The sequence below is a fragment of the Pseudomonas juntendi genome (genome assembly GCF_021560075.1).
Classification (GTDB): domain Bacteria; phylum Pseudomonadota; class Gammaproteobacteria; order Pseudomonadales; family Pseudomonadaceae; genus Aquipseudomonas; species Aquipseudomonas juntendi.
The window spans coordinates 3,454,448-3,569,790 of sequence record NZ_CP091088.1; the positions used below are offsets into that span (position 1 = coordinate 3,454,448).

Annotated in this window: 88 protein-coding genes (1 of these 88 cut by a window edge); 30 read left to right on the plus strand and 58 right to left on the minus strand. The window is 64.0% G+C overall.

Annotation, left to right across the window (positions count from 1 at the left end; genetic code table 11):
* The first annotated feature begins 65 nt into the window (after positions 1–65).
* Entirely contained in the window at positions 66–1,355 is a 1,290-nt protein-coding gene (locus L1P09_RS16270; RefSeq protein ID WP_235767885.1) for an NAD(P)/FAD-dependent oxidoreductase, read from the plus strand.
* 105 nt (positions 1,356–1,460) lie between these two features.
* Positions 1,461–2,240, plus strand: coding sequence for a TSUP family transporter (locus tag L1P09_RS16275; protein WP_054904227.1), 780 nt, complete (start codon positions 1,461–1,463; stop codon positions 2,238–2,240).
* Here L1P09_RS16275 and nudC read toward each other — a convergent pair.
* Together nudC and L1P09_RS16285 are read right to left on the minus strand one after the other, a co-directional pair.
* Positions 2,208–3,038, minus strand: coding sequence for an NAD(+) diphosphatase (nudC, locus tag L1P09_RS16280; RefSeq protein ID WP_029887467.1), 831 nt, complete (start codon positions 3,036–3,038; stop codon positions 2,208–2,210). The two genes, L1P09_RS16275 and nudC, sit on opposite strands and share 33 nt — an antisense overlap.
* Positions 3,039–3,073: 35 nt before the next feature.
* Entirely contained in the window at positions 3,074–3,886 is an 813-nt protein-coding gene (locus L1P09_RS16285; RefSeq protein ID WP_047149924.1) for a crotonase/enoyl-CoA hydratase family protein, read from the minus strand.
* A 141-nt stretch (positions 3,887–4,027) separates the two neighbouring features.
* Between L1P09_RS16285 and L1P09_RS16290 the strand changes: the two genes are divergently transcribed.
* Positions 4,028–4,573: a lipocalin family protein gene (locus L1P09_RS16290; RefSeq protein WP_009683136.1), complete on the plus strand. Its 546-nt coding sequence runs from the start codon at positions 4,028–4,030 to the stop codon at positions 4,571–4,573.
* A 119-nt stretch (positions 4,574–4,692) separates the two neighbouring features.
* A complete protein-coding gene (locus L1P09_RS16295; RefSeq protein WP_235767886.1) occupies positions 4,693–5,652 on the plus strand; it encodes a ribonuclease Z in 960 nt (319 codons plus the stop codon).
* A gap of 221 nt (positions 5,653–5,873) precedes the next feature.
* Here the strand turns inward: L1P09_RS16295 and L1P09_RS16300 are convergent, their stop codons facing one another.
* Together L1P09_RS16300 and L1P09_RS16305 are read right to left on the minus strand one after the other, a co-directional pair.
* Complete coding sequence (locus tag L1P09_RS16300; protein ID WP_029887470.1) at positions 5,874–7,157, minus strand: Zn-dependent hydrolase; 1,284 nt, start codon at positions 7,155–7,157, stop codon at positions 5,874–5,876.
* A gap of 139 nt (positions 7,158–7,296) precedes the next feature.
* Positions 7,297–8,787 (minus strand): NCS1 family nucleobase:cation symporter-1, encoded by a 1,491-nt coding sequence (locus L1P09_RS16305; RefSeq protein WP_235767887.1) that lies wholly within the window; start codon positions 8,785–8,787, stop codon positions 7,297–7,299.
* A gap of 338 nt (positions 8,788–9,125) precedes the next feature.
* Here L1P09_RS16305 and hydA point away from each other — a divergent pair, with 338 nt between their 5' ends.
* The 3 genes from hydA (at position 9,126) to preA (ending at position 13,372) form a co-directional block, all read left to right on the plus strand.
* The gene (hydA, locus tag L1P09_RS16310) at positions 9,126–10,565 is read left to right on the plus strand and encodes a dihydropyrimidinase (RefSeq protein ID WP_009683141.1); all 1,440 of its coding nucleotides are present in this window, start codon (positions 9,126–9,128) and stop codon (positions 10,563–10,565) included.
* A 165-nt stretch (positions 10,566–10,730) separates the two neighbouring features.
* A complete protein-coding gene (locus L1P09_RS16315) occupies positions 10,731–12,098 on the plus strand; it encodes an NAD(P)-dependent oxidoreductase (protein WP_054904230.1) in 1,368 nt (455 codons plus the stop codon).
* Entirely contained in the window at positions 12,098–13,372 is a 1,275-nt protein-coding gene (gene preA, locus L1P09_RS16320) for an NAD-dependent dihydropyrimidine dehydrogenase subunit PreA (RefSeq protein WP_235767888.1), read from the plus strand. The genes L1P09_RS16315 and preA overlap by 1 nt, the downstream gene beginning before the upstream one ends.
* Before the next feature lie 76 nt (positions 13,373–13,448).
* Here preA and L1P09_RS16325 read toward each other — a convergent pair whose 3' ends face one another.
* The 5 genes from L1P09_RS16325 to gnd all read right to left on the minus strand — a co-directional run bounded on the left by L1P09_RS16325 (position 13,449) and on the right by gnd (position 18,930).
* A complete protein-coding gene (locus L1P09_RS16325; protein WP_192440337.1) occupies positions 13,449–14,069 on the minus strand; it encodes a TetR/AcrR family transcriptional regulator in 621 nt (206 codons plus the stop codon).
* The gene (locus L1P09_RS16330) at positions 14,069–14,425 is read right to left on the minus strand and encodes a VOC family protein (RefSeq protein ID WP_192440339.1); all 357 of its coding nucleotides are present in this window, start codon (positions 14,423–14,425) and stop codon (positions 14,069–14,071) included. The genes L1P09_RS16325 and L1P09_RS16330 overlap by 1 nt, the downstream gene beginning before the upstream one ends.
* An 80-nt stretch (positions 14,426–14,505) precedes the next feature.
* Complete coding sequence (locus L1P09_RS16335) at positions 14,506–16,302, minus strand: glycoside hydrolase family 15 protein (protein WP_192440341.1); 1,797 nt, start codon at positions 16,300–16,302, stop codon at positions 14,506–14,508.
* A 142-nt stretch (positions 16,303–16,444) separates the two neighbouring features.
* The gene (gene zwf / locus L1P09_RS16340; RefSeq protein WP_009683147.1) at positions 16,445–17,950 is read right to left on the minus strand and encodes a glucose-6-phosphate dehydrogenase; all 1,506 of its coding nucleotides are present in this window, start codon (positions 17,948–17,950) and stop codon (positions 16,445–16,447) included.
* Positions 17,947–18,930: a phosphogluconate dehydrogenase (NAD(+)-dependent, decarboxylating) gene (gene gnd, locus L1P09_RS16345; RefSeq protein WP_054904235.1), complete on the minus strand. Its 984-nt coding sequence runs from the start codon at positions 18,928–18,930 to the stop codon at positions 17,947–17,949. Before gnd ends, zwf begins: the two co-directional genes overlap by 4 nt.
* Positions 18,931–19,131: 201 nt before the next feature.
* On the opposite strand from gnd, the gene L1P09_RS16350 reads away from it, so the two are divergent.
* The 5 genes from L1P09_RS16350 (at position 19,132) to L1P09_RS16370 (ending at position 25,461) form a co-directional block, all read left to right on the plus strand.
* Positions 19,132–19,299, plus strand: coding sequence for a DUF6026 family protein (locus tag L1P09_RS16350; protein ID WP_009683150.1), 168 nt, complete (start codon positions 19,132–19,134; stop codon positions 19,297–19,299).
* Between the two features lie 186 nt (positions 19,300–19,485).
* Positions 19,486–20,391 carry a LysR family transcriptional regulator gene (locus tag L1P09_RS16355; protein WP_235767889.1) on the plus strand — a complete coding sequence of 302 codons (906 nt, stop codon included), beginning with the start codon at positions 19,486–19,488 and terminating at the stop codon, positions 20,389–20,391.
* Between the two features lie 164 nt (positions 20,392–20,555).
* Positions 20,556–21,515: a hypothetical protein gene (locus tag L1P09_RS16360; RefSeq protein WP_235767890.1), complete on the plus strand. Its 960-nt coding sequence runs from the start codon at positions 20,556–20,558 to the stop codon at positions 21,513–21,515.
* Entirely contained in the window at positions 21,512–24,691 is a 3,180-nt protein-coding gene (locus L1P09_RS16365) for a T6SS effector BTH_I2691 family protein (protein ID WP_235767891.1), read from the plus strand. Before L1P09_RS16360 ends, L1P09_RS16365 begins: the two co-directional genes overlap by 4 nt.
* A 164-nt stretch (positions 24,692–24,855) precedes the next feature.
* Positions 24,856–25,461, plus strand: coding sequence for a DUF6708 domain-containing protein (locus tag L1P09_RS16370; protein WP_235767892.1), 606 nt, complete (start codon positions 24,856–24,858; stop codon positions 25,459–25,461).
* A 100-nt stretch (positions 25,462–25,561) separates the two neighbouring features.
* Here L1P09_RS16370 and L1P09_RS16375 read toward each other — a convergent pair whose 3' ends face one another.
* From L1P09_RS16375 to L1P09_RS16440, 14 genes are all read right to left on the minus strand, one after another.
* Positions 25,562–26,257: a response regulator gene (locus L1P09_RS16375; RefSeq protein WP_009683157.1), complete on the minus strand. Its 696-nt coding sequence runs from the start codon at positions 26,255–26,257 to the stop codon at positions 25,562–25,564.
* Positions 26,254–28,908, minus strand: coding sequence for a sensor histidine kinase (locus tag L1P09_RS16380; protein ID WP_054904239.1), 2,655 nt, complete (start codon positions 28,906–28,908; stop codon positions 26,254–26,256). The genes L1P09_RS16375 and L1P09_RS16380 overlap by 4 nt, the downstream gene beginning before the upstream one ends.
* Positions 28,909–28,911: 3 nt before the next feature.
* Complete coding sequence (gene kdpC, locus L1P09_RS16385) at positions 28,912–29,475, minus strand: potassium-transporting ATPase subunit KdpC (RefSeq protein WP_047149930.1); 564 nt, start codon at positions 29,473–29,475, stop codon at positions 28,912–28,914.
* A gap of 10 nt (positions 29,476–29,485) precedes the next feature.
* On the minus strand, positions 29,486–31,540 hold the full coding sequence (kdpB, locus tag L1P09_RS16390) for a potassium-transporting ATPase subunit KdpB (protein WP_054904240.1): 2,055 nt from the start codon (positions 31,538–31,540) through the stop codon (positions 29,486–29,488).
* 9 nt (positions 31,541–31,549) lie between these two features.
* Positions 31,550–33,244: a potassium-transporting ATPase subunit KdpA gene (kdpA, locus tag L1P09_RS16395; protein ID WP_235767893.1), complete on the minus strand. Its 1,695-nt coding sequence runs from the start codon at positions 33,242–33,244 to the stop codon at positions 31,550–31,552.
* 9 nt (positions 33,245–33,253) lie between these two features.
* The gene (kdpF, locus tag L1P09_RS16400) at positions 33,254–33,343 is read right to left on the minus strand and encodes a K(+)-transporting ATPase subunit F (protein ID WP_033690477.1); all 90 of its coding nucleotides are present in this window, start codon (positions 33,341–33,343) and stop codon (positions 33,254–33,256) included.
* Between the two features lie 175 nt (positions 33,344–33,518).
* Entirely contained in the window at positions 33,519–34,571 is a 1,053-nt protein-coding gene (locus L1P09_RS16405) for an AI-2E family transporter (protein WP_054904242.1), read from the minus strand.
* Positions 34,572–34,583: 12 nt separating this feature from the next.
* On the minus strand, positions 34,584–35,378 hold the full coding sequence (locus L1P09_RS16410; RefSeq protein ID WP_047149932.1) for a DUF4892 domain-containing protein: 795 nt from the start codon (positions 35,376–35,378) through the stop codon (positions 34,584–34,586).
* A 108-nt stretch (positions 35,379–35,486) separates the two neighbouring features.
* Positions 35,487–36,341, minus strand: a complete 855-nt coding sequence (locus L1P09_RS16415) for an alpha/beta hydrolase (RefSeq protein WP_235767894.1) — start codon at positions 36,339–36,341, stop codon at positions 35,487–35,489.
* Positions 36,338–37,126: an alpha/beta fold hydrolase gene (locus L1P09_RS16420; RefSeq protein WP_235767895.1), complete on the minus strand. Its 789-nt coding sequence runs from the start codon at positions 37,124–37,126 to the stop codon at positions 36,338–36,340. Before L1P09_RS16420 ends, L1P09_RS16415 begins: the two co-directional genes overlap by 4 nt.
* A gap of 71 nt (positions 37,127–37,197) precedes the next feature.
* Positions 37,198–37,605 carry a hypothetical protein gene (locus L1P09_RS16425; RefSeq protein WP_390898600.1) on the minus strand — a complete coding sequence of 136 codons (408 nt, stop codon included), beginning with the start codon at positions 37,603–37,605 and terminating at the stop codon, positions 37,198–37,200.
* Between the two features lie 117 nt (positions 37,606–37,722).
* On the minus strand, positions 37,723–38,181 hold the full coding sequence (sixA, locus tag L1P09_RS16430; RefSeq protein WP_054904245.1) for a phosphohistidine phosphatase SixA: 459 nt from the start codon (positions 38,179–38,181) through the stop codon (positions 37,723–37,725).
* Positions 38,178–38,525 carry a DUF4389 domain-containing protein gene (locus tag L1P09_RS16435; RefSeq protein ID WP_029887739.1) on the minus strand — a complete coding sequence of 116 codons (348 nt, stop codon included), beginning with the start codon at positions 38,523–38,525 and terminating at the stop codon, positions 38,178–38,180. The genes sixA and L1P09_RS16435 overlap by 4 nt, the downstream gene beginning before the upstream one ends.
* Before the next feature lie 24 nt (positions 38,526–38,549).
* The gene (locus L1P09_RS16440; RefSeq protein ID WP_009683173.1) at positions 38,550–39,575 is read right to left on the minus strand and encodes an NAD(P)H-dependent glycerol-3-phosphate dehydrogenase; all 1,026 of its coding nucleotides are present in this window, start codon (positions 39,573–39,575) and stop codon (positions 38,550–38,552) included.
* A 157-nt stretch (positions 39,576–39,732) separates the two neighbouring features.
* On the opposite strand from L1P09_RS16440, the gene L1P09_RS16445 reads away from it, so the two are divergent.
* The 5 genes from L1P09_RS16445 (at position 39,733) to fabB (ending at position 46,660) form a co-directional block, all read left to right on the plus strand.
* Positions 39,733–41,880 carry a TonB-dependent receptor plug domain-containing protein gene (locus L1P09_RS16445; RefSeq protein ID WP_232892591.1) on the plus strand — a complete coding sequence of 716 codons (2,148 nt, stop codon included), beginning with the start codon at positions 39,733–39,735 and terminating at the stop codon, positions 41,878–41,880.
* Complete coding sequence (locus tag L1P09_RS16450; protein WP_009683175.1) at positions 41,880–42,770, plus strand: ABC transporter substrate-binding protein; 891 nt, start codon at positions 41,880–41,882, stop codon at positions 42,768–42,770. The genes L1P09_RS16445 and L1P09_RS16450 overlap by 1 nt, the downstream gene beginning before the upstream one ends.
* Positions 42,767–44,704 carry an ATP-binding protein gene (locus L1P09_RS16455; protein ID WP_235767896.1) on the plus strand — a complete coding sequence of 646 codons (1,938 nt, stop codon included), beginning with the start codon at positions 42,767–42,769 and terminating at the stop codon, positions 44,702–44,704. The genes L1P09_RS16450 and L1P09_RS16455 overlap by 4 nt, the downstream gene beginning before the upstream one ends.
* Before the next feature lie 208 nt (positions 44,705–44,912).
* A complete protein-coding gene (fabA, locus tag L1P09_RS16460) occupies positions 44,913–45,428 on the plus strand; it encodes a 3-hydroxyacyl-[acyl-carrier-protein] dehydratase FabA (RefSeq protein ID WP_008089108.1) in 516 nt (171 codons plus the stop codon).
* Positions 45,429–45,439: 11 nt separating this feature from the next.
* Positions 45,440–46,660 (plus strand): beta-ketoacyl-ACP synthase I, encoded by a 1,221-nt coding sequence (gene fabB, locus L1P09_RS16465; RefSeq protein WP_029887743.1) that lies wholly within the window; start codon positions 45,440–45,442, stop codon positions 46,658–46,660.
* A gap of 496 nt (positions 46,661–47,156) precedes the next feature.
* Here fabB and L1P09_RS16470 read toward each other — a convergent pair whose 3' ends face one another.
* Positions 47,157–48,161, minus strand: coding sequence for an amidohydrolase family protein (locus L1P09_RS16470; RefSeq protein ID WP_047149581.1), 1,005 nt, complete (start codon positions 48,159–48,161; stop codon positions 47,157–47,159).
* A gap of 117 nt (positions 48,162–48,278) precedes the next feature.
* Between L1P09_RS16470 and L1P09_RS16475 the strand changes: the two genes are divergently transcribed.
* Complete coding sequence (locus L1P09_RS16475; RefSeq protein ID WP_235767897.1) at positions 48,279–49,142, plus strand: pirin family protein; 864 nt, start codon at positions 48,279–48,281, stop codon at positions 49,140–49,142.
* Positions 49,143–49,247: 105 nt separating this feature from the next.
* On the opposite strand, the gene L1P09_RS16480 is transcribed toward L1P09_RS16475, so the two are convergent.
* The 4 genes from L1P09_RS16480 to L1P09_RS16495 form a co-directional block, all read right to left on the minus strand.
* The gene (locus tag L1P09_RS16480) at positions 49,248–49,973 is read right to left on the minus strand and encodes a dienelactone hydrolase family protein (protein WP_054904884.1); all 726 of its coding nucleotides are present in this window, start codon (positions 49,971–49,973) and stop codon (positions 49,248–49,250) included.
* A 63-nt stretch (positions 49,974–50,036) separates the two neighbouring features.
* On the minus strand, positions 50,037–51,941 hold the full coding sequence (gene htpG, locus L1P09_RS16485) for a molecular chaperone HtpG (protein ID WP_029887686.1): 1,905 nt from the start codon (positions 51,939–51,941) through the stop codon (positions 50,037–50,039).
* A gap of 69 nt (positions 51,942–52,010) precedes the next feature.
* Complete coding sequence (locus tag L1P09_RS16490) at positions 52,011–52,493, minus strand: PaaI family thioesterase (protein WP_054904883.1); 483 nt, start codon at positions 52,491–52,493, stop codon at positions 52,011–52,013.
* Entirely contained in the window at positions 52,490–52,966 is a 477-nt protein-coding gene (locus L1P09_RS16495) for a PaaI family thioesterase (RefSeq protein ID WP_054904882.1), read from the minus strand. Before L1P09_RS16495 ends, L1P09_RS16490 begins: the two co-directional genes overlap by 4 nt.
* A 152-nt stretch (positions 52,967–53,118) precedes the next feature.
* Between L1P09_RS16495 and L1P09_RS16500 the strand changes: the two genes are divergently transcribed.
* Positions 53,119–53,382, plus strand: a complete 264-nt coding sequence (locus tag L1P09_RS16500) for a hypothetical protein (RefSeq protein WP_009684700.1) — start codon at positions 53,119–53,121, stop codon at positions 53,380–53,382.
* Between the two features lie 65 nt (positions 53,383–53,447).
* Here the strand turns inward: L1P09_RS16500 and L1P09_RS16505 are convergent, their stop codons facing one another.
* The 11 genes from L1P09_RS16505 to sdhC form a co-directional block, all read right to left on the minus strand.
* Entirely contained in the window at positions 53,448–54,197 is a 750-nt protein-coding gene (locus L1P09_RS16505; protein ID WP_054904881.1) for a DUF599 domain-containing protein, read from the minus strand.
* Positions 54,198–54,414: 217 nt separating this feature from the next.
* Positions 54,415–55,728: a branched-chain amino acid transport system II carrier protein gene (brnQ, locus tag L1P09_RS16510; protein WP_029887683.1), complete on the minus strand. Its 1,314-nt coding sequence runs from the start codon at positions 55,726–55,728 to the stop codon at positions 54,415–54,417.
* 421 nt (positions 55,729–56,149) lie between these two features.
* Entirely contained in the window at positions 56,150–57,034 is an 885-nt protein-coding gene (gene sucD, locus L1P09_RS16515) for a succinate--CoA ligase subunit alpha (RefSeq protein ID WP_003254203.1), read from the minus strand.
* Complete coding sequence (sucC, locus tag L1P09_RS16520; RefSeq protein ID WP_003254205.1) at positions 57,034–58,200, minus strand: ADP-forming succinate--CoA ligase subunit beta; 1,167 nt, start codon at positions 58,198–58,200, stop codon at positions 57,034–57,036. The genes sucD and sucC overlap by 1 nt, the downstream gene beginning before the upstream one ends.
* A 172-nt stretch (positions 58,201–58,372) precedes the next feature.
* Entirely contained in the window at positions 58,373–59,809 is a 1,437-nt protein-coding gene (gene lpdA, locus L1P09_RS16525) for a dihydrolipoyl dehydrogenase (protein ID WP_009684703.1), read from the minus strand.
* Positions 59,810–59,905: 96 nt separating this feature from the next.
* On the minus strand, positions 59,906–61,129 hold the full coding sequence (gene odhB, locus L1P09_RS16530; protein ID WP_054881175.1) for a 2-oxoglutarate dehydrogenase complex dihydrolipoyllysine-residue succinyltransferase: 1,224 nt from the start codon (positions 61,127–61,129) through the stop codon (positions 59,906–59,908).
* Positions 61,130–61,171: 42 nt separating this feature from the next.
* Entirely contained in the window at positions 61,172–64,003 is a 2,832-nt protein-coding gene (locus L1P09_RS16535; protein WP_029886713.1) for a 2-oxoglutarate dehydrogenase E1 component, read from the minus strand.
* A gap of 246 nt (positions 64,004–64,249) precedes the next feature.
* Positions 64,250–64,954 (minus strand): succinate dehydrogenase iron-sulfur subunit, encoded by a 705-nt coding sequence (locus tag L1P09_RS16540; RefSeq protein WP_009684708.1) that lies wholly within the window; start codon positions 64,952–64,954, stop codon positions 64,250–64,252.
* A gap of 11 nt (positions 64,955–64,965) precedes the next feature.
* Complete coding sequence (sdhA, locus tag L1P09_RS16545) at positions 64,966–66,738, minus strand: succinate dehydrogenase flavoprotein subunit (protein WP_009684709.1); 1,773 nt, start codon at positions 66,736–66,738, stop codon at positions 64,966–64,968.
* A 3-nt stretch (positions 66,739–66,741) separates the two neighbouring features.
* Positions 66,742–67,110 (minus strand): succinate dehydrogenase, hydrophobic membrane anchor protein, encoded by a 369-nt coding sequence (gene sdhD, locus L1P09_RS16550; protein WP_008091903.1) that lies wholly within the window; start codon positions 67,108–67,110, stop codon positions 66,742–66,744.
* Entirely contained in the window at positions 67,104–67,490 is a 387-nt protein-coding gene (sdhC, locus tag L1P09_RS16555; protein WP_008091902.1) for a succinate dehydrogenase, cytochrome b556 subunit, read from the minus strand. The genes sdhD and sdhC overlap by 7 nt, the downstream gene beginning before the upstream one ends.
* Before the next feature lie 352 nt (positions 67,491–67,842).
* On the opposite strand from sdhC, the gene gltA reads away from it, so the two are divergent.
* Complete coding sequence (gltA, locus tag L1P09_RS16560) at positions 67,843–69,132, plus strand: citrate synthase (protein ID WP_029886714.1); 1,290 nt, start codon at positions 67,843–67,845, stop codon at positions 69,130–69,132.
* A gap of 125 nt (positions 69,133–69,257) precedes the next feature.
* Here gltA and L1P09_RS16565 read toward each other — a convergent pair whose 3' ends face one another.
* From L1P09_RS16565 to L1P09_RS16625, 13 genes are all read right to left on the minus strand, one after another.
* Positions 69,258–70,718: an efflux transporter outer membrane subunit gene (locus L1P09_RS16565; protein ID WP_154211388.1), complete on the minus strand. Its 1,461-nt coding sequence runs from the start codon at positions 70,716–70,718 to the stop codon at positions 69,258–69,260.
* Positions 70,719–70,729: 11 nt separating this feature from the next.
* Positions 70,730–72,862, minus strand: coding sequence for a glycosyltransferase family 2 protein (locus L1P09_RS16570; RefSeq protein ID WP_235767899.1), 2,133 nt, complete (start codon positions 72,860–72,862; stop codon positions 70,730–70,732).
* Position 72,863: 1 nt separating this feature from the next.
* The gene (locus L1P09_RS16575) at positions 72,864–74,105 is read right to left on the minus strand and encodes a hypothetical protein (RefSeq protein ID WP_235767900.1); all 1,242 of its coding nucleotides are present in this window, start codon (positions 74,103–74,105) and stop codon (positions 72,864–72,866) included.
* Positions 74,102–75,205 (minus strand): HlyD family efflux transporter periplasmic adaptor subunit, encoded by a 1,104-nt coding sequence (locus tag L1P09_RS16580; protein ID WP_232892689.1) that lies wholly within the window; start codon positions 75,203–75,205, stop codon positions 74,102–74,104. The genes L1P09_RS16575 and L1P09_RS16580 overlap by 4 nt, the downstream gene beginning before the upstream one ends.
* A gap of 419 nt (positions 75,206–75,624) precedes the next feature.
* The gene (locus L1P09_RS16585; RefSeq protein WP_009684717.1) at positions 75,625–76,230 is read right to left on the minus strand and encodes an START domain-containing protein; all 606 of its coding nucleotides are present in this window, start codon (positions 76,228–76,230) and stop codon (positions 75,625–75,627) included.
* A gap of 33 nt (positions 76,231–76,263) precedes the next feature.
* The gene (locus L1P09_RS16590; RefSeq protein WP_009684718.1) at positions 76,264–76,518 is read right to left on the minus strand and encodes a YkgJ family cysteine cluster protein; all 255 of its coding nucleotides are present in this window, start codon (positions 76,516–76,518) and stop codon (positions 76,264–76,266) included.
* A 132-nt stretch (positions 76,519–76,650) separates the two neighbouring features.
* The gene (locus L1P09_RS16595) at positions 76,651–77,106 is read right to left on the minus strand and encodes a hypothetical protein (protein WP_009684719.1); all 456 of its coding nucleotides are present in this window, start codon (positions 77,104–77,106) and stop codon (positions 76,651–76,653) included.
* 64 nt (positions 77,107–77,170) lie between these two features.
* A complete protein-coding gene (locus L1P09_RS16600; protein WP_009684720.1) occupies positions 77,171–78,613 on the minus strand; it encodes an aminotransferase-like domain-containing protein in 1,443 nt (480 codons plus the stop codon).
* A 196-nt stretch (positions 78,614–78,809) separates the two neighbouring features.
* A complete protein-coding gene (locus tag L1P09_RS16605; protein ID WP_009684721.1) occupies positions 78,810–79,622 on the minus strand; it encodes an OmpA family protein in 813 nt (270 codons plus the stop codon).
* Positions 79,619–79,972 carry a DUF4398 domain-containing protein gene (locus L1P09_RS16610; protein ID WP_029886528.1) on the minus strand — a complete coding sequence of 118 codons (354 nt, stop codon included), beginning with the start codon at positions 79,970–79,972 and terminating at the stop codon, positions 79,619–79,621. The genes L1P09_RS16605 and L1P09_RS16610 overlap by 4 nt, the downstream gene beginning before the upstream one ends.
* Positions 79,973–79,981: 9 nt before the next feature.
* Positions 79,982–80,803, minus strand: a complete 822-nt coding sequence (locus tag L1P09_RS16615) for a substrate-binding periplasmic protein (RefSeq protein WP_029886527.1) — start codon at positions 80,801–80,803, stop codon at positions 79,982–79,984.
* A 95-nt stretch (positions 80,804–80,898) separates the two neighbouring features.
* Positions 80,899–81,828 carry an electron transfer flavoprotein subunit alpha/FixB family protein gene (locus tag L1P09_RS16620; RefSeq protein WP_235767902.1) on the minus strand — a complete coding sequence of 310 codons (930 nt, stop codon included), beginning with the start codon at positions 81,826–81,828 and terminating at the stop codon, positions 80,899–80,901.
* The gene (locus tag L1P09_RS16625; RefSeq protein WP_115293691.1) at positions 81,829–82,578 is read right to left on the minus strand and encodes an electron transfer flavoprotein subunit beta/FixA family protein; all 750 of its coding nucleotides are present in this window, start codon (positions 82,576–82,578) and stop codon (positions 81,829–81,831) included.
* 532 nt (positions 82,579–83,110) lie between these two features.
* Between L1P09_RS16625 and L1P09_RS16630 the strand changes: the two genes are divergently transcribed.
* Entirely contained in the window at positions 83,111–84,793 is a 1,683-nt protein-coding gene (locus tag L1P09_RS16630) for an electron transfer flavoprotein-ubiquinone oxidoreductase (protein ID WP_080709229.1), read from the plus strand.
* A 58-nt stretch (positions 84,794–84,851) separates the two neighbouring features.
* Here L1P09_RS16630 and L1P09_RS16635 read toward each other — a convergent pair whose 3' ends face one another.
* The 3 genes from L1P09_RS16635 to L1P09_RS16645 all read right to left on the minus strand — a co-directional run bounded on the left by L1P09_RS16635 (position 84,852) and on the right by L1P09_RS16645 (position 87,373).
* The gene (locus L1P09_RS16635) at positions 84,852–86,177 is read right to left on the minus strand and encodes an MFS transporter (RefSeq protein WP_235767904.1); all 1,326 of its coding nucleotides are present in this window, start codon (positions 86,175–86,177) and stop codon (positions 84,852–84,854) included.
* A gap of 72 nt (positions 86,178–86,249) precedes the next feature.
* Positions 86,250–86,729, minus strand: a complete 480-nt coding sequence (locus L1P09_RS16640; RefSeq protein ID WP_054904870.1) for a response regulator — start codon at positions 86,727–86,729, stop codon at positions 86,250–86,252.
* A 167-nt stretch (positions 86,730–86,896) separates the two neighbouring features.
* Positions 86,897–87,373, minus strand: a complete 477-nt coding sequence (locus L1P09_RS16645; protein WP_054904869.1) for a sigma-70 family RNA polymerase sigma factor — start codon at positions 87,371–87,373, stop codon at positions 86,897–86,899.
* Positions 87,374–87,601: 228 nt separating this feature from the next.
* Between L1P09_RS16645 and L1P09_RS16650 the strand changes: the two genes are divergently transcribed.
* Genes L1P09_RS16650 through L1P09_RS16660 form a run of 3 tightly spaced genes read left to right on the plus strand, consistent with a single transcriptional unit; the run spans position 87,602 to position 92,152 of the window.
* Entirely contained in the window at positions 87,602–88,780 is a 1,179-nt protein-coding gene (locus L1P09_RS16650; protein WP_192440361.1) for an efflux RND transporter periplasmic adaptor subunit, read from the plus strand.
* Positions 88,781–90,745: a MacB family efflux pump subunit gene (locus L1P09_RS16655; protein WP_054904867.1), complete on the plus strand. Its 1,965-nt coding sequence runs from the start codon at positions 88,781–88,783 to the stop codon at positions 90,743–90,745.
* 3 nt (positions 90,746–90,748) lie between these two features.
* A complete protein-coding gene (locus tag L1P09_RS16660; protein ID WP_054904866.1) occupies positions 90,749–92,152 on the plus strand; it encodes an efflux transporter outer membrane subunit in 1,404 nt (467 codons plus the stop codon).
* Between the two features lie 23 nt (positions 92,153–92,175).
* On the opposite strand, the gene pvdP is transcribed toward L1P09_RS16660, so the two are convergent.
* Complete coding sequence (gene pvdP, locus L1P09_RS16665) at positions 92,176–93,804, minus strand: pyoverdine maturation tyrosinase PvdP (protein ID WP_235767906.1); 1,629 nt, start codon at positions 93,802–93,804, stop codon at positions 92,176–92,178.
* Between the two features lie 220 nt (positions 93,805–94,024).
* Here pvdP and pvdM point away from each other — a divergent pair, with 220 nt between their 5' ends.
* The 6 genes from pvdM to L1P09_RS16695 all read left to right on the plus strand — a co-directional run bounded on the left by pvdM (position 94,025) and on the right by L1P09_RS16695 (position 103,319).
* Positions 94,025–95,371 carry a pyoverdine-tailoring dipeptidase-like protein PvdM gene (gene pvdM, locus L1P09_RS16670; RefSeq protein WP_235767907.1) on the plus strand — a complete coding sequence of 449 codons (1,347 nt, stop codon included), beginning with the start codon at positions 94,025–94,027 and terminating at the stop codon, positions 95,369–95,371.
* A 15-nt stretch (positions 95,372–95,386) separates the two neighbouring features.
* The gene (gene pvdN / locus L1P09_RS16675) at positions 95,387–96,658 is read left to right on the plus strand and encodes a pyoverdine-tailoring periplasmic protein PvdN (RefSeq protein WP_054904863.1); all 1,272 of its coding nucleotides are present in this window, start codon (positions 95,387–95,389) and stop codon (positions 96,656–96,658) included.
* A gap of 14 nt (positions 96,659–96,672) precedes the next feature.
* A complete protein-coding gene (gene pvdO / locus L1P09_RS16680; RefSeq protein ID WP_235767909.1) occupies positions 96,673–97,533 on the plus strand; it encodes a dihydropyoverdine dehydrogenase in 861 nt (286 codons plus the stop codon).
* Between the two features lie 116 nt (positions 97,534–97,649).
* Positions 97,650–98,984 carry a lysine N(6)-hydroxylase/L-ornithine N(5)-oxygenase family protein gene (locus L1P09_RS16685; protein ID WP_054904861.1) on the plus strand — a complete coding sequence of 445 codons (1,335 nt, stop codon included), beginning with the start codon at positions 97,650–97,652 and terminating at the stop codon, positions 98,982–98,984.
* A gap of 16 nt (positions 98,985–99,000) precedes the next feature.
* Positions 99,001–100,650, plus strand: coding sequence for a cyclic peptide export ABC transporter (locus L1P09_RS16690; protein WP_235767911.1), 1,650 nt, complete (start codon positions 99,001–99,003; stop codon positions 100,648–100,650).
* Positions 100,651–100,892: 242 nt separating this feature from the next.
* A complete protein-coding gene (locus L1P09_RS16695; protein WP_232892683.1) occupies positions 100,893–103,319 on the plus strand; it encodes a TonB-dependent siderophore receptor in 2,427 nt (808 codons plus the stop codon).
* Between the two features lie 87 nt (positions 103,320–103,406).
* Here the strand turns inward: L1P09_RS16695 and L1P09_RS16700 are convergent, their stop codons facing one another.
* Both L1P09_RS16700 and L1P09_RS16705 read right to left on the minus strand, forming a co-directional pair.
* The gene (locus L1P09_RS16700) at positions 103,407–104,360 is read right to left on the minus strand and encodes an alpha/beta hydrolase (protein WP_232892682.1); all 954 of its coding nucleotides are present in this window, start codon (positions 104,358–104,360) and stop codon (positions 103,407–103,409) included.
* A gap of 55 nt (positions 104,361–104,415) precedes the next feature.
* A protein-coding gene (locus tag L1P09_RS16705) for a non-ribosomal peptide synthase/polyketide synthase (protein WP_235767912.1) crosses the window boundary here: on the minus strand, positions 104,416–115,343 show its 3' portion. It continues 5,830 nt past the right edge of the window; 10,928 of the gene's 16,758 nt are visible here — the last part of the coding sequence; its start codon lies off the right edge, out of view — the gene reads right to left on this strand; its stop codon occupies positions 104,416–104,418.

Here is a 115,343-nt window from a genome sequence, read left to right on the forward strand (position 1 = left end):
CTTCATGAAAATACGATGCTAGATTTTCATGAAAATAATCATAATAAATTTCATAAGGCCCACGCATGTTCAAGCAATCCGCTCAGCACGTCGCCAGCTACTACGCCCAGACCTACCCCACCAGCATCCCTCTGCGCCCTACCCTGCAAGGTCGCCACGACACCGAGGTGCTGATCATCGGCGCCGGTTTCAGCGGCCTGCACACCGCCCTGCGCCTGACCCAGGCAGGCAAGCGCGTGACGCTGCTGGAAGCCAGCCGCGTGGCCTGGGCCGCGTCCGGTCGCAACGGTGGCCAGGCGCTACTGGGCTGGTCCTGCGATATGGCGCCGCTGGAAAAGGCCCTGGGCGTCGAACGCACCCGGCGGCTGTGGACCAGCATGTGCTGGGCCGCCGACGAAATGCGCGAACTGCCCGAACGCCATGGCTTCGACATCGATTACCGGCAGGGCAGCCTGTGGACCGCCGTGCTGCCGCGCCGTGTGAAGATACTCGCAGAAGCCCTGCACGACGCCGAGCACAAATGGGGCTACGACGCCCTGCGCCTGATCGGTCGCGACGAGCTGCCGCAATGGATCCACAGCTCACGCTACCAAGCCGCGCTGTACGACGCCAAAGGTGCTCACCTCAACCCGCTGAAGCTGGCCCAGGGCCTGGCCAGCACCATCGAGGCCGCTGGCGGGGGCATCTACGAGCAGAGCCAGGTGCTCGACTACCAGCAGGCCGGCAGCGGCTACGTCGCCCGTACCGAGCAAGGCGAAGTACGCTGCGACGTGCTGGTGCTGGCCTGCAACGCCTATATCGACCGCCTCGACCGCGGCCTGGCGCGCCGCCTGTTGCCGGTTGGTTCCTATCAGGTAGCCACGGCACCGCTGGACGCCGACCTCGCCCGCTCGCTGCTGCCGCGCAACAGCTGCGTGATCGACAACCAGTTCGTCCCCGACTACTTCCGCCTGACCCCGGACCGCCGCCTGCTGTTCGGCGGCGGCTGCACCTACCTGGGCGGTATTCCCAAGGATGTCGCCAGCGCCACCCGCCCACACCTGGAGCGTGTGTTCCCGCAACTGGCCGGGGTGCCCATCGATTATGCCTGGGGCGGCCACATCGACTGCAGCATCCAGCGCACCCCGGACGTCGGCCGCGCGGACCAACGCTACTGGCTGCAGGGTTTCTCCGGCCACGGCGTGCTGCCGACCCTGGCAGCGGCACGGGCAGTCAGCGACGCCATCCTTGGCGATGACGACCTGCTGACGCTGTACCAAGGCATCGACAATGGCCACTTCCCCGGCGGTAACCTGCTGGCGGCACCGCTGGAGGCCGCCGCCAAGGCCTGGTACCGGGTGCGGGACCGCGTCTGAAGGGCAAAACTGATGCTGGCAACCTTGGCCTGCGAGGATTACCATCCCGGACCTCGGAGCAGCCATTCCCGCTCCGGCCTTCTTTCCTGCACCTGCCAAAAACCCATGCCCTTCGAACTCACCGTAGAACCCCTCACCCTGCTGATCCTGGCCCTGGTCGCCTTCGTCGCCGGTTTCATCGATGCCATCGCCGGCGGCGGCGGCCTGCTCACCACCCCGGCGCTGCTCACCGCCGGCATGCCGCCGCACCTGGTACTGGGTACCAACAAGCTCAGTTCCACCTTCGGCTCGGCCACCGCCAGCTTCACCTACTACAAACGCAAGCTGTTCCACCCGGCGCAGTGGCGCCCGGCGCTGTTCGCCACGCTGGTGGGCGCGTTGATCGGGGCGATCGTGGCCCATTACATGCCAGCCGAATGGCTGAACAAGATGCTGCCGGTCATCGTCTTCGCCTGTGGCGTGTACCTGCTGTTCGGCGGCACGCCCAAGGCACCGCTGGACGCCGATGCCCCGATCAGAAAAAAATGGCAGGCCCCACAGGGCTTTACCCTGGGTTTCTATGACGGCGTGGCCGGTCCGGGCACCGGGGCGTTCTGGACGGTCAGCACCCTGCTGCTGTACCCCATCGACCTGGTTCGCGCCAGCGGCGTGGCGCGCAGCATGAACTTCGTCAGCAACATCGCGGCGCTGACGGTGTTCATCATTTCCGGGCAGGTCGACTATATCGTCGGCCTGTGCATGGGCTTGTCGGTGATGGTCGGTGCCTTCTTTGGCGCACGCACGGCGATCAGCGGCGGCAGCAAGTTCATCCGCCCGGTGTTCATCACCGTGGTGCTGGCATTGACCGTGCGCCTAGCGTGGCAGCACTGGTTCGGGCAGGCCTAAGCGGCGAGCGACATAGAGGTCGATCAGGTAGCGCGCAATAGAGCGCCCAGCCGGCAGCGGCGGCAAGTCGTGCACGCTGAACCACTGGGCGTCCTCGATCTCGTCCGGCTGCATGACGATCTCGCCACCCGCGTATTCGGCATGGAAGCCCAGCATCATCGAGTGCGGGAACGGCCAGCACTGGCTGCCGACGTACTGGATGTTCTGCACCTCCACCGCCACTTCTTCACGCACTTCGCGCACCAGGCAGTCCTCGGCCGACTCGCCCGGCTCGGCAAAGCCTGCCAGGGTGCTGTATACCCCCGTGACGAAGCGCGGCGAGCGTGCCAGCAGGATTTCGTCGCCACGGGTTACCAGCACGATCATGCTGGGGGAAATACGCGGGTAGCTGCGCAGGTCGCAAGGCTGACAGTACATCGCCCGCTCCCAGCGGATTTGTGTCATCGCCTGCCCGCAGCTGCCGCAGAAACGGTGCTCGCGAGCCCAGGTGCCGATCTGCGCGGCATACCCCAGAACCTTGTAGGTGTCGAAGTCACCCTCCAGCATGAACGCGCGCAGGCCGCGCCAGTTGCAACCGGGCACGTCGCTGGCAGCGCGCAGTTCCAGCAGGAACACAGGCTGGCCGTCGAAGTGGCCAATGCCGTGTTCGCACAGCACATCCAGGCCCTGGCGCTTGAGCCAGTCACGAGGGAACAGCGCGCCGTTGGCGTCGTGCAGAAACCCTTCCGGGCTGCGCGCCACGGCCAGCCCGCCGGTGATCTGAGGGTCGAGTACTGCGGTAGTCCAGCGTGCTGACATCTCGGGTTTCCTTTACTGCGCGTGCGCCGGCCCGATCAGTCGGCGAACGTCGGTTTCTGTTTGCTCATGTGCGCGGCCACAGCCACGCGCAGGTCTTCGGACTGCAGCATCGCGGCGTTCCACGTGGCGATGTAGTCCAGGCCATCGTCGATGCGGTGGTCGCGCATGTAGCTGAGCATTTCCTTGGTGCCCGCCACCGCGATCGGCGATTTTGCAGCAATCTGGCGGGCGATGGCAAAAACCCCGTCCAGCAGCGCGGCGTGGTCATCATAGACCCGGTTCACCAGGCCGATGCGCAGCGCCTCGTCCGCCGCGACATTGCGCCCGGTGAACGCCAGCTCACGCATCATGCCGTCGCCGATGATACGTGGCAAACGTTGCAGCGTGCCGACATCGGCGGCCATGCCCATGTCGATTTCCTTGATCGAGAATTGCGCGTCACTGCTGCAGTAACGCATGTCACAGGCCGAGATCAGGTCGATGGCGCCACCGATGCAATAGCCCTGCACCGCCGCCAGCACCGGTTTACGGCAGCTGTCCACGGCGGTGAACGAGGCTTGCAGGCGCTGTATGGTCTTGCGCAGGAAGCGCGCATTGCGGCCCACGTCCTTGCCCATCTCCCCGGCCAGCGAGGCCAGCATCATCAAGTCGATTCCGGCCGAGAAGTGCTTGCCGGCACCGCTGATGACCACCGCACGCACGGCGTCGGTGTCGTCGATCCACTGGAAGATATCGACAATCTCTTCCCAGAAGGCCGCGTTCATCGCGTTGACCTTCTCCGGGCGGTTGATCTGAACGTGGGCGATGCTATCGGTCAGCTCGACCTTGAATGCGGTGTATTCGGTCACGAACGGAACTCCTAGGGTTGGATGGTTCACCATCGTGGATGGTAACCCAGCTGGAGCAGACAATGGTTTGCGCATACAACTTTTGCCCCGCCGCGGGATCGAACCCCAGGTAAGCCCTCATCCGTTTCAAGGAGATCAACCATGGCGCTACGCACCACGCTGCTGCTTTCCTGCATGACCCTTGCCTTGCTCGGCTGCGCCGGCAACGACCACCCCGCACCGCCGCGCACCCAGCAGGTGGACCTGCAACGCTACCAGGGCACTTGGTACGAACTGGCGCGGCTGCCGATGTTCTTCCAGCGTAATTGCGTACAGTCCGAGGCTCATTATGGGCTACGCGCCGATGGCCGTATCGACGTGACCAACCGCTGCAAGGAAAAGGACGGTGAGGTGAACGAAGCCAAAGGCATTGCTGAAGCCCAGCAGCCGGGCAGGACTGACAAATTGTGGGTACGCTTCGACAACTGGTTCAGCCGCCTGGCCCCTGGCCTGACCAAGGGTGAGTACTGGGTGCTGTACCACGACAAGGATTACCGCGTGGCACTGGTCGGCCACCCCAACCGTGAGTACCTGTGGCTGCTGTCGCGCACCCCTGCGGTCACCGACCAGCAGCGCGAACAGTTGCTGAGCATTGCCCGCGAGCAAGGCTACGACACCAGCAAGCTGGTCTGGCGGCAGGCTGACTAGCGGGCAATCGACGGCCTGCGGCAATCCGGCTAAGGTGTGCGGCGTTGTTCGTCTCGAAGGAACGAGGCCCTGCGTATTGCGCGATTTTGCGCGACTGGACTGGCACAAGGAGCCGCAACATGGACCTGCTGTTTCTCGGTACCTCCGCCGGGGTGCCGACCAAAGCCCGCAACGTCAGCGCCACCGCCGTAGTCGAAGCCAGTGGTAGCCACTGGTACCTGGTCGACTGCGGCGAGGGCACCCAGCACCAACTGTTGCACACGCCGCTGTCGGTTCGCGACCTGCAGGCGGTCTTCATTACCCACGTTCATGGTGACCATTGTTTTGGCCTGCCCGGGCTGCTCGCCAGTGCCGGCATGAGTGGCCGTAACCAACCGCTGGATATTGTCTTGCCTGCCGCGCTGCATGGCTGGCTACGACAAGGCCTGGCCGCCAGTGATACCTTCCTGCCGTTCGAGCTGCGCCTGCTGGCCGTGGAAGATTGGCAGGGCTGGCGCAACCAGACCCTGCAGGTGACAGCGGTGCGCTTGTCGCACCGGGTGCCGAGCGTAGGTTTCGTGTTTACCGAACTCAACCCCGAACCCCGCCTGGACACCCTGCGCCTGGAGGCTGAGGGCATACCGCGTGGCCCGATGTGGGGCGAGCTGGCCAAGGGGCGTACCGTGCAATTCGGCGAGCAGCTGCTGCATGGCAATGAATACCTGCGTGGCTCGCGCCCGCCCCGGCGGATTATCGTGTGTGGTGACAATGACAACCCGCAATTGCTCGCCGACGCCGCCCGTGGCGCCGATGTGCTGGTGCATGAGGCAACCTTCACGCAGGCGGTGGTGGAGCGCACCGGGATCACCTTTGGCCACAGCACTGCGGCGGCAGTGGCGCGCTTTGCCGAGGCGGCAGGCGTGCGCAACCTGGTGCTGACGCACTTCAGTGCCCGCTATCAGAGCGACCCAAGGCGCAGCCCGAGCATCAACGACGTGCGTGATGAGGCACTGGCCCACTACCGCGGCCGGCTGGTGCTGGCGCAGGACCTGCAGCGCTATCACATCGGCCGTGACGGCTACCTGGAACCAGCCCTGTAGGAGATAACACAGCACTACGGGCTGCGCTGTCGCGCAGAGAACTGAATTCGTAAGCGCGACGCGGCCTGTGTGGGAGCGGGCGCGCCCGCGAAGAATCCAGCGCGGTGGCTGGCACCGGCTGCGCCGGTGTTCGCGGGTGAACCCGCTCCTACAAACGGACGGTGTGGCTCCGCCGATCTATGGCCAAACACGACCAGTGAAGGAGCGGCCCTTACGCCCGATCAAGCTGCCAGGCGGCCGCTGGCAATCGCCTGCGAAGCAGCCAGCATCGCCCGCAACAACACCGCGCAACCCGCGGCCAGGTCATCGGGTGCGGCGTTTTCGATTTCGTTGTGGCTGATGCCGTTCTCGCACGGTACGAAAATCATCCCCGCCGGCCCCAGCTCCGCAAGGAAGATCGCGTCATGCCCTGCCCCGCTGACGATGTCCATGTGCGGCAACCCCAGGGCCTTGGCCGAATCGCGCACTGCATCGACACAGCCCTTGTCAAAGTACAATGCCGGGAAGTCCGCGGTGGGCACCAGTTCGTGGCTCAGGCCATGCTTGGCGCAGGTCGCCTCGATGACCCCTCGTACCTCGGCGATCATCGCATCCAGTTGCTCGCCCTCAAGGTGACGGAAGTCCAGGGTCATGCGCACTTCGCCAGGGATTACGTTGCGTGAGCCCGGGTAGGCCTGCAAGCAACCCACCGTGCCGCAGGCATGCGGCTGGTGGCCGAGGGCTGTGCGGTTGACCGCTTCGACCACCGCTGCGGCACCCACCAGGGCATCCTTGCGCAGGTGCATGGGGGTGGGGCCGGCATGGGCTTCGACGCCGCGCAGGGTCAGGTCGAACCACTTCTGGCCAAGGGCACCGAGGACCACCCCAATGGTCTTGGCCTGGTCCTCGAGTATCGGCCCTTGCTCGATATGCGCTTCGAAATATGCCCCCACCGGGTGCCCGAGCACCGCACGTGGGCCGGCGTAGCCAATGGCGTTCAACGCCTCGCCCACACTGGTGCCCTGGGCATCGCGCTTGGCCAGGGTTTCTTCCAGGGTAAACTTGCCGGCGAACACACCCGACCCCATCATGCAGGGGGCAAAGCGCGAACCTTCTTCGTTGGTCCACACCACCACCTCCAGCGGTGCTTCGGTTTCCACGCCCAGGTCGTTGAGGGTACGGAGCACTTCCAGCCCGGCCATCACGCCGAAACAGCCGTCGAACTTGCCGCCAGTGGGCTGGGTATCGATATGGCTGCCGGTCATCACCGGTGGCAGCTTGGGGTTACGCCCAGGGCGACGGGCGAAGATATTGCCCACGGCATCGACGCTGACCGTGCAACCGGCCGCCTCGCACCACTGCACGAACAAGTCGCGGGCCTGGCGGTCGAGGTCGGTCAGGGCCAGGCGGCAGACACCCCCCTTGGGCGTGGCGCCGAGGCGGGCCAGGTCCATCAGCGATTGCCAGAGGCGGGCACTGTCGATGTGGTGGGCGGTGGTCTTGAGGATGTCTTGGAAAGGGGTCACGGGTTTCTCCTTCAGGCTTTTTTGTTGTCTGTTCGGGCCTCTTCGCGGGCATGCCCGCTCCCACCAGATCGCCACAGGTTTTCCAGTACTGCGTAGTACCTGTAGGAGCGGGCATGCCCGCGAAGAAGCAGGCACGGTCTCAGGGCAAGGGCTTGACCAGCCGCGCCGGGCTGCGCGCCGCCAAGCCAGCGAACACGTAGTACAACGCCGCCCCCAGCAGCGAGCCGGTGAACCAGCCATAGTCGTAGAACCAGCTGAAGCTGCTGTTGCCGATCGCCAGCACTGTCAACCCCACGGGCAGCATGAAGGCGGCGAAGCCGGCCCAGTTCCACGCTGGGTACACGTCGTCGCGGTACAGCCCGGCGAGGTCCAGCTGTTGCCGGCGGATCAGGAAGTAATCCACCACCATGATCCCGGCTATCGGCCCGAGCAGGCTGGAGTAGCCCAGCAACCAATTGGAGTACACGCTTTCCAGGCTCAGGTCGGACACGATCCAGCCCAGTTTCTTCAGCAACTCGTGGCCCATCAGCGCCAGGCCGATGAAGCCGGTCAGCCACACCGCACGGCTGCGCCCGATCAGGCGCGGGGCGATGTTCTGGAAGTCGTTGGTCGGCGACACGATGTTCGCCGCAGTGTTGGTTGACAGCGTGGCGATCACGATCAGCGCCATGGCCAGGGCGACCCAGAACGGGCTGTGGATCTTGCCGATCAGGCTGACCGGGTCGGATACCGTTTCACCCACCAGCGACGCCGAGGCCGCAGTCAGCACCACACCCAAGGCGGCGAACAGGAACATGGTCAGCGGCAGGCCAAAGATTTGCCCGAGGATCTGGTCCTTCTGGCTGCGGGCATAGCGGCTGAAATCGGGAATGTTCAGCGACAGCGTGGCCCAGAAGCCGACCATGGCCGTGAGCCCAGCGCAGAAGTAGCTGACCACGCTGGCGCCTTCAGGGCGTTTGGGCGGTTGCGCCAGCAGTTCGGTCATCGACATGTGTGGCAAGGCCCACACCAGCAGGCCCAGCCCAACGGCCACCAGCAGCGGCGCCGAAAGCGTCTCCAGCCACTTGATCGACTCGGCGCCCCGCAGTACCACCCACAGGTTCAGGCACCAGAAGATCATGAACCCGATCACCTCGCCGACACCGCCCAGGGCCTTCCAGCCGTCGAACACCGAACCCAGGAACAGGTGGATGGCCAGCCCGCCGAACAGGGTCTGGATCCCGAACCAGCCACAGGCCACCACGGCGCGAATCAGGCACGGCACGTTGGAGCCCAGAATGCCGAACGACGAGCGCAGCAGCACCGGAAACGGGATGCCGTACTTGGTGCCGGGGAACGCGTTGAGGGTCAGCGGGATCAGCACGATGATGTTGGCCAGCAGGATCGCCAGCAGCGCCTCGCCAACGCTCAGGCCAAAGTAGGCTGTGAGCACGCCGCCGAGGGTGTAGGTTGGCACGCAGATGGACATGCCTACCCACAGGGCCGTGATGTGCCATTTGTTCCAGGTGCGCTGGTGCACCTTGGTCGGTGCGATGTCGTGGTTGTAGCGCGGGCTGTCGAGAACATCACTGCCCTCGGCCAGCTCGAACAGGCCATCCTGCTCGACCACTTGCGATCTGCTCTGTTGCATGGGCCTTTCTCCAGACTTTTTCGAGTTGTCTGCTCATCGGGCTAATTCGATGGCCGGAGTACACACGCGTATGAGTGCCTTAGAAATCTCGACCAATTTTCTATCTTGTCAAGTTAGTCAAAAACCCTGGAGGCCCCGAATTCAGCGGGCTCTAAATATTTAATTCATGTAAATCAATGATTTAAAAACCACAAAATAAATAGGAAATTTTCTTGCCGAATTCAGGATCAGCATCTAGCCTCGAATCTTGTCAGGTATGACAGGATTAACCCCTGCCCGCCCTGCTTCCGAAAATTCCAAGAACCGGCCAAGACCGGTCAGCCTGCGAGGAAAACGGCATGTCCCTGTTGATCCGTGGCGCCACCGTTGTTACCCACGAAGAGAGTTACCCCGCCGATGTGCTGTGTGCCGATGGCCTGATCCGTGCAGTCGGGCCTGGCCTGGAAGCGCCGACCGATTGCGAGATCCTCGACGGCAGCGGGCAATACCTGATGCCGGGCGGCATCGACCCGCACACCCATATGCAATTGCCGTTCATGGGCACCGTGGCCAGTGAAGACTTCTTCAGCGGTACCGCGGCCGGCCTGGCGGGCGGCACCACATCGATCATCGACTTCGTCATTCCCAACCCGCAGCAGTCACTGCTGGAGGCCTTTCACACCTGGCGCGGCTGGGCCCAGAAAAGTGCCAGCGACTATGGCTTCCACGTCGCCGTCACCTGGTGGAGCGAGCAGGTGGCCGAAGAGATGGGCGAACTGGTGGCCAAGCATGGGGTGAACAGCTTCAAGCACTTCATGGCCTACAAGAACGCCATCATGGCGGCCGATGACACCTTGGTGGCCAGCTTCGAGCGCTGCCTGCAGCTAGGTGCAGTGCCCACCGTGCATGCCGAAAATGGCGAGCTGGTGTTCCACCTGCAGAAAAAGCTGCTGGCACAGGGCCTGACCGGGCCGGAAGCGCACCCCCTGTCGCGCCCTTCGCAGGTTGAAGGCGAGGCAGCCAGCCGCGCCATCCGCATTGCCGAAACCCTCGGCACACCGCTGTACCTGGTGCACATTTCCAGCCGCGAGGCGCTGGATGAAATCGCCTATGCGCGGGCCAAGGGCCAACCGGTTTACGGCGAAGTGCTGCCTGGCCACTTGCTGCTGGATGACAGCGTCTACCGTGACCCGGACTGGGCCACAGCCGCCGGCTACGTCATGAGCCCGCCGTTCCGCCCGCGCGAGCACCAGGAGGCGCTGTGGCGCGGCCTGCAGGCGGGCAACCTGCACACCACAGCCACCGACCACTGCTGCTTCTGCGCCGAACAGAAAGCCATGGGCCGGGATGACTTCAGCCGCATCCCCAATGGCACCGCCGGCATCGAAGACCGCATGGCGGTGCTGTGGGATGCCGGGGTCAACAGCGGGCGCCTGTCGATGCACGAGTTCGTGGCACTGACCTCTACCAACACGGCGAAGATCTTCAACCTGTTCCCACGCAAGGGCGCCATCCGCGTAGGGGCCGATGCCGATCTGGTGCTATGGGACCCGCAAGGCACGCGCACCATCTCGGCCCAGACCCACCACCAACGGGTGGACTTCAACATCTTCGAAGGCCGCACTGTACGTGGCGTCCCCAGCCACACCATCAGCCAGGGCAAAGTGGTCTGGGCTGATGGTGACCTGCGCGCCGAGGCGGGCGCGGGGCGCTATGTGGAGCGGCCGGCGTATCCGTCGGTGTATGAGGTGCTGGAGCGTCGGGCCGACCAGCAGCGGCCGACGCCCGTTCAGCGCTGAAGCCATTGGGGCTGCTGCGCAGCCCATCGCGACACAAGGCCGCTCCAACAGGAATGCGCGGTCCCTTGTAGGAGCGGCCTTGCGTCGCGATGGGCCGCACAGCGGCCCCCGATCCCACCACAACAGCTGTCGCCTGAACCCTAAAAAAATAGAGAGGCTACAACCGTGATCGACGCCCTGAACCATTTGCCGCGCCCCCGGGCCGGCGCCGACCAATTGGCCGAGTGCTTCAGCGACCTGGCCCCACCCCTCACCGCACGCCAGGCCGCCGTGGAAAGCGCCCGCTGCCTGTATTGCTACGACGCGCCCTGCGTCAACGCGTGCCCCAGCGAAATCGACATCCCGTCATTCATCCACCGCATCAGCGACGAGAACGTGCAAGGCGCTGCCGAACGGATTCTGTCGGCCAACATTCTCGGCGGCAGCTGTGCCCGCGTGTGCCCGACCGAAATCCTGTGCCAGCAAGCGTGTGTGCGCAACAACGCGCAGGAATGCGCCCCGGTACTGATCGGCCAGTTGCAGCGCTACGCCCTGGACAATGCCCAGTTCAGCGACCACCCGTTCCAGCGTTCACCGGCCACGGGCAAGCGCATTGCGGTGGTCGGCGCTGGCCCTGCGGGGCTGGCCTGCGCACACCGGCTGGCCATGCATGGCCATGACGTGGTGGTGTTCGAAGCCTGTGACAAGCCGGGTGGCCTCAATGAATACGGCATCGCCCGCTACAAGCTGGTTGACGATTATGCCCAGCGGGAAGTGGCATTCCTGCTGGGTATCGGCGGTATCGAGCTGCGCCATGGCCAGCGCCTGGGGGGCAACCTCAGCCTGGGCGAACTGCGCGAACAATACGATGCGGTGTTCCTTGGCCTGGGCCTGAATGCCGTGCGCCAGCTGGGGCTGGCCGATGAAGAGGCCCCCGGCCTGCTCGCCGCCACCGCTTACATCCGCGAGTTGCGCCAGGCAGACGACCTCAGCCAACTGCCGCTGGCCGAGCGCTGCCTGGTGATCGGTGCTGGCAACACCGCCATCGACATGGCAGTGCAAATGAGCCGCCTGGGTGCCCGCGACGTCAACCTGGTCTACCGCCGTGGCCACGCCGACATGGGGGCCACCGGGCACGAGCAGGACATCGCCAAGGCCAACCAGGTGCGTTTGCACACCTGGGCCCGCCCCGACAGCGTGCTGCTGGATGACACCGGCAACGTGCGCGGCATGCGCTTTGCCCGTACCGAATTGGCCGACGGCCGCCTGTGCGACACCGGCGAAACCTTCGAACTGGCCGCCGACGCCATCTTCAAGGCCATCGGCCAGCGTTTCGACGACAGCAGCCTCGCCGACCCTGTGGCCGCACAACTGGCCCGCGACGGTGAGCGCATTCGCGTTGACGTGAACATGCAGACCAGCCTGCCAGGGGTATACGCCGGTGGCGACTGCACCGCGCTGGGCCAGGACCTCACCGTTCAGGCCGTACAACACGGCAAAGTGGCCGCCGAAGCCATCCATGCCCAACTCATGCTCAACGTGGAGGCAGCGTAATGGCCGATTTGTCTATCGTGTTCGCCGGGATCAAGGCCCCCAACCCGTTCTGGCTGGCGTCCGCGCCGCCCACCGACAAAGCCTACAACGTGGTTCGCGCCTTTAAAGCCGGCTGGGGTGGCGTGGTGTGGAAGACCCTTGGCGAAGACCCGGCCGCGGTCAACGTCTCGTCGCGCTACTCGGCCCATTACGGCGCCAACCGCCAGGTGCAGGGCATCAACAACATCGAACTGATCACCGACCGTTCACTGGAAATCAACCTGCGCGAAATCACCCAGGTGAAGAAGGACTGGCCCGACCGCGCGTTGATCGTGTCGCTGATGGTGCCGTGCGAGGAAGCGTCGTGGAAGTTCATCCTGCCGCTGGTGGAAGCCACCGGCGCCGATGGCATCGAGCTGAACTTCGGCTGCCCGCACGGCATGCCGGAGCGCGGCATGGGCGCGGCGGTCGGCCAGGTGCCGGAGTACGTGGAAATGGTCACCCGCTGGTGCAAGCAGCACTGCTCGCTGCCGGTGATCGTCAAGCTGACGCCGAACATCACCGACATCCGCCAATCGGCACGGGCTGCGCATCGCGGCGGGGCCGATGCAGTGTCGCTGATCAACACCATCAACTCGATCACCAGCGTCGACCTTGACCGCATGGTCGCTCACCCCATCGTCGGTGACCAGAGCACCCATGGCGGTTACTGCGGCTCGGCGGTGAAGCCGATCGCGCTGAACATGGTGGCGGAGATTGCCCGTGACCCGGCCACCCATGGCCTGCCGATTTGCGGCATCGGCGGCATCGGCAACTGGCGCGACGCGGCCGAATTCATGGCGCTGGGCAGCGGCGCGGTGCAGGTGTGCACGGCGGCCATGCTGCATGGCTTTCGCATCGTCGAAGACATGAAAGACGGCCTGGCCCGCTGGATGGACCAGCACGGCCACGCCAACATCGAGGCGTTCCGTGGCCAGGCGGTAGGGCATACCACCGACTGGAAGTACCTGGACATCAACTACAAGTCGGTGGCGCATATCGACCAGCAGGCGTGCATCGGTTGCGGTCGCTGCCACATCGCCTGCGAGGACACCTCGCACCAGGCCATCGCCAGTACGCTGAAGGCAGACGGTACGCATGCCTACAGCGTGATCGAGGAAGAATGTGTGGGCTGCAACCTGTGCCAGATCACCTGCCCGGTGGAGAACTGCATCGACATGCAGGCGCAGGACACTGGCAAGCCTTACCTGAACTGGACCCAGGACCCGCGCAACCCCTACCGCGAAGCGAGCTGATGTAGACCGGCGCCTGCCGCACTGGCACGGCCTTTTTGTGGGCAGCAAAAAGACCGTGCGCGGCAGGCATGGCCGGTCACGGCTCCAGGCCAATCCCCCGCAGGATCACACTGGTCACCGTTTGCACCGCACTTTCGAACGCCAGGTCCGACAGTTCATCGCCGCCGTTGAGCAACTGCACCTGGTAACCGAAGTCGGCGTAATGCTGGGTCGAGGCCCAGATCATGTACAGCAGCGCCGAGGGCTCGACCGGCAGAATCCGCCCCTCCTCCACCCAGCGGCGGATCTTCGCCTCCTTCAGCTTTGCCCACGGCACCAGGCTGTCATCCAGGTTGCCCCCCAGCACCGGTGCCCCATGCAGCATTTCCTCGGCCCAGATCTTCGAGCCTAGCGGCCGTGACCGCGAATGCCCCATTTTCGCGCGGATGTAGCTGGTCAGCACCACCCGTGGGTCGTCGAAATTCTCGAAACACAGCGCGTCCTGCTTCCACACATCCAGCAGGTCCTGCAGCACCGCACGGAACAGATCGTCCTTGGTGCTGAAGTAGTAATGCAGGTTGGAACGCGGCAGTTCGGCCTGCTCGGCGATATCGCCCATGGAGGTCGCGCCGTAGCCTTTTTCGGCGAACACCTTTTCCGCCGCGTGCAGGATCTTGCCAACGTTGCGCCGGCGAATTCCGATCTTGTGATTGGCCATCAGGCTTGAGCCGTCCACACCGCCAGTTCATGACCGTCCGGGTCAATGAAATGGAAACGCCGCCCACCGGGGAAGGCAAAGGTCGCGCGGCTGATACTGCCCCCCGCCGCGGTCACGCGCTGCTGCGTGGCTTGCAGGTCATCGGCGTAAAGGATGATCAGCGGCCCCCCCGTGCGCACCGGCTCCCCCGTGGTAAAGCCGCCCGTCAGGCGGCCGTCGCTGAATTCGCTGTAGGTTGGCCCGTAGTCGGTAAAGCGCCAGCCGAAAACATGCCCATAGAACGCCTTGCTGCGTGCGATATCGCTGACATTGAACTCGATGTTGTCGATCTGCCGATCCGAACCGCGGATACCCATGGACGCTCCTTGCCGAATGAGATTTGACCTAGTCTACCCCGCTCGCTTGCCGGAGCGTGCACAAATTCGGTGCAGCCGGCTCAACCGCAACTGGCCCGGTCGCGGGCCGGGCAGCGGGCCTGCTGGAGGTTCAGGGCGGTGTTGATGATGCCGATATGGCTGAACGCCTGCGGGTAGTTGCCAAGCATGCGCTGGCAGGCCGGGTCGTATTGCTCGGCCAGCAGGCCCACATCGTTGCACAGGCCGGTCAAACGCTCGTACAACGCCTGCGCTTGCGCTATCCGGCCCAGCAGGATGTAGACGTCGGCCAGCCAGAACGAGCACACCAGGAACGTACCTTCGCCTGGGGCCAGGCCATCCCCGGCACTGTCACTGTCGTAGCGCATCAGCAACCCGTTTTTCAGCAAGCGTTGCTCGATCTGTTCCAGCGTGCGCAGAAAGCGCGGGTCATCGGCAGGCAGGAAGCCGGTCAGGGCGATCTGCAGCAGGCTGGCGTCCATCTCGTGCGAACCATAGGCCTGAACGAAGAAACTGCCGCTGCTGTCGAGCCCTTGCTCACACACTTCACGGCGGATCTGGTCGGCCACCTGGCGGTAATGCTGGCCATGCTCACGGCCTTCTTCGGTGGTGTCTGCCAAGCCGGCAGCGCGGTCGAACGCCACCCAGGCCATCACCTTGGAGTGCACGAACTGCTGGCGGCCGCCGCGCACCTCCCAGATACCTTCGTCCGGCTCGCGCCAGATACGCTCCACATAGGGCAGGATCAGCCGAGAGATGGCGGCGCTACGCGGATGGCGCGGCAAGCCGCCCTTGATTGCCTGGCTCATGGCATCGGCCAGTTCGCCATAGATATCCAGCTGCGCCTGGGCCGACGCGGCATTGCCCACCCGCACCGGTTGCGAGTGCTCGTACCCCGGCAACCAGGGCAAGGTGTATTCCTGCAGGTCGCGCTCGCCACCCAGGCCGTACATGATCTGCATCTGTTCGGGGTTGCCGGCCACCGAGCGCAGCAGCCATTCGCGCCAGGCCTGGGCCTCGTCGAAATAGCCCAGGTTCATGAATGCCAGCAAGGTCATGGTGGCGTCGCGCAGCCAGCAGAAACGGTAATCCCAGTTGCGCTCGCCGCCGAGCTGTTCCGGCAACGACGTGGTGACGGCCGCAACGATGCCGCCAGTAGGCGCATATGTCATGGCTTTCAGGGTGAGCAACGAGCGACGGACCAGTGCGCTGTAGGGGCCTACCTGAGGGCAGCGGTCGGCGAACGCCTGCCAGTGCTCGCAGGTATGGGCCAGGGCCGCGTCGGCATCGCAGCCGGGCTGCACCGGCAGGTGCGAGGGCTGGTGGCGCAGGCTGAACACCTGGCGCTGGCCGGCCGCCACGCGAAAGCGCGCGCCGGTGTGGTGGTCGCGGGCATGGGGCGGTACGGTGCTGCACAGGATCAGGCGGTCGGGGCCGGCCACCGCGCTGAGGGTAAGCGGGTCCAGGCGTTCGACCCATGGCACGCTGCGCCCGTAGTCGAAGCGCATGACCAGGTCCATTTCGAAATTGGTTTCGCCCGAGAGGCCTTCGACGATGCGCACCACGGCGTTGACGTCACCCAGCGGCATGAAATCGAGAACGCGGGCACGGCCAGTGGCGGTGACCCACGTGGTTTCCAGCACCAGGGTATCGTTCAGGTACTGTCGGTTGCAGTGCTCGACCGGGTCGCAAGGGGCCAGGCGCCAGCGGCCGTTTTCTTCGTTGCCCAGCAAGGCGGCGAACACCGCCGGGGCGTCGAAGCGTGGCAGGCATAGCCAGTCGAGCGAGCCATCCCGGCTGACCAGGGCGGCGCTGCGGCAATTGCCCAACAGGGCGTAATCTTCTATGTGGGCGGGCATCGCGTTTCCTTAAAGTGGTTGCCTGTGCTGGCCCTTTCGCTTGTCAACCCGCCCCACAGGGCTGCACCGCCCAAGGGGTTGTGCAGCCCCTGTCAGAGGGGGGGTTCACTCGCGAAGCGGCCGGCACACGCCGAAAAACCTGTTACCCCAATCGGTGCCATTCCCGCTTGTCCCGGCTCAGCAGGTCATTGCCCGCCTCGGGGCCATCTTCACCCGCCGGGTACTCGTGCACCTCGCCCCCCTGGGCCCAGGCATCGAGGAACGGCTGCACGGCACGCCAGCCGTTCTCGATGTTGTCGGCCCGCTGGAACAGGGTCTGGTCACCGGTCAGGCAGTCATATATCAAGGTCTCGTAGCCGGTCGCCGGGGTCATCTTGAAGAAGTCCTTGTAGGCAAAGCCCAGCTCGACGTTCTCCATTACCAACTCCGGCCCGGGGCGCTTGGCCTGCAGGTCGAACCACATGCCTTCGTTGGGCTGAATCTGGATTTTCAGGTAGTTGGGTTTGGGCCGCTCCAGCTCCGACTCGCGGAACTGCGCGTACGGTGCCGGCTTGAAGCAGATGGCAATCTCGGTGTCACGCACGCTCATGCGCTTGCCGGTACGCAAGTAGAACGGAACCCCCGCCCAGCGCCAGTTATCGATCATCACCTTCAGCGCCACGTAGGTTTCGGTCTGGCTGTCGGGCGCGACGTTGGCCTCCTCGCGGTAGCCGGGCAGGTGCTTGCGCCCCTGCTTGCCGGCGCTGTACTGGCCCCGCACGGAATGCTTCAGCGCCATCTTCGCCGACCACGGGCGGATGGCGCCGATCACCTTGGCCTTTTCGCCGCGCACGGCGTCGGCGCCGAACGCTGCCGGCGGTTCCATGGCAACCATGGCCAGCAGCTGGAACAGGTGGTTGGGCACCATGTCGCGCAAGGCGCCGGTGGCGTCGTAGAAGCCACCCCGCGTCTCGACACCGACGGTTTCCGCGGCGGTGATCTGCACATGGTCGATGTAGTGGTTGTTCCAGAACGACTCGAACAACCCATTGGAGAACCGGCTGACCAGAATGTTCTGCACCGTTTCTTTGCCCAAGTAGTGGTCAATACGGTAGATCTGCCGCTCGCCCATCACCTTCAGCAGGCAGGCGTTCAACGCCTCGGCACTGGCCAGGTCGGTGCCGAACGGCTTCTCCACCACGACCCGGCGAAAGCCGCCGGCAGACTCGTCGAGCAAGCCGGCCTCGCCAAGGCGCTGGGCCACTTCAGGGAAGAAACGCGGCGAGGTGGCCAGGTAAAAGATGGCGTTGCCGTGGCTGGTCTTGTCGATGCGCTTGCCCAGGGCCTGGTAAGTGGCCGGGTCGAGGAAATCGCCCGTCTGGTAGTCCAGGCGCTTGGCCAGCCGCGCCCAGAGTTTTTCGTCCAGGCACTGGGCGGCGCCTTCGCCGCCCTTGTCCCGCTCGGCCATGAACGCATGCAGGCGTGCGGCAAACTCCTCGGCCGTGGCAGGGTTGTGGTCAACGCCAACGATGCGCAGGTTGCGGTCGAGCAAACCGTCGCGGCTGAGGTTGTACAGCGCAGGCATGAGCAAGCGCTTGACCAGGTCGCCATTGGCGCCGAACAGAAACAGCGTGCAGGGGGGTGCGGCCGGAGTGCTCTTTTTAGTCATTCGTCTTTTTTCTCGACATGGCCACCGAAGCCCAGGCGCATGGCCGAGAGCACTTTGTCACCGTAGGTGCCCTGCTGCTGACGCGAGCGGAAACGGGCAAACAATGCGCTGGACAGGACCGGTACCGGCACTGCCTGCTCCACGGCGGCATCGATGGTCCAGCGGCCCTCGCCACTGTCGGATACCGAGCCACTGAACTGCGACAGCTGCGGGTCGGCCACCAGCGCATCGGCGGTGAGGTCGAGCAGCCACGAGGTAACCACACTGCCCCGGCGCCATACCTCGGCGATTTGGGCCACATCGAGGTCGAAGCGCTGGTCTTCCGGCAGTTCGTTGCCGCCTTTGCTGCGCAGCAGGTCGAAGCCTTCGGCATAGGCCTGCATCAGGCCGTATTCGATGCCGTTGTGCACCATTTTCACGTAGTGGCCGGCGCCCGGCGGGCCAGCGTGGATATAACCATGCTCGGCGCGCTGGTGTTCGCCGCTGCGGCCATGGGTGCGGGGAATGTCGCCTACACCCGGTGCCAACGCCTTGAACAGCGGTTCCAGGCGCTCGAACACGTCCTTCTCGCCACCGATCATCATGCAGTAGCCGCGGTCCAGGCCCCATACCCCGCCAGAGGTACCTACGTCCAGGTAATGCAGGCCACGCTTGGCCAGCTCGGCGGCGCGGCGCATGTCGTCCTTGTAGAAGGTGTTGCCGCCGTCGATGATGGCATCGCCCGGCTCCAGCAGCTCGGCCAGTTGCGCGATGGTCTGCTCGGTCGGCTCGCCAGCCGGCAGCATCACCCATACCGCGCGTGGCGCTTTCAGTTTTTGCACCAGCGCGCCAAGGTCGTGTGCGCCCTGGGCGCCCTCGCCTTCAAGGCCGGTAACCGCCTCGCGGTTGCGGTCGTGCACCACGGTGCGGTGGCCAGCGCGCATCAGGCGCCTTGCGATATTGCCGCCCATGCGGCCCAGCCCGACGATTCCCAGTTGCATGAGCCGATACTCCCCTTTCGAAATAGATGACAACAGTCCAGCTGTTCAGGTTAGTCCAGCATGCCGCCCGAGGGTTCAGCGACGAACGGCAAGACCACGATAAACAAAAAAGTTCCCAAGGCTTGTGAAAGAATTCAAAATGCGGCCGCCAGAAGCGTCTACGCTTTGAATTGTCACCAGCCAAAACCGCGAGGTGTGCTCATGGGTACCTTGATGCCTGCAACCCCAACCCAGACCCTCTATGTCTCCGTGCGCCGTGATGAGCTGCGTAAACTCAAAGACGAACGTGACCAACTGCGCCAACAGGTCGCCGAGCTGAACGTGTTGCTGGACCAGGCACGCATCGCCGCTAAAGCCATCGACCTCTGATTCCCCCCCGCCCTCGGTGGGAGTCCTGCGCTCCCACGCTGCAGCCCTGCCCCGCGGTAAGTGTTGAATTGTGAAGGGTTCGCCTTCAAGGCGCGCGATTTCAGGCCTCGAAAAACTCGAACCCTCCACCGGCTACCCCATCCAGTACCATCGGCTATCAACGCCTCCACATCAGGTTCAGCGAACATGGCCTTCTCCAGCGACTCCCTGGCAATCTTCCTCGCAGTGCTGGATGCCGGCTCGTTCTCCGCCGCCGCCCGCAAGCTGGGGCGCGTGCCGTCCGCGGTGAGCATGGCAATCGCTCAACTCGAGGCCGAACTGGACCTGCCGCTGTTCGACCGGGCAACGCGCAAGGCCCTGCCCACCAGCGCCGCCCTGGCCCTGGAGCCTCAAGCCAGGCAAGTGATCTGCCAGCTCAATCTGCTCGACGCCCAGGCCTTGCAATTACACCAGGGCCTGGAGAAACGCCTGACCATCGCCATGGCGCCCGAACTGCAGACCGGGCGCTGGAGCCAGCCACTGGAAACCCTCGCCCAGACGTTTCCCAGCCTGGAAGTGGAAGTGCGCTCGGCCACCCAGAGCGAGGCCATTCGCCTGCTGCACGAAGGCAGCGTGCAACTGGCACTGGTGTTCGAGCGGCCAGGCATCGATGAGCGCGAGTCATTCCTCGAAGCCGGTAGTCAGCTGCTGGTCGCGGTGGCCTCGCCGCGCCATCCGGCCGGGCAGAACAGCGGCACGCCGCTGCCCGAAGAAGCCTTCGCCGAGCAACGGCAAATCATCGTGGCTTCGGGCAAGCCCACCGGCTCGGACCCGCGCATGGTGCTGTCGCGGCGCATCTGGCTGACCGACAGCTACCTGGCCACCCTGGATCTGGTGCAGTCCGGGCTGGGTTGGGCATACCTGCCACAACCCCTGGTGGAACCGCTGATTGCATCCGGCGCGCTGGCCGAAGTGCGCTTCGACAACATGGCCAGCCGCTTACGCTTGTGGGTGGACATCATCTGGCTCAAGGCACGCCCCTTGGGCCTGGGCGCCCGCCGTTATCTGGACGTCATGCGCCAGTGCTTCGAGGCAGAGCCGCCCAGGGCCTGAACGGCGGTCGCCCAGCGCCGGGCGGGCCAAGGGGTGCCGGCGGCACGCTGCGGCCTGATTCAAAAAAAGAAAATTCTTACAGCCCGCTAAGACTCCAGTAACTGCCCACTGAAGCGATTCCTCGCTAGATTCGCGCTCGCCATCCAGAAGAAAAGGAACTTCTCATGTCGAGCCAAGCCGCACGCGGCTACCAGCAGTCGGTGGATGACTTCGCGCACCGGCACCGCCACCCCGATGAAGCCTTCTACCTGCTGCTGGCCCCCTTCGCTGGCTGCCCGGGCGGGCACCCGCTGGACATCGCCATGCTGGCCGAGGCGCTGGGCAGTGACGCCGTAACGCGCATCGACAGCAGCGGCCTGGTGCAGGCCCCTGAACGCTGGCCTGCGCTGGTGCGGCTGGCCCGCCCCGGCCAGGCGTGCGGCGCTCTGGCCGCATTGAGCGCAACCTACGCCGCCCGAGAGGCTACGGCCACCTGGCACTACGTGTGTGCCTGGCTGCTCAGCGATCAACCCGCCGAAGCCATTGCCCGGCATATCAGCCAGCAGTGCCATGTGCTGCATCAGCCCGCCCCGCATGGCATCACGGCCTGGTACGAACCCGTGAGGCTGGCGTTGCTGCGCGTCACCCTGAACAATGCTGGCGCAGTACTCGGGCCGATTCGCAGCTGGCTGCATCCCGATGGTTGCGGCAGTTGCACGGTGCTCGAACGGCCATCGCCGGCTGGCGAGCTGCGCATCACCCGGGAAGTCCGCGCAACCCAGAGCGTCGCGCCACAGATCATTCAGTTGCTCAGTGCCTGGCATCGCCTGGCGACCGCGCAAACTGGCGCCACCCGTGGCCAATGCCCAGGCTCATCCGGCTTGCCGGCCAACGCGCCCGTCCATGTCATGAACCTGATGATCAGGGCCTTCAAGCAGGGCCTGCGCGATCGTGGCGATATCCAGTGCATGTGCCTGCACCTGCTCATGGTCCACCCCTTGCTGCTACAGCACCCGACCATCCAGCGCGACGTGGCACAGGCGGTGGCTGGCCAGCAACGCCTGGCCGCCTGCTTCGCCCGCTACGGCGACAGTGCCTGGGCGCGCATCGTCGCCGACCTGCCGCAGGCAGGAGGCTACTCATGAGCATCAGTGCAACCATCCATGCCGCCATGCAGGAAGAAATCCCCAACAGCCACGGCGGCTGCAACGCCTGCGGGCGTATTGGCCTGCCCATCCTGCTGCTGCGCGAGGCCTATGCCCCGCGCCCCGATGCCGGGCACCTGTTTCGCTGGGCCAGTGATAGCGAAATCACCTACCACCCGATGCATACCGACCAGCTCCGCCTGTTGCGCCAGGGCTACGTTTACGTTCTGCTCGACCAGGCCACCTGGCAGGCCTACGCAGTGGCGGCCGATGCCAGCTTGCAGCGGTTTCCGGTATCGCAGATGCCGCTGGGGCCACCCAGGCCATTGCCCAAAGGGTGTGCCACCGCAGGCCATGACGTCATCGCCTCGTTCATCAACATCGACACGTCGCTGTACCGCACCGCTTGGGTTGCCTTCGCCAACGATCCGTGGCCGCGCACCGTGCTCGACCGCTACCGCAAAGGCATCGCCCAGTCAGACCCGGCCACCCTCGCCCGCTTCGTCGAAGTCGACCTGCACCGTGCACGCAACGACCCCGCCAGCCTCGGCATCGCCATGACCGACAGTTTCCGCTTCGGCATGGAGAGCGTGCTCGAGTTCTCCACCTTTTCATCGGCCCGGTTCACGAGTGCTCACGGCTTCTACAGCCGTTTGGGTCGGTGGTCCGAAACCCACAACTATCTGCGTACCGTCATTGCCCGGGAACAATTGCCAAACGGTGTGCTGGCGCTGACCTTGCCCGACCCCGTCGGCATGGTGGTGGAACTGAACGCCCAGCGCACAGGTTGGGTCCAGGCCATGCAGGCATGGCGCGCGCAGCCGCAGCGGCACTTCGAGTACTTCACCTCCCAGGCGTTGCTGGGCATCCAGCAACTGCATGCTGCCACGGCCGCCGCACAGGGCGCCGAGGCAGCTGAGCGTGAGGCACGCCAGGTCGAACAGTGGAACGACAGCCCCGTCGGCATCAAGGCGCACCTGCCGCCAGTGGATATCGCAAGGCAGACCCGCCGCAACACCGCCCGCAACCAGGAGCAGGCCCGGGACCGCTTGCAAGCGCGCTATGACGAAAGCGCCCGCGCGGCGTTCCAGGCTGGCTACGACCGTGAACTGAACCACTGGCAGTCGATGATCGACCAGGTTGGCCAGCTGTACGCGCTGCACTACGCCAAGCCGGCGTTTCACCAGATCGGTCGCTTCGACTACGACGCTGCCGACCCGGTCTCGGTCGAGTACTTCATCCAGATGATGGCCGACTGCCTGGCCGGGGGCCCTAGCGAACTGATGCCCGAGGAAGGTCAGCCGCTGGGTATGACGCAGCTCGTCTGGCAGCAACTGCTGGAAGACGAGCACAGCTTGTTGTACCAGGCGCTGATGGCCAGGAACCAGACGCTGCTGCAGCACGTGATCGGCGGCTTGGCAGGCGACGACTTCGGCAAGGTCTACGACATCATCAAAGCCATCGCAGGCACCCCCGAGGGCCAGTTGCTGATGGTCAAGCCGCTGCAGGATGCCGTCGGTCAACTGCTGGCCGCGACCACCAGCGCAGGGAATACGCTCGCCCAGCACCTCAGCGAACGCAGCCGCACCCTGGTCGGCCATGTGCACCGTGCGGCTTTCGCGCTGTATGCCGGGCAGCACGTAACCCCGCTGCGCGTTTCATTGACTGTCGGCGAGTACCTGAGCGTGCTCGACGAGGCCCTGCAAATCCGTACCGATGCATTTCTGCAGCAGGTCGACCAGCAGTTCCGCGACCCCGTGGGGCGCAAGGTCCGCGCCATGGTGCTGAGCGGCGCAATCAATATCGCCGCGGTCGGTAACCGCAACCAGATGATCGACGTGGTGCTGTGGACATTCGAGAGCGCCGAGCAATTACAGGCACGGTTGGTCCAGCTGAAAACGTCGACGGCCGAAGGTTTCGGCGCGCTGGTGCGCAATGTGGCGATCGGTGCAGCCTCGGTAAAGGCACAGGTGTCTGCCGGGCTGCAGATCAGTTCGATGGCGGCGCAAAGCGTGGCCAGCGATGCAATGCGTAGCCTGCGGGATGCGGCGACCGGTACGGGCAGCATCGGCCTGCTGCTTGCGCTGGGCGGGCTGTGGTTTCAGCAGGACAGCCTGCGTAGAAACTACCGGGCGTTACAGCAGACCCATCAGCACAACCCCGAGGCGCAGGCGGCGGTCTGGTCTTCATCGCTGGGGGTGCTGGGTGCCAGTGTTGAGGCCGCAGGACTGGTTGTTGCGCAGGTATTCGCACGCACACAGCGCCCCGGGCAAATCCTAACGGCGGGTTTGGGCATCAGTATTGCGCGGTACGGCGGTGGCATCGCGGCGATGGCTGGTGTTATGGATGCCGTGCAGTACTGGAATGCCGGCCTTCGAACTGGCCGTGAGGGTGATGAGTTAGCGAGCCTCTCATACAAGCACGCAGCCGCAGCATCAGTACTCTCTGCTGGCGCTGGTATTGTTAGCGCCATATTGACGACCTCTCTTCTCATCGCGCTAGGCACTGTTGTTTTATTTGGACTGGCGGCCTACGCACTGGCGATAAACGCCAAAGACCATGAGTCTTCATTGTTAGAGCTGTGGACACGACACAGTAAATGGGGAAAGCCAGAGGGCCATCGACGCTGGATCGAAGACAAAGACCTCGACAACGCTGTTAGCGCATTCAATGCAGCAGTCATTGGTCTACACGCTTACGTGTCGATCGAAACGAGATTTCATTCCTCCCACACCGCAAATACGCCATATTCAGCAGGAGGGATGCTTAATGACGGAAACGCTGTTGCGGCGGGCTTCTATCTAGACGTAGATCTCAGTCTGCCGAACCCGACCTCCGAATTGACGCAGTACGAATGGCATCTTGTAATAATCCCATCACGCGTTGGTCAACCATGTTGCATCGCCGCTTATAACTCTGATACTGGGAGAATCGAATACAACTCAAGAGCTTCAGAAGGTGTCCTCGCTGAGCCTGCGAGTCTCGATAAACACTTTATCTTCAGAACCCTCGAAAGAACCATTCGCATCACTGGTTCACTTCCCCTTTTGGACAATCATAATATAGAGGGGATAGAGTTGACTCTTGCCTATTGGCCCAACAGACACGATAAATCGAACCATGCAAAAGTGATAACACTCGAGAATAAAACTAATTCCACCTGGAGTATCTTCTAATGCCCCGGCCGCTACTGAATCCTCCTTGTGCTGGTTGGAAGGAAGACCTTCCCCTACCCGATGCTCCCTGCACAAGTATACCTGGCTTAGGTTACCAACCCCCAAACCACCAAGATTCAATCTACCTTGAAATAGCTAGAAATATAAGCGGAGCCAGGGAATTAATGGCCATAATTTCACTGCCCGTTATTTTTTTCACTGCCTACTTACCCATTGAGACAATAAAAACTCTCGAACAATTTGACTTTGAGTTCCTAATCATTAGCATTTTTTCATTAGTCAGCGGAGTATGGGGATCCGTTTTTTTCATTCGAATCAGTCTATCTCTCCCCCGCGACGAACCCATTCGTTTCAACCGGAAACGAAAAAAAATCTATGCCTACAACTTCAAATACTGTTGGTGGAAGCCTTTCGGAACCTGGAGAGTCGAGCCAGTCTGCTACGACTGGTCGCAAGTGCGCGCCGAGCGCTGGTTTCAGCGTGGCCTGCCGGGAAGCGGTGCGCCCAGTTTCAAATGTGGGGTCATGCTGTCCATCGTCGCACCCGGAACGAACAATGTCATCGACCGGTTTCCCCTGAGTACCATGGGGGCGGATCAACATGCCTGGGCTTACGTCTGCACTTACATGCAGCATGGCCCCAGCGCCTTACCCCCACCTGGGGAACCGAAGGATCACAACGACGTGCTCTGGTGTGAGTTCGCCCTGCGTCTTGCCCCTAAAGTGGAATGGCCAGCCGAAATGGACCTGGAGTCAAGAACAGCCCCTTGAAGTCACCCGATGCTCAATTCACCGGGCGAAGAACCTGTTCCCCCCAGGCAGCCGCGTGGTCGGCGCTGCCTGGTCCAGCCGCAACCAGCGCGACTTTCCGCTAGGCAACAGGCGCCACCAGCCTGTAACCCACCCCCGCTTCGGTGATGATGAAGCGTGGCGCCGTGGGGTCATCGCCTAGTTTCTGGCGCAGGTGCCCGACCACGATGCGCAGGTAATGGGTATCCTCCACATGGCTGGGCCCCCAGATATCCTTGAGCAACTGCTGCTGGGTCATCACTCGCCCCGGGTGCCCGGCCAATAACGCCAGCAGCGCGTACTCCTTGCGTGTCAGCGCCACTTCCACGCCCTCCAGGGTTACCCGGCGAAAGGCGAAGTCCACCGTCAACGGCCCGAAGCTGGCCTTCACTTCCGAGCCCCCGGCTTGCGGCACCTGGCGCAATAACGCACGGACCCGTGCGAGAAATTCCTGGATACCGAACGGCTTGGTCACATAGTCGTTGGCCCCACCATCCAGCGCATCGACCTTCTGCAGCTCACTGGCACGCACTGACAGCACCAACACCGGGACCGAGCTCCATTCCCGCAGCTCCCGCAACACCTGCTGGCCGTCCATGTCAGGCAGGCCCAGGTCCAGCACGACCAGGTCCGGCTTGCCCAAGGCCGCCTGGGCCAAGCCTTCGGCACCGGTAGCCGCCTCGAGCACCTTGTAGCCTTGCGAGGCCAGGCTGATACGCAGGAATTTGCGGATCTGCGGTTCATCGTCGATAACCAACAGGGTGGCGGGCTGGCTCATGGGCTTTCACTTTCGGCTGCAGGTTGCGGGGGCAGCGGCAAGCATAAAGTGATGCCGGTGCCCTGGCCATCAATGCCTTCGCCCACCAGGATCTGCCCGCCATGGGCACCGATCATGCCCTGGCAGATGGCCAGGCCCAGGCCAGTCCCCTGCCCGCCGCGATCGCCACGGGCGGCGGTGTAGAACATGTCGAAGATCTTTTCGCGCTCGCCCACGGGAATGCCCGGCCCCTGGTCGCTCACGGTCAGGCACAGCCGCTCGTCCTGCACCGCCACCCGCAGTTCCAGCCGACCATTGGCCGGCGAGAAGCGCGCAGCGTTCTCCAGCACATTGACCAATGCCTGCTCGATCAATGCCGCATGCACGAACAGCAGCGGCAGATCGCCAGGCACGTCGGTGTGCACGCGAAGCGGCGCCAACACCACGCGCAGGCGGTTGAGCGCACTGCCAACGATATCGGCTGGCGCCACCCAGTCGCGGGCCAGCTTGAGGCCACCGTGCCCCAGGCGTGTCATGTCCAACAGGTTCTGGATGTAGCGGTCCAGGCGCTCGGCCTCGTCGCGGGTGCCCTCCAACAGCTCGCGGCGGTCGTCGAGCGGAATCGCTTCGCCCAGCGCCAGCAAGCTGTCGATGCTGCCGCGCATGGCCGTCAATGGGGTGCGCAGGTCGTGGGATACCGAAGCCAGCAAGGCACTGCGCAGCTGCTCGGTCTCGCCATGCAAGCGCGCGGCTTCCAGTTGTTCGGCAAGGCGGGCACGGGCCAGGGCCTGGGCCAGCGGCTGGCCAAGGGCGATCAGCAGGCGCCGACGCGGGTCGCTCAGCGGCTGGCCTGAGCGTGGGCGCACGCCCAACAGCGCCAGCGGTTGCTCATCCACCGCCAGTGGCCACCACCACCAGCGCCCCTCCGGCAGGGTGTCGCTGCCGTGCCCGGCGGCCTGCCCGTGTTGCCAGGCCCAATCGGCGGCGGCCCGCTCGGTGGCGCTGAAGCCCTGGTGCTCGCCGCTGGCCACCTGCAGCTGGCCATCGGCAGTGCGCTGCAGCAGGCACACTTGCAGGTCGCGCCAGCCGCCCAGGTGCTGCCCGGCGGCGTTGAACACGGCCTGGCGGTCAGTGGCCACCGTCAGCCTGCGCGACAGGTCGAGCAATTGGCTGGTCTGCGCCTGGGTTTCGCGCAGCGCCTGCAACTGGCGGCGCTGGCGGGCGGCCAGGTTGCCGGTAAGGGCGGCCATCAGCAGGAAGAACACCAGCGTCAGCACATCTTCTTCGCGCTGGATGCTGAACGAGAAATTGGGCGGAATGAACAGAAAGTCATACGCCAGGAACGACAGTGCCGCGCAGGCCAGGGCCGGCCCCAGGCTGCTGCGTACCGCCACCAGCAGCACCGCGGCCAGAAACACCAGCGAGATGTTCGGCAGTGCCAGCACGCTCGACACGGCCCAAGCCAGGCCTGCGGCCATCCCGGTGGCCAGCAACGCCAGCAGGTAGTGCCGCCAGACCCACACCCGGCGCACCGCCGAACGCGGCGCCGAGGGCTGTACATCGCGGTCCAGCACGTTGATTTCCAGCCCATGGCTTTCACGCAACAGCCGGGCAGCCACCCCTGCACCGAACCAGCGCCGGTGCACACGGTCGCGCGACTGGCCGACCAGTACCAGGCTGGCGCGCCGCTCGGCCGCATGCTGGATCAGCGTGCGCGCCACTTCACCGGCACGCAGCAACACCACTTCGCCTCCCAGGCGCTCGGCCAGTTGCTGGGCCGCCTGCAGGCGCTGGCGGGCTGCCTCGTCACGCAAACGGCCGTTGTCCACATGCACCAGGCTCCACGGCAAGTGGCGGCGCTGGGCCACGCGGCTGGCGTGACGCACCAGGCGCTCGGCCTGGTCATCGCCATCCACACCGACCAGCAGCCGGCCGCGCAACGCGGGGGCTGCCTGCCCGCGCTGGCGGTAGCCATGGGCCAGGTCGGCATCGACCTGGGCGGCTGCCGTCTGCATGGCCAGTTCGCGCAGAGCGGTGAGGTTGGTTTGCGAGAAAAACGCATCGATGGCGGCCCGCGCCTGCTCGGGCACGTACACCTTGCCTTCACGCAAGCGCTCCAGCAACTCACGCGGTGGCAGGTCGATCAGCACCAGCTCGAAGGCTTCCTGCAGCACCCAGTCAGGCAAGGTTTCGCGCACGTGCACGCCGGTGATGTCGCGCACCTTGTCGTTGAGGCTTTCCAGGTGCTGCACATTGACCGTGGTGTACACGTCGATGCCCGCGGCCAGCAGCTCCTGCACGTCCTGCCAGCGCTTGGCGTGGCGGCTGCCGGGGGCGTTGGTGTGCGCCAGCTCATCGACCAGTGCCAAGGCTGGCGCACACGCGAGCAGGCCGTCGAGGTCCATTTCCTCAAGGGTGACCCCCCGATACTGGCTGCGCAGCATGGGCTGCTGCAACAAGCCGGCAAGCAGCGCCTCGGTTTCGCCACGGCCGTGGGTTTCGACCACCCCGGCCACTACCTGCACGCCCTGGCGTTGCTGGGCATGCGCGGCTTGCAGCATGGCGAAGGTCTTGCCCACCCCCGGCGCAGCACCGAGGAACACCTTCAGCCGGCCACGGCCGGTGCGCGGCAGGGTAGCCAACAACGCGTCTGCACGCGCGGAATCACTCATGTTTCATCCTTTGCTCTTGCTGGCGAGTTTTTCCAGGGCCCGGTTCAACGCCAGCACATTGACCACCGGCGGGCCGATCAATGGCCTGAGGGTGGCCTCTTCCTGCAAGGCTTGCAAGCGCGCCACGGGCAACTGCCGCGCCGCTGCGACCCGGGGAATCTGGTAGGCCACCGCCGCCGGTGGCAGGTGCGGGTCCAGGCCGCTGCCCGAGGTGGTCAGCAGCGCCTGCGGTACCGGCCCTTGCTGGGCCTGGTACAGCAGCGCCGCATCGCCCTGGACCCGCGCCACCAGCGCCGGGTTGCTCGGCGCAAGGTTGCTGGCGCTGCTGGCCACGGTGGCGTAGGCGCCTGCCGAAGGCCGTGAATGGAACCAGCCATCGCCCTGGAAGTTCTGGGCAATCAGGGCCGAACCCCGCACCTGGCCCTGGTCATCGCGCACCAGGCTGCCGTTGGCCTGTACCGGGAAAGCCACCTGGGCGACCCCGGTCACCACCAGGGGGTATAGCGCGCCAGTGATCAAGGTCATCGTCAAGGCCAGGCTCAAGGCAGGGCGTAGATAAGCGTTCATGGTGGCCTCCTCAGACCAGGTGCAGGGCGTTGAGCAACAGATCGATCAGCTTGATGCCGGCAAACGGCACCACGATGCCGCCCAGCCCGTAGATCAACAGGTTGCGCCGCAACAGGTGGGCAGCGCTGGCCGCCTGGACCCGGACACCCCGTAGCGCCAAAGGAATCAGCACGACGATGATCAGGGCATTGAACACGATGGCCGAGAGGATCGCGCTTTGCGGGCTGGCCAGGTGCATCAGGTTGAGCACCCCCAACTGCGGGTAGATGGCAGCGAACAGCGCCGGCAGGATGGCGAAGTACTTGGCCACGTCATTGGCGATGGAAAAGGTGGTCAGCGCCCCCCGGGTCACCAGCAACTGCTTGCCGACCTGCACCACGTCCAGCAGCTTGGTCGGGTCGCTGTCCAGGTCGACCATGTTGGCCGCCTCGCGCGCCGCCTGGGTGCCGTCATTCATGGCCATGCCCACGTCGGCCTGGGCCAGCGCCGGGGCGTCGTTGGCACCGTCGCCGCACATGGCCACCAGGCGGCCGTCGTTCTGCTCCTGGCGAATGCGCGCCAGCTTTTTCTCCGGCGTGGCCTCGGCCAGCACATCATCCACCCCGGCCTCCGCTGCGATGGCAGCAGCCGTCAACGGGTTGTCACCGGTCACCATCACGGTGCGGATACCCAGCTTGCGCAATTCGGCGAAGCGTTCGCGGATGCCAGGCTTGACCACGTCCTTGAGGTGGATCACCCCAAGCAGGCGCTTGTCCAGGCACACCAGCAAGGGCGTGCCACCGCTCTGGGCGATGCGTTCAACCTCACGGGCCAGCGCTGGCGGCATGTCCAGGCGCTGCATGCCGACGAATGCCAGCACCGCATCGACGGCCCCCTTGCGGTAGCGGCGCTGCTGGAAGTCGATGCCCGACAGACGCGTTTCGGCACTGAATGCCACGGCTTCGTAGTGCCCGGCAGGGGGTTCGACAACGGCATGCAACTGACGCAGGTACTCGACGATCGACTTGCCTTCTGCGGTATCGTCAGCCAGCGAGGCCAGCAGGGCGCCCTCCCCCAGTTCCCGTGCGGTTACGCCCGGCGCGGCGTGCAGTGCGCTGCAACGGCGGTTGCCGAAGGTAATGGTGCCGGTCTTGTCGAGCATCAGGGTATGCACGTCCCCGGCCGCTTCCACGGCACGGCCCGAGCGGGCGATCACGTTCAACCGTACCAGCCGGTCCATACCGGCAATGCCGATGGCCGACAACAGGCCACCGATGGTGGTGGGGATCAACGTCACCAGCAAGGCAGCGAGAAAGATCAGCGGCAGGCTGCCGCCGACGAAGTGGGCGAATGGCTGCAAGGTCACCACCACGATCAGGAAGATCAGCGTCAGCCCGATCAGCAGGATGTCGAGGGCGACTTCATTGGGGGTTTTCTGCCGCTTGGCACCTTCGACCAGGGCAATCATGCGGTCCAGGGTGGACTCGCCCGGGTTGCTGGTGATGCGGATCAGCAGCCAGTCGGAAACCAGCCGGGTGTTACCGGTGACGGCCGAGCGGTCGCCACCGGATTCACGAATGACCGGCGCCGACTCACCCGTGATCGCTGCCTCGTTGACCGCTGCGATCCCTTCGAGCACCTCACCATCGGCGGGGATCATTTCACCGGCCACTACACGCACCACATCGTCTTTGCGCAAGGCGCCGGCAGCTACCGTTTCATAGTGGCCGTCACGCTGACGGCGCTGGGCGGTCAAGCCTTGGCTGCCGGCCTTGAGGCTGTCGGCGCGGGCTTTACCGCGCCCTTCGGCAAGGGCTTCGGCAAAGTTGGCGAACAACACGGTGAACCACAGCCACAGGGCAATCTGCACGGCCACGCCGCGGCTGACGCCACTGCCAGGGGCAAAACACAGTACCGTGGTCAGCAGCGCCGTCACCGCCACCACCAGCATGACCGGCGAGCGCTGCAACTGGCGTGGGTCGAGCTTGACCAAGGCCTGTACCAGCGCTGGGCGCCACAGCGCCGCAAACCGGGTCTGGTCTTTGGCACTGTGCCGGGCTTTCATTTCAGGAATGGGCATATTCATGGTCGATCCTCAAAAACCCAGGCTCAAATGTTCGGCGATCGGCCCAAGGGCCAAGGTCGGCAAAAATGTCAGGCCACCGACCAGCAGGATGGTCACCAGCAGCAGGCCGGTGAACAGCGGGCCGTGGGTGGGGAAGCTGTTGACTCCAAGGGGCGCGGTCTTCTTGGCCGCCAGGCTGCCGGCCAAGGCCAGTACCGGCAGGATGTAGCCGAAGCGGCCGATCAGCATGGCCAAGCCGATCATCAGGTTGTGGTACACCGTGTTGGCACCGAACCCGGCGAACGCCGAGCCGTTGTTGGCGGCACCCGAGGTGTAGGCGTACAGCAGTTGGCTGAAACCATGCGCCCCCGGGTTGCTGACCGCCCCCGCCGGGCCGGGCAGGCTGGCAGCGATGGCGCCAAGCACCAGCACACCCAGCGGCATCACCAGCAGCGTGGCCACCAGCAACTGCACCTCACGGGCCTGCAGCTTCTTGCCCAGGTACTCCGGCGTACGACCAATCATCAGCCCGGCCAGGAACACGGCGATCAACACGAACAGCAACATGCCGTACAGCCCTGCGCCGACACCGCCAAAAATCACCTCACCGACCATCATGTTGACCATCGCCACCATGCCAGTCAGCGGGTTGAGGCTGTCGTGCATGGCATTGACCGAGCCATTGGATGCGGCAGTGGTGGTCACGGTCCACAGCACCGAAGCGGTAGTCCCGAAGCGGCTTTCCTTGCCTTCCATGGGGCCGCTCTGCTGGACCTGTTCGCCTGCAAGCGCCGGGTTGGGCTGGTGCTCGGCCCACAGCGCCGTGCTGCCGCCAATCAGGAACAATGCGAGCATGCAGGCAAGGACGGCGCGGCTCTGGCGCAGGTCCTTGACGTAGTGGCCGAAGGTGAACACCAGGGCCGCCGGAATGAGGATGATCGATGCCACCTCGAACAGGTTGCTCCAGGCCGTGGGGTTCTCGAACGGGTGCGCCGAGTTCACGCCGAAAAAACCGCCGCCGTTGGTGCCCAACTGCTTGATGGCGATCTGGCTGGCGGCCGGGCCCAACGGGATGCTCTGGTCGGCACCTTGCAGGGTCAACGCGTGGGCATAGTCGGCAAAGGTCTGCGGCACGCCCTGCCATACCAGCAGCAGCGCCAGCAACAGGCACAACGGCAGCAAACCGTAAAGGGTGGCGCGGGTCATGTCGGCCCAGAAGTTGCCCAGCGTTGCGCTGCTACGCCGGGCAATACCGCGGCACAGCGCGACCAGCACGGCCAGGCCCGTGGCGGCGCTGACGAAGTTCTGCACCGTCAGGCCAAGCATCTGGCTCAGGTAGCTGACCGACGCCTCGCCGCTGTAAGCCTGCCAGTTGGTATTGGTGACGAAGCTGACGGCGGTATTGAATGCCAGCGACCATTCCTGGCCAGGCAGGTGCTGCGGGTTGAGGGGCAGGTAGCCCTGCAACAGCAATACCGTGAACAGAAGCAGGAAGCCGGCCAGGTTGAAGCTCAGCAACGCCAGGGTGTACTGGCGCCAGTTCTGCTCTTGGCGCGCGTCTACCCCTGCCAGCCGGTAGCAAGCCTGCTCGACCGGGGCGAGTACGGGTGACAGCCAGGTGCGCTGGCCTTCCATGACCTTGAAATAGAAACGCCCTAGCCAGGGTGCCGGCAGTAGCACCAGGGCGAAGAATGCCAGGAGCAAGGCGTAGTCGTAACTGTGCATGGCCGCTCCTTAGCCGCGATCGGCGCGCAAAAGCGCCACCAGCAGATAAAACGCCAAGGCCACTGCCAGTAGCAGTGACAGCCCGTCGAGCATGTTCATGTGTGGTTCTCCCCGAGATGCGGCTTGGGCCGCTTTGGGGAATTGTCCGAGGAAGGGGTGTAAAGGAACGAGATGGAGGGGCAGCGAGGGGTATAAAGAATGCGTAAAGATCAGGGTGTCGAGGCGGCGGCGCGGCCCGCTTCGCGCACGCCTGCGCGAAGCGGGCCCGTACAGGCTAGTGCTGGGGCGGTTGCTCTACGGCGTTACGGCTCCAGTCCAGCAACAGGCTGTAGCCGACCGCCAGCAAGGTAGGCCCGATGAACAGGCCAATGAAGCCGAACGCCAGCAGGCCGCCGAACACGCCCAGCAATACGATCACCAGCGGCAGGTTGCCGCCCCGGCTGATCAGGTAGGGCTTGAGCACGTTGTCCACGCCACTGATGACGAACGTGCCCCAGATACCGAGGAACACCGCCATGCCGTACTCGCCCTTCCACACCAGCCAGGCGGTGGCCGGGATCCAGGCCAGTGGCGGCCCCATGGGAATCAGGCTGAGCATGAAGGTCACCAGGCCGAGCACAATGGCCCCCGGCACGCCGGCGATCAGAAAACCGATCAACGCCAACAGCGCTTGCGCCGCGGCGGTACCAATCACCCCGTTGACGACCCGCTGCACGGTGGCGGCCACCAGCTCCAGGTAGTACGCGGCACGCTCGCCCATCAAGCGGTGCAGCAGGCGCAGCACGAACGCCGACAAACGCGGCCCGTCACGGTAGAAAAAGAACACGAACACCAGGCTGAGTGTGAGTTCCAGCACGCCGCTGCCGATTTGCGCGCTGCGCGCCAGCAACCAGTTGCCAACCTGCCCCAGGTGCGGTTTGACCGAGGCCAGCAAGGCTGCCCCCTGCTGGTCCAGCGACTGCCACCAGCTGACCAGGCGCTCGCCCACGAACGGCAGCCCCCCCAGCCAGGCCGGGGCATCTGGCAGGCCGTCGACCTGCACGTCACGGACGAACGCGGTGGCATCACGGATGTGGTCGGCCAGGTTGAAACCCAGCCACACCAGCGGTAGCGCCACGATCAGGATCCAGGCCATGGTCAGCAGGCTGGCCGCCAGGGTCTCGCGCCCCCCCAGTACCCGTGTGAGCAGGCGCATCAACGGCCAGCTGGCAAAGGCCAGGATAGCGCCCCACAGCAATGCCGATATGAACGGTGCCATCACCCAAAGGCCGGCCCCCAGCAACGCCAGCAACAGAATCTGGACCAGCAGGCGATCATTGTTGACCATCGCAGCACCCGCTCAACGAATCAGTTCAAGGTGCAAGCCAGTGGTAGGCGCAGTGCCCACTTCAAGGCGACCGTTGCGCACCCCGGCCTTGATCAGCGCCTCGCGCCAGGCTTCGGCCTGAACGCCGCTGAGGCTGGCACGCAGGGTACTGTCGAGGTTCAGGCTGCGTGCCAGCAGGTTGGCCCAGGCAGGCTGGGGTGCCGCTAGGTCCGGGTAGTCGAGCTTGCCGGTATCGCGCATTTCACGCAGCACCGTGGCCGCCGTGGGCAGCAAGTCGCCCAACGGGCTGTCGGCGACGAACTCTTCCACATGCAAATACGCACGGCGGTTGCCGCGGGTAACGCTGTACAACGCAACCAGGGTGTCGGCCTGTTCTGCCGAACGGCGCAGCAGGATGAACGCCTGTTGTTCGTCCCCCCCGTTGAGGCGGGCATTGGCAAACACCTCGTTGGCCCACAGGCTGGCCTCGCCGCAATCGCGGCCCTGGCACCAGAACAGCGGGTAACCACCGTCGCGCTGCAGCGCCTCGCGGGCGCTGGTGAAGGCTTCGCGGGCGGTGCGTTCGACCGGCAGCTCGTAGGTGACCGAGCTGACCTGGCCACGGCTTTCGACCTTGTCGTCAACCCGCAGGCGGCCGCTGATCTTGCGCAATGGGCCCAGCGGGTAGACGCGCTCCTGCTCCACGGCCGGGCGCTGGTCGACCACGTTGGCGTCTGCAGGCACCGGCAGGCTGCCAGCCCACAGCAGCGGGCTGGCCAATGCCAGGCAGGCAGCTGCAACGGTGCGGATGGACAGGGGCGCGCTCATCGGCGACCCAGGCGGCGCCGTGCGCCGAGGTGAAGCTCCAGGTTGTCTGGCAATTGCATGGTTGTCTCCCTTTCAACCCGCCAAGCCTCGACACTTGTCCGGTGCAAGTCAAGCAAAGCCAAAGAAGCGATTGAAACACTCTGCGACAAGGGCCGCGCCCTGCTCATCGTTCAAGTGCAGGTGGTGGCCACCCGGCAGTGTCATTTGCTCAAAGGGTAGCTGCTCCAGCAATGCGGTATGGCGCACCAGCATCCCGTCGGCGGCAATCACCAGTTGCGCCGGGCAATTCACCCGGCGCACGTAGGCCATGGCCTGGGCGTCGCTCAGGCGCAACGGCGAAGGCAGGGTCAGGCGGCTGTCGCTGCGCCAGCTGTAGCCCCCGGGCACCGGCATCAGCCCGCGCTGCGCCAGCAGTTCGGCCGCTTCCCGGCTTACCGCGACCATGCCCTTCATGCGCGCCTGCACACCTTGCTCGAGGGTGGTGTACACCGATTTGCGCTTGCCATCCAGGCGCAGCTGCGCCAGCAACGCCATGCCCAGGCGCTCACCGGCATCCTGCTCGGCGCCGGTGGGTGGGATAACGCCGTCGATCAAGGCCAGGTGGCTGACCCGCTCCGGCAACGCACCGGCCACTTGCACCGCAATGATGGCGCCGAGCGAATGGCCCAGCAGGGCGAAACGCTGCCAGCCCAGTTGCTCGGCCACCCGCAGTACATCGTGGGCGTAGTCGGCCAGGGCATAGCTGGCCCCTGGCGGGCGGTGCTCCGAATAGCCATGCCCGGCCAGGTCCAGGGCAACGATGCGCAAGCCGCGCAACAGCGGCGCCAGGCGGGCGAAGCTGTTGGCGTTGTCCAGCCAGCCATGCAGGGCGATCACCGGCAGACCGTCCACAGGCCCGAACAGATGCGCGGCCAGTTCGATGTGGCCCAAGCTCAGGCGAACTTCCCCGACCTGCGCGCTCATGCCTGGCCCCAGCGGTCGAACAGGCCCTTGAGCAGGCTGGCGGTATCGGCAGGCCGCTCCAACGGGAACATATGCCCCCCTGGCACACTGTGATACTCCCCTTGCGGCATGCCACGCACCGCCAGGGCATGGTGGCGCCGGATGACCTTGCTGCGGTCACCGCGCACCATGGCCAGCGGCACCTGCAACTGTCGCGCCGAGGCGGGGCTGGTATGCGGGATACTGCGGTAGATGCTGATCTCGGTGGCCGGGTCGAAGCGCAGTTGCAGGCCCTGCTCCATCGCCTGCAGGCCATGCTCTAAGTAAGCGTCCAGGCAGTCGGGGTCGAACTGGCGAAACAGGGACTTGCCGGCGAAGTACTCACGGGCACTGTCGCGGTCCGTGAAAAGCTGACGGCGCCCCAAGGTGCGCCCGGCCGGGGTGATGCGGTCGATGAAGCCGAAGCGCTTGGCGGTGCGCAGCAACCATTGGTCTGCACGGGTCAGCACAGGCGAGTCGAGCATGACCACCCCACGGTAGTACTCGGGGCAGAGCAACGCCGCGTGCAGGTGCAAAACCCCACCCAGCGAATGGCCTACGCCCCACACCGGCTGCTCCTGCTGCGCCAGGTGGTGCAGCAATTCATCGACCAGGCTCTGCCAATTGTCATCCACCGGAAAGCGCGGGTCATGGCCGTGCTGAGTCAGGTGTTGGACCTGATAGTCCGGCGCCAACGCGGCGAACAGCTTGCCGTAGGTGGCCGAGGGAAAACCGTTGGCATGGGCGAAAAAGATCTGCTGCGACATGGCGCCTGATCCGGACGGGAATGATGGCCCATTGTCGGCATGGCGAGCCGGTTCGGCAATGCCCGGAAAGGTCATCGGCGGCGGCTATCAGGCCATGAAGCGTGGTCGAAACTCTCCAGTGAACGGCGAAGGCAGGCCTGCATGTAGGCCAGTTGGCTCTGCAGCGCCTCACGGGCCAGGCGCTGGTCCTGGTAATCCAGCTGCAGCCGGCGCAGGGCCAGGCAGCTGGACTGCAGCAGATGGGATACCCGCAGGCAGGCATCCTGCAGGGTCTGCAGGTCGTGCTCGCTCTGTGGCCGGGCGATCGGCCCCGGCACCGTATAACCCTCGACCTTGCGCATCAGCTGGTAGAACTTGGCGTCGGCAGCCTCGCGCAGCAGGCTGTACTGGGCGAAGTCCAGCGAAACGCCTTGGTCAACCTGGTCCATGGTGGGTTGCAGGTCCAGGGAGCACAGCAGCTCCCACATCGCACCGCTCATGCATCGCTCCCTGACTGCTGGTTTTCGGGCAACGCTATCAAGCAGTCGACGCGAGGGACAACTGGCAAAAATGTCAGTTGCCATCTCGGTGTATTGGGGCCCCAGGCCCCCGCAAGCTCACGCAGGGGCGTTGAGCGCCTTCAGGGTCATCAGCCCGGCCAGGGGCCATTCCCCTTCCAGCTCGGCCAGGCTGGCCGTGCTCATGGCCGCTGGCTGTTGCAGGTGGCCATGTTGCAACAGCCCGACCAGGTTGCCCACCAGCGGCTGATGGCTGACCAGCAGCACATGCTCCAGCCCCAGCCGCTCGATTGCGCCGATGACCTGCTGCACATCGGCCTCTGGTGTGAGCCAAGGCACGGTGCGCAGTGGCTCGGCAAACCCCAGGGTCTCGTGCACCAGCGCCGCAGTCTGCTGGGCCCGCACATAAGGGCTGGCGATGATCGCCTGCAATGGCTGCCCCAGCAGATGGGCAGCGCTGCGCACCACCTGCTCGCGACCATGCGCAGTCAGGCGCCGTTCGGCATCGCTGTTGGCCCGCAGTTCGGCCTCACCGTGGCGCAGTACCCACAGTTTCACAGCTTGGGCTCCTCGTCCCGCACAGGGTGCGGGGCCGGGGCTACGGCGTGCGGCGCCTCGCCTTCCGGCGCACGCGCTGCTGGCCAATCGGCGAACGGCCAGGGTTTCTGGTCGGTATGGAAGGTGCCGAAACGGCCGATCTGCGCCAGGTACTGGCTCAGGCTGTCGCCGAAATTCATCAGGCTGGCGCTGGGTGCGCCATACACCAGGCGGTAGACCAGTTGCACCAGCACCAGGCCGCCCAACAGCAATTCAGCCAGTTGCCAAACCACCAGGAACACCAGCATCCACAGCACCCGCAGGATGATCGACTCGCGTTGGGCGCGCTCCGGGGTATCGTTCATGTACCGCTCCTTGCTCTGTTCGGCTCAGTTGAAGCCGCTGATGGAAATGAAATCGACGTCGGTCTTGGGCTCGGCACGCATCAGGTGCTCGATGACCTGGTTCAGCGTGCGGCCCTCGAACAGAATGGCATGCAGGCCCGCCACCAGCGGCATGTACACCTGCACCTCCTGGGCCTTGGCCTTGAGCACCTTGAGCGTGTTGACGCCTTCGGCCACTTCGCCCAGGCGGGTAACGGCCTCCTCCAGGCTCTGGCCCTGCCCCAGTGCGAAACCCACCTGGTAGTTGCGGCTTTTGGGGGACGAACAGGTGACGATCAGGTCACCGACCCCGGCCAGGCCCAGGAAGGTCATGGGGTTGGCGCCCAGGCTGACGGCAAAGCGGGTCATTTCGGCCAGGGCACGGGTAATCAGCATGCTCTTGGTGTTTTCGCCCATGCCCAAGGCCACGGCCATGCCGGCGATGATCGCATAAACGTTCTTCAGCGCCCCGCCCAGCTCCACGCCAAATCGGTCAGCACTGGCATAAACGCGGAAGGTACGCCCGTGCAACACCGTTTGCACCTGCTGGCACAGCGCTTCGTGTTCGCTGGCCACTACCGTGGCAGTCAACGCGTGCTCGGCAATTTCGCGGGCCAGGTTGGGCCCGGACAACACGCCGATGCGTGCCTGGGGGGCGATCTCTTCGAGGATCTGGCTCATCAGCTTGAAGCTCTGCGCCTCGATGCCCTTGGTCAGGCTGACCAGGCCCTTGCCGCGCAACAGCTCGGCATGCGGCGCCAGCACGCTGCGCAATGCGCTGGATGGCAGGGCCACAAACACCAGCTCGCTGGCTTGCAAGGTGGCCAGCAGGTCATTGACCGGTTCCACCCCGTCGTGCAGGCGAATGCCCTTGAGGTAGCGCGGGTTTTCACGATTGACACGCATGGCCTCGGCCTGGGCCGGGTCGCGCATCCATTGGCGCACCGGCACACCGTTTTCCGCCAGCAGGTTCGCCACGGCGGTGCCGAAGCTGCCGCCGCCCAGAACTGCAACAGGTTGCTGTTCAGTCATATTCAATCCGTTAAAGCCATAAAGTAAGTGGCGACCGGCGCATTATAAAGCCAAGCTGCAAGCTTCGAGCTACCGGCAGCGAGAAAAGCCTGGCGCGGCATGCCTGCAGCCAGAAGCTTGAGGCGGGTCACTGGCAATTGCGCCAAGGTCGGTTACCATGCCTGTTTCCATCCTGAGACAAGGCTGCTCTGTGTTCCCTGGCACGCCCCCTTTCCCGCGTCTGCTCATATTGACCGCCCTGCTCGGTAGCCCGGCCGTGGCCGAGGATCTGTTCATCGACAACACCGACCTGCCCCAGGTTCTGACCGCCACGCGCCTGAAACAGTCGCCGGCAGCGGTACCGGGCAGCATGACCGTCATCGACAGCGAACTGATCCGCGCCAGCGGTGCCCGTGACATCCCCGAGCTGCTGCGCCTGGTACCGGGCATGATGATCGGCTACGGCGCCGGCAACCAGCCCACGGTCAACTACCATGGCAGCAACGCCAGCGACGCGCGGCGCATGCAGGTGCTGATCGATGGCCGCTCGGTGTACCGCGCCGGCCTGGCCACGGTGGACTGGAGCGACATTCCCCTGGCCATGGAGGATATCGAGCGTATCGAGGTGTTCCGTGGCCCGAACACGGTCAGCTATGGCGCCAACGCGCTGATGGCCGTGGTCAACATCCTGACCCGCAACCCGGCCGACAGCCATGGCACGCGGATGAAACTGACCCGCGGCCAGGATGGCATCAACGACTATTACCTCAGCCACGGCTTCGGCTGGGAGGGCGGCGACATGCGCCTGTCGGTATCGGGCCAGCGCGACGACGGCTTCGACGAGAACCAGTTCGGCCAGGACTACCGCGACAGCCGCCGTTTGAACCGCTTCAACCTCAGCGCCAGTCACACCCTGGCCAACGACCAGACCCTGGAATGGCAACTTGCGGCCAAAGAAGGCAGCAATCAACGGCCCTACACCTACCAGCCGGTTTTCCAGCAGTACGAAGCCGGCAACAATGCCGACGTCAACGCCAAGGACTACGCCGGCTCGCTGCGCTGGACCAAGGAATTCAGCGCTGAACACAGCCTTTATGTTCAGGGCTCGGCGCAACATTTTGACCGCCAGCAAGTGTGGCGCGCCTGTGATGCGGTGCAGTCGTTCAGCCCCGAGCTGACCCAGCTCTGGCAACTGAACCCGAACTTTGCCGAAAGCGTGGCGCGCGGCATTGCCACAGGTGCCCCCCTGGCCACGAACGACCCGGCCCTGCAAGGGCTTTTGCAGAAAGTGCAGGAGCAATGGCAGAACGGCGGCAAGCAACAGGTATGCGGCGATGTTGACCAGAGTACCCGCGAAACCCGCTACGACCTGGAAATCCAGGACACCCTGAGCCTGACAGACAGCCTGCGCCTGCTCAGCGGCATGAACTACCGCTATGACCGGGCCGATTCGCAGACCTACTTCAACGGCAGCGTCGACGACCAGACCTGGCGCCTGTTCGGGCAACTGGAATGGCGCGCCGACGAGCACTGGATCCTGCAGGGCGGCGCCATGTTCGAGGACTCGCAGCTGTCCGGCAGCTCGCTGACCCCGCGTGTGGCGATCAACTACCTGATCACCCCGCGCCATGGCCTGCGTGCGGTGTATTCCGAGGCCGTGCGCTCGCCCGACATGTTCGAGAACAACGTCAACTGGAGCTACACGGTCAAGAACCTCACGCCCAATGCATTCGGCCTGCAAAACGGCGAATACTTCGTCAAGACCCGCGGCCCCGGCGACCTCGAGCAAGAGCGCATGCGCTCGCGCGAACTGGGCTACAACGGCTATTTCAGCGACATCGACCTGAGCATGGACGTGAAGCTGTTCTACGACGAGATCACCGGCATGATCAGCGAGCCGCTGCGCAACAACCAGTACATCGCCAGCAACGCCAACAAGGCCCGCTTCAGCGGCAGCGAGGCACAACTGGACTGGCGCCCTACCCTGCGCGACCGCCTGCGCCTGACCTACGCCTATGTCGATGCCTGGGCCAGCAACCCCGACGATCGCCGCCTCAGCGCCCGCAACAGCGGTTCGGCCGGGTGGATGCGCGACTGGGGTGCAGGTTGGTCGAGCGCGCTGTTCTACTACGGCGACGATGCTCTCAACGCGTACCGCTACGAGCGCCTGGACCTGCGCCTGGCCAAGCGTTTCCGGGTATATGGCAGCAACCTGGAGCTGGCGGCGTTGTGGCAACAGCGCCTGGACGATGAGCCGACCACGGCAGTCCAGAACCGCTACGACAGCCGCCACCGCCTGAGCGTCAGCGCGGAGCTGGAGTTCTGATGAGCCTGCTGTTGCGCCTGCTGGTACTGTGCCTGTGGCCGCTGGGCCCATTGTCGGCCAGCGAGATCCTGCTGATCGGCGCCGAGGACCAGCCCGGCATCCGCAGCTTCGTGGCGGCGCTGGAAAACCGCAGGCCGCACGACCATGTGCACTTCCAGACCACCGCCGACTTGCCATCACCAGGCAAACTCAAGGCCGACCAGCGCCTGATCCTGCTCGACAACCCTGCCCTCGATTGGCGCCTGAGCGAAACCGCCGGGCCACCGGCCTTGGTCATGCGCGTCAGCCGCGTTCAGGCTGAGCAGCGCCTGGGAAAGTCGCGCCCGGCGTTTCTCACCTTCCTGTGGAATGACGCGCCACCGGCCCGTCAGTTGCGCCTGGCGCGTTACTTGCTGCCCCAGGCACGGCGTATCGGCGTGCTGTACGGCCAGCACAGTGGGTTTCTGCTCGAGGAACTGCGCCATGCGGCACGGCCGCTGGGCCTGGAAATCGTAGCCCAGGACTGGTCCGACCCACGCGACAACCGGCCATTGCAGCACCTGCTGGGCAACAGCGATGTCCTGCTGGGGCTGGACGACCCTGACCTGTACAACTCCAAGACGGCAAAGAACCTGCTGCTGAGCAGCTATGGCCGGCAGATGGCGCTGATCGGCCCCAACGCCGGTTTTGTCCGCGCCGGCGCACTGGCCAGCACCTACAGCGACCAGGATGACTGGCTGGCGGAACTCGACCAATTGCTCGACCAGCCCCCGGCGCGCTGGCCGCGCAGCCTCTACCCCAAGCGCTACAGCGTCAGCGGCAACCAGCAAGTGGCCCGGGCCCTGGGCCTTGAACCGATCGATCCGAACGCCGCCGCCCAGGTACTGGCCGAAGGAGAACCCACCCCATGAGCAGCAAACGCCTGAGTTGGGACATTCACACCCGCACCCAGATCATCAGCCTTGGCCCCGCGCTGCTGCTGACCTTGCTGCTGATCAGCTTCTTTACCTTCGTTCGTATCCAGGACCTGCGCCAGGAACTCAACCACACCGGGCAATTGATCGCCAACCAGCTGGCACCCGCGTCGGAGTACGGGGTGATTTCCGGTAACAACGAAGTGCTCGAGGGGCTCATGCGGGCCACCCTCAGCATCCCGCACGTCCGCTTCCTGGAGGTACAGGATAGCCGCAACCACATCCTGGTCTACGTGGAGCAGTCCGACGAAAGCGCCAACCGCGCGCAGCAGGTCGAAGTGTTCCAGGCGCCCATCCGCCTGCAGCAGATACGCCTGGACAACGATTTTCTGCAACAGGGCAAAGCCAACACCCCGGCCATCGGGGACGACTACCTGGGCCGGGTGATCGTCGGCATGTCCGATGACGCGTTCAGCCAGCGCCAGCAGGAAATCGTGATCAAGGCGGGCATCCTCGCGCTGTTCGCCCTGCTGTTCACCTTCTTGCTGGCTCGCCGCCTGGCCCTGAGCCTGGCCAAGCCGATCAGCGACATGGGCCACGCGGTCAAGGCCATCCAGCAAGGCAAGTACAACACGCCCTTGCCGGTGGTAGACGACAGCGAGTTGGGCCACCTGGCGCGCCACATCAACAACCTGGCCAGCGCCCTGGAGCAGGCCAGCGCTGAACAGCAACAAACCATTGCCGAGCTGATCCAGGCCCGCGAAGAGGCTGAACAGGCCAACCGTGCCAAGTCCGATTTCCTGGCGATGATGAGCCACGAGCTGCGCACCCCGATGAACGGCGTGATGGGCATGCTGCAATTGCTGGAAACCACCCCGCTCAGCAACGAACAGGCCGATTACACCGCCGTGGCCAGCGAGTCCACCGGGCACCTGCTGAAAGTCATCAACGATATTCTGGACTTCTCGCGCATCGAACGCGCCGCGCTGCAACTTGAACACATCGACTTCAACCTCGGCGAGCTGATCACCAGCAGCGTCCAGTCCTTCCAGCACAGCGCCCAGCAACGCGGCCTTGGGCTGCACCTGCAACTGCCGGCCGACATCGGCCAGTTGCAGGTGAACGGCGACCCTACGCGCATCCGCCAGATCCTGCTGAACCTGGTGGGCAACGCGCTGAAGTTCACCGAACGCGGCCAGGTGCAGGTCGAGGCCCGCTGGCAAGTGGTCGATCGGCAGTTGATCTGGCTGACCTGCAGCGTGCGTGATACCGGCATCGGTATCGACAGCGACCGCCTGGAAATGATGTTCGTCGCGTTCCAGCAAGCGGACAGCTCGATTTCCCGCCGCTATGGCGGCACCGGGCTGGGGTTGTCGATCGCCCGCACCCTGGCCGAGCGCATGGGTGGCAAGCTGCGCGGTGAGAGCCATGTGGGCCAGGGTTCAACGTTCACCCTGGAGATGCCGTTGGCCCTGGCCAGCCAGGCGCCAGCGCCACTGCCGCACCCACTACTCGACCCGCCAGCGGCCGCTGCAGAGCAGAAAAAGGTGCTGTTGGTCGAGGATAATGCGGTCAACCAGAGTGTCATAGAAGCCATGCTGCGCAGCCTTGGGCTGGCGGTGTGCACCGCTGCAGACGGCCTCGAGGCGGTCGACCTGGTGGGCCGCCAGCGCTTTGCCGCGGTGCTGATGGACTGCCGGTTGCCGCACATGGACGGCTATGAAGCCACCCGCCGCATTCGCCAACTGGACAACGGCACAGGCCTGCCGATCATCGCCCTGACCGCCAACGCGCTCGACGGCGACCGCGAGCGATGCATGACCGCAGGCATGGATGACTACCTGAGCAAACCCTTGCGCCGCAGCGAACTGCAGCGCGTGCTGCAACGCTGGTTACCCGGCCAGACAACCGCGACTGGCGATAAATGCTAAAGTGCGGCAGTCTTAAACACTGGACAGGACCTTCATCGGCCCTGAAAATAGACGTTTCAGTGCACACCTGTACTTCTTTCACCAGGTGCACTGTGACTTTCACCACAACGCAATAGTCTACCTGTAGGCTACCGCCCCGAAGCCGTTGGTTATTCGGGTCGGTCGGGAAGATTCATCCCCTGCCACAGGGGGTTATTGAGGAGCTCGCATGACCAAACAACACGCCTTTACTCGGGAAGACCTGCTGCGCTGCAGTCGCGGTGAGCTGTTCGGCCCAGGTAATGCGCAACTGCCCGCGCCGAACATGCTGATGGTCGATCGCATCACCCACATCAGCGAAGAAGGCGGCAAGTACGGCAAAGGTGAGTTGGTCGCCGAGCTGGATATCACCCCGGACCTGTGGTTCTTCGCCTGCCATTTCGAAGGCGACCCGGTCATGCCGGGCTGCCTGGGCCTCGACGCCATGTGGCAGCTGGTCGGTTTCTTCCTCGGCTGGCAGGGCCTGCCAGGCCGCGGCCGCGCCCTGGGTTCGGGCGAAGTGAAGTTCTTCGGCCAGGTTTTGCCTACCGCCAAGAAAGTCACCTACAACATCCACATCAAACGCGTCCTGAAGGGCAAGCTGAACATGGCCATCGCCGATGGCTCGGTCAGCGTTGACGGCCGCGAGATCTACACCGCCGAAGGCCTGCGGGTCGGCGTGTTCACCTCCACTGACAATTTCTAAGGGTTATTCGCATGCGCCGCGTCGTTATCACTGGTCTGGGCATCGTTTCGTGCCTGGGCAATGACAAAGCTACCGTCACCGAAAACCTGCGCAACAGCCGTCCGGGTATCCGTTACAACCCGGAATACAAGGAAATGGGGCTGCGTAGCCAGGTTTCCGGGTCCATCGACCTCAACCTCGAAGAATTGATCGACCGCAAGGTCTACCGCTTCGTGGGCCACGCGGCTGCCTACGCCTACCTGGCCATGCAGGACGCGATCAAGGATTCCGGCCTGACCGAAGAGCAGGTGTCCAACCCGCGTACCGGCCTGGTGGCTGGCTCCGGCGGCGCCTCGACCCTGAACCAGATGGAAGCGCTGGACACCCTGCGCGAGAAAGGCGTCAAGCGTGTCGGCCCTTACCGCGTTACGCGCACCATGGGCAGCACCGTTTCGGCGTGCCTGGCTACGCCGTTCAAGATCAAGGGCATCAACTACTCGATCTCGTCGGCCTGCGCCACTTCGGCTCACTGCATCGGTACCGCCCTGGAGCAGATCCAGTGGGGCAAGCAGGACATCGTCTTTGCCGGCGGCGGTGAAGAAGAGCACTGGAGCCAGTCGTTCCTGTTCGATGCCATGGGCGCCCTGTCGACCAAGCGCAACGAAACCCCGGAACTGGCCTCGCGCGCCTACGACGCAGACCGTGATGGCTTCGTCATCGCTGGCGGCGGCGGCATGGTGGTGGTCGAGGAGCTGGAACATGCCCTGGCCCGTGGCGCCAAGATCTACGCCGAAATCGTCGGCTACGGTGCGACCTCCGACGGTTACGACATGGTTGCCCCGAGTGGCGAAGGCGCTATCCGCTGCATGCAGCAGGCGCTGTCTACCGTCGACACCCCGATCGATTACCTGAACACCCACGGCACCTCGACCCCGGTCGGTGACGTTGCCGAGATGAAAGGCGTTCGCGAGGTATTCAAGGACAAGGCGCCGAAGATCAGCTCGACCAAGAGCCTGTCGGGCCACTCGCTGGGCGCCGCGGGCGTGCACGAGGCGATCTACTGCCTGCTGATGATGGAAAACAACTTCATCGCCGGCTCTGCCAACATCGACGAGCTGGACCCGGAAGTGGCCGACCTGCCGATCCTGCGCAAAACCGAGGAAAACGCCAAGATCGACACGGTCATGAGCAACAGCTTCGGCTTCGGCGGCACCAACGCCACGCTGGTGCTCAAGCGCTGGGAAGGCAAGTAAGGCGCCCTGGCAGTAATCAGAAACGCCCCGACTGGTTCGGGGCGTTTTCTTTTGTGTGGCCTGTACTGGCCCTGTCGCAGGCAAGCCCACAGGATCAGCACAGGGCCTGAGTGCTGCGCTGTACCTGTGGGAGAATGGTTTCTGGCACGGGTAGCCGCAGCATCTTCAGCGCCTGTGAGATTGAGCGCCGCCCGCGCGGCGCATCGCGAGCTGCGCTCGCTCCTACGTTTGTTTCGGGCCAGTAGCCCCTGTGCCAGATGCGCGCGGCCGCCTTGTTCGTACGACGCGATTTTGAGGCATGCGCCAAGGCGTTCGCGCGCAAATCCCACAGGAATCATTGGCCCGAAACAAACGTAGGAGCGAGCGCAGCTCGCGATGCGCCGCGCGGGCGGCGCTCGCTCTAACAGGCGCTGCATACCTTGTGGCAAACACCTGTCAGCCCTGATGCGATCCCTGTGAGCTGGCTTGCCTGCGATAGGTCAGTACTGGTAAACCCTTACTTCTGCCTGGGCAACACAGCCAGGAAGTTCTCCTTGGCTACCTTGTTCGCCACCCCCTCCGGCAACGCATCCAGAAACGGCTTGAACCCGTGCATCTGCTCGCCCAGGCTGCCAAACTGCCCCACCACATCCGACCCCAGCATGAACCGCTCCGGGTACTTCTCGACCAACGCCAGCCATTCCTTGCGCGGCACACCCTTGTCATCCAGCAGATACGGCTGCAGCACACTCCACGACAGATCGACATACAGGTTCGGGTAATCCTCAAGCAACCGCGTCAGCACGGGCAGTAAAAAGTCCATCTGCGTCTGATGCCGGTGTATTTCCATGCTGCTGCCAGCATGGGCCCAGATGAACCGGGTGTGCGGGTGATTGCGTAGCGGCTCTTCGATTTCTGCCAGGTACAGCGGGTTGCGCTCGCGCTTGGAGGTGATGTTGGAGTGCAGCAGCACTGGCAGGTCGCGCTCAGCGGCCAGGTGATAGATCCGGGTCATGGCTTCGTTGTTGGCGCGCGGCGTTTCGCCACTGGTCAACGCAGTCAGGTCATCATGGCGGGTAAACACCTCCCCGATGCCCTGCCATAGCCCCGGGTACAGATCGAGCATACGCTCGATATGGCTGACGGCGTTCTTGTCCACCGGGTTGAACCCGCTCAGGAACGGGTGGAAGCGTTTACGCTGCTGCGGTGGCAACTGCTGGAGCGCGGCCGCCACATAGGTGTCGGTGGCGCTGTACCAGTAAGCATCGGCATCATCACCGGCGTAGTAACGCGGGCGCTTGGGCTCGTCTTCGTGCCACTTCTTGGCCACCGGAATGCCGGAAATCATCGACTGGTCAACGCCTGCCGCATCCATCGCCTTGAGCAATGCCGGCATCCCCTCGCTTTCCTGGAAGAAATCCACATAGTGCAGGTGGGCGTCACTGTAGCGGTAGTCACGCGCCTGTACCGCTTGGCACAAGCAAGCGGACAGTAACGCGCAGGCCAGCGCTTTGGCATTCATGGGCAGCTCCCTTCTCCTGGTATCAGACAAGGTAGACCGGCCGGTGCAGAAGACGGTTCAGGCCCAGCAGGCAAACCGTTATGCTTGGGCATTGCCCCCTTGCCTGGAGCCATTCTCATGAGCAGCACGCTGATCATTCGCCCCCGTGCAGAGTCGGTCGAGGGCCAGCCGATTCTGCGCCCGCTGCCAGCGGCGCAGTGCCGCAGTGTCGGCCCGTTCGTATTCTTCGATCACATGCTGAAAACCGTCTACGCCCCCGGGCGCGGCATGGACATCCGCCAACACCCGCACATCGGCCTTTCAACCCTGACTTACCTGTTCGAAGGGGCAATTCAGCACAAGGACAGCCTGGGCTCGGACCAGTTGGTGCTGCCCGGCGACGTCAGCTGGATGACGGCCGGTCGCGGCGTGGCGCACGTCGAGCGCACCCCTGCTGACGCCTTGGCCAAAGGGTCAAGCCTGCACGGCTTGCAGGTTTGGCTGGCCTCGCCACGTGAGCATGAACAAGGCGCGCCCAGCTACAGCCATCATCCTGCGGCCAGCCTGCCGGTTAGCGACAGCCTGGGGGTGCGCATCTGCATGATTGCCGGCACCGGGTTCTGCCTGGCGTCACCGGTGCCGGTGCTGTCCCCTACCCTCTATGCGCAGGTGCAGATGCAAACGGCGGCTACCTTGCAGGTGCCGAACGAGCACGTGGAGCGGGCGCTGTACCTGTTGGAGGGCGAACTGCAGATGAACGGCGAGGATGTGGCGCCGTGCAGCCTGGTGGTGCTGCCGGAGGGCGAAGAGGTGACGCTGTGTGCGCAAGGTGAATGCCAGCTGGTACTGATTGGCGGCGCGCCGCTGGATGGGCCGCGGCGGATGAACTGGAACTTTGTCGCCGGTGACCCGGCGCTGATCGAGCAGGCGAGGGCCAGATGGGCTGCGGGGGATTGGCCGGTCGTGCCGGGGGAGAGCTCGAGGATCGAGTTGCCTCGCTGATTGGGGTCGCTTTGCGCCCCTTCGCGGGCTTGCCCGCTCCCACAGGGTGAGAGTCGTGGGAGCGGGCAAGCCCGCGAAGGGCTGCACAGCAGCCCCACTATGCGATCAGCGCTGGAACACTTCAGTCAGCAGGTTATGCATCGAACGGAACGCCCGCTCCGAGGTGCGCCGGTCATACTGCATCTTGCCCGGCACATTGGCGCCAGGGTCGGTGAACGAATGCACGGCCCCGCCATAGCTGAGCAACTGCCAGTCGACCTTGGCCGCATTCATCTCGTCTTCGAATGCCGGCAGCTGCTCTTTCGGCACCAATGGGTCGGATGCACCGTGCAGCACCAGCACCGAGCCCTTGATGCGCTTGGCATCCTCGGGGTTCGGCGTGTCCAATGTGCCGTGGAACGACACTGCCGCACGCAAGTCGGCGCCGCTGCGCGCCAGCTCCAGCGCACAGCAACCCCCGAAGCAGAAACCGAAGGTGGCAACTTTGCCAGGCTCCAGCAGCGCCTTGGACTGCCCCAGCAACTGGGCCAGGGCCTCCTGCATGCGCTTGCGAAGTTCGCCGCGGTCGTTCTTGAGCGGCATCATCGCTGCGCTGGCTTCGTCCGCATTGGACGGGCGCACCGACTGCCCATACAGGTCGGCGAGTAACACCACATAGCCTTTTTCGGCCACTTCCTTGGCGATGCGTTCGGCACCTTCGCCAATCCCCATCCAGTTCGGTGCCATGACCAGGCCCGGGCGCCCCAGCGCCCCGGGCTCGTAGACCAGGCGGCTTTCGTAGGTTCGGCCGGACAGGTGATACACCAGCGATTCGACGATTACTTTGCTCATCAGGCACTCCATTGGCACTCGTCATAAAAAAGCCCGCCGAAGCGGGCTTTCCTCTGCATCAACTCAAGCAGACAGCTCGACCAGCAGCTTGTTCAGGCGACGAACGTACGCTGCCGGGTCTTTCAGGCTGTCCCCGGCCGCCAGGGCCGCCTGATCGAAGAGGATATGCGACAGCTCGGCGAAACGGTCTTCGCTCTGCTCGTTGTCCAGCTTGTCGATCAGCGGGTGGCTTGGGTTGAACTCGAAGATCGGCTTGGACTCCGGCACTTTCTGCCCACTGGCCTCGAGGATCTGGCGCATCTGCAGGCCAAGGTCCTGCTCACCAATGGCCAGGATCGCCGGGGAGTCGGTCAGGCGGTGCGACACGCGGACTTCGGCCACACTGTCACCCAATGCACCTTTCAGGCGCTCGACCAGGCCTTCCTTGTCCTTGGCGACTTCTTCCTGGGCTTTCTTGTCCTCTTCGGAGTCCAGCTTGCCCAGGTCCAGGTCGCCGCGGGCGACGTCGACGAAGGCCTTGCCGTCGAATTCGTTGAGGTAGCTCATCAGCCACTCGTCGATGCGGTCGGTCAGCAGCAACACTTCGATGCCTTTCTTGCGGAAGACTTCCAGGTGCGGGCTGTTCTTGACCTGCGCATAGGACTCACCGGTGAGGTAGTAGATCTTGTCCTGGCCTTCCTTGGCGCGCGCCAGGTAGTCGGCCAGGGCAACGCTCTGCTCGCCGCTGTCGTCGTGAGTGGAGGCAAAACGCAGCAGGCTGGCGATCTTCTCTTTGTTGGCGAAGTCTTCGGCCGGGCCTTCCTTCAGCACCTGGCCGAAGTTTTTCCAGAAGCCCTTGTACTGCTCAGGCTCGTTCTTCGCCAACTTCTCCAGCATGTCCAGCACGCGTTTGGTCAGCGCGGTCTTCATCGAGTCGATGATCGGGTCTTTCTGCAGGATTTCACGCGACACGTTCAGCGACAGGTCGTTGGAGTCGACCACACCTTTGATGAAGCGCAGGTACAGCGGCAGGAACGACTCGGCCTGGTCCATGATGAACACGCGCTGTACATACAGCTTCAGGCCGCGTGGCGCTTCGCGCTGGTACAAGTCGAACGGCGCGCGGGCCGGCACATACAGCAGCGAGTTGTATTCAAGCTTGCCTTCGACCTTGTTGTGGCTCCAGGCCAGCGGGTTCTCGAAGTCGTGGCCGATGTGCTTGTAGAACTCCTGGTATTCCTCGTCCTTCACGTCGCTGCGCGAACGGGTCCACAGGGCGCTGGCACGGTTGACGGTTTCCCACTCTTCGGCCGGCTGCTCTTCACCTTCGGCAGCCGCCTGCTCTTTCGGCAACTGGATAGGCAAGGCGATATGGTCGGAGTACTTCTTGACCACGTTGCGCAGGCGCCAGCCATCGGCGAACTCCTGCTCGTCCTTCTTCAGGTGCAGGACGATGCGGGTGCCGCGCTGGGGCTTGTCGACAGTGGCGACTTCGAACTCACCCTCGCCACGGGACGACCAATGTACGCCTTCGGCAGCCGGCTGGCCGGCGCGACGGCTGTACACGTCAACCTTGTCGGCAACGATGAACGCGGAATAGAAGCCCACGCCGAACTGGCCGATCAGGTGCGAGTCCTTCTTCTGGTCACCGGTGAGGTTCTTCATGAAGTCGGCAGTGCCGGACTTGGCGATGGTGCCCAGGTGGGTGATGACGTCTTCGCGGCTCATGCCGATACCGTTGTCCTCGAGGGTCACGGTACCCGCCTCCTTGTCGAAGCTCAGGCGAATCTTCAGGTCGGCGTCGCCTTCCAGCAACTCTGGTTTGGCCAGCGCCTCGAAGCGCAGCTTGTCGGCGGCGTCGGAGGCGTTGGAGATCAGTTCACGCAGGAAGATCTCCTTGTTCGAATACAAGGAATGGATCATGAGGTGCAGCAGTTGCTTTACCTCGGTCTGGAAGCCAAGCGTTTCTTTTTGAGTCTCCACACTCATGGTCTTCAAAACTCCGATCTGATTGCAATGGCGCCTGGCGGGCGGTACAGCCTGCGTTAACGGCGGATGTCATGCAGATGGGGGCTGCCCGGATGATTTCAAGGGCTTTTGCGGTTCGATCTTGAAATGCGCGCGGGCCGTGGCAATCGGCGACTGGCGGTCGCTCTGCCAGGCGGTAATGGCCACATTGGTCACCCGTCGCCCCTGGCGCCACAATTGGCACTGCGCGTAGGTATCGCGCAACAGCCCGGCGCGCAGGTAGTCGATGGAGAAATCGATGATCTTCGGAATGCTGGCGCTGTCGCTATAGATCAGCAGGTACAGCGCTGCAGAGAGCTCCATGAAGCCGGCAATCACCCCGCCATGGATAGCGGGCAAGAGCGGGTTGCCGACAGTGTCCGGATTGGCTGGCAGGCGGAACAGCAGGTCATCCCCCTCGCGCTCGCATTCGATGCCGATCAACCCGGCGTAGGGAATCAATGCCAGCAAGGGGCGATAGTCACCTTGCGCGTGTGCTGCATTGAGTTGCTGGCGAATGGCCGGCGGAATCATGACCCGCCCTCCTTCAGGCTGCTGCCAAAGCGGATGCCGCCCTTGACCTGCGTGCCCAACCGCATGAACGTACCCACCACTTGGCAGATCGGCCGCTCGGGGTCGTCCTGGTAGGCGCTGCCACGGGTGAAGATCACGTCGCGGGTCACCCGGTAACACTGGGCATGCCCATGGATGTCCTTGCCCGGTACCGACGGGTGCATGTAGTCGATGCGCAGATCCAGGGTCGGGCATACCTCGAAGTGCGGCAGTACGCATAGCGTGGCCATGCCGCAGGTGGTGTCCATCAGCGTTGTCAGCGCCCCACCGTGTACGGCACCGGTTTGCGGGTTGCCGACAATGGCCGGCGACCAGGGCAGGACCAGCGTCATGCCAGTTTCATCAGCCTGGGCCACACGCATCTGCAACAACTGGCAGTGTTTCAATGCCGAAAGAAAACGCTCGGCCATGGACATCAAGGTCGCATCACTCATAGGCTGTTACCACGTCCCTTCCAAACGGCATAGGTGGGTTCAAAAGTCCATGTAGAACGGGGCGTTATATATCTGAAACCTTCGTTGAACTTATTCCAAGTGGCTGCACTCGAAGGAACAAGTCACTTATCACACCAAGGAGAAACACCCCCATGCGTAAACCATTTGCTTTTGCTCTGATGCTGGCTGCTGCCATGGGCCTGGCTGCTTGCGATAAAGCGAGCGAAGACAAAGCCCAAGATGCGCAGGAACATGCCGAGCAAGCCCAGGAAAAGATGGGCGAAGCTCAGGATAAAATGAACGACGCCGCCAAGGAAAACGCCGAAGCTGCCAAAGATCAGGCTGAAGCCGAGCAAAAGGCTGCCGAAGAAGCCGCCCCGGCTACTCCGGCGCCGGCAGAACCTGCCAAGCAGTAATCAGCCCGATAAAAAAACCCGACGTTGTCGGGTTTTTTTTTGCGTTGAATTAACGGTTAATCGTTTCAGTTCACTGCTACACCACCCTCTTTCAATGGCTCGCTGTTGACACTATCCGTGGGGGTAAAGACCATCACCTCCAGCACATCGGAATGGAACTCCCGACGGTACAAGATCAATACAACGCCCACACTCATGCCCATGAACAACCACGGGCTGATGAACCAGCTCAACATGGCCATGCCGAAGTAATAGGAACGTAAACCAAGGTTGAACTGGTTGGCCGCCAGCGACAACACCCGTGCTGCCCGCGAGGCGAACGCCTTGCGCTCCAGTTCGTTGACCTGCCGTTCGCCAATCATCGGTGCCGAGCCAACCAGTACGGCAGCAAAGTTGTATTGGCGCATGCACCAGCTGAAGGTGAAGAAGGCATACACGAAGACCATGGCCAGGCACAACAACTTGATCTCCGACATGCCCTGTGAAGTCTGCTGCACCAGCGGCAGGTCGGCCAGCAGCGACAGCGCCCTGTCGGAGGCCCCCAGCACGGTGAGGATACCGGCCAGGATGATCAAGGTGCTGGAGGCGAAGAACGACGCGTTGCGCTCCAGGTTGCCGATCACGCTGGCATCGGCAATACGGTTATCGCGCAGCAACATGCGCCGCATCCAGTCTTCACGGTACAGGTGCAGCACGCTGGCCAGGCACGCGGTGTCGCGCCCTTTCCAGATCGCATACCGGGTATAGCCACCCCAGCACAGGGCGAACCAGGCGACGGCCAGCAGGTTGTTGAGGTTGCTTTGGATGAAATTCATGCAGGATTCCCGAAAAGGCCAGGTGCCTGAAGGATAGGGACCGGGTTTCGACGCTGGCAAGCGGCAAAAGGCACACATTCCTGCTGAAATTCGTACTGCCGGTTTGGGGCAGAAAAAAGCCCCGCATCGTTGCCGATACGGGGCTCTGCAGCTTGCACCTTGGGCGGGCACCCTTCGGCTTGTGGCCGGTGCCGCCCCCAAGGCTTGGCCCGACGCGTCAGGCCAGCGCTTCGCGCGGCTTGCCCAGCATGCGGTCGCAGGCGACGGCGCCCATCAGGGTCACCACCGATGGCACCAGCCAGGCCATGCCGGCATCGCTCAACGGCAGGTGCGCCATGAAGTCCGGGAGCATGTGGGCAAGGCTGCTGCCCTTGATCGCATCGACCATCCCGAACACCAGCGACACCAGCATGACCGGCGCCAGGATACGGGTCGGCGAATGCCACAGCTCTTTCACGAAACTCAGGCCGACTACCACGATGCAGGGCGGGTAGATGGCGGTAAGTACCGGGATCGAGAACATGATCAACTTGGTCAGGCCAAGGTTGGAAATCAACAGCGAGAAGCCAGCCAGGATCACCACCAGGGCGCGGTACGACAGCGGCAGGATCTGGCTGAAGTACTCGGCGCATGCGCAGGTCAGGCCCACCGCAGTCACCAGGCAGGCCAGCGCGATCAGCACCGCAAGGAAGCCGCTGCCCAACGAACCGAAGGTGTGCTGTACGTAGGCATGCAGAACGGCCGCGCCATTGGTGGCATCCGCCGCGATATCGTGGCTGGTGGCGCCCAGACGGAACAGGCTGATGTAGACCAGGGCCAGGCCGACACCGGCGATCAGGCCGGCGATGATGGCATAACGGGTAATCAGCTTCGGCGACTCGACACCGCGCGAGCGGATGGCGTTGACGATGACGATACCGAACACCAGGGCCCCCAGGGTATCCATGGTCAGGTAGCCATCGGAGAAGCCTTTGGAGAAGGCCGCTGCCGCATAAGCCGGCTGCGCGTCACCCATGCCCCCTGCCGGCAGGGCAAAGGCGGCAATGCCCAGTACGGCCAGGGCGATGATCTTCAACGGCGCCAGGAAGCGGCCCACGGTATCGAGCAACTTGCCGGGGTACATCGACACGGCCAGCACCACAGCGAAATACACCAGGCTGTAGATGAACAGCGCCAGCGGGCTTTCCCCGGTCAGCGGAGCAACACCCACTTCGAACGAAACGGTCGCCGTACGCGGGGTAGCGAACAGTGGGCCGACCGACAGGTAGCAGACGGCCGCCAGCAAGCCGCCGAAGAATTTGCCGATCGGGCTGCTCAGGGCATCCATGCCACCACCGACCTTGGCCAGGGCGACCACGGTGATGACCGGCAGGCCTACGGCCGTAACCAGGAAGCCCAGCGCCGCCATCCACACATGGGGGCCGGACTGCAGGCCGACGATAGGCGGGAAGATGATGTTGCCTGCACCCACAAAAAGCGCAAACGTCATAAAGCCAAGCGCCAGGATATCCTGGCCTTTGAGAACTTTCATTTTAAGGTAGTACCACACTGCTGAAATCGGGATTCGAGAGGGGATTTCCCTTTGGATGAGGGGAAATGCTGCCCGGCTTGATAGGCCAGACCCGTTTAGCGTGTCGTTCCCTTTTGGGGTACGGGCACAGAGTGAGCGCGTAATGTAACCGTTTTGTCAGTCAAACGCACTGGAACAGTGCTGCTTGTCCGATGTGCGTACATGTTTGTCGTCTGTGCGACCGAAGACAGAGGGAATTATCCTCGGTTTAAACGCCGTGTCTGTGTGAAAATTCCTATCAAACCCATCGAAAAATCTACAGTGCCTGATCTGGCCTCTTCGCGGGCTTGCCCGCGAAGAGTGCGGCACAGGAATACAGAACCCCACAAACGACAAAGGCCACCCGAAGGTGGCCTCTGTGCGCGTGGGGGGTGTAGCGGTATTACTTCTTGGCTTCCCAACCGGTCAGCTCGGCCAGGGCCTTGCCGATGTCGGCCAGGGAACGCACGGTTTTCACACCCGCGTCCTGCAGGGCTGCAAACTTCTCGTCTGCAGTGCCTTTGCCGCCAGAAATGATGGCGCCAGCGTGGCCCATGCGCTTGCCCGCAGGAGCGGTAACACCAGCGATGTAGGAAACGACAGGCTTGGTCACGTGGGCCTTGATGTAGGCCGCTGCTTCTTCTTCAGCCGAACCGCCGATCTCGCCGATCATGACGATCGCTTCGGTCTTCGGGTCTTCCTGGAACAGCTTCAGGATATCGATGAAGTTGGAGCCCGGGATCGGGTCACCACCGATACCGACACAGGTCGACTGGCCGAAGCCGGCGTCGGTGGTCTGCTTCACAGCTTCGTAGGTCAGGGTGCCGGAGCGCGACACGATACCGACCTTGCCTGGCAGGTGGATGTGGCCAGGCATGATGCCGATCTTGCACTCGCCTGGGGTGATGACACCTGGGCAGTTAGGGCCGATCAGGGTCACGCCCAGCTCGTCGCACTTGACCTTGGCATCCAGCATGTCCAGGGTAGGAATGCCTTCGGTGATGCAGACAATCAGCTTGATGCCGCCGAAGGCTGCTTCCAGGATCGAGTCCTTGCAGAAAGGAGCCGGTACGTAGATGACCGAAGCATCAGCGCCGGTAGCTTCCACGGCTTCCTTGACGGTGTTGAACACCGGGAGGCCCAGGTGGGTGGTGCCACCCTTGCCTGGGGTTACGCCGCCGACCATCTTGGTGCCGTAGGCGATGGCCTGTTCGGAGTGGAAAGTACCCTGCGAGCCGGTGAAGCCCTGGCAGATAACTTTGGTGTCTTTATTGATCAGGACGCTCATTACTTGCCCTCCGCAGCTTTGACAACTTGTTGAGCAGCGTCGGTCAGGCTGGTTGCCGCAATGATGTTCAAACCGCTTTCTGCCAGTACTTTAGCGCCCAGTTCGGCGTTGTTGCCCTCAAGGCGAACGACGACCGGAACCTTGACGCCGACTTCTTTCACTGCACCGATGATGCCTTCGGCAATCATGTCGCAGCGAACGATGCCGCCGAAGATGTTGACCAGAACGGCCGCGACATTGCTGTCGGACAGAATGATCTTGAACGCTTCGGTAACGCGCTCTTTGGTAGCACCGCCGCCAACGTCGAGGAAGTTGGCCGGCTTGCCGCCGTGCAGGTTGACGATGTCCATGGTACCCATGGCCAGGCCGGCACCGTTGACCATGCAGCCGATGTTGCCTTCGAGGGCAACGTAGTTCAGTTCGAACTTGGCAGCGTGGGCTTCACGGGCGTCGTCCTGCGACGGGTCGTGGAAGGTTTTCAGCTTGGGCTGACGGTACATGGCGTTGGCGTCGATGTTGATCTTGGCATCGAGGCAGTGCAGGTCGCCATCGGCCTTGATCACCAGCGGGTTCACTTCCAGCAGCGCCAGGTCGTGATCCTTGAACAGCTTGGCCAGGCCTACGAAGATCTTGGCGAACTGTTGAACTTGCTTGCCTTCCAGGCCCAGCTGGAATGCCAGCTCGCGACCCTGGAACGGCTGTGCGCCGACCAGTGGGTCGATGGTGGCCTTGAGGATTTTCTCAGGCGTTTCGTGAGCGACTTTCTCGATGTCCACGCCACCTTCGGTGGAGGCCATGAACACGATGCGGCGGCTCGAACGATCGACTACAGCGCCCAGGTACAGCTCTTTGGCGATGTCAGTGCAGGATTCGACCAGAATCTTGGAGACGGGTTGACCGTTGGCATCGGTCTGGTAGGTAACCAGATTCTTGCCCAACCACTGTGCAGCGAACGCCTTGGCGTCTTCCTTGCTGCGAACCAGCTTGACGCCGCCCGCTTTACCGCGACCACCCGCGTGAACCTGGGCTTTGACTACCCACTCGTTCCCGCCGATCTTGTCGCAGGCTTCTGCAGCTTGCTCAGGGGTATCGACTGCGAAACCCTTGGAAACTGGCAGGCCGTACTCAGCGAACAGCTGCTTACCCTGATACTCGTGAAGATTCATGCTTTTTACCGTCTTCGTTAGGTACTGCGCTTCGGCGCTGCGCCATTACTGGCGCCGCGCCACCTGTGACCGTTGACCCCGGGTTATCCCATGTGATCCGGTCCGGCGGACGTTCCGCGGTGAGTCATGCACGCAAGACTCACGACGGGCTGCCCGCCGTGGTTTCTTATGATTAACGCTTCTTACGGTTGGCCACGTGAATGGCGCCGCCATTCACAGCCAGCGCTGCTTCATGCAGCGCTTCGGACAGGGTTGGATGGCTGAAGACCATCATGCCCAGGTCCTCGGCACTGGTGCCGAATTCCATTGCGATTGCGCCCTGCTGCACCAGTTCGGCAGCCGATGGGCCAATCACGTGTACACCCAGCACGCGGTCGGTCTTGGCGTCGGCGATGACCTTGACGAAACCACCGGTGTCGTTGGCCGCCATCGCACGGCCGCTGGCCGCGAACGGGAAGGTGCCTACGTTAACCTCAACACCCTCGGCCTTCAAGGATTGTTCGGTCTTGCCGACCCACGCGATTTCCGGGTGGGTGTAGATCACCGAAGGGATCAGGTCGTAGTTCATCTGGGCCTTGTGGCCCTTGATGCGCTCAACCACCATGATGCCCTCTTCCGAGGCCTTGTGCGCCAGCATCAGGCCACGCACCACGTCACCGATGGCATAGACGCCCGGCACGCTGGTCGCGCAGTGGTCGTCGACGTAGATGTAGCCACGCTCGTCGATGGTCACGCCGCTGTCGGAAGCCAGCAGGTCGGTGGTCACCGGACGGCGGCCGACCGCAACGATCAGCTTGTCGAAGGTGATCTTCTGCTCGCCTTCGGCGTTGGTGTAGGTGACTTCGACTTCGTCGCCATTGACTTTAGAGCCGGTGACGCGCGCGCCCAGCTTGATGTCCAGGCCTTGTTTGGTCAGGGTTTTCTGGGCTTCTTTCGACACGGCAGTGTCGGCAGCCATCAGGAAGGTGTCCAGGGCTTCCAGCACGGTGACTTCAGCACCCAGGCGAGCCCATACCGAGCCCAGCTCCAGGCCGATGACGCCAGCACCGATCACGCCCAGGCGCTTGGGTACGGCCTGGAATTCCAGGGCGCCGGTGGAGTCGACGATGACGTTCTGGTCGACAGGCGCTGGCGGAATGTCGATCGGACGCGAGCCGGAGGCCAGGATCACGTTCTCGGCTTCGATCACTTCGGTGGTGCCGTCAGCCTTGGTGACTTCGACCTTTTTGCCCGCCAGCAGCTTGCCGTGGCCCTGGATCGAAGTAACACCGTTGGCCTTGAACAGGGTGGCCACGCCACCGGTCAGGTTCTTGACGATGCCAGCCTTGCGGCCAACCATCGCGGCAACGTCCATCTTCACTTCACCGGTGGAGATGCCATGCACGTTGAAGCTTTCTTTGGCTTCCTTGTACTTCCAGGAGCTGTCCAGCAGGGCCTTGGAAGGAATGCAACCGACGTTCAGGCAGGTGCCGCCCAGGGCCAGCTTGCCCTCGGCGTCGGTGTACTTCTCGATACAGGCAGTCTTCAGACCGAGTTGTGCGGCCTTGATGGCAGCGACATAACCGCCAGGACCTGCACCGATTACCACTACGTCGAATTTCTGGGTCATAAAAGATTCCTTTTGAGCTTCAAGCAGCAAGCTGCAAGCTGCGAGACAGGCAGGCTTCGACTTGAAGCTTGCCGCTCGCAGCTTACAGCCGCGCGATTAGATGTCCAGCAGCAGGCGAGACGGATCTTCCAGCAGGTTCTTGATGGTGACCAGGAAGGTTACCGCTTCCTTGCCATCGATCAGGCGGTGGTCGTAGGACAGCGCCAGGTACATCATCGGGCGAATCACCACTTGGCCGTTAACGGCCATCGGGCGCTGGATGATGTTGTGCATGCCGAGGATCGCGGCCTGCGGCGGGTTGACGATCGGGGTCGACATCATCGAACCGAAAGTACCGCCATTGGTGATGGTGAAGGTGCCACCGGTCATCTCTTCGATCGACAGCTTGCCGTCACGGGCCTTCTTGCCGAAGGTGGCGATGCCGTTTTCGATTTCGGCCAGGCTCATCGATTCGGCGTTACGCAGTACCGGTACCACCAGGCCACGGTCGCTGGACACCGCAACGCCGACGTCGGCATAGCCGTGGTAGACGATGTCGTTGCCGTCGATCGAGGCGTTGACCGCCGGAAAGCGCTTCAGCGCCTCGGTGGCAGCCTTGACGAAGAACGACATGAAGCCCAGGCGCACGCCGTTGTGGGTCTTCTCGAACAGGTCCTTGTACTTCGAGCGCAGGGCCATGACTTCGGTCATGTCCACTTCGTTGAAGGTGGTCAGCATGGCCATGCTCGACTGGGCTTCTACCAGGCGCTCGGCGATCTTGGCACGCAGGCGGGTCATCGGGACGCGCTTCTCGGTGCGGTCGCCAGCAGCGGTGACCACCGGGGCAGCAGCAGCGGCAGCAGGCTTGGCAGCCGGCGCAGCGGCAGGTGCCGACTTCTTGTTGGCAACCGCTGCAACCACGTCTTCCTTGGTGACGCGACCGCCTTTGCCGGTACCGGCAACGCTGGCCAGGTCGATGCCGTTTTCTTCGGCCAGCTTGCGCGCAGCCGGGGCGGCGACCGGGTCGTCTTCACCAGCATCGGCAGCTGCCGCAGCGGGTGCAGCGGCAGGTGCAGCGGCGGCAGCAGGTGCGGCAGCAGCGCCGCCTTCAACGATCGAACCCAGCACCTCGTCGGACAGGACGGTGTCGCCCTCGCCCTTGACGATGTCGCCCAGCACGCCGTCAGCGGTAGCCAGCACTTCCAGGACGACCTTGTCGGTCTCGATGTCGACGATCAGCTCGTCACGCTTGACGGCTTCGCCCGGCTTCTTGTGCCAGGTGGCAACGGTGCCATCGGCAACCGATTCCGGGAAGGTTGGGGCTTTGATCTCGATAGCCATTATCTGTATTTCCTTAAATTCGGTTTCAGGTGCGCGAAGGCGTTAGACAGTGAAGGCGTCTTGCAGCAGTTTTTCCTGCTGTTCGGCGTGCTTCGAAGCGTAACCACAAGCTGGCGCGGCGGAAGCGTCGCGGCCGGCGTATTCCAGGACCAGCGCCTTGTTGTGGCGGCCCAGGATACGGCGCATGTGGTGCTGGCTGCTGTACCAGGCACCCTGGTTCATCGGCTCTTCCTGACACCACACGGCATGCTTGAGGTTGGTGTACGGCGCCAGGATTTCGACCAGGTCGTCCTCCGGGAACGGATACAGCTGCTCGATACGCACGATGGCGATGTCTTCGCGGCCTTCGGCACGGCGTTTCTCCAGCAGGTCGTAGTAGACCTTGCCACCGCACAGGACCAGGCGTTCGACCTTGGCCGGATCGAGGTTGTCGATTTCCGGGATCACGGTCTGGAACGAGCCTTCTGCCAGGTCTTCCAGGGTCGAAACGGCCAGTTTGTGACGCAGCAGCGACTTCGGTGTCAGCACGATCAGCGGCTTGCGCAGCGGGCGAATGACCTGACGACGCAGCAGGTGGTAGATCTGCGCCGGCGTGGTTGGCACGCAGACCTGGATGTTGTGCTCGGCACACAGCTGCAGGTAACGCTCCAGGCGCGCGGAGGAGTGCTCCGGGCCCTGCCCTTCATAGCCGTGCGGCAGCAGCATGGTCAGGCCGCACAGGCGACCCCACTTGTGCTCGCCGCTGGTGATGAACTGGTCGATGACCACTTGCGCACCGTTGGCGAAGTCGCCGAACTGGGCTTCCCAGATCACCAGCGCGTTCGGTGTGGTGGTCGAGTAGCCATACTCGAAGGCCAGCACGGCTTCTTCCGACAGGAAGGAGTCGTACAGCTCGAACATCGGCTGGCCGGGGAACAGGTTCTTCAGGGGTACGTAGGTGCCGGCATCCTTCTGGTTGTGCAGCACTGCATGGCGGTGCGAGAAGGTGCCACGGCCGATGTCCTGGCCGGTCATGCGGATCGGGTGACCTTCGAACTGCAGGGTGGCGTAGGCCATGGTCTCTGCATAACCCCAGTTGATCGGCAAGCCACCGGCCTGCATCTTCTGGCGGTCTTCGTAGATCTTCGCCACCTGGCGCTGGACGACGAAGCCTTCCGGGATTTCCAGCAGCTTGGCCGACAGGTCCTGCAAGGTCTTGAGGTCGAAGCGGGTGTCGTGACGCGCAGTCCAGGCATGGCCCAGGTAGGGGCGCCAGTCGACGAACAGCTCGCGGTTCGGCTCCTTGACCAGGCTTTTCACCACGTGCAGGCCGTTGTCCAGCGCGTTGCGGTACTCGTCGATCTTCGCCTGGGCACGCTCGGCATCGATACGGCCAGCCTGGATCAGCGACTCGGCGTACAGCTCGCGGGTGGTACGCTGCTTGGTGATCTGCTGGTACATCAGCGGCTGGGTGCCGCTCGGCTCGTCGGCCTCGTTGTGGCCGCGACGGCGGTAGCAGACCAGGTCGATGACCACGTCACGCTTGAACTGCATGCGGTAGTCGATGGCCAGCTGGGTGACGAACAGCACTGCTTCCGGGTCATCGCCGTTCACGTGCAGGATCGGCGCCTGGATCATCTTGGCCACGTCGGTGGCGTACTCGGTGGAGCGCGCGTCCAGCGGGTTGCTGATGGTGAAACCAACCTGGTTGTTGATCACGATGTGCACGGTGCCGCCGGTCTTGAAACCGCGGGTCTGCGACATCTGGAAGGTTTCCATGACCACACCCTGGCCGGCGAATGCAGCGTCGCCGTGGATCGAGATCGGCAGCACCTTGTCGCCAACGGTGTCGTTGCGGCGGTCCTGACGGGCGCGCACCGAACCCTCGACCACCGGCGAAACGATTTCCAGGTGGGACGGGTTGAACGCCATGGCCAGGTGCACTTCGCCACCAGAGGTCATCACGTTCGAGGAGAAGCCCTGGTGATACTTCACGTCACCGGAGCCCAGCTCGTTCATCTTCTTGCCTTCGAACTCGTCGAACAGCTCGCGCGGGCTCTTGCCGAAGGTGTTCACCAGCACGTTCAGACGGCCACGGTGGGCCATGCCGATGACCACTTCCTTGGTGCCGTAGGAGCCGGAACGCTGGATCATTTCGTCCAGCATCGGGATCAGGCTCTCGCCACCTTCCAGGCCGAAGCGCTTGGTGCCTGGGTACTTGGTGCCCAGGTATTTTTCCAGGCCTTCACCGGCGGTAACGCGCTCGAGCAGGTGGGCCTGCACGTCAGCGGAGTATTCCGGACGGCCGCGCACGCTTTCCAGGCGCTGCTGGAACCAGCTGCGCTGCTCGGAATCGACGATGTGGGTGAACTCGGCGCCAATGGTGCGACAATATGTCTTCTGGAGTGCATCCAGGATGTCGCGTAGGCTCGCCTCCTCTTTGCCGATGAACAGGTCGCCGGCACGGAAGGTCGTATCAAGATCGGCATTGGTCAAGCCGTAGTGATTGATCGACAGGTCTACGGGCGCAGGGCGCTGCCACAACCCCAACGGGTCGAGCTTGGCAGCCTGATGGCCGCGCATACGATAGGCCTGGATCAGTCGCAGAACTTCAACCTGCTTCTTCTCGTGTTCACTGCTCACGCTCCCGGCAGATACCGGTTGGGCGCGGCGCTGGTTCTTTGCCAGCAGTACGAAATGGTCGCGGATTGTCGAGTGCGATACATCAGTAGCGGTGCTGCCGTCGGCTGGCAACTTCTGGAAGTAAGTGCGCCACTCTTCTGGCACAGCGTTAGGGTCGTGCAGGTAGAGCTCGTAGAGCTCTTCCACATATGCAGCGTTACCACCTGAAAGGTGGGCGCTATCCCACATGCGCTGCATCACGCTTTCTTGCATGCTTGGTCACCCTCGATTAGGGGACTGATCGGCGAGAGCCGAAGCAAACCTGGAAAAGTCCGAAAACAGCGACTGAACCACGCCACCTGGATCCTGCTGATTTTCCGGGTACCAGCCCGGAAAGCCCCTGCTGGTCTCATATCTTCATAGGTAATGAGCGCGGGCTTTTTGGGCCCTTGCTCGGGTTTTACCTCAGTGCGGGCTCACCGCCCGCACCTCGGCTTACTGCAGGTACAACACGGTGTATCAGGTGCCGCTTTGCAGCAGCATGTTACGTACGTGGCCGATTGCCTTGGTCGGGTTGAGACCTTTCGGGCAAACGTTCACGCAGTTCATGATCCCGCGGCAGCGGAATACGCTGAACGGGTCATCCAGGGACGCCAGGCGCTCCTGAGTCTTGGTGTCGCGGCTGTCGGCCAGGAAACGGTAGGCCTGCAGCAGCGCGGCCGGGCCCAGGAACTTGTCCGGGTTCCACCAGAACGACGGGCAGGAAGTCGAGCAGCAAGCGCACAGGATGCACTCGTACAGGCCGTCCAGCTTTTCGCGGTCTTCCGGCGACTGCAGGCGCTCGATGGCCGGGGCCGGCGTGTCATTCTGCAGGAACGGCTTCACCTTCTCGTACTGCTTGTAGAAGATGCTCATGTCGACCACCAGGTCACGAATGACCGGCAGGCCTGGCAGAGGGCGCAGAACCAGCTTGTTGCCCTTGACCACCGCCGACAGCGGGGTGATGCAGGCCAGGCCGTTCTTGCCGTTCATGTTCATGCCGTCGGAACCGCACACGCCTTCACGGCAGGAACGACGGTACGAGAAACCTTCGTCCTTTTCCTTGATCAGGGCCAGTACGTCCAGCACCATCAAGTCCTTGCCGCCGGTATCGACGTCGAACGACTCCATTTTTGGCGCCGAATCGGTATCCGGGTTGTAACGATAAACTTCGACTTTCAACATAGCAGCCACCCTTAGTAAGTCCGGACTTTTGGTTCGAAGGCTGGAACAGTCTTCGGCGCAAAGTTGACGCCACGCTTGGCAACGCGCTTCTCACCCGGGTAGTACAGGGTGTGGCACAGCCAGTTTTCGTCGTCACGGTCTTCGAAGTCTTCACGGGCGTGAGCGCCACGGGACTCTTTACGGGCTTCGGCCGCGATGGCGGTAGCTTCGGCGACTTCCAGCAGGTTCTGCAGCTCCAGCGCTTCGATACGCGCGGTGTTGAAGGCCTGGGACTTGTCGTTGATCTTGACGTTGGCGATGCGCTCACGCAGGCCGGCCAGTTGTTCGATACCCTTCTGCATGTATTCGCCGGTACGGAACACACCGAAGTAGTTCTGCATGCAGCTCTGCAGCTCGCGCTTCAGGCTGGCTACATCTTCACCGGAAGTACGCTCGTTGAGCTTGTTCAGGCGGTTCAGGGCAACATCGATATCGGTGTCGCTGGCGTCGAGGTGCTCGATACCGTCGCTCAGTGCCTTCTCCAGGTGCAGGCCGGCAGCACGGCCGAATACCACCAGGTCGAGCAGCGAGTTGCCGCCCAGGCGGTTGGCACCGTGTACCGATACGCACGCAACTTCGCCTACGGCGAACAGGCCAGGGATGATGTGATCCTTGCCTTCTTCGTCCATGGTGATGGCCTGGCCATGAATGTTGGTGGCAACACCACCCATCATGTAGTGGCAGGTCGGAACAACCGGCACCGGCGCGACAACCGGGTCGACGTGGGCGAAGGTCTTGGACAGCTCGCAGATACCTGGCAGGCGGCTGTGCAGCACTTCTTCGCCCAGGTGGTCCAGCTTCAGCAGCACGTGGTCCTTGTTCGGGCCCACGCCGTTGCCGGCGATGATTTCCTTGACCATGGAACGGGCGACCACGTCGCGGCCGGCCAGGTCTTTGGCGTTCGGCGCGTAACGCTCCATGAAGCGCTCGCCGTGGGCGTTGATCAGGTAGCCACCTTCACCACGGCAACCTTCGGTGACCAGTACACCGGCGCCGGCGATGCCGGTCGGGTGGAACTGCCACATTTCGATGTCCTGCACCGGAACGCCTGCACGCAGGGCCATGCCGATACCGTCACCGGTGTTGATCAGGGCGTTGGTGGTGGAGGCGTAGATACGACCGGCACCGCCAGTGGCCAACACGGTAGCCTTGGACTTGATGTACATGGTTTCGCCGGTTTCGATGCAGATCGCGATCACACCAACGAAAGCGCCTTCCTTGTTTTTCACCAAATCAACGGCGTAGTACTCGTTGAGGAAGGTGGTGCCGGCCTTCAGGTTACCCTGGTACAGGGTGTGCAGCAGCGCATGACCGGTACGGTCGGACGCCGCGCAGGTACGGGCGGCCTGGCCACCTTTACCGAAGTCCTTGGACTGGCCACCGAACGGGCGCTGGTAGATACGGCCGGTTTCGGTACGCGAGAACGGCAGGCCCATGTGGTCCAGCTCGAACACGGCAGCCGGGCCTTCCTGACACATGTATTCGATAGCGTCCTGGTCACCGATGTAGTCGGAACCCTTGACGGTATCGTACATGTGCCAGCGCCAGTCGTCGTTCGGGTCGGCCGAAGCGATGGCGCAGGTGATGCCACCCTGGGCGGATACAGTGTGCGAACGGGTCGGGAAGACCTTGGTGACTACGGCAGTCTTGTGGCCGCCTTGAGCCAGTTGCAGCGCAGCGCGCATGCCTGCGCCGCCGCCACCGATGATGATGGCGTCGAAAGAAATGGTTGGAATGCTAGCCATGAATCAGATACCCCAGAGAATCTGCACACCCCAGACGAAGTAAGCGAACATCGCAACGCCGCATACCGCCTGGAACAGGAAACGAATCGCAGTTGCCGACTTGCCGAACGACATAGGCGTCAGGTAGTCGGTAGCAATGGTCCACATGCCGACCCAGGCGTGAGCGCCGAGGGCAACGAGGGCCAGCAAGCTGAAGATTCGCATCGCGTTGTTGGAGAACAGACCATGCCACTGGGTGTAGTCGATGCCTGGGTGGGCGACCACGTAGCCGATCAGGAAGATGAAATAAGCCGCGAGAACGACCGCAGATACGCGCTGCGCCATCCAGTCATAGAGGCCCGAACGCGACAGGTTCGTGACATTGGTTACCATACCCAAACTCCCACCAGAACGATCAGCACCACGGAGATGACGATCACGATTTTCGAGCCCAGCTTGCCGCCTTCCAGCGTCTCGCCGATGCCCATGTCCATGATCAGGTGACGAACACCTGCCACGAGGTGATAAAGCAGGGCAGACAACAGCCCCCAGGTCACGAACTTGGCCAGCGGGCTGGTCAGACACGCCTTCACCTCGCCGAAGCCTTCCTCGGAACCCAGCGATTTGCCCAGTGCATAAAGCATGATGGCAAGGCCGATGAACAGGATGACGCCGGAGATACGGTGCAGGATGGACGTGTACGCAGTGACAGGGAGCTTGATGGTCCTTAGGTCTAGGTTTACAGGTCGTTGGCTTTTCACGGCTTTTTTCACACTGAAGAGCCCCTAGCGAATCAGGGCAAAGTTGTTGGTAAGTGTACTGGTCAGGTACCCACCACCCAGGGAACGGCGACCCCCAGCAGTTCGGGCTTGCAAGCCCCTGGCGGTCGGGTGCCGAGTATAGACAGTTAGGCTGCTTATGACAACGTGACGGGGTAGCCCAAATAGCGCATTGCCTTTAATGAACAAAAGGCGTAAATGGGCGAGAATTTCGGGAAAAATCAGGCTTGAATGCCTGATTCAACAAGCCTTTAGGCAAATTGACATCTGAATTTATCCCTCTATAGTGGTGCGGGCCCTGCGTGGGGGGTCTGTCTGATGATTTCAAGCATTAATAGGAGGCCACATGGCTGACAAAAAAGCGCAGTTGGTCATCGAGGGCGCTGCCCCCGTCGAGCTGCCCATTTTAACCGGCACCGTTGGTCCTGATGTAATCGACGTCCGCGGGTTAGGGGCCACTGGTCACTTCACCTTCGACCCTGGTTTCATGGCGACCGCCTCGTGCGAGTCGAAGATCACCTACATTGACGGCGACAAAGGGATCCTGCTGCACCGCGGCTACCCGATCGAACAGCTCGCCGAGCAATCCGACTACCTCGAAACCTGCTACCTGCTGCTCAACGGCGAACTGCCGAATGCCGAGCAGAAGGCGCAGTTCGTCAGCACCGTGAAAAACCACACCATGGTTCACGAGCAGCTGAAGTCGTTCTTCAACGGTTTCCGCCGCGACGCCCACCCGATGGCGGTCATGTGCGGTGTGGTCGGCGCCCTGTCGGCGTTCTACCACGACTCCCTGGACATCAATAACCCGCAACACCGCGAAATCTCCGCGGTGCGCCTGGTCGCCAAGATGCCGACCCTGGCGGCGATGGTTTACAAGTACTCCATGGGCCAGCCGATGATGTACCCGCGCAACGACCTGTCGTACGCGGAAAACTTCCTGCACATGATGTTCAACACCCCGTGCGAGATCAAACCGATCAGCCCGGTACTGGCCAAGGCAATGGACCGGATCTTCATCCTCCATGCCGACCATGAGCAGAACGCCTCCACCTCCACCGTGCGCTTGGCCGGCTCGTCGGGTGCCAACCCGTTCGCCTGTATCGCCGCGGGCATCGCTGCCCTGTGGGGTCCGGCGCACGGCGGTGCGAACGAAGCCGTACTGACTATGCTCGATGAAATCGGCGATGTCTCGAACATCGACACCTTCATCGCCAAGGCCAAGGACAAGAACGACCCGTTCAAGCTGATGGGCTTCGGTCACCGCGTCTACAAGAACCGTGACCCGCGCGCCACCGTGATGAAACAGACCTGCGATGAAGTACTGCGCGAGCTGGGCATCAAGAACGACCCGCAGCTGGAACTGGCCATGCGCCTGGAAGAGATCGCACTGACCGATCCGTACTTCATCGAGCGCTCGCTGTACCCGAACGTCGACTTCTACTCGGGGATCATCCTCAAGGCGATCGGCATTCCAACCAGCATGTTCACCGTGATCTTCGCCCTGGCACGTACCGTGGGCTGGATTTCGCACTGGAAGGAAATGCTCTCCAGCCCGTACAAGATCGGCCGTCCGCGCCAGCTGTACACCGGCGAGCAGAAGCGCGACATCGTTGCCCTCGGCGACCGCAAGTAAGACTTGATCGGGTAACGCTCCAGCCCCCGACCAGCCCCCTGGGCCGCGCGCACGCCTGGTGCCGCGCGGCCCAGAGGCATGACTCATCCCCTCCCCCGGCGACCCGCATCAGCCACCCTGGCCAACTACCGTGCGACTTGCGCAGCACTGCCCACGATTGCCGTCGGCCCCGGTGACCAGCCACCCCCGAGCGCCTTGAACAGGTTCACCTGGTTGATCTCGCGCGCCAGCTCCAGCTCCAGCCAACGCTGCTGCGCACCGAACAGCGAGCGCTGGGCGTCCATGGTCGAGAAGTAGCTGTCCAGACCCGCCTCGAAACGAAGCCGCGACTGCCGGTAGGCTTGTTCATAGTCCTCGACCAGCTGCCGCTGGGCCGCGACCTGCGGCAGCATCTCCTGCCGCGCATTCAACGCATTGGCCGCTTCACGGAAGGCGTTGAGCACGGTCTGCTCGTAAGCAGCCACACGCTGGTCGTATTGGGCCCAAGTGGCATCCACCCCTGCCCTGCGCTGGCCGGCATCGAGCAATGTCAGCGAACCGAGCGCCGCCAGGTTCCAGAACTGTGCCGGGCTTGTCAGCAGCCGCGAAAAGTCCCCACTCAGGCTACCCAGCGCGCCTGTCAACGAAAAGCTGGGGAAATAGGCGGCCCGCGCACTGCCGATTTCTGCATTGGCAGCGCGCAGCTGAGCCTGCGCCGCCCGAATGTCGGGTCGCCGCTCAAGCAGGCTTGAAGGCACCCCGGCGGGTACATCGACTGTCGCCATCTGCGCCCCAAGCTGGCCCTCCGGCAACAGCCCGGCCGGTACCGTTTGCCCTACCAGAACCCGCAACGCATTGAGGTTCTGCGCCACTTGCATCCGGTAGGTACTGACTTGCACGGCAGCAGTGTTGGTGATGGCATCGGCTTGATGGACATCGATGCGTGCGGTCGAACCCAGGTTGAAACTGGAACGCAGCAATTGCCCGTAATGCTGCTGGGATTCGAATGTGCGCTCTGCCAGCCCAAGCAAGCTCTGATTGGCCTTGAGCGTCAGCCAGGTCCCAGCCACTTCGCCGATCAAGGCCATGCGTGCAGCCTGGTAGTCGGCCAGCGTGGCATGAAAGCGCGCCTCGGCCGCATGGGCCTGGCTTCGCGCCCGGCCGAAGAAGTCCAGCTCATAGGCCGTAAACCCCACGGTGGCCTGGAAGGTGTTGGCCACACTGCCGGCGCTGGAGCCGCCCCCAGGGGTTTGCTCCAGCGCCGGCAACTTTGCGCGCCCGGCATAGGTGTCGACGCCCAGGCTGGGGTACAGCGCTGCCGCGGCGCCCTGATAGCCTGCCCTGGCCTGCGCCACGCTGGCTGCAGCTTGCTGCAAGTCACGGTTGTCGACCAGGGCCAACTCGATCAACCGGCGCAAGCGGCTGTCACTGACGAACGCTCGCCAATCCGGGTCGAAAGCGTTTCGCGGATCACAGCAGCCCGCCTCGACGCTATCCGGCCAGCCGGTGTCCATGGGGGACGCCGGTGTCTCGTAGACAGGCTCGAGCGAACAGCCGGCCAAAGACAGTTGAGCGGCCAACATCACACAGTGCAGGGGTCTAGTCATGGGCACTTCCCTCACCAAACGCTCTTCATCAAGGCACGCAGTTGAGCCAGCACGCCGAGAGGGCCGCTGGAAGCCTGCAGGGCGGCCGGCTGGGCGCTGCGGCGCTTCACAGCCACCCGCGCGCCGGCGATGGGCGCCTGCCGCGGCCGGCGCACCAGCCGCAGGCGCCAGTCGCCTTCGCCCAGCAGCGCCCGGCGCAGCAGGGTGAAGAACGCAGTGGCGGGTTGCGCCGTGCTGGCCACATTGGGATTGGCCTGGCTGAACAGCCTGGTGATCAGCGCGCGCCGCTGCGCCTCATGCACCGCCACGAAGCGCAGCCCCAGCCGTTGGCTGCCATCCCGGCGTACCACCTCTGCCCCCAGCCAGCCGACCTTGTCCACCCATACCTGGCCACGCCTGCCGCACGGCACCTCGCCGGCCATGGCGCCCTCGAACGCCGCCCCGCTGATCGAGATATCGACCAGTTGCCCACCCAGCGTACCGGTGCCCAGGCGCAGCTGGGTGGGCCGAGCAAACGGAAAGCGCTCCTCGCCGTGCAGCCGCGGCCGATCAACGCAGGCCACCAGTGTCGCCAGGTTGTACAGCAGCACCAGCACCGTCCAGCTCAGGTTGAACACCATATTGCCGTCCAGTCGGCTGGCAGTGCTGATCGCCGTGATTGCGCCGACCTGCGCCAACGCACTCAAGGCCAGGAAAAACCCGAACAGCTTCCAGTGCACCTGGGTCTGGGAACGGTCCAGGCCTTTGGCCGTCACCTTGAAAGGCCGTCCGAACGGGCGAATCGCAGCACTGATCAGGGTCGCGGTCACCGCCAATGCGCAAACGATCTGCGTCACCTCGGTGAAGATCGGCAGTGAGCGCCGCCCGGTCACCCAGGTGCTGTAACCCCAATAGGCGATCAGCGCCGGCATGCCGAAGGCCAGAAACGCTGCCGGCGTTGCATAGAAACCGGCAATGCCGAAATACCAATACAGCACCGGCGACACCAGCATCATCAGGATGAAAGGCTTGGAGCACCAATGCAGCAGGCCGTGCAGGTAATGCAGGCGATCGTTCAGGCCACAGCCGCGACCGAACAGCGGCCCCTGGCGCAGCAAGGCCACCTGGATCGTCCCCAGGCACCAGCGGCCGCGCTGGTTGATGTACTCGGTCAGGCCCTCGGCAGACAGCCCGATGGACAAACGCTCGTTCAGCCAGCGGGTGATGTAGCCCATCTGCATCAGGCGGTAGGACGTGTAGATGTCCTCACAGACCGCCCCCGTGGGAAAACCACCCATGCGCTCGACCAGATCACGCCGCACCACGAACGACGTGCCCACGCAGAACGCTGCATTCCAGGCATCCTTGGCAGGCTGGAACACATCGAAAAATACCCGTTGCTCATCCACCCAGCTGTTTGCCGACCCCAGGTTATGCTGGATAGGGTCCGGGTTGTAGTAGAACTGCGGGGTCTGCACCAACCCGACCTCAGGGTCCTGGAACAGCCCCAAGGTCCGCAGCAGAATCGGCCGCTGCGGGGCGAAGTCTGCATCCAGCACCAGTATGTACGGCGCGTTGGTACTGGCTGCCGACTGGCGCAGGCCGTTGTTCAGGTTGCCCGCCTTGGCGTGCAGGTTGTCATCGCGCCGCGTGTAACGCACCCCCATGCTCGCGCAGTAGTCGCGCAGCCAGTCCCGCCGCGTGTCATCCAGCACCCAGAGGGTGAAGTTGGGGTAGTCCATGGCCTGCGCGGCAATGATGGTCTTCTCCAGAACCTCGAGCCCTTCGTTGTAGGTGCAGATGAACACATCGACCGCCGGCGCCTCGGCCCCCATCGCGCGCAAGCGCTGCTCGCCAGCGTCCGCGGCGTGGCGGTGATCGCTGCGCCGGCACATCACCACGATCGAAAACAAGGTGTAGGCAATGCCCAACAACTCGAAGAACAGGAAGCCATAAGCCCATACCGTGGCGAACCCCGCGCGGCTGTCAGGCAAGGTGTCGGCGAAGCGCCAGGCCACGTACCTGACCAGCAGTGCCGCGGTCAGCGCGCCGAACAGCAGGCGCGCCAGCCATTGCTCGCGGTGGGCCATGCAACTCAGCAGAACCACGATGGCCAGCGTCCACAGGTTGATTTGCAGCAGTTGTGTCGAGTCCAGTGCTTGCATGTCAGTGGGCCTTGTAATCGCCAGTGAAAGGGTTGACGCCGGTGGCAGCGATCGCCGCCCATGCCGTGGCGCCCAAATGGGGCAGGTGGAAGTACAGGAAATCGTCATGGGTCGAGTCCGGCCCCACGCTCAGCCCCGTGCTGACCTGTGCCTGCGGGGTGGCGTACAGCCAGCCATCGCCAGCCTGTTGCGCCAGCAACAACGGCCACAATGGCTGCGCCAGGGGCGCCAGGCCGCGAAGGCTGGCAACGGCCGCCACCTGCGCCGTGCCTTCGGTCCAGATACCGTCAGGGTCCTGCTTGAAGCCATAGCCCTGAGCGAAACCATGGGCCCGCTCCACGAACGTCAGTGCCTGCAGCCACTGCTGCGGTGCGTCGGCAATGGCAATCAGCGGCCAGATCTGCGCATCCAGGCCCGACTGCTGCGTCTGCGGTGTTCGGCCATCGGGCAAGGTACCGATCAGGAACCGGCCTTGGCCGGCATCCCAGTGGGCCTCGACGAAGCCGCGGGCGATGCGCGCCTGCCGGCCAGCTTCGCTATCGTTGCCCAGCCGCGCCAACGAGGTCCAGGCTGCCGCCAGATCGACGTTATGCTCAGTGGACTTCCAGGTTTGCACCTGCGGGGCAGCGGCGAACCCGTAAATGCCCCCGTTGAAGCCTGCCGGTGGCCCCTTGTCGAAGGTGGTGCGCCGGGCCCAGTCGAGCATCTTTCTGCTCGCCTGCAAATAACGCGCTTCACCGCTGTGCCGATAAGCCTCCAGCAACGCCAGCGCTGCCCACGCCTGATTACCGGTCGCACTGCCCACTTGGTACGCATCCTGGCTCCATGCAGCACGCTCATCGCTCCAGTAGCCCGGCAGCCGCACAGGCGCGGCCTGCAGCGGGCCAGCGGCGTAGGCATTGCGCACCCGGCCATCGCGGTACTCAGGGTCGTGATCGATGGCATAGGCCAAAGCGTCGGCAATTTGTCGGGCAGCTGGCGCATTGCCGCAGGCAAACAAGGCGATGCTGGCCAACGCGTTGTCGTAGGTGAATGCCACGCCTTGCAGCACGCCAGGCACGGCAGGCTGCCCCGGTTGCTGCGGATAGCTGGCCAGCAGCAACGGCCCTTGGCCTTGAGCCGCCACCGCCTGCCCGATGCCTGCGCAGGTCATGTGCTGCAGGCGGGCCCGAGGCTCCAGGGCCATGGCCTGGCTGCCCAGCACCAGCCCGAGCACACCGGCAAAAAGCACCCAGCCGTTCATCGCGATACCGTCGCGGTCACCCAGTTGCCAGGGTTGCAGGTCAACAGGCGTTCATCGGCCGGCAAGTTGTTGTCGAACGTACCTACCACATAGACCGAGTTCTGCTCGGCATAAGGAAACGGCACACTGTAATTGCTGCTTTGTACATCGGTCGGGCTGGACAGTAACTGCACGACTTTGGCTTTCAGCGGTTGCGCGACACCGCGGATAGATACTTGCAGTTCGCTATCCCGGTCGATCCGGCTGGCCATTCGCTCCGGGAATACCGCAATAACATAACTTTGACTGCAATTGGTAGCGCGCAATAGCGTTGCACCCGCCCGTACTTGCGTGCCTTGCGGGGCGATCAACTCTTGCACGGTGCCGGATGCATACGCCACCACATTATAAGCCGCCATCATCTGCACCCGGTTTTGCTCACTTTCTATCAACTGGTCGAGGTGGGAAAGTTCCTCTTCGAGGGTTACCCGGTTGCGCTCCAGATTATCCAGGCTAAGTTTCAGCGTGGTCATCTGCGACTTGAGGTCGAACATGCGCAATTGCTCGGGGTCCAGGTACACCTGGTCCTTGGCCGCATTAAGATCACCATCGTTGATGTGCACCCGCGAGCGAATGGTCTCGGCATCGGCCTGCAACGAGGCCAGTTGCGCCCGGGAACTGGCCACGACGGCCTCGCTCACCGCGCCCTGGCGAAACAGCTCAAGGTTACGTGCCAGTGTTTCCCGGGCATCGGCCAGGCGTGCGCCAGCCGCCCCGCTCTCAGCCTTCAGGGCCTTCTGCGCGTAGCGCTTGCGCACCTCATAGGCATCCTGGTACTGCTGGCTGGTGATCTCCAGTGCGTTGTAGTACTTGCGGTCGTGTTCGGCCTGGCTGGCCATGGCCGCCAATTGCTGCTGCAAGGTGAGCCGGCGTGTCTGCAAGCCCAGCAGCGTTTCCTGTTCCGCCCGGGGGTTCTCGATGGTTGCGATATCCTGGCCCGTGGTGAACGTGGTGCCTGGCTGAATGTTCAAGGTACGCACCACGCCATCGATGGGCGTGGTCAGCAGAATGACCGGTGCATTGAGAATGGCCCGGGTTGCCGATGACGACAATAACGGCATGAACAATGTCGAAAACAGCAACCAGCCCATGAAAGCCAATACACCGTACCCGGCGATCCGGGGCAATAACGAAAGTCGATTAGCATGCACGATGATATCTCCCACACACGCGGCGGATGAAAATCAATAGGCAAGTGCTCGCCCTTGCACTGACCGAGGACAAAACGGCCCGCAAGCGCAGAGGTACAAGTGGGTAAGGCGTAGGTCTTGAAGTTATAAAGCAGAAGAAAAACGCAGCACGTTTTTTATAGTTGGCGTGAGCACGAGAGGGGGCAGGAAATGGCTCACTGAGTTTGAATCTAAGCCCAAAAATTTATGCTGTCAAACTTCCAGCAACGCTCAAATAATGGCGTTCTTTTATTGACGCCGGTGCCACCTGTAGCGCCATCACCTGAAGGCGCTACAGGCAGTGCGAGGCCTCAGTTTTTCTCAGCCCGTTCACGCAGCTGTTTGAGGGTATTGAACGGCGAATCCACCACGAACTTGTTAGCGACCATCGCCGGCACGCTGCCACCCGGCTCGGTATGCACCTGGTAGGTCACTTCGGTGGTGTCGCCCTTGGGCACCAGCTTCCAGAACCCTTCGACTTTAGCCACCCGCACGAAGCCCTTCTCTTCCGGCAGGTAGGTCGGCTCTTCTTTCAGGTTGCGGGTGACGCTGCCATCAGCCTCCTTGACAGTGGTGATATGCAGCACCGAATCGCGCGGCGTCACCGGCCATGGCGTATTGAACTGGGTGTAGGTCCAGCTCTGGTTACCTTCATGCTTGAGCAGCTTCTGCGATTTGCATTCGTGGATCCATGCACATGCCCCGGCCGCGTCTTCCTGCAGCGCCTCGACCTTGGCCAGCGGCGCCTTGATCACAGTCACCCCGCGATAGGCCTTGTACTTGGAGCCAGCGACTTCGCTGAGGGACACCTTGATGCCTTCCTCGTCCTTGGCCACTTGCCAGTTCTCGGCCCAGGCCGCCGGCGAAAGCAGAACACCGACGCCACACAGCAGTGCAATACGCTTTAACGATCTCATCATGTTTATCCTTGTTGTCGAAGATCCAGCCTTTCACGCCGCCGTCATCTGCTCCCACCAGCCAAGAATCCTGATCGCTTCGTCACGGTCACTGCCACACACCTCGACATCTGCCTTGAACCCGCCACACACTGCTGGCCGCTCAGGCTTGCCGAACAGGTCGCAGAGGTTGGCCGCCGTCAGGTGCAGGCAGCGCTCGCCAGCTGGCTTGCCATTGGGCATGCGCGGCATGGCAGAGGTGATGGACGGGGCAATGCAGCAGGCACCGCAGCCCTCACGGCAGTTCATGGCGATTCACCAAACTCAGGACTCCCTGAAACAAGTAACGGGACGAACGCCCCTGGATAGTACCCGCCCAAACAGGTGTTTGAAATTGCTGGCACGATGAAAAATGACATGACCCGGCAGTCAGTTTGCCCCTTACTGCCGGAACTCGAAATCGATGGCCGCACCTTCCACTTCACGGCGGCTGTCATTGCGCAATTGCAGCTGCATTTCATTGTTGATCAAGCGGCCATTGAGCTGGAACGGGCTGTCGTCGGCTTCCGGCTTGTCCCGGAACATAGGGGGCAGCAGCGGTTTGCGGCGCTGGATCGGCGAAGGTGTCCCTATGTCTGGCTCAAGGTTGTCGACCAGGTCGGTGGGCAGGCTCAAGTCCAACTTTGCTTTGGGCAAAGGCTTGGCAACTGCCTTGCTTCGCGGTTTTGCTTTCTTGGCAGGGGCTTTGCGGACTACCGGCTTCTGCGCAGGCTTGGCGGCGTTTTTTGTCTGTGCCTGCTGGGCCTGCGCCGGCTGCGCAGCGAAGGCCAGGCCCGCGGCGGCGCAGCACGGGGCCGCAAGGCACAGAATCAGAACAAAACGACGTAATGCATTCATGGCAAATGGACAGACCCGCTGTAAAGGCTCGTATGCTCCCTGTTCCGCGGGCTGCTGGCAACCCTCACAAAAGTGTGAGCGCAGGCTCGCGGCACAGCTGCTGCGCCAGCAAGCCCAAGGTCATGACCGCCCGCTCGGCCTCCTTGTTCCACGGAATACCGCAGTTGAGGCGGATGCAGTGGTTGAATTGTTCCGTGTTACTGAATATCAACCCCGGAGCAATACTGATGCCCTGCTCCAACGCACGCACATGCAGCTCTTGCGTATTCACCCGCCCAGGCAGGCTCACCCAGAGGATGAACCCCCCGGTAGGCCGGGTCATCTGGGTACCTTCGGGGAAGTGCTGCTGCACCGCCAGCTGGTAGGCACTGAGGTTCTTGCGGTACTCCTGGCGGATATAGCGCAGCTGCCGGTCGTAGCCGCCATTTTCCAGGTACGCTGCCACACCCATCTGGGTCACGCTGCAGGCTGAATGGGTGGTGAAAGTTTGCAGGCGCTGTATCTCGTCCTGGTAACGCCCGGCGATCATCCAGCCAACCCTCACCCCGGGAGACAAGGTTTTGGAGAAGCTCGAACAGTAGATCACCCGGTCCAGCCGATCGAAGGCTTTCAGTGCCTTGCTCTTGCCCTGCTCGAACATCAACTCGCCATAGATGTCGTCCTCGATGATCTGGATATCGAAGTCCGACGCCAGGCGCAGCAGTTGCTTTTGCCGCTCTTCCGGCACCGTACCGCCCAGCGGGTTGCTCAGCCGCGCAGTCAACACCAAGGCCTTGATCGACCACTGGTTTGCCGCCAGTTGCAAGGCTTCGAGGCTGATCCCCGTGGACGGGTCGCTGGGGATCTCGATCACTTTCAAACCCAGCAGGTCCGCCAGCTGCAGCAAACCGTAATAGGTCGGCGACTCGGCGGCGATCAGGTCCCCGGGGCGGGTCAGCACGCGTAACGACATCTGCAGGGCATCGACACAGCCGTGGGTCACGATCACCTCACGCGGGTCGACGATCACACCGGCATCGCGCATGCGAATGGCAATTTGCCGGCGCAGCGGCTCGAACCCTGGGCTGAACATATAGCTGAAGGCGCGCGGGCTGTGGAAGCGTGTCACTTTGGCGATTTGCTGGTGCAGTGCGCGCACAGGCAGATAATCCACATGCGGCACGGCAGCACCGAACGGGAACACACCGTCGCGGCGGGCCTCGGTCAGTACCTGCTGGATGATGCTGGCACGTGTGACCAGGCCTGGGCGTTCGACCCTGGCGATATCCGGGGTCGGGGCGGTCAGGGCCGGGGTCTGGTGCACATAGTAGCCGGACTGCGGCCGCGCACGGATCAGGCCCTGGTCTTCGAGGTTGGCGTAGGCCTGCAGCACCGTGGCATGGCTGACGTTGAGCTGCGCGCTCATCTTGCGTACGGAGGGTACCCGCTCGCCTGGCTGGTAGACGCCGCGACGAATGTCATCGGCCAGTTGCTGGGCGATACGCTGGTACAGCAGCAGGTTGGTCATGGCGGGATCTCGACGCGCGGACGGGCTCGTTGTTCTTGTGCGACTCACTGACAGTAGAGGATACCGTAACAGTCAAGAAGTGTACCGGGACAGATGGTTGGGCCGCCACTGCATCTTCAGCGCCTGTGAGATCCAGCGCCGCGCGGGCGGCGCGCGATCTGATCGGCGCCGACCGCACCGAGCCGAACACTCACGCTCAACGCGCCGGCGCGAGCCTGCCCTTGTCGTCGGAAAACACAATCTCGACCCGGCGGTTCTGCGCCCTACCCCGCTCCGAGGCATTGGCCTCGATCGGGTACTGGTCGCCGTAGCCTTCGACCTGCAGGCGCTTTTCGTCGACACCAAGGTCCACCAGCATGTCGGCAACGGACTGAGCCCGGTCGTGCGACAGCTTGAGGTTTTCTTCAGGTGTACCCGTGCTGTCGGTATAGCCCTCGATGCGTACCACCCGGTGTGGGTTGAGCTGCAGGAACTGCACCAGCTTGAGCACGGTTCGGCTGGCGGTGTTTTTCAGGTTGGCACTGCCGGTGTCGAACAGCACGTCACCCAAGGTCATTACCAGGCCGCGGTCGGCTTGCTCCGAGGCCAGCGCGGCAATTTGCGCCTCGACCCATTTGCCTTGCTGCTGCACGCTGGCCAGTTTGGCCTCGCGCAAAGCCAGCTGCAAACGCTGGCGCTCCAGGTCCAGCTTGGCCTGGCGCTCCTGGTTCAGCGCCAGCTTGGCATGCTCACCGGCAATCTCGCTGTAACGCTGGCTGAGGTAAGCGTAATGGCGCACATCGGAGCCGGTGCCGATGTAGCTGGACAAGCGCTCGGCGCGCGCCAGCGACTCGCCTGCACGAATCACGTCACGCGGCGCGCTGCGCAGCACGTCGGAATCGTCCTTGACCTTCTGGAAGGCGGCGCTGGCTTGCTCAAGCGCCGCGCTGCTGCGCTGGCTGGCGCAACCCTGCAGGCCTGCCGCCAGGGCCAGCACTGCCAGTACGGCGAAGGGTGCGTGACGGTTCATGGCTGCACCTCCAGCTGCTTGCGCAGGCGCTGCACCCGCGACTGCAACAACTGCAACTGCTCTTCACTCTTCTGGTTCAGCACCTGGGCCTCGGCAAAACGCGCGTCCAGTTCCGCCTGCTCGGCGCGCATGCGCGCATCGCGGTAGTCTTCGGTCAGCATGTTGGTCCTGGCCCGCGCCAGCTTGTCTTCGGCCAGTTTCAGCGATTCGACCTGGTCGGTTGCACCGACGGCCCTGGCCTGCTCCAGCGCCTGTTCGGAAATACGCATCTGCTCGTTAGGGGCCGGGTCATTGGCGCAGCCCGCCAGGCCAAGCACGGCCAGGGCAAGGATCAGTGGTTGGGTTCTCACGCAATCTTCCTAGTGTTTGGGGGCGTCCGCCGGTACTTGCAGCTGCGCTTTCCAGCGCTCGACATTACGTTGCAGTACCGCTTCGGATGCACCGGAGATCGGCAATTCTGTCAGTTTTTTCGCCAATTGCCCACGCAACCAACTGTCATTGCACGCGGAATTGTGCGACAGCGCCAAGTACAAGCCTGGGCGGTCGACCGGCAAACCCCGCGCAATCAGGTCATTGCTCATGCCCAGGCTCTGAGCCATGGCCATACCGGCATAACGGCCAGCCAGCACGTAATCCACCTGGCCGAGCACCAGCTTCTGGAACGCTTGAGTAAGGTTCTGCGCAGGCACCAGCTTCAGTTGCGCCTTGGCGAACGCAGTAAAGGCCGGCGTCAGGCGCGCCCGCTCGGACAAACTACCCTGGTAGCGGGCCAGGTCGGCCGGGCCATCGATGGTCAGTTGCGCATCGTGCCGCGTCCACACCAGGTACTCGTTCAACTGCAACGGGGGGTGGATATAGTCCAGCGCAGTCAGTTGCTCCACCTGCATCGGCGTGTCGATCAGCAGGTCCATGCGGCCGCTGCGAACCTCTTGCAGTGCCTGTTCGCGACGCCCGGCACTGAGCACCTCCACCTTCACCCCCAGCTCGCCAGCCACCTGACGCAGCAGGTCGACGTTGGCACCGATCAGGTGCTGCGGGTTTTTCGGGTCCTGCCACGAATAGGGCGGCGCATCAGGGCTGCCGGTTGCTACCAGGCGTTCGCACTTGCCTGCCGCCATGGCCGGTGGCGCAACCAAGACCGCCATGCATGCCAGCACCCTGCCTGCTTTACGCAGCACCATTGCTCACTCCTTGTATCGCGATTGACCCGTAACCGGCCATAAAAAAACCCGGCCCCTGTAACGGGGCCGGGTTCTTTATAAGTGAAGCAGGCGGATCAGACCAGCTTTTCCAGCTCTGGCACCGCTTCGAACAGGTCCGCGACCAGCCCGTAGTCAGCCACCTGGAAGATCGGCGCTTCTTCGTCCTTGTTGATCGCAACGATCACCTTGGAGTCCTTCATGCCGGCCAGGTGCTGGATCGCACCGGAAATGCCCACGGCGATGTACAGCTGCGGCGCGACGATCTTGCCGGTCTGGCCGACCTGCATGTCGTTGGGCACGAAGCCGGCGTCGACGGCGGCGCGCGAGGCACCCACGGCAGCACCGAGCTTGTCGGCCAGGCTGTACAGGTGGCTGAAGTTGTCACCGTTACCCATGCCACGGCCGCCGGAAACGACGATTTTGGCGGCAGTCAACTCTGGGCGGTCGGACTTGGCCAACTCTTCGCCAACGAACGCCGAGATACCAGCATCGTGCGCGGCACCGACCGCCTCGATGGCAGCCGAACCGCCTTCGGCGGCCACGGCGTCAAAGCCGGTGGTACGCACGGTGATCACCTTGATGGCCGCGCTCGATTGCACGGTGGCAATGGCGTTACCGGCGTAGATCGGGCGCTTGAAGGTGTCGGCGGACTCGACCGAGATGATCTCGGAGATCTGGTCGACGTCCAGCAGCGCAGCAACCCGCGGCAAAACGTTCTTGCCATTGGTGGTGGCCGGGGCCAGCACGTGGCTGTAACCCTTGGCCAGCTCGACGATCAGCGGCGCCACGTTCTCTGGCAGCACGTGGGCATAAGCTGCGTTATCGGCAACCAGGACCTTGGCCACGCCAGCGATATTGGCAGCGGCTTCGGCAACGCCGCCAATGTTCTGGCCAGCGACCAGTACATGCACATCGCCACCGATCTTGGCGGCAGCGGCAACGGTGTTCAGGGTGGCCGGGGCTACGGCACCGTTTTCGTATTCAGCGACAACCAGGATAGTCATTTAGATTACCTTCGCTTCGTTCTTCAGCTTCTCGACCAGTTCGGCCACCGACTTGACCTTGATACCCGCGCTGCGGGCAGCCGGGGCTTCAACTTTCACGGTTTTGTTGGTGGAGGCGAGGGAAACGCCCAGCGCGTCTGGCGCAAGGGTTTCCAGCGGCTTTTTCTTGGCCTTCATGATGTTCGGCAGCGACGCGTAGCGTGGCTCGTTCAGGCGCAGGTCGGTGGTGACGATCGCAGGCAGGTTCAGTGCAACCGTCTGCAGGCCACCGTCGATTTCACGGGTGACATTCAGCTTGTCGCCGGCCACTTCCACCTTGGAGGCGAAGGTGCCCTGGGCGTAGCCGGTCAGCGCAGCCAGCATCTGGCCGGTCTGGTTGTTGTCGCTGTCGATGGCTTGTTTGCCGAGGATGATCAGCTGTGGCTGCTCCTTGTCGACAACCGCCTTGAGCGCCTTGGCCACGGCCAGGGAGTTCAGTTCATCAGCGGCTTCGACCAGGATGGCGCGGTCGGCGCCAAGGGCCAGGGCGGTGCGCAGTTGTTCCTGGGCAGTGGTCGGGCCGACCGAAACGACCACGATGTCGCTGGCAACGCCCTTCTCTTTCAGGCGTACGGCTTCTTCCACGGCGATTTCGCAGAAGGGGTTCATGGACATCTTGACGTTAGCAAGGTCGACGCCGGAGTTGTCCGCTTTGACGCGAACCTTGACGTTGTAGTCGACCACTCGTTTGACAGCTACAAGAACCTTCATGGATTCCTCGTTACTCTCCGGTGAATAGATAGTCGCCTGGGGCAAAGCCCTGCGATGCGCGTGGGTACAAGGGCACCTCTAAAAACGTACCGGGAAGCGGCATCTTCACAGTGACCGAACAGTCTTGTTCGGACCATTGCGACAAATACTCACGGGTCATTTCCTGTCGTGGCGTGTAAACTCCACTACAAACCGGCCTAAGCCCGCAAAACCCTGCTCCACACCTGGTCTTTAGAGGTGTACCTGCGCCCGGCTGCAAGCCTACGGCGAACGTAAAACCGCTCGTATCTTGACCGTAACACCCAATCCGGTCAATACGGCAAATCGGTCACCCTCCAGCCGCACGCCTGTGATTTTACTGGCCTGCGGCAAATTCAAACAAACGTTTGTATTGGACCCGCCAAGTGGTGTAGATATAATGCGCGGCCAAGACAAAACGGTGTAGTCCGTCAGTTGCGCAGCTACAGTTTCGCTCCCGTGACGAGCCACTGCGCGCATGCACCCATAAGACCCAGCAACAGCACGAGCCTTGATGAGTAGGAGAGAACCTGTGGAACGCGAATACATGGAATTCGACGTGGTCATCGTCGGCGCCGGCCCGGCGGGCCTGTCCGCCGCCTGCCGCCTGAAGCAGAAGGCCGCCGAAACCGGTAGCGAAATCAGCGTCTGCGTGGTGGAAAAAGGCTCCGAAGTCGGTGCTCACATCCTCTCCGGTGCGGTGTTCGAGCCCCGCGCGCTGAACGAGCTGTTCCCCGACTGGAAGGCACTGGGCGCGCCACTGAACACCGAAGTGAAGCGCGACGATATCTACGTGCTCAAAGACGCCGGCAGCTCGACCAAAGTGCCCGACCTGTTCGTGCCCAAAACCATGCACAACCAGGGCAACTACATCATTTCGCTGGGCAACCTGTGCCGCTGGCTGGCCCAGCAGGCCGAGAACCTGGGCGTGGAAATCTACCCCGGCTTCGCCGCCCAGGAAGCCCTGTTCGATGAAAACGGCGTGGTCCGCGGCATTGTCACCGGCGACCTGGGTGTCGACCGCGAAGGCAAGCCAAAGGACGGCCTGTATACCCCCGGCATGGAACTGCGCGCCAAGTACACCCTGTTCGCCGAAGGCTGCCGTGGCCATATCGGCAAGCAGCTGATCAAGCGCTTCAACCTCGACAGCGAAGCCGACGTGCAGCACTACGGCATCGGCCTGAAGGAAATCTGGGAAATCGACCCGGCCAAGCACGAGCAAGGCCTGGTGGTGCATACCGCTGGCTGGCCGCTGGACGTGATGGCCAAGGACAACACCGGTGGCTCGTTCCTTTACCACCTGGAAAACAACCAGGTGGTGGTCGGCCTGATCGTCGACCTGTCCTATGCCAACCCGTACCTGTCGCCCTTCGACGAATTCCAGCGCCTGAAGCACCACCCGGTGATGAGCCAATACCTCGAAGGTGGCAAGCGTATCAGCTACGGCGCCCGCGCCATCTGCAAGGGCGGCCTGAACTCGCTGCCGAAGATGGTCTTCAACGGCGGCGCGCTGATCGGTTGCGACCTCGGCACCCTGAACTTCTCGAAGATCAAGGGCAGCCATACCGCGATGAAGTCCGGCATGCTGGCCGCCGAAGCGGTGGCTGACGCCCTGGCTGCCGGGCGTGAAGGTGGCGACCTGCTCGACGGCTACGTCAGCGCGTTCAAGGCCAGCTGGCTGTACGAAGAGCTGTTCGCCAGCCGCAACTTCGGCCCGGCACTGCACAAGTTCGGCCCGCTGCTGGGGGGGGCTTTCAACTATGTCGACCAGAACTGGTTTGGCGGCAAGCTGCCGTTTACCCTGCACGACACCAAGCCGGACTACGCCTGCCTGAAGCTGGCGGCCGACTCGCAGAAAATCGACTACCCGAAACCGGACGGCAAGCTCAGCTTCGACAAGCTCAGCTCGGTATTCCTCTCCAGCACCAACCATGAAGAGGAACAACCCTGCCACCTGAAGCTGACCGACCCGAGCATCCCGATCGCCAGCAACCTGCCGCTGTACGATGAGCCCGCCCAGCGTTACTGCCCGGCCGGCGTGTACGAAGTGGTCACCCAGGAAGACGGCAACAAGCGGTTCCAGATCAACGCGCAGAACTGCGTGCACTGCAAGACCTGCGACATCAAGGACCCGGCCCAGAACATCACCTGGGTCACCCCTGAAGGCGCTGGCGGGCCGAACTACCCGAACATGTAAGCCCGCCCCTGCAGCAAGAAAAAGCCCCCTGGCCTCGCGGCCCGGGGGCTTTTTTCGTTCATTTGTCGACGCACATGATCGGCATCGGCTCCGCCGCGAACGCGGAAGGTTCGCGGCGGCCAAAGCAGCGGGCAGTGAGCAGCCCCACCGTGCCCATGACCAGACAGAAGCCAACGCACACCCATGGGCTCCACGGCATCAAGGCTATCAACGCCAGCGGCGTAGTGCTGGCCCACAAGGCGTAGGCCACGTTGTAGGTGAAGGAAATACCCGATACCCGGATCTGCGCCGGGAACAGCCCGACCATGACCGACGGCACCACACCCACCACCCCACAGCAGAGCCCGGCCAACGCGTAAGCCAGCCACGTCATGCCCCACTGCCCCACCAGGCTCGCATACAACACAGCGATGCCCAGCGGCAGCAGCGCGCTGTAGATCATCAACGCCCGCCAGGCGCCCAGGCGGTCGACCAGCAGGCCGGCAAGCACACAACCGATGTTGAGAAAGACGATGCCTACGCTGCTCAGCGCGAACGTGTGCGCGGCAGACATGCCGAAGCGCTGCTGCATGACCGTCGGCGTAATCACCACCAGCACCACCACCGCCGAGGTCAGCACGCAGGTCAGTAGCGCAGCCGGAATCAACGCCCCACGATGCGCGCCCAGCACCTGGCGCAACGGGAATTTCACCGGCTGCTCCTTGCGCTCGCGCAGGGCCAGAAATACCGGCGTTTCACTCAGCCAACGGCGCAACCACACCCCGATCACGCCAAACACGCCACCGAGCAGGAACGGGTAACGCCAGGCGTAGTCGAGAATTTCCTCGGCGCTGAAAGCCTGGGCCAACAGTGTCGCGGTCAGTGCCCCCAGCAAATAGCCAAAGGTCAACCCGGCCTGCAGGAAACCCAGGGCATACCCCCGCCGCCCCGGCGGTGCGTGTTCGGCAACGAATGTCCAGGCACTGGGTACCTCGCCGCCGACCGCAGCCCCCTGCAATATGCGCAACGCCAGCAAGATCAGCGGCGCGGCGTAACCAATCTCGGCATAGGTCGGCATTACCCCGATCAGCAGGCACGGCAGCGCCATCATCAAAATGCTCAGGCTGAACACCCGCTTGCGGCCCAGGTGGTCGGCGAAGTGAGCCATGACGATGCCGCCCAGCGGCCGCGCCAGGTAACCGGTGACGAAAATCCCGAAGCTTTGCAGCAGGCGCAACCACTCCGGCATTTCCGGCGGGAAGAACAGCTGGCTCAGGGTCAGCGCGAAGAACACGAAAATGATGAAATCGTAGATTTCCAGCGCGCCGCCCAGCGCCGCCAGGCCCAGGGTCCGGTGATCGCCGCGGCTGAACCGGGGCGGGCGAGCGGTATCGATGGCAGTCATGGCAGGGTCCGCAGATCGGCAAAGGGCAAGAGCATAACAAATGCCTGCCCGGTTGCCCTGTGCTATGCGCCGTCAGCGGTTGAACACCGTGTGCGCAAAATTGGCCCGCAGCCGTGGCCTGGCTCTGTTGCCGGCCAGGGTATCCGGCAGCGGCAACTGGCCGACCAGCACCGGGGTGTCGATGATCGCCATGAATGTTTCCAGTGCCTCGATATCGGGGGCCTGGGGCAGGCTCAAGCTTACCGCCTGGCGCTCGGCCGGCGGCACTGCGGGCACTTTCAACTGGCTGGAGTGGTAGAGCAGCGCGTGCTGGATCTGCGTGCTGACGCGACAGAACCGCGCCAGGTCGACCCCAGCGTGGCTGGCCAGCTCGATATTGCCCAGCAACAGGTTGAAGGGCTGCAAGGCGCACTGCACCAGGCGCTGCAGCTCTTCAAAGCTCTCCACCGGGGCAATCCGGTAATAGCCCAGGCCGTTGAGCAACCGCTCCAACTGCAAGCGCTGGCACGGGTGGGCGTCGGCGATGAGGATGCGCAGGGTCTTGTTTGCCATGGTCGGACCTGGGCAGTAGGTAATGGGAGCGTTCCACGACCATACTGCGCCGCTAACGGCTATTGCCAGGGCCCTGCCTGGCAGTGGTCTTCTTTGAGAGAAGTCGGGAAAACCGCATAAATCAAGTGACTGGCTGACAGAATTTGCATTTTCCTTGAGCCCGGCAATCAGCACTCCCACTCGCGCATGCGCACCCGGCAATGCTTCATGGCGTTGACGATGTGCTTTTCCACCAGGCTGCGCGAGATGCCCAGGTGCTCGGCGATTTGCTGATGAGACAAGCCTTCGAGCTTGCGCAGCAGGAAGCACTCGCGGCAGACCTTGCTCAACTCATCCAGCGCACGTTGCATCAGCGCCAGGCGCTGGTCGTGCTGCATGTCGTGCGCCGGCGCCGGGGTATGCCAACGCTCGTCGCTGTCTAGCACCTCCAGCGGCTCCGCCTGGCGCACCCGGTGGCGGCGGTGGCGGTCGACCACCAGGTTGAGCGCGGTACGATAGAGGAAGGCACGCGGGTGCTCGATGCGCTCGGCGTGGGTGCGTTCCAGCACCCGCAGATAAGCATCGTGCGCCACGTCCTCGGCGGCCTGACGATTGCCCAGGCGCGCGGAAAGGAAACCCACCAGTTCGCGATAGTAATGTTCCACGACGTTACCTGAGACCGCCCTGCCAGTTTTTGCCGGAACCCCTCCAGACACCAACGCGGGACCGAGTGATATCAAGTTGCGATCTTACAAATTATAATTATTCTCAGCAACAAAGGCTCCTGCCCGAGACAAAGGCTAAATCCGCCCGGCTGACCTTCGTCTATCTGGGACCTCAGTGCGCGCCGCAATCGGGCTGCGCGTGGCCATCACTCCTGGCTGGAAGCCTGCATGACACGTTCAACCAACACCCGCCGTCGCGCCCAGCTCGTAGTCCTGGGCCTGCTGGGCCTGGGCAGCCTGGTGGCCTGGAAAGCCCTGCCCTTCGGGGCTCAGCCAGTCAGCACGGTCGCGGTCACCCGTGCCGATATCGAAAGCAGCGTCACAGCACTGGGTACCCTGCAACCACGGCGTTATGTGGATGTTGGCGCACAGGCGTCCGGGCAGATCCACAAGCTGCACGTCGAGGTCGGCGACACTGTGCGCAAAGGTCAGCTGCTGGTCGAGATCGACCCCTCCACCCAGCAGGCCCGGCTGGATGCCGGGCGCTATTCGATCGACAACCTCAAGGCCCAGCTGGCAGAGCAGCGCGCGCAGTACCAACTGGCCCAGCAACAGCTCAAGCGCCAGCGCGACCTGGCCGCCGCCGGCGCCACCCGAGACGAAGACGTGCAAACGGCTGACGCCCAGCTGAAGGTCACCCAGGCCCGCATCGACATGTTTCAGGCGCAAATCCGCCAGGCCCAGGCCAACCTGCGCAGCGATGAAGCCGAGCTGGGCTACACCCGAATCTACGCACCGATGAACGGCACGGTGGTGGCAGTCGATGCCCGCGAAGGGCAAACCCTCAATGCCCAGCAACAAACCCCGTTGATCCTGCGCATAGCCAAGCTCTCGCCAATGACCGTGTGGGCGCAGGTGTCCGAAGCCGACATCGGCAAGGTCAAGCCCGGCATGACCGCCTACTTCACCACCCTGGCCGGCGGCAAGCGCCGCTGGACCAGCACCGTGCGGCAGATCCTGCCGATCCCGCCCAAGCCGCTGGACCAGGCCAGCCAGGGCGGTGGCAGCCCCGCCAGTGCCATCGCCGGCACCACCGGCGCCCAAGTGGTGCAATACACCGTGCTGCTCGATGTGGAAAACCCGGATGGCGCCCTGATGGCCGAGATGACCACCCAGGTGTTCTTCGTCGCCGGCCAGGCCAGCCAAGTGCTCACGGCGCCACTGGCAGCCCTGGATGGTGCCGGCGACGAAGGCGTGCGCCTGGCCCAGGTGGTCACCCGCGACGGCAAGATCGAACAGCGCAAGGTGCGCACCGGCCTGAGCGATCGCTTGCGCGTGCAGATACTCGACGGCCTTGCCGAAGGCGAGCAACTGGTCATCGGCGCCCCAGCCGCCAGCGGAGGTTGAATGACAGCGCCCTTGATCGAACTCACTGACATCCGCAAGCACTACGGCGGCATCGACTCGCCGAAGGTGGAAGTGCTACGCGGCATCAGCCTGAGCATCCACCCCGGCGAGTTCGTCGCCATCGTCGGTGCCTCCGGCTCGGGCAAGTCGACCCTGATGAACATACTTGGCTGCCTCGATCGCCCTACCACCGGCAGCTTCCGCTTCGCCGGCAAGGATGTTGCCGAGCTGGACAGTGACGAACTGGCCTGGCTGCGGCGCGAAGCCTTCGGCTTCGTATTCCAGGGCTACCACCTGATCCCCTCCGGCTCGGCCCAGGAAAACGTCGAGATGCCGGCCATCTATGCCGGCACCCCGGCCGCCGAGCGCCATGCCCGCGCTTCGGCCCTGCTCGAACGCCTCGGCCTGGCCAGCCGCACGGGCAACCGCCCGCACCAGTTGTCTGGCGGCCAGCAGCAGCGGGTATCGATCGCCCGCGCCTTGATGAACGGCGGCCACATCATCCTCGCCGACGAACCCACCGGTGCCCTGGACAGCCACAGCGGCGCCGAAGTCATGGCCCTGCTAGACGAACTGGCCAGCCAGGGCCATGTGATCATCCTCATCACCCACGACCGTGAAGTGGCGGCCCGGGCGCGACGGGTGATCGAAATTCGCGACGGCCTGGTGATCAGCGACTCGGCGGCCGACCGGCCCCTCCACGCGGCGCACCCAGGCCTGCAGGCCGACGACCTGCGCCAGCGCCTGGACCGCGGCGCCACCTTGCGCGGGGCCTGGAAGGGCGAGTTGCTCGAGGCCCTGCAAGCGGCCTGGCGGGTCATGTGGATCAACCGCTTCCGCACCGCCCTGACCCTGCTCGGCATCGTCATCGGCGTGGCCTCGGTGGTAGTGATGCTGGCTGTCGGCGAAGGCAGCAAGCGCCAGGTCATGGCCCAGATGGCGGCGTTCGGCTCGAACATCCTCTACCTCAGTGGCCGCCACGCCACGCTGCGCGAACCGGCCGGCATCGTCACGCTGGACGATGTCGCCGCCATCGCCCAGTTACCGCAGGTCCAACGCATCATGCCGGTGATCGGCGACCAGTTGACCGTGCGCCACGGCAACAACAACCAGCAGTTCTATGTCGGCGGCAATAACACCCAGTTTTCCGAGATCCTCAACTGGCCAGTGGTCGAAGGCAACTTCTTCACCGAAGCTGACGAACGGGCTGCCGCCGCCGTGGCGGTGATCGGCCAGAAGGTACGGGACAAGCTCATGGAGCCTGGCAGCGATCCGCTGGGCCAGTACCTGCTGATCGGCAACGTGCCCTTCCAGGTGGTCGGCCTGCTCGCCGGCAAAGGTGCCAGCTCCGGCGACCAGGACAGCGACGAGCGCATTGTGGTGCCCTACTCCGCCGCGTCCGTACGCCTGTTCGGCAAGCAAGACCCGGAATACGTGATCATCGCCGCAGCCGATTCGAGCCGGGTGAGCGAAACCGAGCGGGCAATCGCCCACCTGATGCGCCAGCGCCACCAGGACAAGCAGGACTTCGAACTGACCAACGACGCCGCGCTGATCCAGGCCGAGGCGCGCACGCAGAACAGCCTGTCGCTGATGCTCGGTGCCATCGCCGCCATTTCCCTGCTGGTCGGCGGTATCGGCGTGATGAACATCATGCTCATGACCGTGCGCGAACGTACCCGCGAGATTGGTATCCGCATGGCCACCGGCGCCCGCCAGCGCGATATCCTGCGTCAGTTCCTCAGCGAGGCGGTGATGCTCTCGATGGTCGGCGGGGTGACGGGTATCGTGCTGGCACTGTGCATCGGTGGCGGCCTGATGCTCGCCGACATCGCCGTGGCATTCGCCCTGCCCGCCATTCTCGGCGCCTTCACCTGCGCCGTCATCACCGGCGTGGTGTTCGGTTTCATGCCGGCCCGCAAGGCTGCGCGCCTTGATCCGGTCAAAGCCCTTACCAGCGTATAGCCCATGACATTGCCAAGCCGCATCAGCCTGTTGACCCTCAGCCTGGCCCTGGCCGCCTGCAGCACACCGCCCGCCCCCGAGGCCGGCATTACCGAGCCGCCAACCTGGCAATCCCGAGCCGACGCCTCCAGCCAGGCCCTGCCGGATGCTCACTGGTGGCAAGCCTTCTCCAGCGGCGAACTGGACCGCCTGGTCGAACGCGCCCGGCACAACAGCCACGACCTGGCCGCCGCCGCGGCACGGGTGCGCCAGGCCCAGGCGCAGGCTGTGATCGCCGGCGCTGCGCGGCTGCCGGAGCTGACGCTCGGAGTGGACGGCAGCCGCCAGCGCCTGTTGCGCGGCGACGGCAACGACCAACTCGACGCCAGCAGCAGCGAGCGCACCAGCACCTCATTCGGCACGCGCTTGAGCGCCAGCTACGAGGTCGATTTCTGGGGCGGCATCCGCGCCGCCCGCGACAGCGCCCTGCATGGCCTGGACGCCAGCCGCTTCGATCGCCAGACGGTGGAGCTGACGCTGACCAGCGCCGTCGCCGATAGCTACCTGCAGGGCCTGGCGCTGCAGGAGCAGCTGCGCATCGCCCGGCTGAACCTCAAAAACGCCCGGGACGTGCTGGGCCTGGTCGAGGCGCGCCAGCGCTCTGGCTCGACCACGCGACTGGAGCTGGCGCAGCAACGCAGCCTGGTGGCGGCCCAGGAGCGCCAGGTACCCCTGCTGGAGCAGCAATGGCAGAACAACCGGATAACCCTTGCCACCTTGCTCGGTGATCCGGTGCAGGCATTACCGAACACCAACGAATCGATCGCTACCCTGCGCTGGCCGGCGATCGGCAGCGGGGTGCCCAGCGACCTGCTCGGCCGACGCCCCGACATTGCCGCCGCCGAGGCCCGGCTGGCCGCCGCCAGCGCCAACGTACAAGTGGCCAGGGCCGCCATGCTGCCCAAGCTGACCCTGGGAGCAGACCTGGGTAGCGGGGCACGGACCTTCGCCGATATCCTCGGCAGCCCCTTCTATACCCTCACTGCCGGCATTGCCACACCCATCTTCAACAACGGCCGCCTGCGCGCCAAGCGCGAACTGGCCAGTGCCGAACAGGAAGAGCTGCTGCACGATTACCGCGCCGCAATCCTGGCAGGTTTCGCCGACGTGGAAAAAGCGCTGAATGCGATCCATGGCGTAGACCGCCAGCGGCAATGGCAGGACCAGGAGGTACAGGAAGCACGCACCGCCTTCGCCCTGGCACAGCAGCGCTACAGCGCCGGCGCCGAAACGCTGCTGACGGTGCTGGAAACCCAGCGCACGCTGTATGTTGCCCAGGACCAGCAGGCGCAGCTGCACCTGGCTCGGCTGCAGGGCAGCGTGGCGTTGTACAAGGCTCTGGGAGGTGGCTGGCAGGTCGAGCGCTGATGCATTCCCTGTGGGGCGCGGTGTCAGCGCTTCGCCAGTTTCAGGTTGCGTGCGTACCAGGGCCGCTGCGGCACCTTCGGCCGCAAGCTGGCAAACAGGTCGTCATCGGCGAAGATGATACGCAGCGCCAGCTTCATTGTCTCTGGGTCCATCTCCACACTGCGCCCCGGCCGCAGCCCCGGCACAGTCGAACAGCCATGGGTATCCGGCCCCAGCCATGGGTCGGATACCTCTACCCAGCGCCCAGGCGCGAACCACGGCACACCGTTGACCTCGGCGCGCCGCACCTGGCCGGGATGCACACGCTCGTGGGCGCGGAACCAGTCCTCGATGCGGTCATCGATCCAGCCATGGAAGTGCCAGAACACCGGGTTTACATGGGATGAAAACGGGTCGCCAAGGAAGTCGTTTTCCGCCTCGAACCAGCGTGCGGCAAAGTCCTCCGGCTGGCGCGCGAACGGCACCGGCAAGCCGCTGGACGGGTCGCGCGGCACCGAGGCCCAGCGCATGTGCAACCAATCGTGCAGGCCCAGTTCCATCTCCGAACCGAACTGCGCAAGGGTGAGCGTACTCAGGTAATGCGGGTCGCTGTACCTCGACTCCCAGACCTGGAAGTTACCGTGGAAAGTATCCGGCGTCTTGATATCGCGCACCCACTGGGTATACGCCGCATCGTCCGCAGCCAGCCAGGTGGGTGGCAAGGCCGTACCGTCATGGTTGTCAAAATAGTTGGCAAAGCCGACCCGGTCGCGTTCGAGCTCTGGCTGCGGCAGCGGGAACCGCGCCCACGACGGCAGGTCCTGAATGACCCGGGCAGCACGCAGCATGTCCCGGTGCATGAAGAAAAAGTCCTCGCCCGAGCCATTGCGATCCTTGTGCCGGCCACGGGCGTCACGCTCACGGTCGCGCGGCCCGGGCTGCCAGCCCAAGCCGCGCAGGGCCGCCTGCTTGTCCTTGTCGAGGTTGTGCCACTTGTCACGCGAGGCATGCCACAATTGGTGGAACAGGCGGTGCTCCGGCGCAATCAGCCAGGCCAGCAAGGCCGGGGACAGAGGCGTGCGCTCGCGAGCCTCGGGGAAACTGCGCTTGAGCGCGACAAAAGTGTTGTCCTGCACGGGTAGGGTCAACGAACGCCCCAGCGCAGCGATGCACCCGTTCAGGGTGGCCTGCCCGGCATTGCCGAACTCACCCCAGACTTCGTCGAGTACCACCGTGCATTGGTAGTCAGCCTGCCCTTCCCCCGGCGCGGTAGAAAACAGCCGCCAACGCAAGGTCCTGTTCGCATCGGTCAGCAGGTCACCGACTACCCGATAACGCGGCGCCTCGGCACCCCGCAGGCGCTCGGGCGTGTCCAGGTAACCACGCAGGCCGCGGCCACTTGGGGCAACATCGAGAAACATTTCCAGCTCACCCTCAGGCAGGCCGGGCAGCCCGGCATCTTTCCCTTGCAGTGTAAAACGCCAGATCCCGCGCAAGGTGTCGCCCAATTGCTGCAGCGCCGCATCGGCCAGTTCCACCACCGCCTCACCGGGGGTTTCCGGAAACTGCTCGTCGAACCGCTGGCGCTGCACATGCTGCGCATACATCGCGCCGGGCACCGCCACGCCTGCCAATGCCACACCGGCGATGAACCCGCGTCGAGAAATCGTCATTGCAACTACCTGAGCATTCATTGCGGCCGTGGAGCACGGCCCGTCCAAGGCTAAAACGTTGCATCTTCGGCGAAATTTAATGCCAGGCTTGGCTCGGCCTGGTTCGAAGCCGGCGATAAATTTGCCCGGCGGTCGCTCGTTCACCTGATACCCAAGCCCTGCCCAAGCAGCACGTTGTGCGTCGGCAGGCCGCCCCGATCAACCGTGCAACGAGATGGCAATGACCAAGACCTGTTCCCGCAAGGCCCTTTACATTGGCCTACCCCTGGCCCTGGTGGCCGCCCTGGGGGGTGTCGCCGGCTATTTCTTCTGGCAACAGCAGCACGCCGGCTATCCGCTGAAAATCGTGCAACAGGCCAACGACCTGCACGAGCACATGCTGTCGTTCGACAGCCATGTCACCGTGCCCCTCGAACTGGGCAGCGCCGGCCAGGAAATCGACAAGGACGGCCCGGGCCAGTTCGACCTGGTCAAGGCCAACCGGGGCCGCCTGTCCGGTGCGGCGCTGACCATCTTCGGCTGGCCGGAAATCTGGAACGGCCCAAACGCCCCGCACCGCCCTACCCCCGGTTTCGTCGATGCCGCCCGGCAGGAACAGGAAGCCCGCTACAAGATCATCAGCGGGATGGTCCGTGACTTCCCCAACCAGGTCGGCATCGCCTACACCCCCGACGACTTCCGCCGGCTCAATGGCGAAGGCAAGTTCGCCATCTTCATCAGCATGCTCAACGCCTACCCACTGGGCCACGACCTGTCGCAGCTGGACTTGTGGGCTGCGCGCGGCGTGCGCATGTTCGGCTTCAGCTACACGGGCAACAACGACTGGGCGGACTCCTCGCGCCCACTGCCGTTCTTCAACGACACCGCCGACGCCCTCGGTGGCCTGTCGCCGCTGGGTGAGCAGGCGGTCAAGCGCCTCAACGATCTGGGCGTGATCATCGACGTATCGCAGATGTCCACCCTGGCACTTGAAGATGTCGCCCGCCTTAGCCGCGCGCCCATGGTGGCCTCGCACTCCGCGCCCCGGGCGCTGGTAGACATCCCGCGCAACCTCTCCGACAAGGAGATGCAGTTGATCAAGGACAGCGGCGGTGTCATCCAGGTGGTCGGCTTCGGCCAATACCTCAAGCCCCTGAGCAAGCCGGTGATTGAAAAACTCGACGCCCTGCGCGCGCGCTTCGACCTGCAACCCCTGCAGGGCCTGGCCAACGCGCTGATGCCGGGCGATGCGGTGATCGCCATCTGGCCCGAAGCGCGTTTCGGCGAATACGCCAGCGCGCTGTACAGCACGCTGGAAGAAGAGCCCAAGGCTACCCTCGCGCAGTACGTCGACGCCATCGACTATACGGTGAAGAAAGTCGGCATCGACCATGTCGGCATCAGCTCTGACTTCAACGATGGCGGCGGCCCGGACGGCTGGAATGACGTCAGCGAAATCCGCAACGTCACCGCCGAACTGCTGACCCGAGGCTACAGCGAAACGGACATCGCGAAGCTCTGGGCAGGCAACTTCCTGCGCGTCTGGGAACAGGTGCAGAAAGCTGCCCGCCCCGTCGCCAATCGCTGAACAAGGCCGACACACATGAGTAACCGCCGCACTTTCCTCAAACAGGCGGGGCTGCTGGCCGCAAGCCTGCCACTGTTACCCCAGGCCCTGGCCCAGCCCGCCAAGCCGTTGGCCGGCCCCGACAAGTGGCGCAACCTGCGCGAGCTGTTTCCACTCGACCCGCAGATTGCGCATTTCGCCAACTTCCTGGTCACCGCCCATCCGCGCCCGGTACAGGAAGCCATCGATCGCCACCGCGCCGACCTGGATCGCAACCCAGCTGCGCTGATGGATTGGGAAAGCCAGTACGAATGGCAGCGCGAAGATGAAGTACGCGAGTGGGCCGCGCGCTACCTGGAGGTCGGCCCGCGCCAGATCGCCCTGACCGGCAGCACCACCGAAGGCCTGGCGATGATCTATGGCGGCCTCAAAGTCGGCGCCGGGCAGGAGGTGCTGATTACCGAGCACGAACACTATTGCGCGCAGAAGGCGCTGGAGTTCCGCAACCAGCGCCAGGGCACCGCGGTGCGCCAGATCCGCCTGTTCGACGACCCATGGACGGTCTCCACCGACCAGGTACTGAGCACCCTCGACAAGGCCATCAAGCCCAACACCCGGGTGCTGGGCATGACCTGGGTGCACTCTGGCAGCGGCGTCAAGCTGCCGGTGGGCGAGATCGGTGAACTGGTGCGCCGGCACAACCGCGAGCGCAGCGAAGCCGAGCGCATCCTGTACGTGGTCGACGGTGTGCATGGCTTCGGCGTGGAGAACGCCCGCTTCGCCGACTTCAACTGCGACTACTTCATCGCCGGTACGCACAAGTGGATGTTCGGCCCGCGCGGCACCGGGATCATCTGCGCTGCCTCCACCGGCATGCAGCACCTGGTGCCCAGCGTCGCCACCTTCTCCCGCGATGAGGACTTCGCCACCATCATGACCCCGGGCGGCTACCACGCCTTCGAGCACCGCTGGGCCACAAGCGAGGCCTTCAAGCTGCACCTGCAACTGGGCAAGGCCGAGGTGCAGCAGCGCATACACCAGCTCAACAGCCTGCTCAAACAGCGCCTGCTCGAGCACCGCCAGATCCAGCTGGTGACCCCGCGCAGCGAACAGTTCTCCGCCGGTTTCACCTTCTTGCGCATCAAGGATCGTGACGCCGACGCCGTGGCCGCGCACCTCACCACCAACAAGGTGATGTGCGACGCCGTAGACCGCGACGTCGGCCCGGTGATCCGCCTGGCCCCAAGCCTGCTCAACGACGAGCAGCAGATAGACCGGGTCATGTCCCTCATTACCCAGCAACTTTGAACAAGGCATCTTCCATGAGCGCACCCCTGCAACGCCTCACCCTGGCCGCCGTGCTGGCCGCCTGCAGCCTGCCGGCCCTGGCCGCGCAGCCGTCGGACAAGCCCGGCACAGTGTTCCGCGACTGCGACAAGGCCTGCCCGGAAATGGTCGTGCTGCCCGCCGGTACCTTTACCATGGGCACCCCGCCCGACGAGATGGGCCGCCAGGACGACGAAGGTCCGCAGCACCCGGTCACCTTCGCCAAGCCGTTCGCCATCAGCCGCTTCCAGATCACTGCCGCTGAATGGGCCGCCTACCAGAAGGCCACCGGCATCGTCATCGCCGACGGCGACGATCGCCCCGGGCGGCGCTGCACCAATAGCAAGCCCAGCTACCAGCAAGGCCCTCGCCAGCCGGCGGTGTGCATGAGCTACCAAGACATCGAGCACTATGTGGCCTGGCTGTCGCAGAAAACCGGCAAGCACTACGCCATGGTCAGCGAAGCGCAGCGCGAATACGCCGCACGCGGCGGCAGTACCGGCATGTTCCCGTTCGAGCCGGACGCCAATCTCGAGATCAGCAAGAACGCCAACGTCTACGGCCCCAAGGACGGCTTCAGCTACAGCTCACCGGTGGGCAGTTTCCCGGCCAATGCCTTCGGTGTGTACGACATGCACGGCAACGTCTACGAGTGGGTCGCCGACTGTTACCACGACAGCTATGTCGGCGCGCCGGCCGACGGCAGCGCCTGGAAGGAAGCCGGCTGCCGGCAGATCTCGATCCGCGGCAACGACTGGGGCGAGGCACCGATCTTCTCGCGCTCGGGCAACCGCAACACCACCGTGCGCGACGACCGTGGCGACTGGATCGGATTCCGCGTGGCCCGCGAGCTGTAAAGCGCCAGGCGGCGGTAAATTCTCCGCCAGCAGGCTCGTTCCTATCGGTGTACTTGCGCAGGACACGGGGCGCCCTTCAGCGGCGCCCCCACTCGACCATCCAAGGAACCGCAACCATGAGCCAGACCTCTTCCCCCGAAAAAATCCACGACCTGATCGGCGTCGGCTTCGGCCCTTCCAACCTGGCCCTGGCCATCGCCCTGGAAGAGCTCGCCGAGACCAACGGCCATGCTCTCGACGCCCTGTTCATCGACAAGCAGACCGACTACCGCTGGCACGGCAACACCCTGGCCACCCAGAGTGAGTTGCAGATCTCCTTCCTCAAGGACCTGGTTTCGCTGCGCAACCCTACCAGCCCCTACAGCTTCGTGAACTACCTGCACCAGAAGCAGCGCCTGGCCGATTTCATCAACCTGGGCACCTTTTACCCCTGCCGCCTGGAGTACAACGACTACCTGCGCTGGGCCGCCGAGCACTTTGCCACCCAGGCGGTGTACGGCGAGGAAGTGCTGCGCATCGAACCTGAGCTGCGCGAGGGCAAGGTCGACCACCTGCGCATCGTCTCCCGCGACCCGCAGGGCCGTGAAACCCAACGCCGTGCCCGCTCGGTGGTGGTCGGCAGCGGCGGCACGCCGAAGATCCCCGACGCCTTCCGCGCCTTCAGGAACGACCCGCGGGTATTCCACCACTCCCAGTACCTGAGCGCACTGCAGCAGCTGCCTTGCAACGAAGGCAAGCCGATGCGCATCGCCGTGGTCGGCTCCGGGCAGAGCGCCGCCGAGGCCTTCATCGATCTCAATGACAGCTATCCATCGGTCAAGGTCGACATGATCCTGCGCGCCTCGGCCCTCAAGCCGGCCGACGACAGCCCGTTCGTCAACGAGATCTTCGCCCCCGAGTACACCGACCTGGTGTTCAACCAGCCCCACGCCGAGCGCGAGAAGCTGGTCAGCGAATACCACAACACCAACTACTCGGTAGTCGACGTTGACCTGCTCGAGCGCATCTACGGCATCCTTTACCGCCAGAAGGTCGCGCACCTGCACCGCCACGCCGTGCTGTGCCGCCGCACCATCGAAGATGTGGTGGAAACCGCCGCAGGCATCGAGCTGACCTTGCGCGACCTGGCCACCGATGTGCGCCAGACCCACCGCTACGACGCGGTGATCCTCGCCACCGGCTACGAACGCCGCTCGCACCGCGAATTGCTGGCCCCCCTGCAGCAGCACCTGAAGGACTTCGAGGTAGACCGCGACTACCGCGCGCTGGCCCACTCCGAGTTCGGCGCCAACGTCTACCTGCAAGGGTTCTGCGAAGCCTCCCACGGCCTCAGCGACACGCTGCTGTCGGTATTGCCGGCACGTGCGGCGGAGATCGGCCAGTCGCTCTACCAGCATCTGGGCAAGCAGGCCAGCAACGCGCCAGCCAGCCTGCGCCAGACCTGCGCCTGAGGACGGGAACCAGCCGATGAGCACTTCCAACCGCGGGGCCCTGCGTGAATTGCTGGCCCTGCTCAAGCCATTCTGGCCGATCGTCACCCTGTCCATCTTCCTCGGCATGATCGGGGGCCTGAGCGTGACCACGCTGTTGGCCACCATCAACGGCGCGCTGCACGCCGAGGGCGACCTGGGGCACAGCCTGATCCTGGGCTTTGCCGGGTTGTGCCTGCTGGCACTGGTGAGCACGATCCTGTCGGATATCGGTACCAACTACGTTGGCCAGCACATCATCGCCCGCCTGCGCAAGACCCTGGGGGAGAAGGTGCTCGCCGCGCCGATCGAGCAGATCGAGCGCTTTCGCAGCCACCGTCTGATTCCGGTACTGACCCATGATGTCGACACCATCAGCGACTTCGCCTTCGCCTTCGCGCCGCTGGCGATTTCGCTGACGGTGACCTTGGGCTGCCTGGGCTACCTGGCCATGCTGTCGTGGCCGATGTTCCTGCTGATGCTGGCGGCCATCGCCGTGGGCACGAGCGCCCAGTACCTCGCGCAATCGGTAGGCGTGCGTGGCTTCATGGCCGCCCGCGACGCCGAGGACGACCTGCAACGCCAGTACAACGCCGTGGCCGGTGGTGCCAAGGAACTGCGCATCCACCGCCCACGTCGCCACCGCATGTTCGTGCATGGCATCCAGGCCACCGCGGATTTCATCTGCAAGACCCAGATCCGCGCAATCAACACCTTCGTGATCGCCAAGACCTTCGGCTCCATGTTGTTCTTCGTGGTCATTGGCATCGCACTGCTGATGCACGGTGCCGGCCCAGGGCAGGACAAAGCGGTCATCAGTGGCTTCGTCCTGGTGCTGCTGTACATGAAAGGCCCGCTGGAGCACCTGATCGGTACGCTGCCCATCGTCGGCCGCGCCGGCATCGCCTTCCAGCGCATCGCCGAGCTTTCCCGGCAGTTTTCCTCACCCGAGCCGCACCTGCTGCTGACCGACGCACCGGCTGCCAAGGCCAAGGTGCGCAGCCTGGAACTGGTCGGGGTGAGCTACGCCTTCCCAGCGGTGGGCGATGCCGCGCCCTTCCGGCTGGGGCCGGTCAACCTGCGGATCGAACAGGGCGAAATCGTCTTCATTGTCGGCGAGAATGGCTGTGGCAAGACCACGCTGATCAAGCTGTTGCTGGGACTCTACGCACCACAACAGGGGCATATCGCGCTGGATGACAAGATCATCGATGCCAGCGACAGGGACCCGTATCGCCAGCTGTTCACCACGATCTTCGCCGACTACTACCTGTTCGACGATGTGATCCAGGGTGAACAGAGCATTCCCGAAGATGCCAGCCAGTATCTGGAACGCCTGGAAATCTCACACAAGGTGAGCATCCAGGACGGCAAGTTCACCACCACCGACCTGTCCACCGGGCAACGCAAGCGCCTGGCGCTGATCAATGCCTGGCTGGAGCATCGCCCGGTGCTGGTGTTCGACGAGTGGGCGGCCGACCAGGACCCTACCTTCCGCCGGATCTTCTACACCGAGCTGCTGCCCGACCTCAAGCGCCTGGGCAAGACCATCATCGTGATCTCCCACGATGATCGCTACTTCGATATCGCCGACCAACTGGTACGCATGGAGGCCGGTCGCGTGGTCACCCAGCACGTCGCGGCCTGACCCTTGCGACGCGCGTGGCGCACGGCCTGGCCAGTCCGGAGCACGGCGCCGCGATCCGCCCGCAAGGAAGGGGGAACAGCCGACGCCATGGCATTCCCCCTGCGGGGTTTTCATCAGATAAATCGCCAAGCACAGATTGCTGATTCTTTTTTCCGGTTTCCAATCCGTGATGCGTCTAATTATCAGTTACTGAACATTCCAAAAGAAAAACTGCCCACGTCCCTCAGGAGTTCCTTTCACCCATGCACCGCCCGAACCTGTCCCCGACCCTTCTGGCACGCGCCGTACGTCCATCGCAGTCGAACCGTATGGTACTGCCGGGTGCCCTGCTGGCCCTGATGCTGCTGGGGAGCAGCGCAGCCCACGCCGAACAGGTCTCCGTCAACATCGCCGCCCAGCCGCTGTCCAGCGCCCTGCAGCAACTGGGTCAGCAGACGCAGATGCAGATCCTCTACAGCCCGGAATTGGTGCAAGGTCTGAAATCCAGCCCGGTATCCGGCTCGCTGTCGACCGACGAGGTGCTGCAGCGCATGCTCCAGGGCAGCGGCCTGTCCTACCGCGTGGACGGCCACACCATCCTGCTGGTACCGCCACCCAGTGCCGGCGAGGCCGCACTGGAGCTGAGCCCAACCTCGATTTCGGGCATGGCGCCAGGTTCGGTCACCGAAGGCTCCGGCCTGTACACCACCTACATGTCCAGTAGCTCGACGCGCCTGAACCTGACCCAGAAGGAAACGCCGCAATCGGTCACCGTGGTCACCCGCCAGCGCCTGGACGACCAGAAGCTGACCAACCTGACCGAAGTGCTCGAGGCCACCCCGGGCATCACCGTGCTGCGCACCGGCATCGGCGCCGAGAACGACACCTACTGGTCGCGCGGCTTCCAGATCAACAACTTCGAGATCGACGGTGTTCCCACCTCCCCGCGCCTGGACAACACCACCCAGAGCACGGCGATGTACGACCGTGTCGAAATCGTGCGTGGCGCCACCGGCCTGATCAGCGGCACCGGCACCCCGTCGGCGACCATCAACATGATCCGCAAGCGCCCGACCGCGACCTTCCAGGGCAGCGTGACCGCCGAAGCTGGCAGCTGGGACCGTTACGGCACCGGATTCGACGTTTCCGGCCCACTGACCGACAGCGGCAACGTCCGCGGGCGTCTGGTGGTCGACTACAAGACCCAGAACTCCTTCGTCGACCGCCTCGAGCAGGATACGCAGCTGATCTACGGTATCTCCGAGTTCGACCTCAGCGATGCAACCATGCTGACCGTCGGTTTCAGTTACCTCAATACCCAGGTCGACGACCCGCTGCGCACCGGCTTCCAGGTCCGCTACGCCGACGGCAGCAAGACCGACTTCAGCCGCTCGAAGAACAGTTCGCCAACCTGGTCGTACAACGACCGCAAACAGACCAATGTCTTCACCTCCCTCGAGCATCAGTTCGACAACGGCTGGAGTGGCAAGGTCGAGCTCAGCCACAGCGTCATGGACTTCGACGAGCTGATCAACTACATGAACGGCGAGATCAGTCCGGTGGACGGCTCGGGCGCCTACATGTACCCCAACCGCTGGTCGGGCAAGCCTCGCCAGAACAACCTCGACGCCTACCTGACCGGCCCGTTCACCCTGTTCGGTCGCGAGCATGAACTGATCACCGGGGTCACCCTGTCCCGCTACACCGAAAACACCCCGGATCACGGTGGCTGGTTCGGTCCCTGGACCGGCTATGACGGCACCATCGACAATGTCTGGGACTGGAAAGGCCAGGGCCCGCGCCCGGACACCACCACCATCGGCAAAACCTACATCCAGGAAAACCAGTACGCCGCCTACATGACCGGTCGCTTCCACGTGACCGACGACCTGGCCGTGATTCTCGGCGGTCGCGTCACCGACTGGCGACGCACCAGCGACTACCAGAACTGGAGTGATCCGACGCTCGACAACAAGAGTGACGAGAACCGCCACGGCGTGTTCCTGCCCTATGCCGGCGTGGTCTACGACCTCAACGACACCTGGTCGGTCTACGGCAGCTACACCAAGATCTTCAACCCGCAGCCCTATGGCGTGCACGATGAGAATTACAAGGCCCTCGACCCACAGGAAGGCACCGGTTACGAGCTGGGCGTGAAAGGCAGCTTCAACGAGGAAAAACTCAACGCCAGCCTGGCGCTGTTCCGCATCGACCAGGACAACCTGGCCGTCTATGAGCGTGCGCCGGACATCTACCGCGCCGAGCAGGGCACCACCACCAAGGGCGTGGAGCTGGAGCTCAACGGCGAGCTGGCCGAGGGCTGGCAGGCGTTCGCCGGCTACGCCTACAGCGTCAGCACCGACTCCGACGACAACCGCATCGTCACCAACACCCCCCGTCACAGCGCCAAGACCTTCACTACCTATCGCCTGCCCGGCATTCTGGACAACAAGCTGACCATCGGCGGTGGCGTGAACTGGCAGAGCAAGACCGGCCAGGACCTGCACACCTTCACCCAGGGCAGCTATGCCGTGACCAACCTCATGGCGCGCTACGACATCACCCGGAACCTGAGCGCAACGCTCAACCTCAACAACGTCTTCGACCGCAAGTACTTCTCCTACGTCGACAGCTGGGGCGTGTACGGCGCGCCCCGCAACTTCATGACCGGCGTGCAGTACAAGTTCTGACCGCAACCACGACCCAGGGCGCAAGGCCCTGGGTCGTCGGCAACGTAAAAGGGCCGCATGGCGGCCCTCCCTATCCAGTGCAAACCATCAGTTCAAGGCGTCACGCAGTACCTGCGCCAACCTCTCATACACCGTGTCGATCTCGGCCGTGACCAAGCGCATGCGCAGAAAGTCGTGCACCAACCCCTCGAACACCTCGCAGCTGACCGCTACCCCCTGCTCGCGCAGGTGACGTACATAGGCCTGGCCTTCATCCAGCAATGGATCGAAACCTGCCAGGCCGATGTAGGCCGGCGCCACGCCCTGCAAGCCGGTGGCCAGCAGCGGCGAGAAACGCCAGTTCGAGCGGTCCTCGGCCTGGCGCGCATAATGGTCGTAGAACCACTCCAGGGTGGCGCTCTCCAGCAGGTAGCCCTCGGCGAACAGCGTACGCGACTCCCAGCGCTTCGAGGCATCGGCCACTGGATAGCAAAGCAATTGCAGCCGCGGCTGTACAGGCCCACCCAGGTGTGCGGCGTCGATCGCCAGCACGCTGGCCAGGGTCGCGCCGACACTGTCGCCGCCCACGGCGACCCGGCTGGCATCCAGCCCCCACTCGCGCCCGTTGTGTGCCAGCCACGCCAAGGCATCGGCGCAGTCGTTGAGCGCCACCGGAAAGCGTTGCTCGGGCGCGCGTCGGTAATCGACGGTCAGCACCGCGCAGGGGGTGCGCGCGCAGAACTCGCGACAGACGCCATCGTGCGAGGCGATGCTGCCCACCACGAATCCACCACCGTGCAGGTACAGCAGCACCGGCAGTGGTTGCTCGGCAGGCGCGCAGGGCCGGTAAAGACGCAGCGCCAGGGTGGCGCCATCGCGAGCCTGGCAATGCAGGTCCTGGCTATGGACCTGCGGCGCTTCCCAACGCATACGCACGGAGGCCTGCTCGAAGGCGTCGCGCGCCTGGGCGGGGGTCGAACGGTGGAAGGCCATGGACTGGCCATCGCCAGGGCTGGCGTCGACCAGGTCGAGGAATTCGGCAATTTCAGGGTTCAGTGGCATGACTCGGTTCCTGGGCCGGACGCACCCGCATCCGGCCTGTCAGAAGAAGGAAAATTCAGTTGGCCTGGACCTGCAGGCAGTGCTCGATCAGCAGCGTCAACTCGGCCTGGAACTGGTCCATGAAGGCCGTGATGGTGCCCTGGCGGAAGCGTCGGTTGCTGTAGATGCAGCGGAACGACAGCTTGCCGTCGAACACCTGGCCCACCACTTCGAGCCAGTTGGCCAGGCTCGCCTGCTGCGAGAAACTGTCGCCCACGCTCTCCGGCGCGGGCAGGAACAGCGCCTGCTCGGCATCGAAGCTCTGGTCGAGCTGCCCCAGGTAGTTGAAGGTGACCTGCGCCTGCGGCAGCTCGGCCAGGCGCGCGCGCACCCACGGTTCGTCCATGTGGCGCAGCACCCCGTAGCCGATGCCCTTGTCGGGTACCTGGGCCAACTGCTCGCGAACCGCCACGATCGACGCCCCGGGGTCGGCCACCGGGCTCAGGCGTACCGGATACATGCTGGTGAACCAGCCCAGGGTACGGCTCAGGTCCAGTTGCTCGAAAAGATCCTCGCGGCCATGGCCTTCCAGCAGCACCAGCGCCGACGCACTGTCGTCCCATTGGCACAGGGCCCGGCTCAGCGCAGTCAGCAGCAGGTCGTTGATCTGCGTCTGGTAGGCTGCAGGCGCCTCCTTGAGCAACTGTGCGGTCCGTTGCGCATCCAGGCTGAACGCGGCCTCTTCGCGGTGGCACATGAGGTTGCCGCCACGTGGGTTGTCACAGCGCAGCGGCCCGTCCTGGCGGTCGAGCTGCGCCACCCAGTAGTCGAGCTCACGTTCGCGCAGGGTCACCGCATGGCCGGCCAGGCCAGCGGCCCATTCACCGAAGCTGCTGGTGCGCTGCGGCAAACGCGGCTCCCGGTCGGCGAGCAAGGCCTGGTAGGCCTCCTGCAAGTCCTGCAGCAGCACACGCCAGGACACACCGTCGATCACCAGGTGGTGGATCACCAGCAGCAGGCGTACCTGGCCATTACCCAGGGTCGCCAGCAAGCCGCGCATCAGTGGCCCCTGGGCCAGGTCCAGGCTGCGTTGCAGTTCATTGGCCAGGTCCTCCAGCGCTTCTTCGTCGGCCACCTCGCGCACCCACAGCAGCGGGTCATCACCAAGGCGCTGCAGGCACTCCTGCAACGGCTGGTAACGCTGGATCCAGCGCCCCTGCTCGTGGCTGAAACGCAGGCGCAAGGCATCGTGCTGGCCGAGCATGCAGGTCAGCGTGCGCTCCAGCGCCTGCGCATCCAGTGGCTGGTTGGCACGAAGGATCAAGGCCTGGTTGAAGTGTTCCGGCGCATGGGTTTGCGCGGTGAAGAACCACTCCTGGATCGGGATCAGCGGGAAGGCGCCCTCCACCACCACGGCCTGCTGCTCGCCGCTGACCCGCGACACGCCCTGCTGGTCGAACAGGTTGGCGATGGTCTGGCAACGCATCAGGTCGCGCAGCTTGAGCTCCAGTTTCAGTTGCGCATGGTTGCGCACCCGCGAAATCACCTGCAGGCTGAGAATCGAATCGCCGCCCAGCTCGAAGAAGTTATCGGTGATCCCCACCTGCTCCACCTGCAGCACCTCGGCCCAGATCTGCGCCATCCATTGTTCCTCCTCGCAGCGCGGGGGCACATGGCTGGCCAGGTCGAAGGTGGGCTCCGGCAGGGCCTTGCGGTCGAGCTTGCCATTGGGCGAGACCGGCAGGCGCTCCAGGCAGATCACCTGCAACGGCACCATGTAGGCCGGCAGCGTTTCGGCCAGGGCGGCCTTGAGCTGATCGCCGCGAACCTCGGCGGTGGCCGCCACGTAGCCGATCAACTGCTTGCCGGAAACACCGTCGCGAGCGATCACCACGGCATCGCCGACACCCGGTTGCTGGCGCAGGCTGGCTTCGATCTCGCCCAGCTCGATGCGGAAGCCCCGCACCTTCACCTGGTGATCCAGACGCCCGACGTAGTCCAGTATTCCGCTTTGACGCAGGCGCACCAGGTCACCGGAACGGTAGAAACGTGCCCCGGGCTCACCGAACGGGTCGGGCACGAACCGCTCGGCAGTGATCGATGGCCGCTGGTGATAGCCGCGAGCCACGCCATGGCCACCGATGAACAGCTGCCCGGCAAAACCGACCGGCAATGGGTTGAGGTCATCGTCCAGCACCCGTAGCGAGCGCTGCCCCACGACTCGGCCGATGGGTGCGTAGGCCGCGCCGCAGGGCTCTTCGGCCGAGGCCTTCCAGAGCATCGGCGTGACTACCGTTTCAGTCGGCCCATAGCCATTGGTGATGTAGCGTGGCCGCAGCACCTCGCGCACCTCGGCCAAGGTCTGCTCCGGCACGGCGTCGCCGCCCAGGCAGTAGATACGCACCGGGGGCGGCTCGACACCGCTGCGCTGCACATATTCGGCCACCTGTTTCAGGTAGGCGGGCGGGAAGCAGGCGATGTCGACCCGGCCCCGGCTCAGCGCCTCGCAAGTCTGCTGGGGCGTCCACAGTTCGTTGTCGCGCAAGATCAGCGTACCGCCCACCGCCAGCGTGGTTAGCCAGCGCTCGTGGGCACCGTCGAAGGCGAACGACATGAAGTGCAGCTCTCGGGTGCCGGCCTGCATCTCGTAGAGCTCGGCGATGGCCTGGCAATGCATGCTCAAAGGTCCGTGGCTGACCGCCACGCCCTTGGGCACACCGGTCGAGCCAGAGGTGTAGATCAAGTAGGCCAGGCTGTGCTCGCCCGGCACCGGGAACACGCTGGCCGGCGTACCGGCTTCGCACGCCAGGGTCGCCGGGTCGAGCGGTTCCAGGCCCACGGGCAGGGGCAAGCGCTGCCCCAGGTCGGCACGACCGATCAGCTGGCGCATGCCGGAGTCCTGGATCATGAAGGCCAGGCGTTCGGCCGGGTAGTTCAGGTCCAGCGGCACATAAGCCGCGCCGCTCTTGAACACCGCCAACAGGGCCACCAGCATGTCCACCGAGCGTTCCAGGGCTACGCCCACCAGTACCTCCGGGCCGGCACCACGGGCGAGCAGTTGCCGCGCCAGCACGTCGGAACGGGCCTCCAGCGCCGCGTAGCTGAGGCTCTGGCCGGCACACTCGGCGGCGATGGCCTCGGGCCGCGCAGCCGCCTGGCGAGCGATCAGCTGGGCCAGCATCACCGGCTCGCCGGTCTGCGCCGGCACCGCGCCCCAGGCGTCGAGCGCCTGAGACTGCGCCGGGCTGAGCCGTTGCAGATTGCCGATGCATTCGGCAGGGCTGTCGATCATCGACTGCAGCAGGGTCTCCATCAGTGCGCGAATGCCCTGGACGGCCTCGGCCGTGAAGTGGCTACGCAGGAACAGGTACTCGATGGCCAGGGTCTCGCCGAGGGTTACCGCCAGGTCCATGGGGAAGTTGGTGACGTCGTGGCTGCTCGAGGCGCCGAAGCGCAGGCCGCCCTGGGCCTGCTCCAGGCGTTGGTCGATGGGGTAGTTCTCGAACACGATGATACTGTCGAACAGGGCCTGGCCACCCTGCCCCGACCAACGCTGGATGTCAGCCAGCGGCGCATGGGCGTGCTCGCGCAGGTCCAGGTTGTCGGCCTGCAACTGCTGCAGCCACTGATCCAGGCGTTGTGTCGGCTCGAGGGTCTGGATCACCGGCAAGGTGTTGATGAACAGGCCAAGCATGTGCTGCGCGTTGGCCAGGCTCTCGGGGCGACCGGCCACCGTAGCGCCGAAGGCCACGCTGCGCTGGCCGGTGTAACGCTGCAGCAGCAACAGCCAGGCGCCCTGGATCAGGGTGTTGGCGGTAATGCCCTGGGCCCGGCAGTGCTGCTGCAAGGCGGCGGTGCGCTGGGCGTCCCAACGGGTGTACAGCGCCTCGTGCCCCGGCAGGTCGGCAGTGTGCCGCGGGTGAATCGACTGGCTCAGTTGGGTCGGCGCATCGAGCAGGCGCAGACGGCCCTGCCAGTAGTCCTGCAGGCGCCCCTGATCCTGCGCCTGCAACCAGGCGATGAAGTCACGGTAGCGGCCGCTGTCGCCGGTCACTTCACCGCTGGCGTAGTGCTGCAGCACCTCGCCGAACAACTGCGAGCTGCTCCAGCCGTCCATGAGGATATGGTGGCTGGTCCACACCAACTGGTGCTCGGCGTCGCCTGTGCGCACCAGCAACAGGCGCTGCAGCGGCACCTGGCCGAGGTCGAAGCCACGCTGCGCGCGGGCGACCGCCTCAAGGTCGGCGGCGGTAAAGGTTCGTGCCCGCCAGTCGAGCACGGTCATCGCCACGTCGACGTGACGGTGCACCACCTGCAACGGCGCGCTCTGGCCGCCTTCCCAGTGGAAGGACGTACGCAGGATCTCGTGACGGCCGATCACATGCTGCCAGGCGGCGCGGAAGCGCTCTTGCTCGAGCCCCGCGACCGGCAGGCTGAGCTGGTTGACGTACAGGTCGTCGCCTGCGTCGGACAGGCTGTGGAACAGCATGCCCTGCTGCATCGGCGACAGTGGGTAGATGTCTTCGATTTCGGCCACCGCCACCGGCAGTGCGTCGAGTTGCGCCTGGCTCAGGCCCGCCAGCGGGAAGTCCGACGGCGTCAGCCCTTGCGGTGCCTGGCAGTGCTCGACCAGCGCCGCCAGCTCCGCCTCGTAGGCCCGCGCCAGCCGCTCGATGGTCGCGCGGGCGAACATCTGCCCGCTGAAGCTGAATGCCAGGCTCAGCTCGCCGCCATACACCTGGCCATTGAGCACCAGCCAGTTGCCCAGCGGCGCCAGCGGGCTCTGCTCCTCACCTGCGCTTTCGGCGGCCGGCACGAACAGCGCCCGCTCATCGAACTGGCCATCGAGCTGGCCCAGGTAGTTGAAGGTGATGCGCGGCACCGGCAGCTCGGCCAGGCACGTGCGCGCAGCCTCGTCGCCCAGGTAGCGCAAAACACCGAAACCGATGCCTTTGTGCGGCACGCCGCGCAGCTGTTCCTTGACCTGCCTGATCGAGGCGCCAAGCTCGGCGGCCGGGGTCAGCCGCACCGGGTAGGCGCTGGTGAACCAGCCCACCGTACGGCTCAGGTCGATGTCGTCGAACAGGTCTTCGCGGCCATGCCCTTCCAGCTCCACCAGCGCCGAATCGGCGCCGCTCCAGCGGCACACCACCCGGGCCAAGGCAGTCAGCAGCAGGTCGTTGACCTGGGTGCGGTAGGCCGCCGGGGCCTGTTGCAGCAAGCGCCGGGTCAGCTCGGCACCCAGGCGTGCCTGCACGCTCTGGCGGTGACGGTTCTGCAGGCTGGCGCCCGGCTCGGCCTCGGGCAGGCCCTGTGGCGCACCGGCCAGTTGCCCTTGCCAGTAGACCAGCTCGTTGCCCAGGCTTGCGGCATGCTGCTGCAGGCGCTCGCCCCAGGCCTTGAAGGCGCTGGTCTTGGCCGGCAGTTTCGGCGTGCTGCCCGCCAGGGCCTGGCGGTAGGCATCGTGCAGGTCTTCCAGCAGCACGCGCCAGGACACGCCATCGACCACCAGGTGGTGGATCACCAGCAGCAGGCGCTGGCCACCGTCGGCCAGCTCGATCAGCACCGCACGCAACAGCGGGCCCTGGGCCAGGTCCAGGCTACGCTGGGCCTCTTCGCAGGTCGCCTCGATTTCCTCGGCGCTGCGCAGTGCGGCACGCCACAGCAACGGCTGGGCCGGTTGCAGCGGACCGTGCTCGGCGCTGCCGTCGGCAAAGCGCAGGCGCAGGGCGTCGTGCTGGGCGTACAGTGCCAGCAGCGCCTGCTCCAATGCGGCGGCATCCACCGTTTCGGTGCCGCGCAGCAACAGCGACTGGTTCCAGTGCTGCGGCTCGCTCATGCGCTGGGCGAAGAACCACTGCTGGAACGGCAGCAATGGCGCGCTCCCCGTCACCGGGCCCTGGTCGATACGCGGTACCACCGCCTCCCCGAGCTGGGCCACGGCCGCCAGGCGCTGCACGGTCTGGTGCTGGAACAATGCCTTGGGCGTGATATGGATCCCGGCCTGTCGCGCACGGCTGACCACCTGGATCGACATGATCGAGTCACCACCCAGGGCGAAGAAGTTCTCGGTAACGCCCACTGGGCCTGCGCCAAGCACGGCCTGCCAGATCTCGGCCAGGGTGATTTCGGTGGGTGTGGCCGGCGCCTGATAGTCGCGAGCCTTGGCGGTCTGGTCCGGGCGTGGCAAAGCCTTGCGGTCGAGCTTGCCGTTGGGCGACAGCGGCAGGCCGTCCAGTACCAGCCACTGGTTCGGCACCATGTAGTCCGGCAGGCCACGGCGCAGGTGCTCGGCCAGTTGTGCCTGCCAATCGGCGGCCTCGCTGGCCAGCACCACATAACCGACCAGCTGCTTGCCGTCCGGCACCGTCACCACGGCTTCACGCACCAGGTCGTGCTCCAGCAGACGCGCCTCGATCTCACCCAGTTCGATGCGCAGGCCACGCAGCTTGACCTGGTGGTCGATACGCCCGGCGTACTCGATCACCCCGTCCGCGCGGTAGCGCGCCAGGTCACCGGTGCGGTACATGCGCTCGCCATTGCCGTATGGGCTTACGGCGAAACGCTCGGCGGTCAGCCCCGGGCGGCGGTGGTAACCGCGCGCCAGGCCTGCGCCGGCCAGGTACAGCTCGCCCAGCACGCCCACCGGCACCGGTTGCAGCTCGGCATCGAGGATGTAGCAGGCCAGGTTGGCGATCGGCGCGCTGTCCCGCCCTTCCTCACGGCAGGTCCAGTGGGTCACGTCGATAGCCGCCTCGGTCGGGCCGTACAGGTTGTACAGGCCCGCCTTCGGCAGCTTGGCGAACACCTGCTGCTGGGCATCCGCTGGCAGCGCTTCGCCACTGCAGACGATGCGCGCAAGGCTCGTGCAGCGCGGCACGCCGCTGTCTTGCAGGAACGCCTGGAGCATCGACGGCACGAAGTGCAGCGTGGTGATGTTTTCGCCGGTGATCAGCTCGACCAGGCGGGCCGGGTCGCGGTGATCACCCGGCGCGGCAACCACCAGCCGCGCACCGGTCATCAAGGGCCAGAAGAACTCCCATACCGACACGTCGAAGCTGAACGGCGTTTTCTGCAACACGCTGTCGCGGGCATCCAGCCGGTAGGCCTGTTGCATCCAGCACAGTCGGTTGACCAGGGCCGAATGGCGGTTGCCCGCGCCTTTCGGCCGGCCTGTGGAGCCGGAGGTGTAGATCACATACGCCAGGTTTTCAGGGGCCACCGCCACGTTCGGGTTGCGCACGTCATCGGCGCCCGGCTCCAGGTCCAGCGCCAGGGTCTGCACGCCTTCGGCCAGCGGCAGTTGCAGGTGGCTCTGGGTCAGCAGCAGCTGCACGCCGCTGTCCTCGAGCATGTAGCGCAGGCGGTCTTCGGGGTAGTCCGGGTCCAGCGGCACGTAGGCGCCACCGGCCTTGAGGATGGCCAGCAAACCGACCACCATCTCCACCGAACGCTCCACCGCGATGCCCACCAGCCCATCCGCGCCGACCCCCAGGGCGATCAGGCGATGGGCCAGGCGGTTGGCGCGGGCGTTGAGCTGGGCGTAGCTCAGGCGCACCTCGCCGAAGGCCAGCGCCGGGGCATCCGGGGTGCGCTGCACCTGGGCCTCGATCAGTTGCTGGATGCTCTGCTGCAGCGGGTACTGTTCAGCGGTGGCGTTCCACGTGACCAGGGTGCGCTCGCGCTCGGCAGCCGCCAGCAATGGCAGTTCGGCCACCGGTTGGTGCGGTTGCTCGACGATGGCTCGCAGCAGGTTGATGAAGTGGGTGGACAGCCGCTCGATGGTCGAGCGCTCGAACAGGTCGGTGGCATACACCAACGAGGCCAGCATGCCCTCTTCGCTGTCGAACACATCCAAGGTCAGGTCGAACTGAGCGACACCGGTATCCCATTGCAGCCCTTCGACGCTCAAGGCATGCGCCTGTTGCGCGCCCTGGCCACGGCGTGCGCCGCTCTGGTAGTTGAACAGTGCCTGGAACAGCGGGCTGTGGCTGAGGTTGCGCTCCGGCGCCAGGGCCTCGACCAGTTGCTCGAACGGCAGGTCCTGGTAGGCCTGGGCCTCCAGCGCCGCCTGGCGCACCTGGCCCAGCAGCGCGGCAAAGGTCGCCTGCGGCGCGAACTCGGCCTTGAGCACCTGGGTGTTGACGAAGAAGCCGATCATGCCTTCGGTGCAGGCATGGTTGCGGTTGGCGATCGGCACACCGACACGGATGTCGGACTGGCCGCTGTAGCGGTGCAGCAACGTCTGGTAAGCCGCCAGCAACAGCATGAACAGCGTCACCCCCTGTTGCCTGGCCAGCGCGCGCAACGCCTGCTGCAGCTCACCGGGCAGGGCCAGCGTCAAACTGGCACCGGCTTGGCTGCGCATCGCCGGGCGCGGGTGATCCAGCGGCAGTTCGAGCACAGGCTGGGTGCCACCCAGGCGTTCGACCCAATAGGTCAGCTGCCGCTCACGCTCACCAGCGTCCATCCACTGGCGCTGCCAGGCGGCATAGTCAGCGTACTGGATCGGCAGCGGCGCAAGGCGCGGTGCCTGCCCCTGGTCAAAGGCGTCGTACAGGGCCACCAGTTCGTCGACCATGACCTGCATCGACACACCATCGCTGACGATGTGATGCATCACCAGCACCAGCACATGTTCATCGCGGCCCTGGCGCAACAGGCAGGCGCGCAGCAGCGGGCCCTGCGCGAGGTCGAACGGCCGTGCGACCTCCTGTTCCACCCGCGGCAGCAGCGCGGCATCGCTGGCATCGGCCAGCACCTGCAACGGCAGCTCGAAGGCATACGGCGCCTGTATCACCTGCTCGGTACGCCCCTGTGCATGCACGAACACCGTGCGCAGGCTCTCGTGCCGCGCCACCAAGTGTTCGAACGCCCGGCGCAGGGCTTCGACACACAATGCCCCGCGCAGGCGCAGGGCCACCGGAATATGGTAGGCGGCGCTGTCCGGGGCCAGCTGCCAGAGGAACCACTGACGCTCCTGGGCATAGGACAAGGCCAGCGCCCGCGAGCGATCGGCCAGGCCGATGGCGGGAACCGCTGCGTTGGCAGACTCAGACAGCTGGGCGCAGAACGCTTGCAGGGTGCCATGCTCGAACAAGGTGCGCAGCGCCACCTCGACCTGCAAAGCGTGACGCACCCGGGCGACGACCTGGGTGGCCAGCAACGAATGACCACCCAGCTCGAAGAAGTGATCGTGCAAGCCCACCTGCGGCAGCTTGAGCACATCGGCCCAGATCGCCGCCACCGTCTGCTCCAGCGCGGTACGCGGTGGCTGGTGATCCTGTCGGGACTGACCGGCCTCAGGCTGGGGCAGCGCCTTGCGGTCAAGCTTGCCGTTGGGGGTCAGCGGCATGCTGGCAAGCGCCAGGACATGCGCCGGAACCATATAGTCCGGCAGCACGTCGCGCAGGCTCGCCCTGAGCGCGTCGCACCACGCGGCATCAGCCTGACCTGGCTGCGACGCCACCACATAACCGACCAACTGCTGGCCGCTCGGGCCTGGCCGGGCGACCACGGCGGCATCGCGCACACCCGCCTGGGCCAGCAGGCGGGCCTCGACTTCGCCCAGTTCAACGCGGAAACCGCGGATTTTCACCTGGTTGTCCACGCGCCCCTGGTAGTCGAACACGCCATCGCGGCGCTCGCGTACCAGGTCGCCACTGCGGTACAGGCGCGCGCCCGGCTCGCCGTGCGGGTCGGGCACGAAGCGCTCGGCGGTCATGCCCGGCCGGTCCAGGTAGCCACGGGCCAGCCCGTGGCCACCAAGGTACAGCTCACCCTGCAGGCCGGCTGGCAGCAGGCTCAGGTCGGCGGCCAGCACGTAGGTGCGACGGTCGCCGATACGCGTGCCGATCGGTGCGTAGGCAGCGCCGCAGTCGGTCGCGCGGTCGGCTTTCCAGATCAGCGGGGTCACCACCGTCTCGGTCGGGCCGTAGCCGTTGATGATGTGCTCCGGCGCCAGGGCGGCATGCACGCGCTGGTAGCTGTCACGCGGCACCGCGTCGCCGCCGAAGCAGTAAATGCGCGCCTTCGGCGCCTGGCCATGCAGCTCGACGTGCTCGGCCATCTGCAACAGGTACGCTGGCGGGAACGCCGCCACGGTCACGCCGTGCTCACGCATGCGCGTGCAGGTCTGGCCTGGCTCCCAGAGGCTGTCATCCCGCACCAGCAGGCGGCTGCCGTGGGTCAACGCGGTGAGCCAGCGCTCATGAGCGCCGTCGAAGGCAAACGACATGAAGTGCAGCTCGCAATCGTCCTCGACCATGGCATAGCGCCGGCCGATGGCTTCGCAGTGCATCGCCAGCGGGCCGTGCTCGACGCACACCCCCTTGGGCTTGCCGGTGGAACCGGAGGTGTAGATCACATAGGCCAGGCTCTGCGGCTGCACGACTGTTCGCGGCGCATGGGTCGGCTGTGCGGCCAGGTCGAGCTGGTCGAGATAGAGGGCAGCCAACGCCGCCGGCAGCGGCAGTTGCCCGCGCAAGGTCGAGTCGCTGAGCAACAGGGCGATACCAGAGTCCTGCATCAGGTAGGCCAGGCGCTCGGCCGGATAGCTGGCGTCCAGGGGCACATAGGCGCCACCGGCCTTGAGCACGGCGAGCAAGGCCACGATCACCTGCGGCCCACGGGGCAGGGCCACGCCGACACGGATCTCGGCGCCTACGCCTTCGGCGACCAGGCGATGGGCCAGTTGGTTGGCCTGACGCTCCAGGCTGGCGAAGTCCAGCACCTGGTCACCGAACAGTACCGCTGGAGCCTGAGGCCGGCGCGCGGCCTGGGCCGCGATGCGTTGGTGCACCAGCAAGCCGTCCTGCCATGGCTGCGGCGCGTTGGCCACGGCCAGAGCCTGCCGGGCCTGGCTATCGAGCAGGCTCAGGTTGCCCAAGGCCGCAGCGGGCGCCTGGCTGAACTGCTCCATCAGGCCGACCAGTTGCTGGTCCAGGCGGACAATGGCTGCCTCATCGAAATGGGCACGCATGAAGCTGTAGTGCAGCTCCAGGG

Bases quoted from the DNA above. Each gene is read 5' to 3' on its own strand.
- L1P09_RS16370 (WP_235767892.1), top strand. From the start codon at position 24,856: ATGGCCATAATTTCACTGCCCGTTATTTTTTTCACTGCCTACTTACCC.
- pvdM (WP_235767907.1), top strand. From the start codon at position 94,025: ATGACCAAGACCTGTTCCCGCAAGGCCCTTTACATTGGCCTACCCCTG.
- L1P09_RS16420 (WP_235767895.1), bottom strand. From the start codon at position 37,126: ATGTCGCAGCAGATCTTTTTCGCCCATGCCAACGGTTTTCCCTCGGCC.
- kdpA (WP_235767893.1), bottom strand. From the start codon at position 33,244: ATGCACAGTTACGACTACGCCTTGCTCCTGGCATTCTTCGCCCTGGTG.
- L1P09_RS16690 (WP_235767911.1), top strand. From the start codon at position 99,001: ATGAGCACTTCCAACCGCGGGGCCCTGCGTGAATTGCTGGCCCTGCTC.
- L1P09_RS16620 (WP_235767902.1), bottom strand. From the start codon at position 81,828: ATGACTATCCTGGTTGTCGCTGAATACGAAAACGGTGCCGTAGCCCCG.
- preA (WP_235767888.1), top strand. From the start codon at position 12,098: ATGGCCGATTTGTCTATCGTGTTCGCCGGGATCAAGGCCCCCAACCCG.
- hydA (WP_009683141.1), top strand. From the start codon at position 9,126: ATGTCCCTGTTGATCCGTGGCGCCACCGTTGTTACCCACGAAGAGAGT.
- L1P09_RS16305 (WP_235767887.1), bottom strand. From the start codon at position 8,787: ATGCAACAGAGCAGATCGCAAGTGGTCGAGCAGGATGGCCTGTTCGAG.
- L1P09_RS16355 (WP_235767889.1), top strand. From the start codon at position 19,486: ATGGCCTTCTCCAGCGACTCCCTGGCAATCTTCCTCGCAGTGCTGGAT.
- brnQ (WP_029887683.1), bottom strand. From the start codon at position 55,728: ATGAAAGTTCTCAAAGGCCAGGATATCCTGGCGCTTGGCTTTATGACG.
- sucD (WP_003254203.1), bottom strand. From the start codon at position 57,034: ATGAGCGTCCTGATCAATAAAGACACCAAAGTTATCTGCCAGGGCTTC.
- L1P09_RS16475 (WP_235767897.1), top strand. From the start codon at position 48,279: ATGAGCAGCACGCTGATCATTCGCCCCCGTGCAGAGTCGGTCGAGGGC.
- L1P09_RS16325 (WP_192440337.1), bottom strand. From the start codon at position 14,069: ATGGCCAATCACAAGATCGGAATTCGCCGGCGCAACGTTGGCAAGATC.
- L1P09_RS16365 (WP_235767891.1), top strand. From the start codon at position 21,512: ATGAGCATCAGTGCAACCATCCATGCCGCCATGCAGGAAGAAATCCCC.
- L1P09_RS16450 (WP_009683175.1), top strand. From the start codon at position 41,880: ATGAGCCTGCTGTTGCGCCTGCTGGTACTGTGCCTGTGGCCGCTGGGC.
- L1P09_RS16415 (WP_235767894.1), bottom strand. From the start codon at position 36,341: ATGAGCGCGCAGGTCGGGGAAGTTCGCCTGAGCTTGGGCCACATCGAA.
- L1P09_RS16600 (WP_009684720.1), bottom strand. From the start codon at position 78,613: ATGACCAACCTGCTGCTGTACCAGCGTATCGCCCAGCAACTGGCCGAT.
- L1P09_RS16350 (WP_009683150.1), top strand. From the start codon at position 19,132: ATGGGTACCTTGATGCCTGCAACCCCAACCCAGACCCTCTATGTCTCC.
- L1P09_RS16290 (WP_009683136.1), top strand. From the start codon at position 4,028: ATGGCGCTACGCACCACGCTGCTGCTTTCCTGCATGACCCTTGCCTTG.
- kdpB (WP_054904240.1), bottom strand. From the start codon at position 31,540: ATGAATATGCCCATTCCTGAAATGAAAGCCCGGCACAGTGCCAAAGAC.
- nudC (WP_029887467.1), bottom strand. From the start codon at position 3,038: ATGTCAGCACGCTGGACTACCGCAGTACTCGACCCTCAGATCACCGGC.
- L1P09_RS16625 (WP_115293691.1), bottom strand. From the start codon at position 82,578: ATGAAGGTTCTTGTAGCTGTCAAACGAGTGGTCGACTACAACGTCAAG.
- L1P09_RS16695 (WP_232892683.1), top strand. From the start codon at position 100,893: ATGCACCGCCCGAACCTGTCCCCGACCCTTCTGGCACGCGCCGTACGT.
- L1P09_RS16565 (WP_154211388.1), bottom strand. From the start codon at position 70,718: ATGACTAGACCCCTGCACTGTGTGATGTTGGCCGCTCAACTGTCTTTG.
- L1P09_RS16500 (WP_009684700.1), top strand. From the start codon at position 53,119: ATGCGTAAACCATTTGCTTTTGCTCTGATGCTGGCTGCTGCCATGGGC.
- L1P09_RS16495 (WP_054904882.1), bottom strand. From the start codon at position 52,966: ATGAGTGATGCGACCTTGATGTCCATGGCCGAGCGTTTTCTTTCGGCA.
- pvdO (WP_235767909.1), top strand. From the start codon at position 96,673: ATGAGCGCACCCCTGCAACGCCTCACCCTGGCCGCCGTGCTGGCCGCC.
- L1P09_RS16590 (WP_009684718.1), bottom strand. From the start codon at position 76,518: ATGAACTGCCGTGAGGGCTGCGGTGCCTGCTGCATTGCCCCGTCCATC.
- sdhA (WP_009684709.1), bottom strand. From the start codon at position 66,738: ATGGCTAGCATTCCAACCATTTCTTTCGACGCCATCATCATCGGTGGC.
- odhB (WP_054881175.1), bottom strand. From the start codon at position 61,129: ATGGCTATCGAGATCAAAGCCCCAACCTTCCCGGAATCGGTTGCCGAT.
- L1P09_RS16575 (WP_235767900.1), bottom strand. From the start codon at position 74,105: ATGAACGGCTGGGTGCTTTTTGCCGGTGTGCTCGGGCTGGTGCTGGGC.
- L1P09_RS16380 (WP_054904239.1), bottom strand. From the start codon at position 28,908: ATGAGTGATTCCGCGCGTGCAGACGCGTTGTTGGCTACCCTGCCGCGC.
- L1P09_RS16440 (WP_009683173.1), bottom strand. From the start codon at position 39,575: ATGACTGAACAGCAACCTGTTGCAGTTCTGGGCGGCGGCAGCTTCGGC.
- pvdP (WP_235767906.1), bottom strand. From the start codon at position 93,804: ATGACGATTTCTCGACGCGGGTTCATCGCCGGTGTGGCATTGGCAGGC.
- L1P09_RS16570 (WP_235767899.1), bottom strand. From the start codon at position 72,862: ATGCAAGCACTGGACTCGACACAACTGCTGCAAATCAACCTGTGGACG.
- L1P09_RS16455 (WP_235767896.1), top strand. From the start codon at position 42,767: ATGAGCAGCAAACGCCTGAGTTGGGACATTCACACCCGCACCCAGATC.
- L1P09_RS16640 (WP_054904870.1), bottom strand. From the start codon at position 86,729: ATGGCAAACAAGACCCTGCGCATCCTCATCGCCGACGCCCACCCGTGC.
- L1P09_RS16405 (WP_054904242.1), bottom strand. From the start codon at position 34,571: ATGGTCAACAATGATCGCCTGCTGGTCCAGATTCTGTTGCTGGCGTTG.
- L1P09_RS16435 (WP_029887739.1), bottom strand. From the start codon at position 38,525: ATGAACGATACCCCGGAGCGCGCCCAACGCGAGTCGATCATCCTGCGG.
- L1P09_RS16470 (WP_047149581.1), bottom strand. From the start codon at position 48,161: ATGAATGCCAAAGCGCTGGCCTGCGCGTTACTGTCCGCTTGCTTGTGC.
- L1P09_RS16360 (WP_235767890.1), top strand. From the start codon at position 20,556: ATGTCGAGCCAAGCCGCACGCGGCTACCAGCAGTCGGTGGATGACTTC.
- kdpC (WP_047149930.1), bottom strand. From the start codon at position 29,475: ATGAACGCTTATCTACGCCCTGCCTTGAGCCTGGCCTTGACGATGACC.
- zwf (WP_009683147.1), bottom strand. From the start codon at position 17,950: ATGACTAAAAAGAGCACTCCGGCCGCACCCCCCTGCACGCTGTTTCTG.
- L1P09_RS16335 (WP_192440341.1), bottom strand. From the start codon at position 16,302: ATGCCCGCCCACATAGAAGATTACGCCCTGTTGGGCAATTGCCGCAGC.
- L1P09_RS16490 (WP_054904883.1), bottom strand. From the start codon at position 52,493: ATGATTCCGCCGGCCATTCGCCAGCAACTCAATGCAGCACACGCGCAA.
- gnd (WP_054904235.1), bottom strand. From the start codon at position 18,930: ATGCAACTGGGAATCGTCGGGCTGGGCCGCATGGGCGGCAATATCGCA.
- fabA (WP_008089108.1), top strand. From the start codon at position 44,913: ATGACCAAACAACACGCCTTTACTCGGGAAGACCTGCTGCGCTGCAGT.
- sdhD (WP_008091903.1), bottom strand. From the start codon at position 67,110: ATGGTAACCAATGTCACGAACCTGTCGCGTTCGGGCCTCTATGACTGG.
- L1P09_RS16445 (WP_232892591.1), top strand. From the start codon at position 39,733: ATGCCTGTTTCCATCCTGAGACAAGGCTGCTCTGTGTTCCCTGGCACG.
- L1P09_RS16685 (WP_054904861.1), top strand. From the start codon at position 97,650: ATGAGCCAGACCTCTTCCCCCGAAAAAATCCACGACCTGATCGGCGTC.
- kdpF (WP_033690477.1), bottom strand. From the start codon at position 33,343: ATGAACATGCTCGACGGGCTGTCACTGCTACTGGCAGTGGCCTTGGCG.
- L1P09_RS16630 (WP_080709229.1), top strand. From the start codon at position 83,111: ATGAGTAGGAGAGAACCTGTGGAACGCGAATACATGGAATTCGACGTG.
- L1P09_RS16330 (WP_192440339.1), bottom strand. From the start codon at position 14,425: ATGGGTATCCGCGGTTCGGATCGGCAGATCGACAACATCGAGTTCAAT.
- L1P09_RS16700 (WP_232892682.1), bottom strand. From the start codon at position 104,360: ATGCCACTGAACCCTGAAATTGCCGAATTCCTCGACCTGGTCGACGCC.
- L1P09_RS16650 (WP_192440361.1), top strand. From the start codon at position 87,602: ATGACACGTTCAACCAACACCCGCCGTCGCGCCCAGCTCGTAGTCCTG.
- L1P09_RS16505 (WP_054904881.1), bottom strand. From the start codon at position 54,197: ATGAATTTCATCCAAAGCAACCTCAACAACCTGCTGGCCGTCGCCTGG.
- gltA (WP_029886714.1), top strand. From the start codon at position 67,843: ATGGCTGACAAAAAAGCGCAGTTGGTCATCGAGGGCGCTGCCCCCGTC.
- L1P09_RS16585 (WP_009684717.1), bottom strand. From the start codon at position 76,230: ATGAGATCGTTAAAGCGTATTGCACTGCTGTGTGGCGTCGGTGTTCTG.
- L1P09_RS16540 (WP_009684708.1), bottom strand. From the start codon at position 64,954: ATGTTGAAAGTCGAAGTTTATCGTTACAACCCGGATACCGATTCGGCG.
- L1P09_RS16595 (WP_009684719.1), bottom strand. From the start codon at position 77,106: ATGAATGCATTACGTCGTTTTGTTCTGATTCTGTGCCTTGCGGCCCCG.
- htpG (WP_029887686.1), bottom strand. From the start codon at position 51,941: ATGAGTGTGGAGACTCAAAAAGAAACGCTTGGCTTCCAGACCGAGGTA.
- L1P09_RS16480 (WP_054904884.1), bottom strand. From the start codon at position 49,973: ATGAGCAAAGTAATCGTCGAATCGCTGGTGTATCACCTGTCCGGCCGA.
- L1P09_RS16615 (WP_029886527.1), bottom strand. From the start codon at position 80,803: ATGGTGCTGCGTAAAGCAGGCAGGGTGCTGGCATGCATGGCGGTCTTG.
- lpdA (WP_009684703.1), bottom strand. From the start codon at position 59,809: ATGACCCAGAAATTCGACGTAGTGGTAATCGGTGCAGGTCCTGGCGGT.
- L1P09_RS16660 (WP_054904866.1), top strand. From the start codon at position 90,749: ATGACATTGCCAAGCCGCATCAGCCTGTTGACCCTCAGCCTGGCCCTG.
- L1P09_RS16605 (WP_009684721.1), bottom strand. From the start codon at position 79,622: ATGAACCGTCACGCACCCTTCGCCGTACTGGCAGTGCTGGCCCTGGCG.
- L1P09_RS16375 (WP_009683157.1), bottom strand. From the start codon at position 26,257: ATGAGCCAGCCCGCCACCCTGTTGGTTATCGACGATGAACCGCAGATC.
- L1P09_RS16635 (WP_235767904.1), bottom strand. From the start codon at position 86,177: ATGACTGCCATCGATACCGCTCGCCCGCCCCGGTTCAGCCGCGGCGAT.
- L1P09_RS16295 (WP_235767886.1), top strand. From the start codon at position 4,693: ATGGACCTGCTGTTTCTCGGTACCTCCGCCGGGGTGCCGACCAAAGCC.
- L1P09_RS16425 (WP_390898600.1), bottom strand. From the start codon at position 37,605: ATGAGCGGTGCGATGTGGGAGCTGCTGTGCTCCCTGGACCTGCAACCC.
- L1P09_RS16275 (WP_054904227.1), top strand. From the start codon at position 1,461: ATGCCCTTCGAACTCACCGTAGAACCCCTCACCCTGCTGATCCTGGCC.
- sucC (WP_003254205.1), bottom strand. From the start codon at position 58,200: ATGAATCTTCACGAGTATCAGGGTAAGCAGCTGTTCGCTGAGTACGGC.
- fabB (WP_029887743.1), top strand. From the start codon at position 45,440: ATGCGCCGCGTCGTTATCACTGGTCTGGGCATCGTTTCGTGCCTGGGC.
- L1P09_RS16270 (WP_235767885.1), top strand. From the start codon at position 66: ATGTTCAAGCAATCCGCTCAGCACGTCGCCAGCTACTACGCCCAGACC.
- L1P09_RS16410 (WP_047149932.1), bottom strand. From the start codon at position 35,378: ATGAGCGCGCCCCTGTCCATCCGCACCGTTGCAGCTGCCTGCCTGGCA.
- pvdN (WP_054904863.1), top strand. From the start codon at position 95,387: ATGAGTAACCGCCGCACTTTCCTCAAACAGGCGGGGCTGCTGGCCGCA.
- L1P09_RS16535 (WP_029886713.1), bottom strand. From the start codon at position 64,003: ATGCAAGAAAGCGTGATGCAGCGCATGTGGGATAGCGCCCACCTTTCA.
- L1P09_RS16580 (WP_232892689.1), bottom strand. From the start codon at position 75,205: ATGCCGTTATTGTCGTCATCGGCAACCCGGGCCATTCTCAATGCACCG.
- L1P09_RS16655 (WP_054904867.1), top strand. From the start codon at position 88,781: ATGACAGCGCCCTTGATCGAACTCACTGACATCCGCAAGCACTACGGC.